General features: G+C 34.7%; 93 protein-coding genes and 2 tRNA genes (1 of these 95 cut by a window edge). 13 read left to right on the top strand and 82 right to left on the bottom strand.

Annotated elements, in window-relative coordinates; all coding sequences use genetic code 11:
• Positions 1-217: 217 nt before the first annotated feature.
• From KQI85_RS05720 to KQI85_RS05645, 17 genes are all read right to left on the bottom strand, one after another.
• A complete protein-coding gene (locus KQI85_RS05720; protein ID WP_216575122.1) occupies positions 218-1,513 on the bottom strand; it encodes a helix-turn-helix domain-containing protein in 1,296 nt (431 codons plus the stop codon).
• A gap of 131 nt (positions 1,514-1,644) precedes the next feature.
• Positions 1,645-2,235, bottom strand: coding sequence for an AAA family ATPase (locus tag KQI85_RS05715; protein ID WP_216575121.1), 591 nt, complete (start codon positions 2,233-2,235; stop codon positions 1,645-1,647).
• A 43-nt stretch (positions 2,236-2,278) separates the two neighbouring features.
• Positions 2,279-2,485 (bottom strand): MBL fold metallo-hydrolase, encoded by a 207-nt coding sequence (locus KQI85_RS16505; protein ID WP_371820554.1) that lies wholly within the window; start codon positions 2,483-2,485, stop codon positions 2,279-2,281.
• Complete coding sequence (locus KQI85_RS16500) at positions 2,475-2,750, bottom strand: MBL fold metallo-hydrolase (protein WP_253293759.1); 276 nt, start codon at positions 2,748-2,750, stop codon at positions 2,475-2,477. Before KQI85_RS16500 ends, KQI85_RS16505 begins: the two co-directional genes overlap by 11 nt.
• A gap of 402 nt (positions 2,751-3,152) precedes the next feature.
• Complete coding sequence (locus KQI85_RS05705; protein ID WP_216575120.1) at positions 3,153-6,320, bottom strand: hypothetical protein; 3,168 nt, start codon at positions 6,318-6,320, stop codon at positions 3,153-3,155.
• 3 nt (positions 6,321-6,323) lie between these two features.
• The gene (locus tag KQI85_RS05700) at positions 6,324-7,301 is read right to left on the bottom strand and encodes an MBL fold metallo-hydrolase (RefSeq protein ID WP_216575119.1); all 978 of its coding nucleotides are present in this window, start codon (positions 7,299-7,301) and stop codon (positions 6,324-6,326) included.
• 945 nt (positions 7,302-8,246) lie between these two features.
• Positions 8,247-9,602, bottom strand: a complete 1,356-nt coding sequence (locus KQI85_RS05695) for an MATE family efflux transporter (RefSeq protein ID WP_216507395.1) — start codon at positions 9,600-9,602, stop codon at positions 8,247-8,249.
• Complete coding sequence (locus KQI85_RS05690) at positions 9,595-10,044, bottom strand: MarR family winged helix-turn-helix transcriptional regulator (RefSeq protein WP_118508147.1); 450 nt, start codon at positions 10,042-10,044, stop codon at positions 9,595-9,597. Before KQI85_RS05690 ends, KQI85_RS05695 begins: the two co-directional genes overlap by 8 nt.
• Before the next feature lie 88 nt (positions 10,045-10,132).
• On the bottom strand, positions 10,133-10,192 hold the full coding sequence (locus KQI85_RS16495) for a TnpV protein (protein ID WP_253292202.1): 60 nt from the start codon (positions 10,190-10,192) through the stop codon (positions 10,133-10,135).
• 178 nt (positions 10,193-10,370) lie between these two features.
• Entirely contained in the window at positions 10,371-10,598 is a 228-nt protein-coding gene (locus KQI85_RS05680; protein ID WP_075680659.1) for a helix-turn-helix transcriptional regulator, read from the bottom strand.
• A 182-nt stretch (positions 10,599-10,780) separates the two neighbouring features.
• Complete coding sequence (locus KQI85_RS05675) at positions 10,781-12,550, bottom strand: relaxase/mobilization nuclease domain-containing protein (RefSeq protein WP_216560028.1); 1,770 nt, start codon at positions 12,548-12,550, stop codon at positions 10,781-10,783.
• A complete protein-coding gene (mobC, locus tag KQI85_RS05670; RefSeq protein ID WP_075680661.1) occupies positions 12,529-12,891 on the bottom strand; it encodes a plasmid mobilization relaxosome protein MobC in 363 nt (120 codons plus the stop codon). The genes KQI85_RS05675 and mobC overlap by 22 nt, the downstream gene beginning before the upstream one ends.
• A gap of 51 nt (positions 12,892-12,942) precedes the next feature.
• Entirely contained in the window at positions 12,943-13,236 is a 294-nt protein-coding gene (locus KQI85_RS05665; RefSeq protein WP_143524750.1) for a hypothetical protein, read from the bottom strand.
• A gap of 123 nt (positions 13,237-13,359) precedes the next feature.
• Positions 13,360-13,734, bottom strand: a complete 375-nt coding sequence (locus KQI85_RS05660) for a TnpV protein (RefSeq protein ID WP_075680663.1) — start codon at positions 13,732-13,734, stop codon at positions 13,360-13,362.
• Complete coding sequence (locus tag KQI85_RS05655) at positions 13,727-14,068, bottom strand: hypothetical protein (protein ID WP_075680664.1); 342 nt, start codon at positions 14,066-14,068, stop codon at positions 13,727-13,729. Before KQI85_RS05655 ends, KQI85_RS05660 begins: the two co-directional genes overlap by 8 nt.
• A gap of 113 nt (positions 14,069-14,181) precedes the next feature.
• A complete protein-coding gene (locus KQI85_RS05650) occupies positions 14,182-15,378 on the bottom strand; it encodes a site-specific integrase (RefSeq protein WP_075680665.1) in 1,197 nt (398 codons plus the stop codon).
• A 93-nt stretch (positions 15,379-15,471) separates the two neighbouring features.
• Positions 15,472-15,657: an AlpA family phage regulatory protein gene (locus KQI85_RS05645; RefSeq protein ID WP_015560978.1), complete on the bottom strand. Its 186-nt coding sequence runs from the start codon at positions 15,655-15,657 to the stop codon at positions 15,472-15,474.
• Positions 15,658-16,054: 397 nt separating this feature from the next.
• Here KQI85_RS05645 and KQI85_RS05640 point away from each other — a divergent pair, with 397 nt between their 5' ends.
• On the top strand, positions 16,055-16,603 hold the full coding sequence (locus tag KQI85_RS05640) for a helix-turn-helix transcriptional regulator (protein ID WP_022292935.1): 549 nt from the start codon (positions 16,055-16,057) through the stop codon (positions 16,601-16,603).
• 224 nt (positions 16,604-16,827) lie between these two features.
• Here KQI85_RS05640 and guaA read toward each other — a convergent pair whose 3' ends face one another.
• The 13 genes from guaA to KQI85_RS05575 form a co-directional block, all read right to left on the bottom strand.
• Positions 16,828-18,357, bottom strand: coding sequence for a glutamine-hydrolyzing GMP synthase (guaA, locus tag KQI85_RS05635; RefSeq protein WP_253293763.1), 1,530 nt, complete (start codon positions 18,355-18,357; stop codon positions 16,828-16,830).
• A gap of 450 nt (positions 18,358-18,807) precedes the next feature.
• On the bottom strand, positions 18,808-21,648 hold the full coding sequence (gene uvrA, locus KQI85_RS05630; protein WP_216575117.1) for an excinuclease ABC subunit UvrA: 2,841 nt from the start codon (positions 21,646-21,648) through the stop codon (positions 18,808-18,810).
• Between the two features lie 29 nt (positions 21,649-21,677).
• Positions 21,678-23,660 (bottom strand): excinuclease ABC subunit UvrB, encoded by a 1,983-nt coding sequence (gene uvrB, locus KQI85_RS05625; RefSeq protein WP_253293758.1) that lies wholly within the window; start codon positions 23,658-23,660, stop codon positions 21,678-21,680.
• Between the two features lie 445 nt (positions 23,661-24,105).
• Positions 24,106-25,368, bottom strand: a complete 1,263-nt coding sequence (locus tag KQI85_RS05620) for a chloride channel protein (RefSeq protein ID WP_216575116.1) — start codon at positions 25,366-25,368, stop codon at positions 24,106-24,108.
• A 25-nt stretch (positions 25,369-25,393) separates the two neighbouring features.
• Positions 25,394-26,620 carry a S41 family peptidase gene (locus tag KQI85_RS05615; protein ID WP_216575115.1) on the bottom strand — a complete coding sequence of 409 codons (1,227 nt, stop codon included), beginning with the start codon at positions 26,618-26,620 and terminating at the stop codon, positions 25,394-25,396.
• A gap of 224 nt (positions 26,621-26,844) precedes the next feature.
• A complete protein-coding gene (locus KQI85_RS05610; protein ID WP_216575114.1) occupies positions 26,845-28,086 on the bottom strand; it encodes a murein hydrolase activator EnvC in 1,242 nt (413 codons plus the stop codon).
• A gap of 13 nt (positions 28,087-28,099) precedes the next feature.
• Positions 28,100-29,008 (bottom strand): permease-like cell division protein FtsX, encoded by a 909-nt coding sequence (gene ftsX, locus KQI85_RS05605; RefSeq protein WP_216575113.1) that lies wholly within the window; start codon positions 29,006-29,008, stop codon positions 28,100-28,102.
• On the bottom strand, positions 28,998-29,699 hold the full coding sequence (ftsE, locus tag KQI85_RS05600; RefSeq protein WP_216575112.1) for a cell division ATP-binding protein FtsE: 702 nt from the start codon (positions 29,697-29,699) through the stop codon (positions 28,998-29,000). The genes ftsX and ftsE overlap by 11 nt, the downstream gene beginning before the upstream one ends.
• 117 nt (positions 29,700-29,816) lie before the next feature.
• On the bottom strand, positions 29,817-30,905 hold the full coding sequence (locus KQI85_RS05595; RefSeq protein WP_216575111.1) for a CdaR family transcriptional regulator: 1,089 nt from the start codon (positions 30,903-30,905) through the stop codon (positions 29,817-29,819).
• Positions 30,906-31,109: 204 nt separating this feature from the next.
• Positions 31,110-32,222, bottom strand: coding sequence for an ABC transporter ATP-binding protein (locus tag KQI85_RS05590; RefSeq protein WP_216575110.1), 1,113 nt, complete (start codon positions 32,220-32,222; stop codon positions 31,110-31,112).
• A gap of 173 nt (positions 32,223-32,395) precedes the next feature.
• Positions 32,396-33,286 (bottom strand): YitT family protein, encoded by an 891-nt coding sequence (locus KQI85_RS05585; protein ID WP_216575109.1) that lies wholly within the window; start codon positions 33,284-33,286, stop codon positions 32,396-32,398.
• Between the two features lie 122 nt (positions 33,287-33,408).
• A complete protein-coding gene (locus KQI85_RS05580; protein WP_216575108.1) occupies positions 33,409-33,864 on the bottom strand; it encodes a hypothetical protein in 456 nt (151 codons plus the stop codon).
• A gap of 143 nt (positions 33,865-34,007) precedes the next feature.
• On the bottom strand, positions 34,008-36,056 hold the full coding sequence (locus tag KQI85_RS05575; protein WP_216575107.1) for a zinc ribbon domain-containing protein: 2,049 nt from the start codon (positions 36,054-36,056) through the stop codon (positions 34,008-34,010).
• Between the two features lie 165 nt (positions 36,057-36,221).
• Between KQI85_RS05575 and KQI85_RS05570 the strand changes: the two genes are divergently transcribed.
• Positions 36,222-36,398, top strand: a complete 177-nt coding sequence (locus KQI85_RS05570; protein WP_216575106.1) for a YjfB family protein — start codon at positions 36,222-36,224, stop codon at positions 36,396-36,398.
• A gap of 289 nt (positions 36,399-36,687) precedes the next feature.
• On the opposite strand, the gene KQI85_RS05565 is transcribed toward KQI85_RS05570, so the two are convergent.
• The 14 genes from KQI85_RS05565 to KQI85_RS05500 all read right to left on the bottom strand — a co-directional run bounded on the left by KQI85_RS05565 (position 36,688) and on the right by KQI85_RS05500 (position 49,290).
• Positions 36,688-37,698: a CPBP family intramembrane glutamic endopeptidase gene (locus KQI85_RS05565; RefSeq protein WP_216575105.1), complete on the bottom strand. Its 1,011-nt coding sequence runs from the start codon at positions 37,696-37,698 to the stop codon at positions 36,688-36,690.
• Positions 37,699-37,861: 163 nt separating this feature from the next.
• The gene (locus KQI85_RS05560) at positions 37,862-38,236 is read right to left on the bottom strand and encodes a RidA family protein (protein ID WP_216575104.1); all 375 of its coding nucleotides are present in this window, start codon (positions 38,234-38,236) and stop codon (positions 37,862-37,864) included.
• The gene (locus tag KQI85_RS05555; RefSeq protein ID WP_216575103.1) at positions 38,236-39,081 is read right to left on the bottom strand and encodes a S1 RNA-binding domain-containing protein; all 846 of its coding nucleotides are present in this window, start codon (positions 39,079-39,081) and stop codon (positions 38,236-38,238) included. The genes KQI85_RS05560 and KQI85_RS05555 overlap by 1 nt, the downstream gene beginning before the upstream one ends.
• A gap of 29 nt (positions 39,082-39,110) precedes the next feature.
• The gene (locus KQI85_RS05550) at positions 39,111-39,812 is read right to left on the bottom strand and encodes an acyl-[acyl-carrier-protein] thioesterase (protein WP_216575102.1); all 702 of its coding nucleotides are present in this window, start codon (positions 39,810-39,812) and stop codon (positions 39,111-39,113) included.
• A 74-nt stretch (positions 39,813-39,886) separates the two neighbouring features.
• Positions 39,887-39,972, bottom strand: a tRNA-Ser gene (locus KQI85_RS05545).
• A 103-nt stretch (positions 39,973-40,075) separates the two neighbouring features.
• Positions 40,076-40,148: transfer RNA gene (locus KQI85_RS05540), tRNA-Gln, on the bottom strand.
• Positions 40,149-40,478: 330 nt separating this feature from the next.
• Positions 40,479-40,676 (bottom strand): hypothetical protein, encoded by a 198-nt coding sequence (locus tag KQI85_RS05535; RefSeq protein WP_216575101.1) that lies wholly within the window; start codon positions 40,674-40,676, stop codon positions 40,479-40,481.
• A 175-nt stretch (positions 40,677-40,851) separates the two neighbouring features.
• Positions 40,852-41,598, bottom strand: coding sequence for an ABC transporter ATP-binding protein (locus KQI85_RS05530; protein WP_253293757.1), 747 nt, complete (start codon positions 41,596-41,598; stop codon positions 40,852-40,854).
• On the bottom strand, positions 41,570-42,397 hold the full coding sequence (locus tag KQI85_RS05525) for an ABC transporter ATP-binding protein (RefSeq protein WP_216575100.1): 828 nt from the start codon (positions 42,395-42,397) through the stop codon (positions 41,570-41,572). Before KQI85_RS05525 ends, KQI85_RS05530 begins: the two co-directional genes overlap by 29 nt.
• A complete protein-coding gene (locus tag KQI85_RS05520) occupies positions 42,391-43,197 on the bottom strand; it encodes an ABC transporter permease (RefSeq protein ID WP_216575099.1) in 807 nt (268 codons plus the stop codon). Before KQI85_RS05520 ends, KQI85_RS05525 begins: the two co-directional genes overlap by 7 nt.
• A gap of 108 nt (positions 43,198-43,305) precedes the next feature.
• Complete coding sequence (locus tag KQI85_RS05515) at positions 43,306-44,259, bottom strand: ABC transporter permease (RefSeq protein WP_216575098.1); 954 nt, start codon at positions 44,257-44,259, stop codon at positions 43,306-43,308.
• 17 nt (positions 44,260-44,276) lie between these two features.
• On the bottom strand, positions 44,277-45,836 hold the full coding sequence (locus tag KQI85_RS05510) for an ABC transporter substrate-binding protein (RefSeq protein ID WP_216575097.1): 1,560 nt from the start codon (positions 45,834-45,836) through the stop codon (positions 44,277-44,279).
• Between the two features lie 93 nt (positions 45,837-45,929).
• Positions 45,930-46,571, bottom strand: coding sequence for a hypothetical protein (locus KQI85_RS05505; RefSeq protein ID WP_216575096.1), 642 nt, complete (start codon positions 46,569-46,571; stop codon positions 45,930-45,932).
• Positions 46,572-46,893: 322 nt separating this feature from the next.
• On the bottom strand, positions 46,894-49,290 hold the full coding sequence (locus KQI85_RS05500; RefSeq protein ID WP_371820553.1) for an RICIN domain-containing protein: 2,397 nt from the start codon (positions 49,288-49,290) through the stop codon (positions 46,894-46,896).
• 227 nt (positions 49,291-49,517) lie between these two features.
• Between KQI85_RS05500 and KQI85_RS05495 the strand changes: the two genes are divergently transcribed.
• Positions 49,518-50,702 carry a M20 family metallopeptidase gene (locus KQI85_RS05495; RefSeq protein ID WP_216575095.1) on the top strand — a complete coding sequence of 395 codons (1,185 nt, stop codon included), beginning with the start codon at positions 49,518-49,520 and terminating at the stop codon, positions 50,700-50,702.
• A gap of 262 nt (positions 50,703-50,964) precedes the next feature.
• On the opposite strand, the gene KQI85_RS05490 is transcribed toward KQI85_RS05495, so the two are convergent.
• Entirely contained in the window at positions 50,965-51,843 is an 879-nt protein-coding gene (locus KQI85_RS05490) for a DUF624 domain-containing protein (protein ID WP_216575094.1), read from the bottom strand.
• Between the two features lie 532 nt (positions 51,844-52,375).
• Between KQI85_RS05490 and KQI85_RS05485 the strand changes: the two genes are divergently transcribed.
• On the top strand, positions 52,376-53,077 hold the full coding sequence (locus tag KQI85_RS05485; protein WP_216575093.1) for a hypothetical protein: 702 nt from the start codon (positions 52,376-52,378) through the stop codon (positions 53,075-53,077).
• Positions 53,078-53,556: 479 nt separating this feature from the next.
• Here the strand turns inward: KQI85_RS05485 and KQI85_RS05480 are convergent, their stop codons facing one another.
• A complete protein-coding gene (locus KQI85_RS05480) occupies positions 53,557-54,738 on the bottom strand; it encodes a GNAT family N-acetyltransferase (RefSeq protein WP_216575092.1) in 1,182 nt (393 codons plus the stop codon).
• 188 nt (positions 54,739-54,926) lie between these two features.
• Between KQI85_RS05480 and KQI85_RS05475 the strand changes: the two genes are divergently transcribed.
• On the top strand, positions 54,927-55,430 hold the full coding sequence (locus tag KQI85_RS05475) for a peptidylprolyl isomerase (RefSeq protein ID WP_216575128.1): 504 nt from the start codon (positions 54,927-54,929) through the stop codon (positions 55,428-55,430).
• A 590-nt stretch (positions 55,431-56,020) separates the two neighbouring features.
• On the opposite strand, the gene KQI85_RS05470 is transcribed toward KQI85_RS05475, so the two are convergent.
• The 18 genes from KQI85_RS05470 to KQI85_RS05385 form a co-directional block, all read right to left on the bottom strand.
• Positions 56,021-57,061, bottom strand: a complete 1,041-nt coding sequence (locus tag KQI85_RS05470; protein WP_216575091.1) for a M42 family metallopeptidase — start codon at positions 57,059-57,061, stop codon at positions 56,021-56,023.
• A gap of 132 nt (positions 57,062-57,193) precedes the next feature.
• A complete protein-coding gene (gene pepT / locus KQI85_RS05465) occupies positions 57,194-58,411 on the bottom strand; it encodes a peptidase T (protein ID WP_216575090.1) in 1,218 nt (405 codons plus the stop codon).
• A 147-nt stretch (positions 58,412-58,558) separates the two neighbouring features.
• Positions 58,559-59,428, bottom strand: coding sequence for a hypothetical protein (locus tag KQI85_RS05460; protein WP_216575089.1), 870 nt, complete (start codon positions 59,426-59,428; stop codon positions 58,559-58,561).
• 289 nt (positions 59,429-59,717) lie between these two features.
• A complete protein-coding gene (locus KQI85_RS05455) occupies positions 59,718-60,023 on the bottom strand; it encodes a hypothetical protein (RefSeq protein ID WP_216575088.1) in 306 nt (101 codons plus the stop codon).
• Positions 59,986-60,408, bottom strand: a complete 423-nt coding sequence (locus KQI85_RS05450; protein WP_216575087.1) for a hypothetical protein — start codon at positions 60,406-60,408, stop codon at positions 59,986-59,988. Before KQI85_RS05450 ends, KQI85_RS05455 begins: the two co-directional genes overlap by 38 nt.
• Complete coding sequence (locus KQI85_RS05445; protein ID WP_216575086.1) at positions 60,408-61,031, bottom strand: DUF4417 domain-containing protein; 624 nt, start codon at positions 61,029-61,031, stop codon at positions 60,408-60,410. Before KQI85_RS05445 ends, KQI85_RS05450 begins: the two co-directional genes overlap by 1 nt.
• Positions 61,032-61,218: 187 nt before the next feature.
• Positions 61,219-61,740 carry an ImmA/IrrE family metallo-endopeptidase gene (locus KQI85_RS05440; protein WP_216575085.1) on the bottom strand — a complete coding sequence of 174 codons (522 nt, stop codon included), beginning with the start codon at positions 61,738-61,740 and terminating at the stop codon, positions 61,219-61,221.
• Positions 61,737-62,099: a helix-turn-helix transcriptional regulator gene (locus tag KQI85_RS05435; protein WP_216575084.1), complete on the bottom strand. Its 363-nt coding sequence runs from the start codon at positions 62,097-62,099 to the stop codon at positions 61,737-61,739. The genes KQI85_RS05440 and KQI85_RS05435 overlap by 4 nt, the downstream gene beginning before the upstream one ends.
• A gap of 207 nt (positions 62,100-62,306) precedes the next feature.
• Positions 62,307-64,424 (bottom strand): glutamine synthetase III, encoded by a 2,118-nt coding sequence (locus tag KQI85_RS05430; protein WP_216575127.1) that lies wholly within the window; start codon positions 64,422-64,424, stop codon positions 62,307-62,309.
• 392 nt (positions 64,425-64,816) lie between these two features.
• Positions 64,817-65,773 carry a class B sortase gene (srtB, locus tag KQI85_RS05425; protein WP_216575083.1) on the bottom strand — a complete coding sequence of 319 codons (957 nt, stop codon included), beginning with the start codon at positions 65,771-65,773 and terminating at the stop codon, positions 64,817-64,819.
• Positions 65,774-65,827: 54 nt separating this feature from the next.
• Positions 65,828-66,919 carry a tryptophan--tRNA ligase gene (gene trpS, locus KQI85_RS05420; RefSeq protein WP_216575082.1) on the bottom strand — a complete coding sequence of 364 codons (1,092 nt, stop codon included), beginning with the start codon at positions 66,917-66,919 and terminating at the stop codon, positions 65,828-65,830.
• A gap of 419 nt (positions 66,920-67,338) precedes the next feature.
• Positions 67,339-68,166 (bottom strand): hypothetical protein, encoded by an 828-nt coding sequence (locus KQI85_RS05415; protein WP_216575081.1) that lies wholly within the window; start codon positions 68,164-68,166, stop codon positions 67,339-67,341.
• Positions 68,167-69,070: 904 nt separating this feature from the next.
• On the bottom strand, positions 69,071-69,688 hold the full coding sequence (locus KQI85_RS05410; protein WP_216575080.1) for a DUF2971 domain-containing protein: 618 nt from the start codon (positions 69,686-69,688) through the stop codon (positions 69,071-69,073).
• 30 nt (positions 69,689-69,718) lie between these two features.
• The gene (locus KQI85_RS05405; RefSeq protein ID WP_216575079.1) at positions 69,719-70,633 is read right to left on the bottom strand and encodes a hypothetical protein; all 915 of its coding nucleotides are present in this window, start codon (positions 70,631-70,633) and stop codon (positions 69,719-69,721) included.
• A 410-nt stretch (positions 70,634-71,043) separates the two neighbouring features.
• A complete protein-coding gene (locus KQI85_RS05400) occupies positions 71,044-71,691 on the bottom strand; it encodes a hypothetical protein (RefSeq protein WP_216575078.1) in 648 nt (215 codons plus the stop codon).
• A 268-nt stretch (positions 71,692-71,959) separates the two neighbouring features.
• Entirely contained in the window at positions 71,960-72,124 is a 165-nt protein-coding gene (locus KQI85_RS05395) for a hypothetical protein (RefSeq protein WP_216575077.1), read from the bottom strand.
• 76 nt (positions 72,125-72,200) lie between these two features.
• Positions 72,201-72,884 carry a hypothetical protein gene (locus tag KQI85_RS05390; protein WP_216575076.1) on the bottom strand — a complete coding sequence of 228 codons (684 nt, stop codon included), beginning with the start codon at positions 72,882-72,884 and terminating at the stop codon, positions 72,201-72,203.
• Between the two features lie 129 nt (positions 72,885-73,013).
• A complete protein-coding gene (locus KQI85_RS05385; protein ID WP_216575075.1) occupies positions 73,014-73,382 on the bottom strand; it encodes a hypothetical protein in 369 nt (122 codons plus the stop codon).
• 1,191 nt (positions 73,383-74,573) lie between these two features.
• Here KQI85_RS05385 and KQI85_RS05380 point away from each other — a divergent pair.
• The 5 genes from KQI85_RS05380 (at position 74,574) to KQI85_RS05360 (ending at position 78,224) form a co-directional block, all read left to right on the top strand.
• Positions 74,574-75,179 carry a hypothetical protein gene (locus KQI85_RS05380; protein ID WP_216575074.1) on the top strand — a complete coding sequence of 202 codons (606 nt, stop codon included), beginning with the start codon at positions 74,574-74,576 and terminating at the stop codon, positions 75,177-75,179.
• Positions 75,180-75,204: 25 nt separating this feature from the next.
• Positions 75,205-76,305 carry a hypothetical protein gene (locus tag KQI85_RS05375; protein WP_216575073.1) on the top strand — a complete coding sequence of 367 codons (1,101 nt, stop codon included), beginning with the start codon at positions 75,205-75,207 and terminating at the stop codon, positions 76,303-76,305.
• 160 nt (positions 76,306-76,465) lie between these two features.
• On the top strand, positions 76,466-77,221 hold the full coding sequence (locus KQI85_RS05370; protein ID WP_216575072.1) for a hypothetical protein: 756 nt from the start codon (positions 76,466-76,468) through the stop codon (positions 77,219-77,221).
• Positions 77,222-77,224: 3 nt separating this feature from the next.
• Positions 77,225-77,893, top strand: coding sequence for a hypothetical protein (locus KQI85_RS05365; RefSeq protein ID WP_216575071.1), 669 nt, complete (start codon positions 77,225-77,227; stop codon positions 77,891-77,893).
• Positions 77,894-77,984: 91 nt separating this feature from the next.
• Entirely contained in the window at positions 77,985-78,224 is a 240-nt protein-coding gene (locus tag KQI85_RS05360) for a hypothetical protein (RefSeq protein ID WP_216575070.1), read from the top strand.
• A 50-nt stretch (positions 78,225-78,274) separates the two neighbouring features.
• Here KQI85_RS05360 and KQI85_RS05355 read toward each other — a convergent pair whose 3' ends face one another.
• From KQI85_RS05355 to KQI85_RS05345, 3 genes are all read right to left on the bottom strand, one after another.
• Positions 78,275-79,234: a hypothetical protein gene (locus KQI85_RS05355; protein ID WP_216575069.1), complete on the bottom strand. Its 960-nt coding sequence runs from the start codon at positions 79,232-79,234 to the stop codon at positions 78,275-78,277.
• A 71-nt stretch (positions 79,235-79,305) separates the two neighbouring features.
• Positions 79,306-80,097, bottom strand: coding sequence for a hypothetical protein (locus KQI85_RS05350; RefSeq protein WP_216575068.1), 792 nt, complete (start codon positions 80,095-80,097; stop codon positions 79,306-79,308).
• Positions 80,098-80,118: 21 nt separating this feature from the next.
• A complete protein-coding gene (locus KQI85_RS05345) occupies positions 80,119-81,561 on the bottom strand; it encodes a nuclease-related domain-containing protein (RefSeq protein ID WP_216575067.1) in 1,443 nt (480 codons plus the stop codon).
• A gap of 240 nt (positions 81,562-81,801) precedes the next feature.
• On the opposite strand from KQI85_RS05345, the gene KQI85_RS05340 reads away from it, so the two are divergent.
• Positions 81,802-82,080, top strand: a complete 279-nt coding sequence (locus tag KQI85_RS05340; protein ID WP_216575066.1) for a helix-turn-helix transcriptional regulator — start codon at positions 81,802-81,804, stop codon at positions 82,078-82,080.
• A gap of 238 nt (positions 82,081-82,318) precedes the next feature.
• Here the strand turns inward: KQI85_RS05340 and KQI85_RS05335 are convergent, their stop codons facing one another.
• The 15 genes from KQI85_RS05335 to metE all read right to left on the bottom strand — a co-directional run bounded on the left by KQI85_RS05335 (position 82,319) and on the right by metE (position 99,349).
• Positions 82,319-82,840: a J domain-containing protein gene (locus KQI85_RS05335; RefSeq protein WP_216575065.1), complete on the bottom strand. Its 522-nt coding sequence runs from the start codon at positions 82,838-82,840 to the stop codon at positions 82,319-82,321.
• Positions 82,841-82,858: 18 nt separating this feature from the next.
• A complete protein-coding gene (locus KQI85_RS05330; RefSeq protein WP_216575064.1) occupies positions 82,859-83,320 on the bottom strand; it encodes a JAB domain-containing protein in 462 nt (153 codons plus the stop codon).
• Between the two features lie 110 nt (positions 83,321-83,430).
• Positions 83,431-84,720 (bottom strand): DUF262 domain-containing protein, encoded by a 1,290-nt coding sequence (locus tag KQI85_RS05325; RefSeq protein WP_216575063.1) that lies wholly within the window; start codon positions 84,718-84,720, stop codon positions 83,431-83,433.
• Between the two features lie 152 nt (positions 84,721-84,872).
• Positions 84,873-85,271 (bottom strand): single-stranded DNA-binding protein, encoded by a 399-nt coding sequence (locus tag KQI85_RS05320; RefSeq protein WP_216575062.1) that lies wholly within the window; start codon positions 85,269-85,271, stop codon positions 84,873-84,875.
• Positions 85,268-85,462 (bottom strand): hypothetical protein, encoded by a 195-nt coding sequence (locus tag KQI85_RS05315; protein ID WP_216575061.1) that lies wholly within the window; start codon positions 85,460-85,462, stop codon positions 85,268-85,270. Before KQI85_RS05315 ends, KQI85_RS05320 begins: the two co-directional genes overlap by 4 nt.
• Positions 85,441-86,391, bottom strand: a complete 951-nt coding sequence (locus KQI85_RS05310) for a DUF5688 family protein (RefSeq protein WP_216575060.1) — start codon at positions 86,389-86,391, stop codon at positions 85,441-85,443. The genes KQI85_RS05315 and KQI85_RS05310 overlap by 22 nt, the downstream gene beginning before the upstream one ends.
• Before the next feature lie 254 nt (positions 86,392-86,645).
• Positions 86,646-87,797, bottom strand: a complete 1,152-nt coding sequence (locus KQI85_RS05305) for a toprim domain-containing protein (protein ID WP_216575059.1) — start codon at positions 87,795-87,797, stop codon at positions 86,646-86,648.
• A gap of 209 nt (positions 87,798-88,006) precedes the next feature.
• On the bottom strand, positions 88,007-90,331 hold the full coding sequence (locus KQI85_RS05300; protein WP_216575058.1) for a DEAD/DEAH box helicase family protein: 2,325 nt from the start codon (positions 90,329-90,331) through the stop codon (positions 88,007-88,009).
• A gap of 315 nt (positions 90,332-90,646) precedes the next feature.
• On the bottom strand, positions 90,647-92,125 hold the full coding sequence (locus tag KQI85_RS05295) for a TniQ family protein (protein WP_216575057.1): 1,479 nt from the start codon (positions 92,123-92,125) through the stop codon (positions 90,647-90,649).
• An 11-nt stretch (positions 92,126-92,136) separates the two neighbouring features.
• Complete coding sequence (locus KQI85_RS05290) at positions 92,137-93,432, bottom strand: ATP-binding protein (protein ID WP_216575056.1); 1,296 nt, start codon at positions 93,430-93,432, stop codon at positions 92,137-92,139.
• The gene (locus tag KQI85_RS05285; RefSeq protein ID WP_253293756.1) at positions 93,425-95,266 is read right to left on the bottom strand and encodes a hypothetical protein; all 1,842 of its coding nucleotides are present in this window, start codon (positions 95,264-95,266) and stop codon (positions 93,425-93,427) included. The genes KQI85_RS05290 and KQI85_RS05285 overlap by 8 nt, the downstream gene beginning before the upstream one ends.
• Positions 95,267-95,270: 4 nt before the next feature.
• Positions 95,271-95,621: a Tn7 transposase TnsA N-terminal domain-containing protein gene (locus KQI85_RS05280; protein ID WP_216575055.1), complete on the bottom strand. Its 351-nt coding sequence runs from the start codon at positions 95,619-95,621 to the stop codon at positions 95,271-95,273.
• Positions 95,569-95,799 (bottom strand): hypothetical protein, encoded by a 231-nt coding sequence (locus KQI85_RS05275; RefSeq protein WP_216575054.1) that lies wholly within the window; start codon positions 95,797-95,799, stop codon positions 95,569-95,571. The genes KQI85_RS05280 and KQI85_RS05275 overlap by 53 nt, the downstream gene beginning before the upstream one ends.
• 310 nt (positions 95,800-96,109) lie before the next feature.
• A complete protein-coding gene (gene fba / locus KQI85_RS05270; protein WP_216575053.1) occupies positions 96,110-96,973 on the bottom strand; it encodes a class II fructose-1,6-bisphosphate aldolase in 864 nt (287 codons plus the stop codon).
• A 111-nt stretch (positions 96,974-97,084) separates the two neighbouring features.
• Positions 97,085-99,349, bottom strand: a complete 2,265-nt coding sequence (gene metE, locus KQI85_RS05265; protein ID WP_216575052.1) for a 5-methyltetrahydropteroyltriglutamate--homocysteine S-methyltransferase — start codon at positions 99,347-99,349, stop codon at positions 97,085-97,087.
• Between the two features lie 274 nt (positions 99,350-99,623).
• Between metE and KQI85_RS05260 the strand changes: the two genes are divergently transcribed.
• Both KQI85_RS05260 and KQI85_RS05255 read left to right on the top strand, forming a co-directional pair.
• The gene (locus tag KQI85_RS05260) at positions 99,624-101,390 is read left to right on the top strand and encodes an ABC transporter ATP-binding protein (protein ID WP_216575051.1); all 1,767 of its coding nucleotides are present in this window, start codon (positions 99,624-99,626) and stop codon (positions 101,388-101,390) included.
• A 1-nt stretch (position 101,391) separates the two neighbouring features.
• On the top strand, positions 101,392-101,868 hold the 5' portion of the coding sequence (locus KQI85_RS05255) for an ABC transporter ATP-binding protein (protein ID WP_216575050.1). It continues 1,365 nt past the right edge of the window; 477 of the gene's 1,842 nt are visible here — the first part of the coding sequence; the start codon lies at positions 101,392-101,394; its stop codon lies beyond the right edge, outside the window.

Raw genomic sequence — 101,868 nt, 5'->3', positions numbered from 1 at the left:
ATGTTTGTTATGATTTGATTCTTTAATATCATCATGAGTTCCTCCTTATAACCCATATATCATAACATTTGTACATTCTTATTTAATATTTATTGTACATATTTAAGTATAACTTTATACTCAAAATCAGGAATGCCGCAGGAGCGAGTCGCATCCCCCCGCGGCATTAATACAATATCCAACTCATTTCAAGAACAATCGATTATAAATCGTATTCTCACTCGACACTTAACTCTCTCCATACAGACACAAGCCATTCCGTCATCTTTTTGTTGATTTCAAATATTTCTTGGTACTTTTCCTTCCCTTCAAACCAGGCAAGTGCAATCAACTGATTGGACAAAACCACATACGGCACTGCTTTTTTCTCTGCAGCTGTAAGTTTTACTACATCATCATATCCGTAGATGATGTTTTTATATATCTGAATCCACTTCGCTAATTTGGATTCATTTCCAAACTCAAAACTTTCTGACAGAATAGCTGTTGCCGCATAACAAGGGTCAAAAATTCTGATATTTCTTTCGCTCAATTCAAAGTCAATGAATCCCCATTTATCTTCAGCTACAATGATATTTCCGAGATTAGGGTCCCTGTGAATCACTTGTACAGGAAGATTCTTCAATATCTTTCCAAAGTTTTCTACATAATCCACAAAAACCTCTTCCGATACATTAATCTTTCCTCTTAGTTGCGGAATCGCCCAGTTTTTAACACTCTCATAGATATTGGCATCTTTCACCAATACCTCCACATTTTCCAATGCTTTACTGAGCTGCCCTATCACTTCGCCTACGAAACGAGCATTCCCTACCAAATCATCTTCATACATGTTGTTAATCTTTATCTGCTGACCTTCCAAGCGTTTTGATAAGCAAAAATATAGCTCTCCATCTGCGATATATTCCTCTCCTTCCAAAGTTTTCACCGGTGTCGCTACAAACAATCCCGCATTTTCCAATGCTTTCGAAATGGTAATGTGATTCTTAAGTTTACCCAAGTTTGCTGAAAATTTTAAAACATAGTCCTTGCCAATATAGAAAGCATTCTCATTCCTGTTACCGCTTCCTTCGTAGTAAATATCAGAAATGGTTTCATTCTCCAATCCCCACTTCTTTAAAATACTTGTCGCTTTTTTATGTGTAACCATTACATGTTCCTCCTTAACAATATTGATTCTATAAGGCTTTTTCACCCTATGCAGTTTCAAGTACTGTGCAGGTGTACATCCAAATTCACGTACAAATGCTTTGTAAAAACCGGCATGGGTTTCAAAACCATATAACAATGCCACATCAATCATTTTATTTCCACATTCTATGTCATAAATGGCATTCAGCAATCTGCGCCTTAATATATACTGCATTACAGGCATTCCAACTGCAGTCTGAAACAATCTATAATAGTGGAACAATGAAAATCCGGCTTTTTCGCTCAATTCCGATGCTGAAATATCACATTTGATGTTTTCTTCAATATAGTCAATACTATCTTGTATTATTTCTTTGTACACGCTTACACTCCTTTCCGTTTTTTTGTAGCTACACTTATATAATAACGCGACTTTTCCGAAAAACTTTTCCGTTTTTGCTTTTTTTACATCCTTCTAACTGCAAGAAATGCCACAGATACACTCTGCGGCACTCACCCTATACCAATTTCCTCTAATACACACATAATACGACCGATACTATCTTCAATGCTTTTCGTACCATCTAATCTCACTTTCTTACAATGCAACCTATTGGCACTTTCTTCAACCCGTTCGTTGCTTCTATTACCAATAATTTCTCTAAATGCCTTTTGCTGCTCATACATATCTCCGCCAGACATAACACGTGAACCAAACCTAACCTCTTCCCGATGTTGTACCCGCTTCACCCGTTCCTCCGCAGGAACCTCAAGAATAAATGCTACATCTATCAAAGACAATATATCCTCATCCCAATTCATTGTTACGCCAGAAATAACAAACTGCGGATGCTTTTCTATGTCATTACGGATCATTTCCTGCACTTCTTTTGCTGAGCGTGGCATAGAATACGGAAGTTCCCCTTTATACTCACATTTAACATCATATTGTTGTTCCAGAACAGCTTGGCGAGAGTTCTTTTGTTCCGGAAAATAATAATCTTCTACATCCATCTCATAAAAATCAAGTCTTTTTGCAATAGTATGTGCAAGTGTAGATTTTCCGCACCCGTTCAATCCCATAATGGCAATGCCACGTATCATATATGTTCACTCCTACATTTAAAACTCTTTATTAAATTCGTTCTTATAACATTACTTCAATCTCAATATCTTGCGACAATTCCATGGTTGCTCTTTTGAATCTATCCCCAACCTCAGACTCTCCAATTACATCCGTGTAATGAGTCGGTATAACCTTTTTAGGTTTAATCTTTTGTGTAAACTCAGCAGCTTCCTTAACGTCAAAAGTATATTTTCCGCCGCAAGGCACAAGCAAAATATCACACTGCACATCTTACCATTTTACCGACTTGTTCATATACAACCTGTTTCATACTATATGGTGCAACTAATATCGTCTGCTCTTTAGAAACTTTTCTAATATCTTCCGGTGAAAAATGGTCATAATGCTCATGCGTCACAAAAATAAAATCTGCGTCATGTCTCTCCTCCGCAATCTTAAACGGATCAAAATATACCACCTTCGTTCCTTTAATTCTGATACTGCTTCGCGCGTTAATCAAAATTATTGACATATCAAGTTTCCTTTCTATCATTTTACTTATAACTTCATTCTAGCACACTAATCTTATTTATTCCATGATATCATCTACCTACAACAAATGCCGCAGATTCCTCTGCGACATTCCCTATCTACATATTAAAATCATTCTGATAACAAATTGATAACACTTTTTTGCAACCAATTTTGCAACCACGTTTCCTGTAAATCCAGTGTTTTCGGGCATTCCGAGCGTTTTTTCCCTACTCAAACTCGGCAAGTCATCGTTTTAACTTAAACTATTTTGTTTAAGTTATGTTTGAAATACGCCGATATTTTACTCTGTCTCCACACTTTATTTTGACTTACTGATTTTCTGTTGCCAAAGTGTTGCCACGACTTATAAAGCCAAATTCGTCGAACAAAACAATATTCTCTGACACAAAATGAATAATCCCTATGATTTCTTTCTCAGTTCAATAACTTCCTTTATCATATTAATTATCCATGGCTCATTTCCCTCACCTACAACATATTTAATTTCGTCAATAACATCATATATTTTTTCTTTAAAGTCAGACCGATACTGTAATAATAATTCCATTCTTTTTTTGTTCTGGTCCTTTATATAATCCTTAATTTCATTTTTAAAAATCTCTACAAAAGGATTAATAATTTCACCCCGTTCAATTCCCTTGGTGAAATCGCACACATCTGCCAAATATGCTCTTTTTTCTGCCTGATTATCTAATTTTAACTCTTTATCATCATCAGAAAAGGGATTATATTTGTGTCCAGATTCTTTATCGTACATTTTTTCAAAGCTCTTCCTAAATTCTGTTTTGTCATCCTCCTTTTCAACACTTTTATATCTCATATCCACAGCAATTATATCGTTCTTTAGCTTTGCAAACATACTTTCCCATATACTTTTTCCAATTTGGTTTTCACATAACAAATTAATTGTTTTACTATTTCCCATCAAAAAGACTTCCTGATAACCTACCTTTAACAAACAATCCCACCGATCCTCTGATACTCCATTATATCCTGCACTATTCTCCGAATTTTTCCCAAGTAGTCTTGTGACATTAGCATTTACTGTCATATGATGCTTACGATTCCAATCAAATAAGGATGCCTTTTCAAACATTCTACTAATATCCTCTTTAAGAGCATTTGAAAATTTAGTATCTTTCATTAATTCATTTATTTGGCCGATATCAAAGTATCCTATATTCCATTCATCTAATAGAATCGCCTCAAACAGTTTTTTCAGATATCTTCTGTTAGAAATAATATATTCTGGTTTATTTCTAATCCGTGTATCTGCAACAAATGGAATCAAATTCTCCGTTATCACATGGTAAATAATCTTTTTCCACTCTTTAGAACAAGGCATTTGTTCAACAATACTTTCATCTTCATAAAAATATGAGACACTTTTAGGAAATATATTATCATCAAGTTTTTTGCACAATTCATAATTATGTCTGCTCCACTCTCTTTCAATTAAAATATCTTCCCTTCCCACATAAAAGATATCTGCTCCTGTAAATATACAAAAAAGCGGCTTACCTGGACAAGCATTATATAAAAGAGGAAGTATCCTCTGTAATTCGGTGGGTCTGCCTGCATCCAACTTCTTTATATAAAAAATGGCATCAAACATCACCTTATTGTCACTGTACTCGGTGAACATCTGATTTAAATGTTTTTTTATACCCAGCCCCCGTTCAATATGATCCAGACCGCAGGTATCTATAAAGCATATCTTCCTTAATCCTTTTTGCTTCAATATATAGGCATAGTTATTCGATATAGAATCCTCAATCTTAATTTTCTCAACAATTCCTGATAAGGATTTTCCTTTCACCACTTTGAGACACAATTCAAGAAAGACTTTCTCACTTTTTCCCATATCTTCCAAATTTATCTTCCAATTATAATGTTGAGCCACAAAATCAATACCATGATATTCGCCTATTGCAGAAACAATGTTTTCATAGAGCTTTTCATAGTAATTCTTTAATGTTTTATTTTCTATTTCATCCTCATCTGAATTTTCTTTATAAAAACTAAAAATTGTTTTAATGCTATCAGAAAATTCGCTAAATAACTGACTTGTATCAGTTTCAAAAGTGCTATTTAAATAATAAAACTCTCTAATATCAAAAAAGCCACTACACACATTTATCACATCAAAGACATTTGTTTTATTAGGTAATTCTCCAACCTCACTCGTAAATTCCCCTTTTATAACTGCTCCAATATAATCATGCAATGATATCTGCCCAACAGCGCAACTTTCCTTAATCTGTTCACGATATTTTTCAAAATCCTCTGTACGAAGAATGGCAGACAACTGCTGTTCTGTTATCTTTTCCTCTTTGGAAATCATTGCCAGTGTTCTAAGCATGTCATCATATAAGAGTTCAATTTCTTTTTGCTCGACTTCATCATCCTTGCAGATAATATCTTTCATGTCTGCCAGAACCTTATTTATTCTTTCAATACTTTTTGTTTCTTTCAATGCTGCCGACAAGAACTCTAACTTGGGCAAAAGCATTTTTACATAACCCAGCATATTCATAGTCAAATCAATATACGGAAGGTCAAATAAATCAATAAAAATATATTGTATTACATTTAGATGTGTCTGTTTCATCATTTTTTTAGAAAATTTATCTTTTGTCAATATCTTCACATCTACCATTGGTTTCTCACAATAGTCCATCAATTCATAATTAATATCCATCCTCGTAGTTTGACCATCTCCTGAGGCATTCACTTCTTTACCATGTAACATTAATTCCTTAATGAAGGATGATTTTCCGGCTCCACTACCTCCTAACATCAGAATATTAATATCCCGTGCCTCTTCTGCTTTATCTCCATGAAATATCCACTCAATCTGAATCTTCCCACTATTATACTCAAACAAAATAATTCCCTGGTTTCTCAGCCATTCAAAAACTTGACGAATTTGGATGAAATATACTATTTTAAAGGGATTATTCCCATCTCCCACATTACATAGAGACTGGTTGATTCCTATTAGGTATCTAACACCTTGTCTCTGCATATAAACAGGACCTCCTGATAATCCGTCCAATAAATCCTTATCTGTGAATTCCTTATACCAATGTATGCTGTCTGTTAATTTATAAATTCCCAACTTGTCCATCTCCGGAAAGGTACTTTCTCTCTTTCCTTCCAAACACAATCTTCGATTTATGTCACAATCATTTAATATTTGTGGATATCCTTCAGTAAATACTTGTGTATCTTCTACGTTTTCAAAACTAACATACTCTTCAAACTCTATATTAATTGCTTCATCCAGAACCACTAACAACGCAGCAATATCATTTTCATTATCGAATACTTCTCCATAAGCAATTTCAATATTCTTTATATATTCCTTCTCAATACTTCTCCCCTGATTGTCATAAATCTCCAAATTGACATAGTCTTTGATATCTGAAACACTCTCCTTCAACTCCCTGACAACATGATAATTGGTAATAACAATATATGAATTTCTATCCTTGCCTTTGCAAGGAAATATAATTCCACTACCATGTCGGCTATATGTTTCAATAAATACAAGATTTTTCATCATATGCTATACACCTATTTCCGATTTCTTTTCTATTCTATGAACCAAATCTGTAGGTTCTGTACATTCATAATCGGTACTGGTATAAATCTTACACCCACGTTCGAATAACCCTTTAATAATATCTCTATCCGGATGCTTGTTTTCTCCAGTTTGCCCTTTCTTAATTGTAACTCCATACTGTTTACAAGAAAATGTATCTACAAATTTCTCAATTCCTTCATTATTATTTTTTGCACCATGGTGAGATAGTTTTATATAGTCAATATGTTCCACGCCCTTGAACTCCTTCAGTATCTCATACACCTCTTTCACAATCCCATCCCCCATCATAAGCACCTTTTTTTTATTGAACTCTAATAAAAAAGAAATTGAACTTTGATTTTTTAAATTACTATCCTCTTTTACTTTGGCAGAGCTTTCTGTTACATTTTTCCAATTTCTCATAAGCTTTTTCAATGTGTCAATATCAGGGGAAAGCATAGTAATATATACATGGTCATTCTCCAACATATCAGCACTCATTAAACCTCGTTGTACTTTTGATAAAATATGTACGGGAAGCTCTTCTTTTTGTCTTCGACGCTCAATCACTTTATTTTCCCTATTATAATTTCTAGCATAGCTTTTTATCAGCTTTTTTTGTGATAACCGACGTCTTATTTCCTCATACAACTTATTTCCTTTGTCATATGTGATAAGCGTCTCATCATATTTATTATATATGATGAATACATTATTCAAAAAATCATAAGTATTATAATTCTCCAGCAAATCTATGACTCCTACAATATGATCATTATCCACATGTGTAACCACAATACCGTTTAATTGCTGTCCATTCAAAGCATTCTTTAAATCCTCTAACACATTCGCTTTTCCGCAGTCAACCACCAAATTGAAATATTTTCCTGTTGCATTGGAAACCTTAATTAAAAAAAAATCCCCCTGACCAATATCAAAACTCTTTACTACTATTCCCATTATGAATCCTCCTTTCCGTCTTTATCTATACGCACTAAATTTAATTTTACCACTAATCTTTATTATTCTCTTGCTTCATCCGGCAACAAAATCTCCATTCATAAACATAATTTTGAAATAATATATGTACTGGCAGATAATCTGCGGACTATCTGCCAGTTAAAATAATCTGTATAAAATTGTAAATTATTCAAACTCGCAAAGTTTGGTTTGATTCTGGTTGTTTTAATATGGTTATCTATACTGTTTTGTATTGATAATATGTGTCTTTTCCACACATTATTTTTCGTTTCACATATTTTTAGTACCATTCCAGTACCATTGCATTTTTTCATTATTGTGTGCAGTTCTGGTGGTTTGCAGGTTGGTTTGCTATTCACAGAATAATATTCTGTCGGTTTGCTTGTCCACCTATGGAAATTATAATCTGCAACCGCTAATTCTGCAATAAGAAATTTTGTGGTACTAATGGATAGCATCATCCTTTTTCATATCATTCATCAATTTATCAAAATCACTTTCATATTATAGTTGGCAAAATAAACAGGATATTTTTGTTATGTAAACTAAAAAGGAAGTAGAGATTAAATCCCTACTTCCCAATCATACAGTTTTTCTTTATGATATTTCTGGATTTCTGTAACCATCTGATGTGATCACGCAGTTCTTCCCAGGAAACATCTTCCGGTGATTTGTGAAGAATATTTGTCAGATAATCCAGATAGGCACGAATGTAGGTACAATAGTTTCTTATTTTTTCTGAGAGAAAAAGTATCAAAAAGGTATCAAGACATAAAAAGACCTGAAATCATGTCTTTTTAACATGATTCCAAGCCTTGTAAAATATTTAGCATACTGTATTTTTCTATTCAGATACCATCTTAATTTGCACTATCTATGCTAACCGAAACAACAAAGTGCTTGACATTCACAAGTGTTTGCTGTTTACATGTCATTTTTTTGTTTTTTAAATTCTATACCCACCAGTACAACAGATAGCACAAACGCTGAAAAATCAGCAACAGGCCCCGCTAGCAATACTCCCATAATTCCGAAACGAAGCGGGAGCAGCAGGGTAAGCGGAATCAAGAAAAAGGTCTGCCTTGTTAATGCCAACAGAGCACCTTTTAACGCTTTTCCTATTGCGGTAAAAAAGTCGGAAGAAAGCAACTGCACACCATTTACCAACACCATGAAAATATAGGTACGCATGAACAAAACAGCAAATTCAAAATACAGCTCGTCCCCGTCTCCGAATAGTGAAATGATAGATCGCGGGAAAAATTGAAATGCGATAAAAGCAATAGTGGAAACAACAAGATTCCACTTTATTGCAAGCATGTAAGCCTCCCGTACCCGATGATATTGCCTTGCTCCATAGTTGAAACCGATAATCGGCTGCATCCCTTGCGAGATTCCTGTAACAATCGCAAGGATTATGGCATTTGTTTTCATAACAATTCCGCAAGCTGCCAAGGGAATATCCGTTCCATATTTTGTTAATGCGCCGTAATAAGTCAACGAATTGTACTGAATGATTTGAATCACGGTAATTGCAATCTGATTTGAGCAGCTGCTTATCCCCATGCTGCAAATTTTCAGGCTTTCTTTAATGTCAAATAAAAACGACTTTTTTTCAAAATGGATTGTTTGGAAACGCCATAGATAACGGAGTGCGAGTGTGAAAGAAAAAATTTGCCCAATAACCGTTGCCCAAGCTCCGCCGGCAATTCCCCAATCGCAAACAAAAATAAAAATGGGGTCAAGAATTGTATTGATAATAGCTCCCACAACCATGCAGGCCATTGAATACTTTGGTTTTCCATCTGCTCGAATCAAATTGCTCATACCATTCGTTACAATGAGAAACGGCATTCCAATCAATGTTATGCTGGCATACTGCTTTGCATATGGAAATACAGCTGTCGTTGCCCCAAATGCCTTTAGGAGCAAAGGCAGAAAAGTTTCTCCAACCAGCAAATAAATAATTCCGAAAATTCCCATCAGAACAATACCATTTCCCGCTGCTTTGGCGGCAGCTTTCGGCTCTTTGCATCCAAGACAGAGGGAAACACGGGAAGAACTGCCAATTCCGACCAGTAGTGCAATGGCAAGGCAGATGGTAGAAAACGGGTAGGCAACATTGGTTGCTGCATTTCCCAAATAACCGACCCCTTGACCAATAAAAATCTGATCCACAATATTGTAGATTGAACCGACAAGAGACGCCACAATACTGGGAACAGCAAAATTTTTCAACAGCTTTGGAATTTTTTCATAGCCCAGAGGATTTTCAGTCATTGAACTCCTCCCCCTTTCTCTCTATATGGAGTTCCGATGTGATATTTCTGCCCGCCTGTATTAAGAAATCCATAAAAAGGTTCTGCTCAGATTCGCTCATACCCTGCAATAAAAGAGCTTCTGTCTTTTCGCATACCGTCTGTACCTCATCAATTACAGACAGCGCACGTTCCGTAGGATACAGCTTACACGTCCGCTTATCCTTATCATTTGGGGAACGCATAATCATTCCCTGCTTTTCTAATGCCGCAACTGTCCGTACAATATTGCTCGGATGAACATAAAACATATCCATTAAAGAATCCTGTAAAATGCCGGGCGAACGACAGATTTTGATTAAGAACATATATTGACTGTTGTTGATTCCATAGGGGGCAAGTTGCTTGTCCAAATAGATTTTGTAAAATCGGTCTGTTACGGAAAGCCATTTTAATAGTTGCATAGATATATACCTCCAATCAGAACGTATTATACATCAATATGCGTGCGCACGCAACTACTTTTAACATTATATCTGCCGCTTTGTCCTCCTAAACACAAATCAATTCTACATCTATAATCTCTACTGCTCTGCTACGAATATTATTCATTTTCCCGACCCATTCAAGCTGATTTTCTGCCTTTCATCTATTGTTTCGACTGCTTCTCTCTGTCTTTCAGAAAGACCTTCAAATATATCCATACAAGCACTCCTTTCCAAAAATAACGGTTTCAAATCAAACTATATAACACATCTTATCAAACTACTTGTCCCATAATCTGTACTTGTTATTTGTCACCCATTGATTCTTCTTTATCCGGGACATACTCCATAATCTCACCATAATCCGTCCCTAATTTTTTACATATTTTATCTAAAATAGGCATAGCAACATATTCATTTTTCCCAAGCTTTGTCATGGTATTAGGTGCTATTTCTGCTTTTTTTCTCAAATCCGCTCTGCTCATTTCTTTTTCGGCTAATTTTATCCACAATCGCTTATATGATACTGCCATTGCTAATCCTCCATATAAAATTTCATCAAACAATTCTATATCACATCATACCATATATCTAATATTTTCTCAATATTTTTTCGCACGTTCTCGCGACTTTCTATACTTCCTTCAATAGCCAATATTTCGATTTGTGAATCAATATTTTTCTATCTAATACATAACTGGAAGAGACAGAGGAATTACCTTCCTCTGCCCCTATTCCACATCTTATCTTCTGCTTTATCTTTACCAGCATCTCTACCAACACTCTCATCATAAATTCTCTGGAATTCCTCATACATTTCGTCTCCATCCAGCTTTATCCCAAGCCTTTTCATTACATCCGAGAACAACCATATGCTCCCACTAACATCAGCAATATCAAATCCGAATATATCAGCCTTAACAGAATCACTAATATTCTCATAACCACCAAGCTCTGATATCCTCCTGACAATCCAGCCAGCTTTGTCCACAGACACTTTTTCTTCAGATTCCATAAATTCACTTTTACCTGTTACATCAGTAATATCTTCATCCCTTCTTGCCGTATTTACATCAGACGCATTACGAATATCTGGCATTACAGACGTATTGTTCTGATTATTGTCTGGATTCACTACCTCAACATTCGTCTCCGGCTCAACAGCCACATCTTTCTCTGACACAGCCTCCTTTTCCATCCCCGGTATATCAACATCCCTGTCTGCAACGATTTCTTCTTTCCCAGACACCACATAATAAGCTGTATACAAATCTTCTTTCACAATGCCATCAGCAAGCTGCAACTGCTTCTTAATCCCTCTTTTCTCCTGCTTCAATTTATCCAGTTCTTTCTGCACTCCCACATGCCATATCTGGTACTCACGATACTGCTCCTCGTTCTTAATATTCCGTTTCCGACTAGAACTTTCTCTGTATATCTCCTTCTGTCTGTCCTCAATCTGCTGGATCTTTTCTTTCTGCTCACTTATGAAATCCACAAGCTCCACAACACTTTTGATGTCATTATTTACAAGCAGCAGATATTCGTCCTGTAACTGATGAAACCTTTTCAAATCCTCTGTATACTTTGCTCCACCAACCTCAAAACGCTTCTGCTCTACAATCCTTAATCTGTATAGCTTTGCATAAAATTTCTTCTGATATGGTGACAGCTTCACTCTGTGCAATCCCATGATATCCGACGAATAAAAGTAAGGCTTTGCCATCCAAGGCATATCCACATAATGCCGTAACATATCTTCTGAAAACATCTCGTCCAGCTTTGCCAGTTTATGATAATATCTAAATCCCGGTGCCTGCACCTCCATCCACGCATCTTTCTTGAATACATATCCCAGCCGTTTCATCAGATATTTAAAATGCTCTACATTCCCTGCTGCATACGCACACATCTTGGCATCTCTGAGAATTATCTCTTTCATTGACATTTCTCTTTCCCACTTGTCCCTGCTGATATTCTTAGGGTTCCTGCTGTACTCCGCCGGCATTATGGAAAGTCCAAGTTCATCACAATATTTATTTGTAATAGGCTGGAGATGATTCTTCCAGTTGCTTTTAGGTGAATTGTATTTCTTGCCAGTTGTCATACTGACACTATTCCAGATCAGATGTCCATGCATATGCTCCTTGTCAGTATGAACCGCATACACAGCCTCATAATCATCTCCCAGTAAATTCTTCGCAAAGTGCTCCAGCACATACATTGCCTGCTCTGCACTTACTTTTTCTTCCGGTGAAAATGATATGATCACATGATAGCCCTGCCTTTTACCCGTCTTATGAAAAATATTCTTTGTCTCTTCCATCTGCTCAAATGCTGTGTCCGCCAGGCAGTTAATACCGCCCACCAGTACACATTCTTCTGTCTTATCCGGGTTCTGGATATATTCCAAGGCATTCTTCAAGTGCGATGCCGGATTTCTGCCCTCTGATTCCTGTATATTTAAGATCTTTGTAATCGCCATACTTCCAGCACCTCCCCAAATGTTTTCTTTACATCATCCAGACTGTTCTGCAGCTTGTCAATGTCGCTGTAATACAACCTCCCATGTGAATTGCCAAGCTTTACCGCCTGATTAATATTATTTGCAATACCGGCAATAACACGGATTGCTCTTGCCCTGTCCTCAGGATAACTTGTATCTATATTGCCTCCTGTCCGGATTAATTCTCTTATATAGGCACTTGCTGTCATTCTCGTCCGTTTAAGTGCCGCTTTCAGAATATCCATATCTTTTTCTGACAGCTTCACCGATATCTTATAATCTTTCCTGTCAGACTTGTATCTTCTCTTTCCATCTGCCATACATTTCTCCCCTTTCGTAATTTTTCAATGCTGTATCAAACCAATCTCTTTTTATCTGTACCATTGCTTTTCATCCTTTCCAAAAGTTCTGCTTATAGGTTTTGCAAGATGCGGAAAAGGTCGGACCTTTTCCCGAAAAAATATAAACGCATCAGCGTTTACATAATTTTTCGTCTTGGCAGGAGCTCCTGCACCCTGTATATGATATGTGGTGGTTAATGTACCACCACGATTACTGATATGGTGGTTGAAGTTCCACCAGAGTTGTAAAGTGGTGGCACTTTTTGCCATCACTTTATTGTTTTGGTGGCATTTTCCGCCACCACTTTTCCATTTTGATGGCACTTTCCGCCACCATGACTTTTTTCACTCTGATTTGAGTGGTGGCGCTTTTTGCCGTCACTTTGCTGTTTTGACGGCGCTTTTTGCCCCCACTTTTGCATTTTGACGGCACTTTTTGCCCCCACACTAATGAAACTGCATCACCACATCCATAATAACGATTTCCTCTGCCATCATCCTGGTCTGTGTTCTTAGCTGTAACTGTTCCGTAAAGGAATTTGGATTCTTAGGCTTATGCTTTTTCAGCCACTTAGCTTCAATATCATCAAGCAGCTCATATGCTGTTTCATTGACTTCATTTGCTCTCTCTTCAAGCTCGCCGAACCTCACCAGGCTTTTATATCTCATTGGATATTCTTCCTTGATATATTTAATCCACATACGCCCATACTTTCCTGCATCTATATCTGCCTTTTCTGTTCCTGCAACAAGCACCGGATAAAAGATTCCATCCTTTTCTTCATACGGAATACCAAGCTTTTCAAATGTTGTTTTACTCATAATGATTACCGCCTTTCTCATCACTCTGCAGGATATCAAGCACATGCTTTAATGGAACCAGCAGTTCTTCAACTTCTATACCTCTGTCAGATTCATCTAACGTCTGTAATTCTTCCAGTATCGTATCAAGATGAACCTGTACTTTCTTTGCCACCTTTATTCCACCAACAACCTTGATTTCATGCTTCAGCAGACATTGGATGATATAATCCTGTTTTGAAAGTCCGCTGAGTGAAACCTTCACATTCAGCTCCTGCGCTTCCTCCGGTGACATCCGAAATGCTACCACAACATTTCTCCATCTGTTCTTGGCATCCAGCCTTTTCTCGCTCATAATAATCTGCTCCTTCCGATATAAAACCTTTTACTTAAGTCCACATAACATCACATCCATACATAATGCAAAACTCTCGCCGGCATGATTCATAATGTTTCGCATCGCCATTATCAGACTGCCTTGTACTTATCAATACTTATAATCTTTTCCGCAGCCGCATCCATATCAATCATAGGTGCTGTTTCCTCTGTCTGCATGATTTCTACATCATCATCCTGTTCTTCACAATCCTCAAAGCTCGCATTGACAGCATCAAGTCTGTCCGCCATTGCCACCTGCTTTGATGGAAACAGATGCGAATAACGATATGTGATATCAATGCTCTCATGACCTACCCTGTCAGCTATTGCAACTGCGGAGAACCCAAGGTCAATCAGATGTGAAATGTGCGAATGCCTTAGATCATGGATTCTGATTTTCTTCACACCGGATAATCTGCAGCCACGCTCCATCTCATGATGAAGGAAGCTCTTTGTTACCAGAAAAATCCTGTCTGTTGGTTTTTGGTCATATAACATTGCAAAATATTCCTGCATTTCTTCCGCAAGGAATTTTGGCAGCTTGATTGTTCTGTTGCTCTTAGGTGTTTTCGGTGTTGTAATAACATCCTGCCCCTGCAGTCGCTGATACGATTTATTTATTCTGACTGTGTTCTTTTCAAAATCAAAATCTTCCATCGTAAGAGCAAGCAGCTCACCTAATCTCATTCCCGTCCAGTACAGCATTTCAAATGCATAAAATGAAACCGGCTTGTCAATCACCGCTTCGGAAAACTTCTTATATTCTTCAGTTGTCCAGAAAAGCATTTCCTTCTTTTCTTCCCTGCCCATATTTCCGGCCTGTCTTGCCGGATTTGATTTCAGATTATAAAACCTGCACGCATGGTTAAATATCGCACTTAAGATGTTGTGCATTGTCTTCTTGTAAGTCTGGGAATAACTCTTCCCATTCTCATTACGAAATGCAACCATCTCATTCTGCCACTTGCGTACATCTCCCGGTGTAATCTCATTCATCTTAAGATTCTTAAAATATGGAAGTATCTTTGTATCCACAATGTGTTCTTTTGTAAGCCAAGTGTTGAGTTTGACATAATTTTTCACATCCTCTGTATACAGCTTCCAGAACTCTCCAAATGTCATATCCAGATTATTCTCCTGCCGTATTTTGTAATTACGCTCATAATCCAACGCTTCTCTTTTTGTTGCAAATCCTCTCTTCTTTATCTGTTTATTTTCCCCGGTCCAGTCCTTACAATAGAATTTGACGAACCAGGTGCCTGTCTTACTGTCTTTATAAGCTGGCATATTCATCATCTCCTTCTTTTCATATGCAAAAGCAGATGCCTAAGCCGATATAACTTTTGCACCTGCCTCTGTCTCAATCTTCTTACCTGTTGCTTATCCTGCATCACTCATACCATAAATGCGTTCTTCAAAATATTTTCTGCTTACTTTTCCACGGATTACAATGTAACCCTTCTTTTCAAGTTCACTGTTGATCTGTCTCATAAGCTTGTATGCTGCGGATCTTGAAATTCCAAGAATCTGCATCACATCTCCTACTTCTAAAAACTTTTCGTTCATGCCCTTTCACCACCTTTCCATTAAAATTTGTTTTGGCGTTTCTCCATACCAGTTCTGCTGATGTCACAACCAGCCTCCTTACCTGAGATGATCTCCTGTAATACCGCCCGCTCCTGCTCGAGGTACTCGGTCCGCTTGGGGGAGTGTCTACATTCGCTCGATTCCTATGAATGTCCTGGCAAATGCCTGTTAGATTTCTGATACCGCTCATTCAGTTGTTTTTTTCAATACCATACCGTATAGATAATTGAATTGGTATTATTCTATACCGTGCGGTATTGAATTGTCAAGTAGTTTTTCTAATGCTTTCGTATAGAAAAACTTCCATTTTCATTTTTTCCGTGTTATACTGTCTTTAACAGTCCATCAGGGACAGATAAACGGAGGTAACTACACTATGACAATTGGTGAAAGAATAAAGAAAATACGGGTATTCCGTAAAATGACAATGGACGAGCTGGGCGGTGCACTTGGATTTGAAGGCAAAAATATGTCGGTCCGTATATCCCAGTATGAAACCGGTGCCCGCATTCCCGGTGAAGATATGATTCTAAAGCTTGCTGATGCTTTGCACTGCAATTACAAGGCAATCTCTGATTACAGCCTTGGTGCTGCTGAAGATATCATCGAAACACTTTTCTGGCTTGAAGAAAGTGCCACATCTCTCCCGGCACGTGGAAAAGGCACAAGATTTCCAGAGTATACAGCTCCCGGCAACCTGATTCATCTGACTGCAATGACACCTGCAAAACCTTCCGAGACTGCCAGACCAACTTACAATGAAGATGATTATGACAGTGCAGGCTCACCTGTCGCATTAACTTTTGAATATGGATTGGTAAATGATTTCCTTTCGGAATGGTGTGAAATGAAAACGAAATTAAATAATGGAGAGATTTCTCCTAACGAGTATTTTGAGTGGAAAATAACATGGCCTCATGCGTGAAACATAATGTCATCCGCTGTGCACCATCTCGATTCCGCTTCGCTGCATCTCGATGGAGGGCGTTCGCCCTATATGAATAGAAACCTGCTGTCTATGGAATGCAAGCATTCCAAGCCATCAATTTTCTATTCCCGCACAACTCACTTTAGTACCAAAATAGTACCACAAGGCAAAAAACAAGCTCGCAAATGCCCATTTTACTAGGCTTTGCGAGCTTTTGAAAATTATTCAAACTCAATAGTAGCCGGTGGTTTACCAGTGCAATCATACATTACTCTATTTACACCTTTTACTTCATTTACAATTCTTGATGTTACTTTACCAAGCACTTCCCATGGAAGTTCTGCGCTCTCTGCTGTCATAAAATCACTTGTTGTTACTGCTCTTAATGCAATAGCATAATCATAAGTTCTCTCATCACCCATACAACCTACAGAACGCATATTAGTAAGTGCTGCAAAGTACTGTCCAAGATTCTTATCAACTCCTGCTTTTGCAATCTCTTCACGATAGATAGCATCAGCATCCTGAACTATTTTTACTTTCTCAGCTGTAACTTCACCAATGATTCTGATACCAAGTCCTGGACCTGGGAATGGCTGACGGAATACAAGATATTCCGGAATTCCAAGCTCAAGACCTGCTTTTCGTACTTCATCTTTAAAGAGGTTGCGAAGTGGTTCAACAATCTCCTTAAAATCAACATAATCAGGAAGTCCTCCAACATTGTGATGTGACTTAATTACTGCAGATTTGCCAAGACCAGATTCAATAACATCTGGATATATTGTTCCCTGAACAAGATAATCAACCGCACCAATCTTCTTAGCTTCTTCTTCAAATACTCGTATGAATTCTTCACCTATAATCTTACGTTTCTGTTCTGGTTCAGTAACTCCGGCAAGTTTCTCATAGAATCTCTCCTGTGCATTAACTCTTATAAAGTTAAGATCATAAGGACCATTAGGACCGAATACAGCCTCTACTTCATCGCCTTCATTTTTACGAAGAAGACCATGGTCAACGAATACACATGTAAGCTGCTTACCAACTGCTTTTGATAAAAGAACTGCTGCTACAGATGAATCTACACCACCTGATAATGCACATAGAACCTTACCATCACCAATCTTCTCTCTAAGTGCCTTAATAGATGTCTCAACAAAAGAATCCATCTTCCAGTCTCCCAAACATTCACATACATTAAACAGGAAGTTATATAACATCTTGCTGCCTTCCTGTGTATGCATAACTTCAGGATGGAACTGCACTGCATACAGTTTCTTCTCGGCACATTCCATTGCTGCCACAGGACATACAGGTGTATGTGCTGTTACTTTAAATTCAGCCGGTGCCTTAGCAATATAATCTGTATGGCTCATCCATGCAATAGTCTTAGCAGATACATTCTCAAATAACTTTGAAGTTGTATCAACTTCAACCTCAGTTTTTCCATACTCACTTACTGGTGCTGTTGCAACTTCACCGCCAAGCTTATGTGCCATAAGCTGTGAACCATAACATATTCCAAGAATAGGTACTCCAATCTCAAATATTGCCTTGTCATAAGTTGGTGAGTCCTCTTTATATACACTTGCAGGACCGCCAGTAAAAATAATTCCTTTCGGATTCATTTCCTTAATCTTATCAAGACTTGTTGTATGTGGTAATACTTCACAGTAAACATTACACTCACGCACACGTCTTGCTATAAGCTGATTATACTGACCACCAAAGTCAAGTACTATTACCATTTCTTTTTCCACGAGTATTCCTGCTATAAAACATACGCTGTATGCATATGCCTGACAAAGAACATAATATAATTAATATTCTATATGTCAGAATAGCTTTTCCTTTCCTAAATTTTTGTATTTCTTATGTGTGTTATTCTTCTATATTAATTATCATATCCAAATAACAACTTCTTATCTTATATCTTACACTAACTAAGAGAAAAAGCCAACTAATAATTTCTAATAATAAAACAAGTTTTTACTTATAAGTATTGTTAATAAATAATCATTTTTACTTATTCTTTGCTTATATTTAAAATATTACTTAAATTAAGTTCTTAACCGTTCGCTTAACTCCTACTTTACAAATATATATCCAAATATACTTACACCACTCTGCACATCTATATGTCTTTTACCCGCATACTAATGTTTCAAAATATACTATAACTATATTTTATCTATATCTTATTTATCAAGATATTTTTTAACATACTTACCAGTATATGACTTAGGACACTTCGCAATCTCTTCTGGTGTTCCGGTTGCAATAACTGTTCCACCACCATCGCCGCCTTCAGGTCCAATATCAATAATATAGTCTGCTGCTTTTATTACATCAAGATTATGTTCAATTACAACAACTGTATTGCCACCATCTGACAACTTTCGCAGAATCTCCACAAGCTTATGCACATCTGCAAAATGTAATCCTGTTGTAGGTTCATCAAGTATATATATCGTCTTTCCTGTACTTCTCTTACTAAGTTCAGTTGCAAGCTTAATTCTCTGTGCTTCACCACCTGACAACTCTGTTGAAGGCTGTCCAAGTCTTATATATGATAATCCGACATCTTTAAGTGTCTCTATTTTTCTCTTAATTGTTGGTACATTCTCGAAGAAATCAACTGCTTCTTCAACTGTCATATTAAGAACATCATATATGCTCTTACCCTTATACTTAACTTCAAGCGTCTCTCTATTATATCTCTTGCCATGACATACTTCACAAGGAACATATACATCAGGTAAAAAATGCATCTCTATCTTAAGAATACCATCACCTGAACATGCTTCACATCGTCCACCTTTTACATTGAAGCTAAATCTGCCTTTTTGATATCCTCTTGCTTTTGCATCAGGTGTCTGTGCAAACAACTCTCTTATCTGATCAAATACTCCTGTATAAGTTGCCGGATTAGAACGTGGTGTTCTTCCTATTGGTGACTGATCAATATCTATAACTTTATCAAGATTCTCAATTCCAACAATCTCATCATGTTCTCCCGGTATAGTTCTTGCTCTATTAAGTACTTTTGCCAGTTTCTTATAGAGAATCTCATTAACAAGTGAACTTTTTCCAGAACCTGATACACCTGTTACACAAGTCATAATTCCAAGTGGAAAATCAACATCTATATTCTTAAGATTATTCTCTCTTGCACCTTTAACAGTTATATATCCTGTTGGCTTTCTTCTCTCTTTTGGTACCGGAATCTTAATTCTTCCACTTAGATAAGCACCTGTAATAGACTTCTTATTCTTCATAATCTGTTCTGCTGTTCCAACTGCAACAACCTCACCACCATGTTCACCGGCACCAGGTCCAATATCAACAATATAATCTGCTGCTCTCATAGTATCTTCATCATGCTCAACTACTATAAGTGTATTACCAAGATCTCTAAGATGAATAAGTGTATTAAGAAGCTTATCATTATCTCTTTGATGAAGACCTATACTTGGTTCATCAAGAATATAAGCAACACCAACAAGTCCGGAGCCAATCTGCGTTGCAAGTCTGATTCTCTGTGCTTCACCACCTGATAATGTTCCTGTAGCTCTTGCAAGTGTCAGATAATCAAGACCTACATCTACAAGGAATCCAAGTCTTGCCTTAATCTCTTTTAATATCTGCTCGCCAATCTGCATCTGAACATCTGTAAGTTCTAACTCATCAATAAAATTCTTAAGTTTTATAATCGACATAGCTGTTGCTTCATATATATTCTTATCACCAATTGTTACTGCAAGTGACTCTTTCTTAAGTCGCTGTCCTCTACACTCTTTACATGGTGTTATTCTCATAAAAGTCTCATACTCTTGCTTAGTTGCATCAGATCCTGTCTCTCTGTATCTTCTCTCAACATTCTTAATAAGACCTTCAAATGCAACATCATATATTCCTTCACCACGCTGACCTTTATAATATACTTTTACACTCTTACCACCTGTTCCATTGATAAGAATATCTTTTATATTATCAGGATAGTTTCTAAAAGGTGTTGACAGACTAAAATTATATTCTTTAGAAAGTGCATTAAGAATAGCTCTTGTATAACTTGATTCTTCTGTTGCTGACTGCCATCCAAGAACTGCAATCGCACCTTTATCGATACTTAATGAATCATCAGGTATCATAAGATCTATATCAAATTCCATCTTATATCCAAGCCCATAACATACAGGACATGCACCGAATGGATTGTTAAAAGAAAAACTTCTTGGTTCTACTTCTTCAATACTGATACCACAGTCTGGACACGAAAAACTTTGGCTAAAAGTATAAGTCTCTCCGTCTACAACCTGCACTATCATAAGCCCTTCCGACAACTTCATAATAGTCTCAATAGAATCTGCAAGTCTCTTTTCTATTCCTTCTCTTACTGATATTCTATCTACAACAATCTCTATATTATGTTTTATATTCTTATCAAGCTTAATGTCTTCAGAAAGTTCATATTGATTACCATCAATTATAACACGCACATAGCCACTGCGTCTGGCATTATCAAGTAACTTCTGATGCTCTCCTTTTCTTCCTCTCACAACAGGTGCAAGCAACATAATCTTTGTTCTCTCCGGAAATGCCATAATAGCATCAACCATCTGATCAACTGTCTGCTTCTTAATCTCACGACCACACTTTGGACAATGTGGTATACCTATTCTGGCATATAAAAGTCGAAAATAATCATATATCTCTGTAACTGTTCCAACAGTTGAACGGGGATTACGATTAGTTGATTTCTGATCTATTGAGATTGCAGGTGACAACCCTTCTATACTCTCAACATTAGGCTTCTCCATCTGTCCAAGGAACTGTCTCGCATATGAAGAAAGTGATTCCATATATCTTCTCTGACCTTCTGCATATATTGTATCAAAAGCAAGTGATGACTTACCAGAACCACTAAGTCCTGTAAGAACAACAAATTCATCTCTTGGAATATCCACATTAATATTCTTTAAATTATGCTCATTAGCACCTCGTATCTTAATAAACTGTCTATAATTTTTCTTTGCCATATCAATTCTCCTGTCCTGTTAATCTAACTCTATCTCTGGTTCTGACATTTCTTAAGTTCAATAAGCTGATCCCTATATAATGCTGCCGCTTCAAAATTAAGTTCTGCTGCCGCTTTGTGCATCTTCTTATTAGTCTCAGATATAAGTTTTGCAAGTTCTTTTTCACTCATTGACTCCGGATCTTTGAATTCTTCCGGTTTTCTATCCTCAACCGCATGAGAAATGCTTATAAGATCCCTTACAGCCTTCTTGATTGTTGTAGGTGTAATACCATGTACCTCATTATATTCTTCCTGTATTGCTCTTCTTCGATTCGTCTCATTAATAGCATTCTTCATAGAATCCGTTATATTATCAGCATACATAATTACATGTCCATCTGCATTACGGGCTGCTCTGCCGATAGTCTGAATAAGTGAAGTCTCAGAACGTAAAAAACCTTCCTTATCAGCATCAAGTATAGCAACTAATGTAATCTCAGGAATATCAAGACCTTCCCTAAGAAGATTAATTCCAACTAAGACATCGAACACATTAAGTCGCATATCTCTTATAATCTCAGAACGTTCAAGTGTATCAATATCTGAATGAAGATATTTCACTCTTATTCCAATCTCACGCATATAATCGGTAAGATCCTCTGCCATTCTCTTAGTAAGCGTTGTGATAAGAACTTTATTACCTTTTGCAGTCTCCTTATTAACTTCACTTACAAGATCATCAATCTGCCCTGCAACAGGTCGCACTGATATCTCAGGATCAAGAAGTCCAGTAGGTCTTATAAGCTGTTCTGTTCTAAGAAGTTCATGTGTCTGTTCATATTCAGAAGGTGTCGCAGATACGAATAGCATCTGATTAATCTTATCTTCAAATTCAGAAAAATTAAGTGGTCTGTTATCTTTGGCTGACGGAAGACGAAAACCATAATCAACAAGCGTTGACTTACGAGACTGATCTCCTGCATACATCCCTCTTATCTGCGGAATTGTAATATGTGATTCATCAACAATTATAAGAAAATCATCAGGAAAATAATCTATAAGAGTACAAGGTGGAGAACCTGGCTCTCTCCCAGACAGATGCATTGTATAATTCTCAATTCCTGAACAAAATCCTGTCTCTTTAAGCATCTCTATATCAAAATTCGTTCTTTCTGCAATTCTCTGTGCTTCAAGAAGTTTGTCTTCACTCTTAAAAAACATAACTCGTTCTTCAAGTTCTGCCTTGATAGACTCAGCAGCTCTATTAATCTTCTCCTTTGGAACAACATAATGCGATGCAGGAAATATCGATATATGATTAAGCTCTGCCTTAATCTCTCCTGTAAGACCATCTATCTCTGTTATTCTGTCTACTTCATCTCCAAAAAATTCAACCCTATATGCTATCTGATCCGAATATGCCGGGAATATCTCAACGACATCACCTCTTACTCTAAAAGAACCTCTTTTAAAATCCATATCATTTCTTGTATACTGTATATCAATCAATTTATTAATAACTTCATCTCTGTCTTTTTCCATACCCGGTCTAAGTGATATAACCATATTATGATAATCAATAGGATCACCAAGACCATATATACATGATACACTTGATATTATTATCACATCATCACGCTCAGAAAGTGCCGCTGTTGCTGAATGTCTCAACTTATCTATCTCATCATTAATTGAAGAATCCTTCTCTATATAAGTATCTGTAGAAGGAACGTATGCTTCCGGTTGATAATAATCATAATATGATACAAAATATTCAACTGCATTCTCCGGAAAAAACTCCTTAAACTCTCCATAAAGCTGTGCCGCAAGAGTCTTATTATGTGCAATAATAAGTGTTGGCTTCTTAAGTCGCTGTATAACATTCGCCATTGTAAATGTCTTACCTGAACCGGTAACACCAAGAAGCGTCTCAAACTGATTGCCTTCTTCAAATCCTTTTACAAGTTCTTCTATTGCCTTAGGCTGATCTCCTGTAGGCTGATATTCTGATACTAATTTAAACTCTGCCATAATTAACCTCACTGCCCAAACTCATACATCCAAACAGCTTTCCTTTCACCTAGATTATACATTTGGTTCATGCAATATACATAATTAGATATACTCTGTATCTACGTATCTGCATACATATCTGCATCTACGTATCTGTATCTACCAATCTGCATCTTATATTGCACATTCCTCAACTATTCTTAGACAAGTATAGCACACAATAGCATGTTTTGCAAACATTTGTTCTTTTTAATCTATAAAAAAACTGATATATACTTTGTAACTTTGTATAGTAACTCATATATATCAGCTTTTCATTATATTACATCTATATTATCATTATATTACGCCTACATCATCATTATATTGCATTTTTATTGTCGTTATATTACACCTGTATTATCATTATATTACGTTTATATTGGTACTAATGTTTTGCGTTTCTGTTATCATTATATTAGCACTAATGTTTTGCATTTCTGTTAATAAAGTTAGGTGCTAACTTTGAATACATAATCTTCTGACTACTGTAAAGTCCATAATATCCAGACATCATATAACTTACTGCACATGCAATTGCAAATAATACAACATCTGAAGATGAGAATAATTCTATTCCAAGAATCATAGATGCAAGTGGACAATTGACTACACTACAGAACATCGCAACAATTCCTATAGCTGCTGCAAAACCTGGATCTAATCCGATTAATGGTCCAACTACGCATCCGAAAGTTGCTCCAATAAAAAATGTCGGAACAATCTCTCCACCTCTAAAACCGGCTCCAAGAGTAACTGCCGTAAATATAATCTTCATAATAAATGCCATATTAGCAGCCTTGCCATTAATAGCTTTCTCAACTATATTCATTCCAGCACCATTATAATCATGTGTTCCAACCATAATAGTAAGAATTACTACAATAACGCCACCAACTGCTGCTCTTAAGTACTGATTTGGTATATACTTCTTATACATCTTACCTGTATAAGCCATAGTTATACAGAATACAATACTGACAAGTGCGCACAAAAGTGCAAGCAGCACAACACTTATTATCGTCTTAGTATTAATAGACGGATAATTTACTATTGTATATGCTACCGGTGTAATTCCAAACTTTTTAGACACAAGTGTACCAACAACTGCCGCAAATGAACATGGAACAAGTGCAGTATAATATATTACACCAACACTTATTACTTCCATTGCAAAAACTGTAGCTGTAAGTGGAGTTCCAAAAAGTGCAGCAAACATCGCACTCATTCCACACATTGTTATAACTCTTATATCATCTTCTTTCATCTTGCATGCACGTCCGATTGTTGCGGCAACGCTTCCACCAATCTGAAGTGCTGCTCCTTCTCGTCCTGCTGATCCTCCAAACAGATGTGTAAGGAATGTTGCTATGAATATAAGAGGTGCCATAATAGCAGGTATTTTCTCTGCTGAACGCACTGATTCAATAACAAGATTCGTTCCCTTATCATTCTCCTGTTTTGTCTTAGTATATAAAAATACTATAAAAAGGCCTGCAAATGGCAATAAAAATATAATCCATGAATTGTCCGTTCTTATCTCAGTTGCTTTTTCCACACATATATGAAAAATTGTACCTATACATCCACAGATTGCACCTATAACAATGGATAAAAAAGTCCATTTTATAAATGTAAATAAATATCTTCTAATTCCTCCAACTGTTTTTTTTGCCGTGTCATTCACTTTTGTCTACCTGCTTTCTAATTAATTACTTACCAAGTTTTTCTGTTATTACTTCAACAGCCTTATCAAGCTGTTCATCTTCTGGTGTATCTGCATTAGCTTCAACAACTATATCCGGTGTAATTCCTATCTTGTGAATATTGTTTCCTTTAGGTGTAAAATAATTAGAAATAGTAAGTTTTATAGCAGAACCATCTCCAAGCTCTATAATTCTTTGAACAATGCCTTTACCAAATGACTGAGTACCAATAAGTGTTCCTGTACCATAATCTTTGATTGCACCTGCATATATCTCTGATGCGCTGGCACTATTACCATTAATAAGAACTGCAAGTGGTTTAGTAAATTGATGTTCTGCATCTGATTTTTCTTCTTCTCTATTGCCATCTTTATCTTCTGTATATACAATAAGACCTTCTGGCAGCATCTCATCAAGCATACTGCATACAGAGCTTAATAATCCACCAGGATTATCTCTAAGGTCTACAATAAGTCCTTCCATTCCCTGATTAGTAAGATCTTCAAGTGCTGTCTTATACTGTTCAACTGTAATATCATCAAATTCTGTTACCTGAATATAACCAATATTATTATCCATCATCTTATATTCAACTGTTGGCACTTCTATCTTTGCTCTCTTAAGAGTAAAATCCATCTTCTCATTATCTCTATATATAGTAACAGTAACTTCTGTTCCTTCTTCACCTTTTATAAGTGCAACAACATTAGAAAGATCCATTCCTGTAACTTCAGTTCCATCAACAGCATATATTATGTCACCACTTATAAAACCTGCTTCTTCACCAGGTGTTCCAGGCATAGCTCTTACAACGCTTATAATGCCTGTTGTCACATTTGCCTGAACTACAACACCGATTCCACAGAATACACCACTTGATGATTCCATAAGACTATTATATTGGTCTTCTGTATAATATACAGAATAAGGATCTCCAAGTCCTGCCATCATTCCGGCATATATTCCATTAGCAACATCTTCTTCTGACTTGTCAAAAAGATAATACTTGTCAACTATACTATTGATATATGTCATCTTTTTAAGCATATCAGCTGTAAGCCCTGTCTTTAATGTACCATTAGTATTATTTCTGTCTCCTGTTACAGTCTGCTGTGTAAGCGAATATCCATTAAATGATAAAACCGATACAGCAACTATACATACTACAAGTGTTCCGGCAATTCCTGCAAGAAAACCCTTTAGGAATTTGCCTCCATTCTTCTTTTCATCCATTATACTTATTCCTCCATACTATAGCTATTACAGCCTTTAGTTTATGTAATCGAAAAGCTTATTTATCGCATAAACTAAAGGCTTTTGCAGCTGTTACTTCTTTGCAAAAGCCTTTTATATTATATACTTATTTTACTAAATATTCTTACTTAAATATTATTTTTATATCAAAACAACTTGTACTTTTTACTTATATAATATCATCTTAGTATATCATCGTCTCTTTATGGCAGACTTACATACTGCCATGGATTAACATATGAACCATTGACACGCACGCCAAAGTGAAGATGTGGTCCTGTTGAATTACCAGTACTTCCAACAAGTGCTATCTGCTGTCCCGTTGTTACTTTATCGCCTTCTTCTACTAATAGTTTTGATGCATGCATATATACACTATATAATCCGTCTCCATGAGCTATCATTACATAATTACCTGCTGTCGCACTATATCGTGATATAACGACAGTTCCACTATATGCAGCAAGAATAGGCGTACCAGTTGGAGCACCTATATCAACACCATTATGTGCAACATTATTTCTAACTGACTCATATACTCCATAATCTGATGTTATCCTTGTTGATGCAGGAATTGGCCATGAGAATATTCCTCCATCATAATGATCTGCACTATAATTGGTTGATGTACTCTGGTTCTGCTTATTAAGTGCAGCAAGTCGTTCCTGTTCTTTTCTCTTACGTTCTTCCTCTTCAAGACGTTTTCTCTCAGCTTCTTCAAGCTCTTTAATAAGATTTTCCTGCTCATCTATTGAACTTTGCAACTGTTCTGAAAGTGCTTTTGCCTGTTCTTCATCTGTCTGTATCTTAGCAAGTTCCTCATTCTTAGCATCAAGTGCAAGTTCAACTGCTGCTTCCTGCTCTTCAAGCTGTGATTTTGTATTCTCAAGCTCTGCTTTTTCATCATTTAATGCAACTTCACAACTTGCAATATAATCCCTTGTATCCTGAAGCTTCTGTAACATCTCTCTGTCATAAGTTGTTATATCAGAGAAATATTCAGCCTGATTAAGCATCTCTTCTATACTTCCTGATGAAAAAATAATCTCTATATAAGATGTATTACCATTCTCATACATATACTGTATTCTCTTCTTCATCGAATCATACTGATTTGCTTCATCTTCTTTTGCGCTTTCAAGATTCTGCTTAGTTACTTCAATCTCGCCTTCTTTTGTTGAAATAGCTTCATTAAGCTCTGTTATATTATCATTAAGATTCTGTATCTGTGTATCAAGTTCTGTTATATAGGCTACAGCATCTGCTGCTTTATCAGCCAGCTCATTAATCAGATTCTGTGTATCATCATAGCTATTATTAAGTTCTGTAAGCTTGTCCTTCTCGCCCTGAATAGTATTATCTGCTTTTACCGGAACAGTTACAAGCCCCACGAGCAACGTTACTGCAACTAACTTTGATACATGTCTATAGGTTCTTTTTTTCATTATATCATCTTCCTTATACCCTAATATGTTTTCTAAGTGACATAAGACTTCCTATAAGACCGACACCAAGTCCCAGCATAATTCCAACTGGAAGAAGTGTCTTAAATACCTGCTCTACCGGAAGAAATGTCACAACACCCTGAAGTAATGAAAATTGTGTCGTTATATATATAACCACCCTATTGTAAAAATATCTTATTACAAGTAGTGGTATAATTGCACCAATTACACCGATTATAATACCTTCAACAATAAAAGGTGCTTTTACAAATGCATCTGTCGCTCCAATAAGTTTCATAATACCAATTTCTTCTTTTCTTACAGTAACACCAGTTGCTACAGTATTATTAATTAAGAATATTGCTACTGCAAATAATATGAGAATTATAACAGCAGAGATAAGTGCAACCATTCTTCCAAACTGTTCAAGTCCTGCTGCAGTTATATCAGAATGATTAACCTGTCGTATTCCATCAAGTCCTTCAAGGAAGTTTACAAGTACATTCTGCATGGATACATCATTAAGATATATCTCATATGATGCCGAATTAGCAAGTGGATTGTCTTGTGCAAATCCGTCTGCAAGTTCTGGATTTTTTTCAAAATATTTTTCCTTATAATTCTCCCATGCTTCTTCTGCCGAAGTATAATGCACAGAAGCAACTTCTGCTCTCTCAGATATGATTCTTCCAATCTCTTCTATCTTTTCTTCTGAGGCATCAGGTTCAAAAAATACAACAACGCATACTGTATTCTCAACTGTAGCTACCATATGGCTGACATTAAGAATTATTGAATAGAATAGACCAAATATAAATATGCATGCTGTCATAGTAGCCACTGAAGCAAGTGAAAATGAACGGTTCCTATATATATTTCTGACACCTTGCTTAGCACAGTATCCGAAAGATCTAATCTTCATCTTCATCACCCCCATGCACGTCTTCACGCATATCTTCATCTGATATAATATTGCCGTCCTGTATGGTTATGACTCTTTTCTTCATATATTTTACTATCTCCAGATTATGTGTTACTACAACTACTGTAGTTCCCTTATTATTAATCTCTTCAAGCAATTTCATAATCTCCCAGGCATTATCCGGATCAAGGTTACCTGTAGGTTCATCTGCAAGAAGTATCTTAGGTTCATTAACAAGTGCCCTTGCAAGAGCAACTCTTTGTTGCTCTCCTCCTGACATCTGTTTTGGAAATGAACGATACTTATCGAGAAGCCCAACCATTGACAACATTGCAAGAACTTTACTTCTAATCTGTCTCTGTGGTGCTTCGACAACTTTCATTGCAAAAGCTATGTTGTCATATACATTTCTGTCATTAAGCAATCTAAAGTCCTGAAATACAACTCCTATGTCTCTTCTTAACATAGGAAGTTTCTTTCTGGATAATTTATTAATATAACGGTTATTAACATAAATCTTACCTGATGTCGGTTCAAGTTCCTTTAACAGAAGTTTTATTAAAGTAGACTTTCCCGAACCACTATTTCCTACTATAAATACAAACTCCCCGCTTTCTATCTTAAGATTAATATTATTAAGTGCAGGAGAGCCTGTAGAATAAGTTTTACTGACGTTCTCTAATGTAATCAAAACAGCCTCCTATTTGTGTTTGTATATAAAGTTACATTACTCCATGTATATGTTTTTTCGTACAATCACAACCGTTATTTAACCTTTGAATTATATTTTATTAATTATATTTTATTATTAGTATTCAAATGTTTCCATATATTTCATATATTTTACAACCATAAGTGCGATCTTAAATGTGATTGCATCTTCAAATACTCTAAGATCAAGGCCTGTACTCTTTTGAAGTTTATCAAGTCTGTATACAAGAGTATTTCGATGAATGTAGAGCTGTCTTGATGTCTCTGATACATTAAGGCTGTTCTCAAAGAACTTATTGATTGTTGATAATGTCTCTTCATCAAGATCATCAGGTGACTTACCATCAAAGATCTCTTTGATAAACATCTTGCAAAGTGGTATTGGTAACTGATATATAAGACGTCCAATTCCAAGATTACTATATGCAACAATATTCTTGTCACTGTAGAATATCTTACCTACATCAAGTGCCATCTTTGCTTCTTTGTATGAACGTGATACTTCTTTTATCTCATTAACAATTGTTCCATAAGCAATATGTGCGCTGCTCATAGCTTCTGTGTTAAGCATATCAAGAATTACTTTTGCTGTCTTGTCAAGTTCTTCATATCCTTCACCTGGCTTTAATTCCTTCACAAGAATAATATTCTTCTCATCAACAGCAGTTATAAAATCCTTTGTCTTGCCTGCAAAGATAGTTCTTACTGTCTCAAGTGCATTATTATCTTTCTCATGCTTTGTCTCTATAATATATACAACTCTCTTTACTTCTGTATCGATATGAAGTTTCTTTGCACGATTATATATATCAACTAATAATAGATTATCAAGAAGAAGATTCTTAATGAAGTTGTCTTTATCAAATCTCTCCTTATATGCTACTAAAAGATTCTGTATCTGGAATGTAGCAAGCTTTCCTATCATATATACGTCTTCGCCACCGCCATTAGCTAATAATACATATTCTAACTGATGTTCGTCAAAGACTTTAAAGAACTGGTATCCCTGAATAACCTGACTGTCTGCTGGTGAGCCTACGAATGTAATTACCGCCTGTTCATACTGTTCAGCATCTGTGAACGTTGATGCAAGAACCTTACCTTCTGTATCCATGATACACAAATCTATTCTGGTAATTGCTTTTAACCCCTCTAATGTATTTTGAAGAATCTGGTTTGATATCATTATTTTCACTCCTTTATTTAAACTTAAGCAGACATATATACACAATCTGCCACTATGTATTAATAATATAGCAAATCTGACAAAAAATAAAGAGGAAATACTAAAAAAAGTCAAAAGATTCTAGAGCCAAAGATTCTAGAATTCAAAAAGGGAATCCCAAAAGGGATTCCCTATGTAAGTATATCAATATTAATATTCTAGATATTAGTTGCAGATAACTTTTTCTGTTTCTTTATCAAAGATATGCATCTTGTTAAGATCTAATGCAAATCTTACTTTATCACCAGGACGAGCTGTTGTACGAGGGTTAACTCTAGCTGTTAATGTATACTGGTCAACATCGAAGTATAATAATACTTCAGCACCTAATAATTCGTATACTTTAACTGTTGTATCGATGATGCTGTCTCTTGAAGCTTCGATGAAGCTCTGTTCGTCATGAACATCTTCTGGACGGATACCGAATACAACTGTCTTATCAACATAACCACCGTCAATAAGTCTTTTAGCTTTTCCTTCTGGAACTTTGATTGTATGTTCACCAAATGTTAATTTAACATCTGAACCATCTTTTGTTACTTTTGCATCAAGTAAGTTCATCTGAGGTGATCCCATGAATCCAGCAACGAATAAGTTAGTTGGTCTGTCATATAAGTTCTGTGGTGTATCAACCTGCTGTACAATACCATCTTTCATAACTACGATTCTTGTACCAAGTGTCATAGCTTCTGTCTGGTCATGTGTAACGTAGATGATAGTTGTCTGTAATCTGTCATGTAATTTTGAAATCTCAACACGCATCTGTACACGTAATTTAGCATCAAGGTTTGATAAAGGCTCATCCATAAGGAATACTTTAGGATTACGAACGATAGCACGTCCCATAGCAACTCGCTGTCTCTGACCACCTGATAAAGCCTTTGGTTTACGATCTAATAAATGTTCAATATCAAGAATCTTAGCTGCTTCATGAACTAATTTGTCAATTTCAGCCTTTGGAGTTTTTCTTAATTTAAGACCGAATGCCATATTGTCATATACTGACATATGTGGATATAATGCGTAGTTCTGGAATACCATTGCGATATCTCTATCTTTTGGTTCTACGTCATTAACTAATTTGTCGCCAATCCATAATTCACCTGAACTGATTTCTTCAAGGCCTGCGATCATACGAAGTGTTGTAGATTTACCACAACCTGATGGTCCAACGAAAATGATGAATTCTTTATCAGCAATTTCAAGACAAAAATCCTTAACAGCTACGAAACCGTTAGGATAAACTTTACAAACATTTTTAAGTGATAAACTTGCCATTTTATTTTCCTCCTAGAATACAATATTCTTCTTTGCTTTTACTTCCTTTATAATACACTATAATCCGCAACTATTCCATATTCCAATTTAACAAATTATTTTTTGCGGTTTTGTTTATTTTGTATATTGAATGTTTTTTTTTGCCGATAATAAGCTAATGTGACCAAAACATTTTAATTTTTCTGTTTATATTCAATAAAACCTTCTCCAAAGACTTCTCTTACATCACTAACAATTACAAATGCACTTGGGTCGATTTTTGCTACAATTTCTTTTACTTGTATCATTTCTTTCTTAGAAACGACACAAAACAACATTTTTTTCGCATTATTTGAATACATTCCTGTCGCATTTATGCCTGTTACGCCTCTCTCAAGATCCGACATGATTTTTTGTGCAATTTCATCATAATGTTCTGATATGATATAGGCTGCTTTAGAAAATTTAAGACCTTCTATTATTCCATCTGACACAAGTGTTACTACATATATTGCAATTACAGCATAGAGTGCTTTGTTAAGTCCAAATACAAATGCTCCGATTATTACTACTACTCCATCTACAACCTGCATAATCTGTGCTATTGTATAATGTTTACAAAATGTCTGTATTATAGCTGCTAACATATCTGTTCCACCTGTTGTCGCTCTTGCCAAGAATACAAGTCCTGTACCGGCTCCAGTTATAACACCACCAAATATACATGCAAGCACATAATCATCTCTAAGTATTGGTATCTCAGGAATTACCATAAGTGCTAAAGATAACATTGTTGTTGCAAAAAAAGTTCTTCCAATAAATTTCTTGCCTTTTATCTTATATGCAACTAAAAACATCGGAATATTAAGACCGTAGTTAGTAACCCACAGTGGAATTCCATGTCCTCCAAACGCTCTTTGTGTAGCATCTTTTACAACTATTGCAAGACCTGTAAACCCACCTGTTACAAGACTTATAGGATCATATATTACTTTTATGGCAAATCCCATCATAAAAGTTCCGATTATAATCATTAAATAGTCAATCCATACTGGTCTGTTTGTGTTAAGTTCTAAACCGTTCATAATAAATTTCCTCCAATTACTTGATAATAACGCAAAGAACTTTCTACATAATATATTAATCAAAATATTATGCAGAAAGTTCTATATCTACGTTAGTTTCTAATAATTATTTAACTTTCTTCTTATTTAATAGTATAACCACCTTTTACAAACACTACACATTCTGAAATTGCACTAATTCCTGATTGTGATGCTGGTATAAGGTATGAACAGTATTTACCAAGACTTATGCCATTAGCAGTAAGTTCTCCTTTTGTTATATTGATAATTCCGTCTCCGTTAGAAACAGCTTTGGCATTGCCTGTATAGAGAACTACTTCTGTTCCCGCATCTGCATATAATGCACTGCCTTTATTCAATGTAACTTTCTTATAATCTGCTGATGTCTTCGTTCCTGATGCACCAGAAGATGTATCTCCAAGAGATGCAAGTCTCTCATCAAGATAACTCTTGGTTATTAACGGATCTCCACTGCTTCCAGCTTCTGATGTCGCTGCGCCGGCTACCATTCCTGCTTTGAATATTCCGACAGTTAATACAGTTAATATAATAACAACAATTGCAATCTTCTTCTCCATATGTCGCCCTCCGTATTTACTGCTATACTATTTCGTCACTAGTATAGCATACTTTATTTGTCTATCGGAATACTTTTATTCATTTTTAACACAAACTATACAAATTACAAAAATCCTTCTTTGTTTTTGTAATTTATTACATTTTATCTTGTCATAGTTGTGATATACCACTTACCATTGACTTTAACAACTACATATTCATCAGTAGTTGTCTCTTTATCATCTGAACCTTTAACAGTTATCTTAACTGTAACATCATAAGCACTCTTTATTGTTCCATCTTCCTCATAATATGTGTCAATATAATCTTTTACTTCATCAAGATCACTATCTTTTAGTTCTTCTGATTTTCTTACTTTATATGTAACGTCTTTTACTTCGCCACAGTCAAGGAATGCATCTTTTAATGCTTCTAAAAGATCTTCTGATGTAACACCATATACATCCCATGTTGATGGAAGATATGCATCTTCAAGCTTTGATGCATCGTCTTCTTCTATTGCTGTACAAATATGCTGAAAAGGCTTCTCATATCCTGATGTACCACCAAATATACCTGTTATTGAATTTATATCAAAACCACCATCTGTAAAAAGTTTTACAAGAAGAATAACTAATGCTGCTACAAGTGCTAATATAACAACAACTGCTGCTATTACACCACCTTTTCCTTTTTTCTTAGGTGCGTCATTCTGCTGTTTTGTTGCTTTTGCCTGTTGCTTTGCTGCTTTTGCTTGCTTCTTTGCTTCTTTTGTCTTTTTCTTCTTACTCTTTTTAGCTGTATCTGTAGTATTACTATTGTCGAATTGTGATTGCTGCTGTGGCTGACCTCCAAATTGTGTATTATTGTCAAGCTGTGGTGCAGGGTTTCCAAACTGTGTATTGTTATCAAACTGTGATGTCTGGTTTCCAAACTGTGTATTGTTATCAAACTGTGATGTCTGGTTTCCAAACTGTGCATTGTTATCAAACTGTGATGTCTGGTTTCCAAACTGTGTATTGTTGTCAAACTGTGGTGCAGAGTTTCCAAACTGTGTATTGTTGTCGAACTGTGGTGCAGGGTTTCCAAACTGTGCATTGTTGTCAAACTGTGGTGCAGGGTTTCCAAACTGTGCATTGTTGTCAAACTGTGTATTATTGTCGAACTGTGGTGCCTGGTTGTCAAACTGTGGTGTACTTCCAAACTGTGGTGATACATTATCGAACTGTGATGTACTTCCAAACTGTGGTGATACATTGTCGAACTGTGATGTACTTCCAAACTGTGGTGATACGTTATCGAACTGTGATGTACTTCCAAACTGTGGTGATACGTTATCAAACTGTGATGTATTTCCAAATACAGATGTCTGGTTATCTGACTGTGATGTATTTCCAAATGCAAAAGCCTGATCCTCTGGCTGTATCTGACTTTCACTCTTTTCAAGACTTACAACATCACTTTGAGCATCTGTAGTATCTTTTGACTCTGTAGTATCTTTTGACTTTGTATCATCTGTTATACTATCGCTGTCTTCTATGTTATATTCCTGATCATTTTGCTGTAAATCTGACTGGCCGAATACTGGCTGGCTCTGATTAAACTGCTGTGATTCTGGCTGACCAAATACTGGCTGGCTCTGATTAAACTGCTGTGATTCTGGCTGACCAAATACTGGCTGGCTCTGATTAAACTGCTGTGGTTCTGGCTGTCCAAATACTGGCTGATTCTGATTAAACTGCTGTGGTTCTGACTGACCGAATACTGGCTGACTCTGATTAAACTGCTGTGGTTCTGACTGACCAAATACTGGCTGATTCTGATTAAACTGCTGTGGTTCTGACTGGCCGAATACCGGCTGACTCTGATTAAACTGCTGTGGTTCTGACTGGCCAAATACTGGCTGACTCTGATTAAACTGCTGTGGTTCATGGATAACTACATTATCCTGTGACTGTTCATTAGTTGCAAATGTGTTAAATGTAAAACCATTATTATTGGTATTATCCATACCAGAATATTGATTTTCCATTACATTAGCTGTGTTTGTATTCGTATTATTAGTATTAACATTGTTGTCATTAACGTTGGTGTCATTAACATTGTTGTCATTAATATTCTGTTCTTTGTACTCAATTTTGCATCCACATGATGAACAAAATCTTGCACCCTCTTCTAAAGCGCTTCCGCACTGTGTACAAAATCTTCTCAATTTTGTTCCCTCTCTTTCTTCCTCATCATACTTTTTATACTACACCAAGGTCAAAAATATGTCAAACTTAAAGTCAAATAATGTCCGAAAAAGTATTAAGTTTTTAAATTGTCAGTACGATTATATACTTAATAGATGTTACAATATTGCAAAGGAGGTTTTTTTATGGATATTGCAGCTCTTTCAATGGCTATAAGTCTTCAGAATGTCAACAACGATGCCGGTGTTCTTATGCTAAGCAAATCACTTGACACTCTTGAGGAAACCGGTGATAACATGGTTAAGATGATGGAACAATCTGTTACACCTAATCTTGGACAAAATATTGATATATATGTATAAACAATCGTATTAACTAAGCATACTAATCATTTAAATTATTCATCCTACAAAAAGCCATCCTACTATATTAGATATAAAAATCCCCCTAAATAGATTCTGGTTAGTTACCTCGTCTACTTAAGGGAAATAATATCAATATTAAGGATGGCTTTTTATATGCTGTGAACTACCTATCACCTAAAGGTAGTGCGTTTTACGCTCTAGCTTATAAAGTAACTCTTATTCTACAATAATCCAAGTCTTTAATCTGATTCTTATGTTATAATCTCACTTTGTAGTAATCCTTGCGTTACAATAGTTCTGTCAAAATCATATATCCAACACTTACAATTATAGCAATTACAAGTGGCATATTAATAAAGTTTTCTTCTTTTTTCTTAAATGGATGATTCTTAACAACTTGTTTTATATGCTCCCATCTTCCATTACGTATACATAACCATCTATATACAATAAATGCAAGTACGCCAAATATTATCGCCATTGCAAAAAAAAGTATAAGATACATAATTACAACACTTGTCGGAAGATCTGACATCTGTACTGAGCTGTCTATTACAGAACTCATATCCTGACCTGCCACACTTTGAAACTGTTCATTTGTTATACCATCTTTAAACAATTCTGCATTCGCTGCCATAAACTTCTGTGCTATCTTAAGAATAGCCATCCACATCACTGAATTCATATTAATAATAAAATGTGCTGTCATAGATGAAAACATGCTTCCTGTTCCTTCAACCAAAAATGCAAATACAATACCAAGCACAAATGCATAAGCAAACTGATTAAAATTAAGATGCATAAGTCCAAACATAACTCCACTTAGTATAGCTGCGCCAAATATGTTATTGCGTCTAAAACTTTGAAAAAAGACTCCTCTAAATGCAAATTCTTCAAATACTGCCGGCAATACTGCCAAAAGAAGTACCTGCAATATAAATGGATAGTTATATATAGAACCAACTGTTTCCTGCAGCTCATTTTTCACAAATAGCATTGAAAGCATATTTATAAAAAGTACTACCGGAAGCATAAGAATTGCGAATAATACACATATAAGAATATTACTTATATTAAGTGGCTTATATGGTATCAGTTCACTTATCTTTTCATTATTAATCTTTAGATAGCATATAATTGGAATAAATATAAGCATCTGGCTTATAATAAGACCTGCCCATGTTGGAAGTGATGTCTTAAAAATTGTTCCAAATAGTAACGATAAAAGTATACTTCCACCTATGTAAAAAAGCAATACACACAAAAATAATGTATTTGTTTTTGATGTTTTATTCATCTTCTCATCTCCTCATATTAATGTATCCAGTGTAAGCAACCACCATAATATACAATTCTTACACTCAGTATTAACCTTGTCTATATATTAATACACCGCTTCCAGCATGAGTCTGTTATCTCTGTCTGGAAACGGTGCTGTTATAATATATGTTATTAATCTATTATTTCATTGCGATTGCTTCAATCTCGATTAAAACATCTTTTGGAAGTCTTGCAACTTCAACACATGAACGTGCAGGGAAATTCTCTGTAAAATACTTTGCATAAATTTCATTAACTTTAGCAAAATCATTCATGTTCTTAATAAATACTGTTGTCTTAATTACTTTTTCTGCTGTTGAACCTGAAGCTTTAACAAGTTCAACAAGATTCTTAATTGCCTGATCTGCCTGTGCTTCAATTCCTTCAGGAATTACTCCTGTCTCTGGTACTACTGGAATTACTCCTGATGTAAATACAAGACCATTAACTTCTATTGCCTGTGAATATGGTCCGATTGCTCCTGGTGCTTTTTCTGTACTGATTATTGTTTTCATTACTGGTCCTCCTGTTTTCTCACTATTGATTTCTCACGAACAATTATTCTGTCCTCTTTAAGTAATCTGCCGATAGCTCTTTTAAAAGCTGCTTTTGACATTCCAAAAACTCGCTTTACTGCCTCAGGTGAAGCTTTCTCTGTAAATGGGAGAATTCCATCATATTCATCAATAACTTTTAGGATCTTCTCGGCATCTGCATCAATCTGAAGATACGCTCTTTGTCTTGTACTAAGTTCAAGCTTACCATCTTCTCTTACTTTCACTACTCTAAGTGTAAGTCTGTCTCCAACATTCAACTCCGGTGTAAGTTCTGTCTTGTATATCATTCCGTTATATTTGTCATCAACGGCAACAAACGCTCCATAGCTATCGTTTATATTATATATTATTCCTTCTACTTTGTCATCCTTCTTATATGGACTATCTGTATTAAGATAATCATATACATTCATTGTCGCACAAAGTCTGTTTGATTTATCTATATATAAAGCAACTATATATTCTTCACCCGGATATGCCTTAACTGTCTGCTGCTTAAATGGTAAAAAAAGATCTTTTTCAAGTCCCCAATCTAAGAATGCTCCAAGTTTACCTGTATCTGTAACTTTTAATACTGCTGTCTCACCAAGTGTTATAAGCGGATGCTTAGTTGTTGCTATAAGTCTGTCCTCTGAATCCCTGTATACAAATACTTCTATCTTATCACCAATCTTACTGCCTTTTTCTACATTTTTCTTAGGAAGCAGTATTCTCTCTTCACGATTAATTCCATCTCCAAGGTATACACCAAATTCAGTTTCTTTTACAATCTCAAGTGTCTGAATTTTTCCTAATTCTATCATATTTCCTCCGATTCTACCTATTGTTGTTCTTATAAAAACTGTACAATAGCATAAAGTTTATTCTCCAAATTTCTAAGTTCTACTGTCCATACATCATTCTCATGAACGACATATGGAACTATAATATCATCAAGTTTTGCTGATATCTTATATTCTGCTCTTATAGTCTTAACCTGCGTATCATAAGGTATCTGGCTGTATGCCACACTTATATACTGTTCATTATTCATATGTCCGTTAGTATCTATCTGTTCATATGTAACTCTAATCTCATCTCGCTTATCAAGCACTTCCGGTCTCTTTATCTTCCTTGATTCGTAATTCATATCAAGCTTATCTTCTATACCAAATCTCTGTGCTGTCTCATTATCTATCCTATATGGTCTCATTGTATTAAGATCCATATATACCCATATAGAATTAGCTTTTACAATAATATTATCTTTCTCATCTTTTATAAAAAAATTACGATATCCAAAGAATGCGTCAAACCCATAAGCAAGTGTACCTATAGTTATATGTTCAAATAATTCCGGTCTTCTTATTATCTCTATCTGCCACGATGTAAGATACCATGCCTTTTTTTCCTTCTTCATGCTATCAACAGTTATTCCTATGTCCTGTGAATGAAAATTACTACAATCTTGCATATAATTGACTATTGATGATAATTTCATCAAACAGTTACTGTCTACTTCACTATATCTTACACGGCTCTTAAACGTATACATTACATTTCCTCTTTTCCTGAAATATATCCTTATATAAGCATACATCTCTCTTCTATTAATTGCTCTTGGATAAACGGAGTGGGTGGGATTCGAACCCACGGAACCTTGCGGTTCAACTGATTTCGAATCAGTCTCGTTACGGCCACTTCGATACCACTCCAAATAAGAAAAACTCGATTGTCTATGAATAAATATCTTTAAAGAAAAAAATCTTTAATCATTAGCGACACTAACAATTAAAGTTTTTCAAATAACAATATAAACTGGGCTAGCAGGATTCGAACCTGCACAATGCTGGAGTCAGAGTCCAGTGCCTTACCGTTTGGCTATAGCCCATCGCAACAATGACTATTATATACTAATGTGTGTAATAATGCAAGCACTTTTTTCATTTTTTCAAAAATTCTTTTAACACCCTTTTAATACCTTTTAATAAAGTACTCTTTAAAGCAATTTTAATACTCTTTAATGAAGTACTCTTTAAAGCAATTTTAATACTCTTTAATGAAGTACTCTTTAAAGCAATTTTAATGCTCTTTAATGAAGTACTCTTTAAAGCAATTTTAATGCTCTTTAATAAAATACTCTTTAAAACACTTTTAATGCTCTTTAATAAAGTACCCTTTAAAGTACTTTCTACCCTTGCATATATAGAATCTTAGCACATTATAATAGTCCACATGCTAATTCACAATAATAATCCGGATGTTCATCTCGCATATTAACAAACTCCTGATATCTCTCAAGTATATCATCTTTTCTGTTTCCTGTTATAATCTCTGCATCTCTTATATTCGCAATATATGCATAGTCTGACATATAATACATATTAAAACCATCAGGTATTTTTACATTCTGTTCCATATTACCAAACCCCTTGTCTTATTTACTATATTATCTTGTTTACTATATTATCTCGTTTACTATATTATCTCATTTGTGTCTATATCGTTAAACATCACTTCAAACTTAATACTATCAATACAGTTCTACATAATACAGTAATTTATTACAAGAGGTTTTGTAATATGTATGATTTTTATAATGAGACTAACATCTTAGTATAACTGTCTTTTGGGTTATCAAGCACCTGTGTAACTTCACCCATCTCTACAATCTCACCATTATTAAGTACCATTACTCTGTCGCACATCTGATATATAACATCTATATCATGTGATATAAACAGATATGATAACTTCATCTCTTCTTTTAATTCAAGCAAAAGATCCATAATCTGTGCCTGTACAGTAACATCAAGTGCTGATACTGGTTCATCTGCAATAATAAATCCGGGATTCTGCATAAGTGCCTGTCCGATACTTATTCTCTGCCTCTGTCCACCACTTAATTCTTTTGGAAGTCTGTTATAATAATCTCCACTAAGTCCAACTTTTTCAAGCATCCAGATTGCTTTATCTTTTCTCTCTGCCTTTGTATAACCGCCAATTACTTTTAGTGGTTCTTCAAGAATCCAGCCTATTTTTTTTACTGGATTAAGTGAGCTATATGGATCTTGAAATATCATCTGTGGTCGTGTTGTCATATGCTTTATATCACCACTTTTATATGGAATCACGCCAAGTATTGCCTTAGAAAGAGTAGTCTTACCACATCCGCTTTGTCCTACAAGCCCCATAATCTCATTCTCTCTTATATCAAATGTTATATCTTTTAACACTTCTTTGTACTGGGCCGGTTCAAAAAGTTTCTTCTTATTATAATATCCAACATACAGATCTCTTACTTCAAGTACATTACTCATTAACAGCCACCACTTTCTCATTCTCTAGTTTCTCCTGCTTTTGCACTTTTCTTCGTGTACGTACAGGAATTGCATTAATCAGCTCTCTTGTATATTGCTCTTTTGGTTCGTTAAATATTCTCTCTGGTGTGCCTTGTTCAACAATCATGCCGTCCTTCATTACAAGTACTTTATCACAGAATTGTCTTACAAGCTTAAGATTGTGTGTAATGAATATAACTGAAGTGTTATTATCTTCATTAATCTTCTTAATAAGATCTATTATCTGTTTTTGTACAACAACATCAAGTGCTGTTGTTGGTTCATCTGCTATTAACAGGCTTGGTTCGTTAATCATTGCCATTGCAATCATAACTCTCTGTCTCATTCCACCACTTAATTCATGTGGATATTTATTGCATATCTCTTCTGCATCTTCAAGTCCGACTGCTTCAAGCATAGATACTGCCATATACTTCATAAGTTTCTTATCTGTCTTCTTGTGTATAACAAGTGGTTCTATTACCTGTCTTCCTATTCTCATTGTAGGATTAAGCGATGTCATAGGCTCTTGAAATATCATTCCTATCTTATCACCCTTTATGCTGCGAAGTTCAGTCTCTGACATTTCTAACATATTCTTATCATTGTCAAGTTCTATACTTCCTTGTGCACTTACACCTTCCGGTAAGAGATCAGCAACTGATAATGCTGTAAGAGTCTTTCCTGATCCTGATTCTCCAACAATCCCAACAATCTCTCCATCTTTAACAGTAAAAGAGATACCTTTTACAATTTCTTTGTTTTTAGTTTTTATTCTCAAATCTGAAACTCTTAACATGAACTTCTCCTTATACCTTCACTTAAAAGACTAAATCCAAGTATCATTAATATAATTGTAAGCCCCGGTCCAAGAGCATACCATGGTGCACTTTGAAGATATGCCTGTGCATCTGAGAGCATGCTTCCAAGACTTGCTGCCGGTGGATTAACACCTATTCCAAGATAACTCATTCCTGCTTCTGCAAGTATAGCATTGTTAATACCTACCGTAACTGATGCCAGGAATGTTGAAAATATATTTGGGAAGATATGCACAAACATTATACGTATACTTCCAACACCCATAAGTCGTGCTGATTTTACAAAATCATAATTACGATATTTTATCGTCTCACTTCTCACTATTCTTGTAAAGCTGGGAATATATATAATTCCAAGTGCTAATATTACATTGGTGATTCCAGAACCTAATACACTTATAAATACAAGTGCAAGCAGAATACTCGGAAAACCATTAATCATATCACATATTCTCATTATTATCTCATCAGCAATACCGCCAAAATATCCTGTTAAAAGTCCAAGAATAGCTCCTGCCGTACCGCTTATCACAACAATTGACAATCCTACTGTAGCTGTTGTTCCAAGCCCTTTCATAACTCTTGAGAATATATCTCTTCCAAAATGATCTGTTCCCATAAAGTGTTTTAATGATGGTGCTAAGAACTTAGATGCTGCATCCATCTTATTAGGTTCATACGGTGTATAAAAAAATCCTATTAAACTAAGAAGCATCAGTATAACAATTATCAGACCTCCTGCTAATATGAAACTGTCTATTTTTTTATTCTTACGCATATTCTATATTCTCCCATATCTGTCTATTATACATATATGTTATTTTAAGTTATCATTACTTTCTCTGGTATCTTAACCACTACATCTGTATATTGTACATATAAGTTATCATCTATGTCCCTGCGATATTCTTGGATCTAATAACTGATACAACATATCAACCACAAAGTTCACAATTATTATTATAAATACTATATATAGTATTATGGCCTGTACAACCGGAAAATCTCTTGTTGATATGGATGTAATAAGCAGGCGTCCAATTCCCGGAACTGAATATACCTGTTCAACAACTATACTTCCAGCCATTACATCTGCAACAATTGTTCCAAGAAATGTTACTACCGGAATCATTCCATTACGAAGAACATGTCCATACATAACTTTCTTTGGTGTTGCACCTTTACTATATGCTGTCCTTACATAATCAGCTTTTTTCTCTTTGATAAGCGAATTACGAAGGAATCTTACAACCTGTGCGCTCTTTGATATAGCTATTGTAACAGCCGGGAAAAACATATATTTTATAAACCCTGTCATGTCTTTTGAATAGCTTATATATCCTCCTGGTGCAAACACTTTAAGTATAATTCCAAGTACCCATATAATAATTATTCCCAGGAAAAATGACGGAATTGACATTATAATCTGTGACAGTATTCCAACTATTGTATCTTTTCTCCCTCCCGGTTTCTTAACTGATGCCCATAATATGCCAAGTGGAAAAGAGATAAATATAATAAGTATGAGAGACATCGCTGCCAGTGTAAGTGTTACTGGCAGCTTGTCTTTTAAAAGTGATGATACTTCTACTGAATAATTATAAGATGTTCCAAAATCTCCCTTTACAGCATCCTTAAGCCAATCGGCATATCTTACTGTTACCGGTCTGTTAAGTCCAAGTTCTTCTCGCATCGCTTCTACCATCTCAGGTGTCGCATCTGTTCCTAACACATTAAGGACTCTGTCTCCGGGTATTATCTCAAATACAAAAAATGTGATTCCCGAAATAATGAACAATGTAATAATGAGTGTAAATATTTTTTTTAGATAAAATTTCACGGAAATCACTCCTTTCTTTACTCAGTAAAATATAATGATGCCATATCTGTTACATATATAGGATATGCTTTATATCCTGCAAGCTTCTTATTAATGGCAACTAAAAGTGGTGGATCCTGAATAAATACTGATGCAGCTTTTTCTGATAGAATCTCCTGCATACGTTTGTAATTCTCAATCTTCACTTTCTGATCTGTTGTTGTAGATACTTTTGCACATACTTCATCAAACTCTGCATCTGAGAAATTAATAAAGTTATTATGTGCATTTGTCTCGAATCTTGCTATAAGATATCCTGGTGCAAGCTGTCCTGCAAGACCAATTACTGTTGACTGGAACTTTCTATCTGTATATACATCAGATAACCATGCACTCCATTCAATAGGTTCAATTGTTGCATTAATTCCAACAGCTTTTAACTGTTCTACAATTATCTGTGCTGTATCCATGTGGAACTGATAACTTGCCGGCACAGTAATTGTCATATCAAATCCATCCGGATAACCTGCTTTTGCAAGAAGTTCTTTAGCTTTACCTATATCCTGTTTATATGCATCACTAAGATCTTCATAATAATCTGATAATCCAGGTGTCATACATGAGCCTAGAGCATATCCTTCATCACCTGATACAAAGCTTATAATCTCTTCATTAGATATTGCATAATTCACAGCTTTTCTCACATCTTCATTATCAAATGGAGCTTCTGCATTATTAAGAAAAAGTCCCTGCACAAGGTTCTGTCCATTAGATTCAATATTAAAATCTGTTGAAAGTTCGTTAGCCTGTTCTGATGTTAAATGTGAAAAAACATCAATTGTTCCGCCTTTTAATTCAAGCATAGCTGCATCTGAATCCGAACATATCTTAAATGTTACTTCATCAAGGTATGGAATTCCTTCCACATAGTAGTCTTCGTTCTTCTCTACAACAAGACCTTCCTGTGGTGTATATGACACAAATTTAAAAGGACCAGTTCCTACAGGTGCTGTTGCCTGTTCATCATAACCTGCTGGAATAATCGCTGCTGTTAAATAGCTGATTAATTCAGTATCAGGTTGTTTAAGAACAACATCAACTGTTGACTGGTCCACAATATTAACCTCTTTAATTACACTTAGTGCTTTTATTAATGGCGTTCCATCTAATATACCAGCACATCTTTCAAGTGAATATTTTACATCTTCTGCAGTAACAGCATTGCCATTATGAAACTTTACACCGTCTCTTAATGTAAATGTGTAAGTTAAGAAATCATCTGATATCTCATATTTACTTGCTACCGCCGGAACTACATTTCCGTCTGCATCTGCCTTAACAAGGCCTTCAAAAATGTTGAACAACACTTCTTTAGTTCCTGCCGCTGTTGCTAAATGTGGGTCAAGACTGTCAAATTCCTGTTGTACACCTACTACTACAGAACCTCCATATACAGGTTCTGCCTGAGAAGTTACGTCAGAAGATGTTCCTTCATTGTCATTGTTCTTGTCACCTGCACATGCGCACAGTGCAACAGTTAGTGTTAATGTGATTAACATTAAAAGGCTCTTTTTCAAATTAAAATTAGCTTTTTTCATGTATTCTCCTCTTTCTTCTACTTCTCATTATTCTATTGTCTTGTATATTGTATACTATATTCAGATATACATCAACACTTTTTTCTTATTTTTTTATTTTTTCAAATTTTCGATCTCTTCTTTTTTACTTGTATAAGATGGTCTGTCTTCTAATATATATGCTGTCTTGCTACAGTTATATAATGTAAGAAGAAAATATACTGTTCCTGCAAGCATTACAGGATATAAGATAGAAGCAAATTTATCACCGATAAGATAATCAATAAAATTAGCAAGAACAACTATTGCGAATATAACAGCTGAACCTCTCATATTCTGCATATTCTTTAAAGCTCTGTTAATCTTAGCTTCAAGCATCATGCCTTCCATCATATAGAATCCAAGATACATAAATGCCATAGTTCCAACTGCTGATAGTATTCCATATATTGCATAATGAAACATACCTATATTGACATTGATAAGTATCTCCTGACCAATATATGTAATCAGACCAATTATTGTAAACTTGGTAAGTTTCTTGAATAAATTGTTTCTCGTAGGGAATTTTTTAATTGTTGAAAAGACTAATCCATAGCCGATAAGATCTGTTAACAAGTCAAAATTAAAAGATCCTATTTTTACAAAATAATCGAATGCAATAAAAAGCATTCCTATACAGAATATCATGGTCTGTTTTTGATATTCACTGGCTTTTTCAGCCGCTTCTTCTGGTGTCAAATTCTCTGGTAACATGTAAAAACCTCCTGTGTTGTAATCTGAAAAATCTCCTGTCATTACAGGTTCTTTTTTTAATAATATGGCATAATTAATTAAAGCCATACAGTAATATTATATCAGACAAAATATAACTAGACTATAAAATAAGTATAAAATATAGTAATCAAGAAAAAAATCCTCAAGCAAAAAGTGTGGGAAGGTGCCACTAATTTATAACACAAAGAGCAGATATACCATATAGCATATCTGCTCTTAATTATACATATTTTAAATCAATACTCATTAAATCAATTCAATTTTAATTATCTGTCTTGTCTTCTACAAGTTTTATTAACTATTAGTTGTAGATGTTAAAGTAAACTTCTCCAGGAATAATATTCTTATCACAATTTGATGTAATAGTATTTACTGTGCTATTTACAGTACTTCTGATTGAAGACTGTGTTGATGAACCTGGTGTTGAAACTTTGATTCCACTTGGTAATTTATCAGATGATTTTCCTAAGAAACCATTGATATTGTTGAATTTTGTAATTGTAAATGGCTGGATATAGTAGTTATATCCATTATCAAATGCTACACATCCATCAAATGAAGCTGTTACTGAACTGTTATTGTTATCAAAACCTTTGTTCTTATGTCCAAATGCTAAACAATGAGTTACTGTTCTTACACAGTCTTTTGTTGTATTAACTGAACCATATTTGAAACCATTAGGGTTACCTTCGTATGAAGAACCTGTCCATGCTGATAATGAGAGTGTTCCATTACTTGTTGCTATAAAGTTACCTGATGGTAATGAGAATTTACCATTCTTGTAATTATTAGCAAAGTTAGAATCTTTCTTCATAATAAGTTCTACAAGTAATAAATCTGTGTCAAGTGCGTTACCGTTGTCATAATCATATTTACCTGTGAATACGTCTGGATTACCATTATTCCAACATGCACATTCTGTATATGTTAAGTTATATGTAAGACCATCTTTCTTATCATATGAATCCCAACCATCATCTGAGTTATCCCATGCATAACATCCATAGAATGTATTATTCTTACCTGCAGCAAGCTTAGGTGCAAAACCATCAGCATTACCACCGATTGTATATACGTCACAGTTTCTATAACTATATACGAAGTTGATTGCATTGTTATATGCTCCGCCAGTAATCTGAACACCGGCATCGTTGTTATATCTTACGATACAGTTTGTAATTGCATTATCTCCAGCTGATTTACCTTTAATCTGAATACCATTATCTGGAGCTTTCTGGATAATTAAATTCTTAATTGTATATTTGCTACCTGTAATTCTTACACCAACCTGACCATCTGATGTACTCTTACCAATATAATTATCTCTAAATGACTTAAAGTCAAGTACAGGATATGAACCATCACTGTTAGGTACACCAATAATCTGTACATTTGCATTTGATTTTTCTAATGCAATCTGTGCTGTACAATCAAGTGTTGTACCCTGAACATAGATCTTACCGCCGCCAGCTTTTTCAGCTTTTGAAATTGCGCTTACAAGTGCGCTATATGATGTTACTACTGTACCATCTGATGTATTAGTTGATGAACTTGAACCTGAAGAACTGCTTCCGCTGTTACTTCCTGATGAACCTGATGAACTGCTTCCGCTGTTGCTTCCTGATGAACTTGAACCTGGTTCTGTTGTTGCTTCAAAGCCCCATACCTGACAAGTATTCTCATAATATGTCCACTGACATACATTACCACCATCTTCTGTTGAGAAGTTATATACATCAAGTGACTTTTTATCTCCACTAACTTTTGTTAAAATACCATAACCATTTTTAGCACTTACCGCTTTGAATAACTGTGGATCTAAGTTATTATTACTCCATACCTGGATATTAGTACCATCGTTGTTCTCACCATTTGGTACATCAAGCATATATCCTGTTCCATTCTTTAATGTGAAGTAACCATTACCTTTGTTAGTAACATACCATTTCTGACCTGCTACACCTGTTCCTGTTCCCTGCTCTACATTAGCACCATCTTTACCACTGTTACCAGCTACCTGAAGGTACTTCTGACTGTTGATATTCTTAATATAATACCAACCATCTGAGATATTGGCATATTTAGTAACTGTTGTTGATGAGTTTGATGAACTGCCTGAATTTGAACTACTTGAACCTGAGTTACTTGATGAACTGCTTGAACCTGATGCAGTATCTACCTGTATCTTAAATATATCAATTCCGCTTCCTGCTGAATATAAATATAGAGAACCGGCACTTCCCTTGTATGAATAGCTCTGTAAAGCTGCACTCTTAGTTGCAGAGAGAGTAGTTAACTTTTTACCATTTGAATCTGCTACTACAAGATTACGAGTACTTGAACCTGAACTTGCTAATACAACTTTAAGAGTTGAAGCTCCTGATACTGGTACTTTTACTGCTCTGTAAGATGTTGAACCTGTTCCACCTAATGCAAGTGCATAAGTATATTTAGTTCCACTTACTGTAGCATTTTCTGTTTTTACACTCATCTTCTTAGAGCTTGTTGCTATAAGACCTAGACCATCAACTGTCTTTGTAGATGAGATTGTTCCCAGATTTTTAAAATTATTGCTCTTAAAATTCCAGGATGATGATGATGCTTGTACATCTTTGTTATTATTATATACGAATACTGATGTTACTGCTGTAACCGCACATAATGCTACACAAAGAAGTTTCTTAATAGATTTCTTCACAAAACTTACCTCCGCTATTTAATATAGATACATTATATGTAAAAACCGTTTCTTAGTATATAGTTTTTTAGTACCCAATTTCTGCACAAGGACTAATACTTTGGTACTACACTTTTTGTGCACTTTTAAGTTTTCTTGTAATTCCGACAAAAATATTGCTTTTTACACGCATATTTTTTATAATTATATGCAAAGCAAATTTTTTTTACCTATGGAGGTCAATTTTCATGAATATAAATTTTGATGATGATATAAAAACTGTCAAAGATTATGTAGTTTCTCTTAGAAGATACTTTCATATGTATCCCGAAACTGCATTAAATGAATATAACACATCTGCAAAAATCAAAGAAGAACTTTCATCTCTTAATATTCCTTTTAAGGAATTTGGTAACACAGGTGTTGTCGGTTATATAGGCAAATCAGATTATGAGATTGCATTAAGAGCTGACTTAGACGCACTTAATGTAACCGAGATGAATGAATGTGAATACAAGTCAAAAAAAGAAGGTTATATGCATGGCTGTGGACATGACGGTCATACAGCTGCACTTCTTGGTGCTGCTAAGATTCTAAAAAAACATGAACAGGAACTTAATATAACTATTCTTCTTCTCTTTCAGCCTGCTGAAGAAAACTGCATGGGTGCAAAACTTGCTATTGAAAGCGGACTATTAGAAAATGTAAAAGCAATCTTTGGCATCCATATATTCAGTGATATTCCTTATGGAACTGTATCTGTTACTAAAGGTCCAAGAATGGCAATAACTGATCGCTTTGAAATCAATATAAAAGGCAAAGGCGGGCATGCAGCCAAACCTCATCAATGCGTTGATACTGCCATTGTAGCAGCTAATATGCTTCTTGCTCTGCAAACTATTGTAAGCCGTAATGTAGATCCTGTTCACAATGCTGTTGTAACAGTAGGTAAGATGACTGCCGGAACACAATACAATGTCATCGCTGAGAATGCTTCTCTTAGTGGAACTGTAAGAACATTCTATGAAGAAGATGCACAACTTATAAAACAGAGAATTGAAAATATTGCTTCATCAATAAGTCAGACATATAATGCAAAAGCTACTGTTAACTATGGTCTTGCTCTTCATCCGGCTGTAATCAATCCTGATAATCTTACTGAACACTTTGTCAACTATCTTAACAATCAGAAACTTGATTTTACACTAAAAGACACACCACCATTAATGCTTGGTGAAGACTTTTCAAGTTATCAGGCTATTCTTCCAGGTATATTCGCATTTGCCGGCGGTGGTTTTAATGATAAAGAGAATTATCCTAATCATCATTGTAAGTTCGACTTTGACGAAAGAGTTCTTATAGATGCAGTAACTTTACATCTTAACTTTGTTAATATGTTTAATGATGCAAGCAGGAGAAACATTGTTATATAATGATAAATCGTAACTTTTATATCGTTTATCCAAAGAGGTAGCGAACAGTTACATATAGAGCGTAAATATGCAAATCTACAAATCTACAATAATATTAATAATTATTACATTATAAAACAATGTAATAATTATTAATATCAAGTAAAAAAAAGGATTATGACAGACATCTTATACCTGTCATAATCCTTTTATTATATACTATTATATTCCTCGCCAGAATCACACTCGGAATATCTTTAATACTTTGAATTTTTATTATATACTACTGTGTTACTTCACCTGTAACTTCAATTCCATCTTCTTTATCAGAATCTTTTTCACTATCTGCATCAGTTAACTCTTCGCCATGAGTTTCTTCATTAACATCTGTGTTATCATCTGATTTACCTCGTTTTTCGTCATCATTTCTATCAGTATTCATATCATCTGAATCATCTTCTATACTAGGAGTTTCCTTTTTCTCTTCTAGTTCTTCACTATCAGTTTCATCACTCTTAGTTATCTCAAAATCATCCGGATCTTTATCATCATTCTTAATATAATTATCAAAAATCTTTACAAATATATATGAGTTAGCAAATGCCCATATAGCTATCATAAATAGCATAAGTGGTGGAATCATATATACTGCAAACCCTGCAATAAGTGTTATTGCAATTACTCCGATTGTAGCAGGAAGATGTCTTACTGCCATAAACATTGAATTGCGTAAAATTCCTTTTATAGTATTCTCAAACTTTGCAAGAACAGGAAATACATATAACAAAGTTATAACAGCAATAAATGCTACACCGAGCATAACTGCAAAGAGAATTCTATATATATCATTTCCCTGTACAATTCCTGTATTATAAAAATATTTTATATCTACTGTAAGTACCAGTGCAATAACCGCAAATATAAGTTCAATTATTACTCCCTGCTTAAAATTCATCTTAAATGATTTCCAAAAGCTTCTCCATAGATAGCCTTCTTCATCTCTTACTGTTTTTAATGTTATGTAATACACTGCTGTAATTGTTGGCACAATCGTAATAACCGGTATACAGAATACTAAAGCTATCATTCCCAGCATAATAACATCTGCCACTTTAGACATAAATCTGAAAAAAGGGCCATCCAAATTAAAAATACTACTCATGCTAAACTCTCGCTCTCCTTTTTTATAATTCAATGATACCCAGGGCAAAAGTTCTGAAAACTCTCGTGCCTGCACGATAAGACTCTTTAGCTTATGACCCTAACTTCTTTCAATTATATAGGATATATAATAAAAATGCAAATAATCATACAAATTTTATTAAATTTTCATAAATACATTTTTTATAAGCTAGAGCGTAAAACCCATTACCTTTAGGTGGTGGAATGTAAGCGGCAAAAGCATATATTTTAGTAAAAACATTGCTTTTGGTAAGATATATAGTATAATAGGTACATAGTTGAGTCTCTAAATTTAACGATAGGAGAAATAATATTTCTTAAATAGGAGTGTAGCTTCTTAGAAACCCATTATCTTTAGGTGATGGGGAGTTGACGCTATGATATATATCATATTTGCTGTTAATATGATATCTTTTTGATGTTCTACTAGTATATTATCACATATTAAGATTACTACGACAGATTCACTCTAAGATATCATAATTATATCTTGGTTTATGGAGGATTTTATAATGAAGGATGAAAAAAAAGAGGTGGACAATTCATCTCACAAATTTAAAAATTACTGGAAAAATGAAGGTGCCAAACTTAAAGAGATGACATTTGGTGAAAAGATCTCATATATCGTTGAGTACTATAAGTATTATTTCATAGCAATTCTCATTGTTGTTCTACTCGTTGTAGGCATAACATCTTCAATTAAACATAATGATTATAATACTTATGTCAATGTCTATCTTGTTGATAATTCAATATCTTACGAGAGTACAGGATATCTTGTTGATGATTTTGCCAAATATGCAGGCATTGATGGTATTAATGATCGTGTTGTCGTTGACTCAACGCTTACATTCACACTCGAAAGATATAATGAATATGATACACAGGCTGTATATAAGTTCATGGCACTTATCGCTGATGCTTCAATCGATACAATAATATCTAATAAATCTATCGTCGATTTTTGTGCACCATCAGAGACTTACTTGGATCTTAGCACATTATTGCCAGAAGATTTCTTAAATGAGCACAAAGACAGATTATATACTGTAACATTAGAAGATGGTTCAACTATTGTTGCCGGAATAGATATAAGTGGACTTGATATTATAGATAAATGCCATATAACACTTGATGAACCGGTTATCAGTGTAGCTGCTAATACTCCTCATGCTGATAATGCTGTTAAACTTATCGAATTTCTTTTTGAATAATTAGAACATATTGAGCAATTAGAATATGTTAAATAATTAAAACACATTGAACAATCTTGAGTAATTAAGATATGTTAAATAATTAAAACACATTGAACAATCTTGAGTAATTAAGATATGTTAAATAATTAAAACACATTGAACAATCTTGAGTAATTAAGATATGTTAAATAATTAAAACACATTGAACAATCTTGAGTAATTAAGATATGTTAAATAATTAAAACACATTGAACAATCTTGAGTAATTAAGATATGTTAAATAATTAAAACACGTTCAATCTAAGTAACAATAATGTGCTTAGATTGAACGTGTTTTATTGATGCTATTTATATTTTACAGCCTTACATACTTACATATGCGTTTCGCCTAAATATTCCTAACTACCTTTTTATATATGTTTCATAATATTCTAAGTGGTAGTTCTTATTCTTAAATATATCAGCTTATGTCCTGTTAATTCTACAAAAATAGTATCTTATATAATATTCTTTGAGAACCACATATAATGTTCTCCATTAGAATCGTTTGTCTCGCCTTTACATTCAAAACCAAGTTTGTTAGCAATTCTCATAGAAGCTTCATTGCGTGGATCTGTAAATATATTAAGATTCTCTATATAAAGTCTTTTAGCTGCATAATTAATAATCTCTGTAATTACTTCCGTTGCTATATTGTTATTCTGATATGCTTCTGCTATAACATAACCAAGTTCTACCTGATTCTCACCACATACATCTCTGTTCTCAAGCCCTGCACGTCCTATAACTTTACCTGTTTCTTTAAGAACAACAACCCACATTCCATATCCAAAGAATTTGTATTGATTCTCAATATATGATTTAGTGAACTCTATCTCATCTTTTATATTGCTATAAAGTGGCTCAATATACTTGGTAACATTACCTTTATATATTCTATAAAGTGCCGGAACATCATCGACTGTTATCTCTCTTACTATAGTTCTCTCAGTCTCGCATATCTGAACAGGATATCCAAAATGCCTGCAGTATACTTCATATACAAATTGATAATCAAGTTCATCATATCCTTCAAAAAGCATATCACAAAGACTAAGATCCTGCTTTCCAGAACCTGGATTAATATATCCTATTACCGGTATCCCTGCATTATATGCTGCTCTTTGTCCATTATAAGAATCTTCAAAAATAATACATTCATCATTACATACATTAGCTCTCTTTGCCGCTTCAAGAAATATATCCGGTGCCGGCTTTGGATTAGGTACTTCTTCTCCAGATACTATATAGTCAAAAAACTGAGCTATTCCAACACCATCTATCACTTGCTCTATATAATCTCTTGGTGATGATGATGCGACAACAAGTATCAGACCATGTTCTTTTAGATCTTTTACAAGTTCATATACTCCATCTATCTTACGATATCCATTTTCTCTAATAAGTTCTGACTTCATATCCGCAACAAGACTGTTAAGATATGGGACTTCTTCCACAATTCCATATTTTTCCCGGATACATTTCCACATATATGGATTAGTTGTGCCAATAAACTGTTCATAATATTCATCATCGAATTCATATCCAAGTCCCATAAGAACTCTTTTAACAGCTTCTTTATGCATCGGCTCACTGTCTACAAGCACTCCATCCATATCAAACAATACTGCTTTCAACATCTCTCTCATTCCTCCAATAATTACACATTCTAGCACACATATTGTTATTATTAAAGACATATTTTTACTATTTTAGTCTCTAAAACACCGGATTGTTAAAATGTCTTTTTTATGCTATACTCATAGAATATATTTTATTTTGAAAGGTGGTAATAACATTGGCACAGAATCCAGTTGTTACAATTACAATGAACAATGGCGATATTATGAAAGCTGAATTATATCCTGATATCGCTCCTAATACTGTTAATAACTTTATCAGTCTTGTAAAAAAAGGTTTTTATGATGGACTTATATTCCACAGAGTCATTAAAGGATTTATGATTCAGGGTGGAGATCCACAAGGTATCGGTATCGGTGGTCCAGGTTATGCAATCAAAGGTGAATTCGCTATGAACGGTTTTGATAATGATCTTCGCCATACAAAGGGCGTATTATCTATGGCTCGTTCAAGTCATCCAGATTCAGCAGGCTCACAGTTCTTCATTATGCACAAGGATTCACCTCATCTTGATGGACAGTATGCTGCTTTTGGTAAAGTCACAGAAGGTCTTGATATCATAGACAAGATTGCATCTGTTAATACAGATTACAGTGACAAACCTCTTACACCACAGGTTATCAAGTCAATGACAGTAGATACTTTTGGTATTGACTATAATGAACCTGAAAAAGTAGAAGATCTATTCTAATTCATCTATTTACAATAATTATCTGGTACACAGCAATCTATAATCTATGTACCAGATAATCATTAATGTTGTTTTTATATTCATTTTATACAATTCTATTCATACTATTTTAGTCTTTCTACACTCTATATGCTTAAAATTCACGTCATTTTAATAACGTATTAATGTACATCTTCATATTTTGTTCACATATCATTAAATAAACCTTTACATTCTAAACATTATTTCTTCACTTCTAACTTATATAATAAAGCCATAACTTAGATGAAACGTAGTAAGCAATTACTACTTCAAATATTTGAAAAAGATTTTTTTTCATAAATGGATCGAAAGATTCATTCCTCCCTTTTTTTATACCACAATTCTTCCCCTTTATTAATTGTGGTAAATAACTTCCTTTCAAAGAAGCTTCCTAATTTGGAAGTTTTTTTGTGTTTATAGGCTTTTTATGATTTAAATATTTATTTGTAAAAAAATAGTGCTGTCACCCCAACGATTTTTAATCATTAAAATGTCAGCACTATAACTGTGCTATATTAGTTAATCGTAATTAATATCAGTTAATCGTAATTAATCTTAGTTAACTTCAATTAATCAAATACATATCCCTTTATAAGTTCAAATGTATCTCTTACACCATCTTTATGTGAACGTTCATAACCATGAGATGCATATACACCTGCACCGATTAATCCATGTCTTACATCATATCCTGCATCAAGTGCTGCATCTGCATCCGATCCATATCTTGGATAGATATCAACAGCATAATTAAGTTCATGTTTTTTAGCAATGTCAATAAGTCTGTTAACAACATCAAAGTTATATGGTCCATGACTGTCTTTTGCACATATTGATACCATATTCTCTTTACATGCAAGTCCATCGCCAACACAACCCATATCAACGGATATAATCTCTGTAACACCTTCAGGCATTGATGCTGAACATCCATGTCCAACTTCTTCATATACTGTAAAATGCAGGAAAATATTTCTCTCTGGTGTGAGATTTTCATCTTTTAAATATTTTGCAAATCCAAGTAAAATTCCTGCACTTAGTTTGTCATCAAGGAATCTGCTCTTAATAAATCCACTCTTAGTAACTGTTGTTCTTGGATTAAATGCGACAAAATCACCTGTTCCAATTCCTAACTTTTTAACATCATCAGCACATGATACCAGCTCATCAATTACAACTTCCATTGTATCAAATGTTCTCTCTGTTGACTGATATGATGGATTAACATGTATTGAAGCATTGCTAAGCTGCATTGTACCATCATATACTTTGCCATCTCTTGTTAATATCTTAACTGTCTCTGCTTCTGTATTATTAGGATTTAGTCCACCAAGATTAGTAATCTTAAGTGCACCATTACCTTTAACTTCATGCACCATTCCACCGAGTGTATCAATATGTGCGCCAAACACAAGACCGTTCTCTTTATCTTTACCCGGGAGATTAACAATTACGCCACCTTTAACTGTCATCTTAGGTTCATATCCCATTGTGCTTAACTCATTCATGAGATATTCTGCTGCATGTCTTGTATATCCCGTAGGACTATCAATAGCAAGAAGCTCACATGTCTTCTCAACTATATAATCTGTATATTCATTCACTGTCATTATAAGCTTTGGCAGCAAGTATTTATGCCGCCACTCCTTTCTGCATTTTTACGTCTTAAATTGTACTAATAATATTCGTAACAATAGCCTTATATTCTTACTGTATTTTAAGCTATATTCTTCTCCAGAATCTTAATTAGCAGACACGATATTCTTGATAATCTCAACCATCTTATCCATTGATTCAACTGGTATATATTCATACTTACCATGGAAATTATGACCGCCTGTTGAAATATTAGGACATGGAAGTCCTTCGTATGAGAGTCTTGCACCATCTGTACCACCTCTTATAGGAACTACAACCGGTGTAACAGATGCTTTTAACATAGCTTCTTTTGCTCTGTCTATAATCTCCATATGTGGCTCAATCATCTTCTTCATATTGTAATAGCTGTCCTTTAATGTAAGTTCAAATGTACCTTTACCATATTTATCATTAAGATAATCTGCTACTTTTGTCATATATTTCTTTCTATTTTCAAAGTTGTCCATATTATGATCTCTTATGATATAGACTGCTTTTGCTGTCTCTTCATCTCCATGCATCTCACATAAGTGATAAAAACCTTCATATCCTTCTGTATGTGCCGGAATCTCATTAGCAGGAAGCATTGAATTATACTCTATCGCCATAAGAATAGCACTCTTCATCTTATTCTTCGCTTCACCAGGATGTATATTAGCTCCCTGAACATTAACAACTGCTGCTGCTGCATTAAAGTTCTCATATTCAAGTTCTCCAAGTGCTCCACCATCAACAGTATATGCAAAATCTGCTCCAAAGCCTTTTACATCAAAATGATCCGCACCACTACCAATCTCTTCATCAGGTGTAAATCCTATTACAATCTTACCATGACCAACACTTTTATCATTAATAAGTTCTTCTGCTGCTGTAAGAATCTCAGATATTCCTGCTTTATCATCTGCACCAAGTAATGTTGTTCCATCTGTTACAATAAGAGTCTTACCTATATATGATAAAAGATGAGGGAATTTCTCAGTCTCCATAACAATATTCTTCTGAGCATTAAGTACTATATCGTTACCATCATAATTTTCTATAATATGTGGCTTTATATTAGCACCACTCATAGCAGGTGCAGTATCCATATGTGCAATAAGTCCTATTACAGGAAGTTCTTCCATTCCTTTAGTCGCTTCAATATAGCCATATACATAACCATTTTCATCAACTTTAACACCCTGTATTCCTATCTCATTCATCTCTTTTGCAAGTACATCCGCAAGTACTCTCTGCTTATCAGTACTTGGACAAGTTGTACTATTCTCATCTGACTGTGTATCAAATGATACATATTTTAATAATCTTTCATATGCTCTCATATCCACTTTTCTCCTTAATATTCTATATTTAGTAAGCATTTACCACACTAATAGTTGTAAAACAACCTTATATTCTTATAATATTACAAGCTGCTATCTTATACAAAATCAGTTTTATAATTGCTTATCTATGTCTAAATACTAAACTTATATCTCATTAACGTCAAGATTAATCATCGAACCTACACGTTTTGTTCTTATTCCGTTACTATAAGTATCTGTAAGATTGATTCTGTAACGCATATATTGTCCAAAAACATTACGAAGTCTTACTACAATACTTCCTTTTTCATTGCCTGAATTCATATCACTGCAAAATCTTCTAAAAGCAGCCGCATCATCTTTGTGAACAATATCACCAAACAGTAGTGTCTTTATCACACTTCTGCCTTCAAACATACCTGCAAAAATATATCTGTCCGGTTCAGTTCTAAAATTAAATCCAACACCCTGTCGCCATTCAAAGATAAATGCATCAGAATGTTCTACTACAATCTTATACTTATGCTCATCATCTGATAGATTATCCTCATATCTGCGTTTTTCTTCTTCAATTCTCTTTCGTTCTTCTAACAGATCTATCTCTTTTGACTTAGTAACATTCCTGTGAATTGTATACAGCTGTCTTCTTCCATCTTCATCATAGAAATATGTACTGGCTAAAAGCCAATATATATTACCAAATCCATCTCTTACTCTGAATTGTGTAACCTGTTCTTCTTCTCCATCTTTATACCTAGAAACAACATTTTCAAGAGCAAGCATCTTTTTTACTGCCAATCTATCTTCTTCCACAATATATTTTTGTATAAATTCATTAAACAGTCTGTCATAATCTCCTGCTGCTTCTTCAATAAATATAAGATCCATACTAAATCTATGAATCGTACAGATTTCACTTTCAAAATCATATTTTATTACAATATCACATGCTTTTCTAAAAGCAAATTCATATTGCATAAATTCAGGATTAACTTCTCCATAACTTCCAAGTGTGCGGGTAATCTTCTTATTCATGTCTCTCCATCCATCTCTTGTATATCAGACATTTGATATTAATATAATTCTGTCTAATATCAATATTGTATATTAATGCTACTTGTATATTTTACACTTTACTACATCATTCTTCAACCGTATTTTTGGGGTCAATTTTTTATTCTTCTTTTATTCTTCTTTTCAAAATAATATATATTTATTCTTGACACTTTAACACTAATCATATATAATATTAAGTACTTGTTTGGAGGGTATTCGTATCCTCAGATATCCCACATAGTGTTGGTAGCTCTATGTGGGAGTGTTTTTATTTTTCAAATAATAACTTTGGCAATAGTTCTTTAAACGATTTTCCATGTATAAAAATCATTTCTAATAGGCTAATAAAATTTTTATTTGAAATAATTATTTCAAATTCCGGTTGTGAAACAATCACATAATCATCGCCTAATTTAGTTACCATATACTCCTGGTTTTCATACCAAAATGAAGTTTCTACTGTTAACGGAGGATTTTCAGCTTTTTCTGGCCATTCATCCCAACGTTGCCATTTTCCATATTCATCCCAAGTCATATTACTTGTTGCTTGATTTCCACTTTTTCCATGCATCATTTTTCTTTTCCTTCCATATATTATACGCTATATATACAAGTTCTCTTTCTTTTAAATTTAATTTTGTAGCCCCCTTAACATTATCATTTTCATTATGATTGTATCCATGATGTACATGTGGTAACATGCCTCTATGTGGCTTTTCCAAATCAATCTGTTTTTTCCTTTTATTATCTTTGTCATAATATGAAATGCATTTTGGATTTCCTTCCTTATTCAATGTAACATAAACTCTATTCTTAGTCATTGTTTCCATAGGAGCTGTTGTATTTTTCTCAATTGGAACTACAAATTTTATATTACCATATGTTACTAATGACTTATATTCAAAGCCATATGTTTTTCCACTAATACTTACACCTGAACTACTTCCTCTTCCGCCCATTATCTCACCGCCCTTCTTGATTTTATGTAATCAACAGCAACGATATTTCCTTCCATTTCTTCAAATGGTGAGCCAAAGCAAAGAATAGTTGATGGATTTATTTTTGTGAGCATTTTATCATAACCATACAGAAATTCTTTTTTTGAATGTTTGCACCCTATCATCCCAACAGCAACGATAGATCCTTCTTCTATTCCATCAAAGCAAAAATCAAATGATGTTGATGTACTCCAGGACACAGTCGGAATAACACTCATACCTTGATCTTGCCAAAACGCTCCACACCATCTGCTATGCGCAACGCTTTCTAATTGTCTCCAATAATTCATATTAGAATATGTAGAAAAATCTGGTGTAAGAACAAATGAATATTGAGATAATCTCACAATTGCCCTCTCAGGATTTTTATATACATTTTCAAATTTATAATCATCAACAAAAAAATGTACACCTCTTCTACGATTCTCTTCTCTATCATTATACTTCGTATCAGATATTGCTATCAAATTCACATTACTTAATTCAACGTCTCGCTTTTTAATCAGCGGAATTTCCCATTTACCATCAGTTTCAAACTCATTCCTTAAAAACAAAGGATCATTCCTATACATAAAAGATTTCATATTATGCTAGCCTCCTATATCATAGTTTATTTTTTTGTTTATGAGGATAAGAAGCCTAACTTGTTTGGAGGGCATTCGTATCCCCAATTGGTTAAAATATGATACATTTTTGGTAGAAATGTTTCATATTAATTACATTACTTAACTTATAATACACTCAATACTACATCACCTGCCTTAATACTTTTTATTTATGTAGAGCATTCAACTGAACACGTGCAGCTGATATCGTTACCCCGCATTTATCTCTCACATCACAAGGAGACATTCCTTCTATAAGATACGATGAAGCTAATAATTCACCTCCAAATGCATCTGCCTGCCATTCTGGATCTTCATAAGCTGGTAATCTCTGTTTTGAATTCATACGACACAGTGAAATATTTTCTTCCTCATGCATAAATAAATGTCCTATCTCATGAGCTATTGTCATTCTATCTCTTTCTCCACCTTCGACTGCTCGATCATATACATCTTCCCTAATTCTTATTATATTTCTATTAGGAAAGGTTTCTCCATGTTTATCTCCCATAACCAACCGTGGTAAAATTTCCAATTGAAAATCCGGAATGATTTCTGGCAATATATTTTCTAAAAATTCTACTATTGGAAAATATAATTCATTTTCTAGTCCCACTAACTTCTTGATTTTTTTAACAAACCGTCGTATATCTTTTCTAGATACCCCTTGTGCTTTATAACATGTCATCGTCGCTTTGCTCCTTCCATAATTTTTCTAATTTGTTCAATTTCTATTTCATCAAAATCCTGAAATTTTCTCGCAAAAGAAACCGCTATTTCTTTATTTGGCACTGGTAAATTTGATATATTCATTTCAACATTTTCTTCAGTTTTAGCAATCGCTTTTTCAAAATCAATTATTTTTTGTTCATCTAATTCATATAAATCAATTATGGTTTCCATCCATGCACTAGGCATCCTCTTCTTTCCATTTTCTACAGCAGATAAAAATGATGATGTAACTTTTAATTTTTCTGCCATGTGCTTAAGCACTTCACCTCGATCTATACGAAGTTTTTTTAAAAATTTTCCTAATTCTGTTGCCATACTTGTACCCTCCTTATATATTGCTCCTTTCTTTCTTACATTATCATTATATCAATCAAAAAGCTTTTTGTCAACCACAAGGTTGATTTTTTTCATCTTTTTGTTAATTTTTTTATTGTAAACGCAAAAGACAGAACCATATAATCCGGTTCTGTCTTCACATTAATCATATTTACAGGGTATATAAGATACTATTAATCTTCTATATTATACTTCAAACATTAAATCGCCATATGATGGAAGTGGCCAAATCTCTTTGTCTACAATCATCTCAAGTTTATCAACAGGTGCTCTTAATTCATCCATTGCTGTCTTAACAACATCTCTGTAATATTCAGCCTGTTCTTTACCATCTGGCATTGCTGCACCTTTAGCCTGAACATCTGTAAGTTTTGCAAGTGCAACTTTTGTATCACTAAGAAGTGCCTGTGTCTCTGTAAGTAATTCTGTCTGAACGCTTACATCTGCATCTGGTAAAGCTGCTGTTACTTCATTAATTGAAGTTGCAAGCTCTGTTGCGTATGTAATAACAGCAGGTATTATCTGTTTTGAAGCCATATCAACCATTGTTAATGCTTCAATATTGATTGTCTTAGCATATGTCTCATATAATACTTCTGCTCTTGATTCGAGTTCTGCTTTTGTAAAGATTCCGAATCTCTCAAATAATTTAACTGACTTATCTGTTGTAAGTGTCTCAACAGCAGCAACCATTGATTTGATATTTGGAAGTCCTCTTCTCTCAGCTTCTGCTACCCATTCATCTGAATATCCATTACCATTGAAGATAATTCTCTGGTGCTCTGAAAGATATTTCTTAATTAAATCATGTACAGCCATATCGAAGTCATCTGCTTTTTCAAGGATATCAGCTGCTTCACAGAATGCTTCTGCTACGATTGCATTAAGTGTTGTATTAGGGCTTGCGATTGAGTCTGCTGAACCAACCATACGGAATTCGAATTTGTTACCTGTGAATGCGAATGGTGATGTTCTGTTTCTGTCTGTTGCATCTTTTAACAGATCAGGAAGTGTACTAACACCTGTCTCTAATCTTCCGCCTTCTTTACATGATGCAGCTTCACCTGTCTCAACAAGCTGTCTTACAACATCATCTAACTGTTCGCCAAGGAACATTGAGATAATAGCTGGTGGTGCTTCATTAGCTCCAAGTCTGTGATCATTACCAACATCTGATGCTGACTGACGAAGTAAATCTGCATGAATATCAACTGCTTTTACGATACATGCAAGAACTAATAAGAACTGAATATTCTCATTAGGTGTCTCACCTGGCTCTAATAAGTTAACGCCATTGTCTGTTGTAAGTGACCAGTTATCATGCTTACCTGAACCATTAACACCTGCGAATGGTTTCTCATGAAGAAGACAAGCAAGACCATGTCTATGAGCTACTTTCTTCATAGTCTCCATAATTAACTGATTGTGGTCAACTGCAATATTAGCTGTCTCATATACTGGTGCAAGTTCATGCTGTGCAGGAGCAACTTCGTTATGCTGTGTCTTAGCTGTAACACCAAGTTTCCATAACTCATTATTTAAGTCTTTCATGTATGCACCAACACGTTCTCTAATTACACCAAAGTAATGATCATCCATCTCCTGTCCTTTTGGAGCTGGAGCACCGAATAATGTACGGCCTGCATATATTAAATCTTTTCTCTGTAGATATTTTTCTCTGTCAACAAGGAAATATTCCTGTTCTGGTCCAACTGAAGCTGTTACTTTTGTAGCTCCTGTGTTACCAAATAATCTTACGATACGTAAAGCCTGCTCACTGATAGCTTCCATTGATCTTAGTAATGGAGTCTTCTTATCAAGTGCTTCACCTTTATATGAACAGAAAGCTGTAGGAATACAAAGAATTACACCTGTTGCATCTTCTTTTAAGAAAGCAGGTGATGTGATATCCCATGCTGTATATCCTCTTGCTTCGAATGTAGCACGAAGACCACCTGATGGGAATGATGATGCATCTGGTTCACCTTTTATTAATTCTTTTCCTGAGAATTCTGTAATCATTGTTCCGTCTGCATCTGGATGTGTAACGAAAGCATCATGCTTCTCAGCTGTGATACCTGTTAATGGCTGGAACCAGTGTGTATAATGTGTTGCTCCATTCTCTACTGCCCAGTCTTTCATTGCCTTTGCAACTACATCTGCTGTCTGAAGTGATAATTCTCCACCAAATTCCATAACTCTCTTTACTTCAGCAAATGTTTTTTTAGGAAGACGTTCTTTCATCTTCTTAAGAGTAAATACGTTCTGTCCAAAAATTTCTTCAACGTTAAATGCTTCGCTCATATTCTTCATTCCTTTCAACTTTATCAATTTTTTCATAAAAATAAATATCCAAAATATTTTTATTCTCTCAAATGAAAACATATTACACATACTTTTGCATAAAAATAGGCACTCCTAGCTTAGTAGGAACGCCTTCGTTCTAATTGTAAATACACTGATGTGCAAATCTTATTTTGCTTTCTTAATGTTTCCACTGTTAATAAAATAAACCATTTTCAAACAAAATGCAAGCTATTTTTGAAAAATAATTTATTTAATTAATTAATCGTTTTTTATAAGTTTCATTAATAATAGTTTTTTTTAATTATATTTAGCTTTTAGAACATTTAACTTAACAAAATTAAGTCTATGGCATTTAATTTTGTTAAGTTAAAATGTTAAAGTCCATTAAATCAATTTTTAACCCTTTTAGCAATAACTACGAAACGCTGTGTTGAATCTCCTGTACAAGTGGATAGTGTTATAAGCCTGTCATCTGAATATATGCTTACCCCGGTATCATACAGTTTTATGCTATTTATATAATCTCTATAAGCTGTAAAATGTGATTCATCTGTAAAATCATATGTATATATCATCTGATCTGCAGGATCTACTACCGCTGTTGCTACAATGTTATAACAGTACATTCCTTCCTGTGTAAATATATCTATTATACTATGCTCATTATAGTAGTCCTGTGACTTATATCTCTTAAGTTCTCCAAACATAGTCCCATTCTTCATATTGTGACCATATATAATTGCATTATCAGCTTCAAATCCATTCTCTACTCTTGCATCAAGGAATATTGTTCCTGCACCATTATATGTTCCATTAATTGTATGAGTGAGATAATAATCATTATCACTTCCCTGTACAAGTGGATAACTTATCTGCGTTCCATTAATAAGAATCCAGCCACAGGCATCATTATTAATATTATATAGACTGTCAAAGTCAAATATAAATTCTTCTTCCGGCTGTGTAACTTCAACTGTATCAGCAACTGTCTCACCATCTGATAGTGTTACTGTCTCTTTTACAGTCTCTTTTGTCTCGAATACCTTATCTGTAAGGTCACTATATTCTTGTTCGCCTTCCCTATATTCACTATATATGGATATAAGTTCATATGCTGAATAGCAGAAGACACATAATGCAACTGCCATTACAACATATCTGATTATATTGCCAACCTTACTGTTTTTTTTGCTATCTTCTGATTTAATACTATCTTCCGATTTATTGCTATCTTTTGATTCAATACTATCTTCTGATTTATTGCTATCTTCTGATTTAACTTCTGTTTTTATTGCATTACTAATATCTTCTTTTTTCTCAACTGTATTCTCATTATCTTTATCCATAAAAACCCCTAATCCTTAATTTTTTATCGTCTTTATGACTATCTGATATTCTTATTAGTCCTGTGCATTGTAACGAAGTGCCTGAGCTTTGATAAGTTCTTCATCATCAAAGTAGTTAATCTTCATTGAATCTTTTACTTCTTTTAATGTCTGTGCAGCAACTTTTTCAGCTTCTATACTTCCTTCTCTTAATATTCTATATACATTAGGAATATCTTTTTCATATTCTTTTCTTCTTGCACGAATTGGCTCTAATTCTTCTTCAAGAACTGCATTAAGGAATCTCTTGACTTTAACATCACCAAGACCACCTCTTGTATAATGTGCTTTTAATTCGTCAAGATCTTTATATTCAGGAAGATATTTTTCAAAGTGTTCTGGTTTACTGAATGCATCAAGATATGTAAATACAGCATTACCTTCAACCTGACCTGGATCTGATACTTTAAGATGATTAGGATCTGTATACATTGACATAATCTTCTGTTTTACTTCTTCTTTTGAATCAGACAGATATATACAGTTATTAAGTGACTTACTCATCTTAGCTTTACCATCTGTACCAGGAAGTCTTAAACATGCTTTATTATCTGGTAAAAGGATATCTGGCTCGATAAGTGTATCGCCATATACCTGATTGAACTTTCTTACTATCTCTTTAGTCTGTTCAAGCATTGGAAGCTGATCTTCTCCTACTGGAACTGTTGTTGCTTTGAAAGCTGTTATATCTGCAGCCTGGCTTATTGGATATGTGAAGAAGCCTACTGGAATACTTGCTTCAAAGTTTCTCATCTGAATCTCTGATTTTACTGTAGGATTACGTTGTAATCTTGATACTGTTACAAGATTCATGTAATAGAATGATAATTCTGTAAGTTCTGGAACTTGTGACTGAATGAAGATTGTAGCTTTTTCAGGATCAATTCCGCATGACAGATAATCAAGTGCAACTTCAATTATATTCTGTCTTACTTTTTCAGGATTGTCTGCATTATCTGTAAGTGCCTGTGCATCAGCAATCATAATAAATATCTTATCAAACTGTCCTGAGTTTTGTAATTCTACTCTTCTCTTTAATGAACCTACATAATGACCTACATGTAATTTACCTGTTGGTCTGTCTCCTGTTAAAATTATCTTTTCCATATCTTTTTTCCTCCAAAATTTAATATTACTTAACTAAATACAACTATACGTTTATACTAAAACTTAGTATTAAAATCATCTGTTAATTTTTGTTCAAAAATGGTATTAAAAAAACTCTTACCCGCATTGGATAAGAGTTCTGATTGCCACCAAAAATCATTAAATTAACATACTGACATATGCTTTCAGAATAACGGTCTGAATATCCGTCGACGCCTACTTCTTACGGTTCGGGCCGCCCTCATAAGTCCATTCAGTATCTTCTAATTACTGCTTCTCACCAACTACAGCTCTCTGTGAATTATAAAATGATACCTACTACTCTTAGTCAACAGTTTTTATTTATAAAAGCAAATTTATCACTTGTTATAATATCAGCCGCTACATCTATTGTCAAGATGTGCGGCTGATATTTTGCATTAGAACATTAACGCTATAAGATAATATCCAATTGATGTTCCGATTGCTGCAAAAGCATATGTGAATGCTGATTCTTTTTCTTTGCCAAGTATACTTCTTATTGCATAATACATTAATATTGCTGAGAAAGCTCCGGCTACTGCTGTTACACATGAAGCTAATTCTGTGAAAAAGCTAATCTTGAAAAGACGTAATACCCAGCTTATTATTGCTGCTGGAATTCCTGCTATCTCTCTTAATGCAAATACTGTAATTGCTTTATCATATCCAACTGTTGTTTTGTATATCTGTGATACTACAAGCCAGATTACTAATGCAAATAAAGCTGCTGCTGCTGCTTCACCAAGTACATCATTAAAAAATGATGCTAAGAAATCTTTTGCTTTATAATATTTTGAATAATCACTTGATGCTAGTTTAATAAGTCCTAAGATACCATCTATAAGACCTGCTAATACAATTAGTATAGCTGATAATACAAATGTCTTTGCCTGCATAAATGCATTCACAGTCTCTACTGGTGCTTTTACAACACCAAGTGCGAGTGTCTTAACATCATTAATAATTGCCTGACTCTGTGGATTCATCTTAGGTCCGTTATAATTCATATTCTGTCCCTGTGCTCCACCATTGTTCATATTCTGGTTAGCCTGCTGTCCGTTATAATTCATATTCTGGTTAGCCTGCTGTCCCTGATAATTAATTGTCTGTCCGTTATTTACCTGTCCCTGATTGTCTCCTGTTGCAAATGTCTGTCCCTGTCCACTTTGACATGTACAAACTTCACCTTCTTTTAAAGGTCTTCCACAATTATTACAAAATGCCATTTTATTTTACTCCTCCTATGTATTTGTTTAAACATTTTTAATACATTTTAACATAACTTTTATACTCATACAACTATTAGTTTTTTATATCAGATACTTTAACGTGCATATATGCACACTATACACTATTAGATTAACTAAAAATAGTCGCTCAACTTGCTAGGTCGGGGCGGCTATTTTTGTGTCTTATTATTATCCTTACCAAAGGAAACCCTAATCCAAAGCAGGTTAATCCGAGGCTTACCACTGCGATAAAATCAACAATACTCATATGGCTTAGCCCTTCTTTCCAAGAAATCAATGACTTCTTTCGATTTTCTCATAACTCCATGGCATTTTCAATGTAATATCACTCTAAATCAACAAGAATATATATCAAGATTAAGGTGCTGTCGCACTAAGAAAAAAGAAAAAAAGAAAAAAGACCTTATAGAACATTTTCTGCTCCATAAGGTCTTTGATTTTTCGTTATTTTATTCATTCCCCAGGGCGAGAATTATGCCCATTGGAGATAAATGCTTTGTCCTAATTCAATTATATTCAGGCAACCCTCTTTATCCTCAAAAGGCAAAATCCTTTATCCTCACCTATTTTCTCTTTCAAGGCATTTTAGGACTTCCTTCAAGGTCTTGGCTTACTCTCTCTTTCTTCTCTCTTATCTCTCGATATTCCTCTATTTTCAAGGCTTTCTCCATGGTTTTAAGTAAAAGAAAAAGACCTCATAGAACGGTTTTTCCGCTCTACAAGGTCTTTATTTTCTCGTTATTTTATTCATTCCCTAGGCTAAAGATTTTTGCCCCTTGAGGATAAAGGGCATTGCCTTGGGATATGGAGAATTTGACCTTGTATGGGTATTATACCGAGCTACTAGCCTTTTGTCGAGGGCATATTTTAACATTTAATTCTAGTAAAATATGGTATTAAGAACTACTATTCCATTTATCTCTTGCAACATATCTAATTTTTCATTTTTAATACAATATTCTATAAATTTTTTATAATATTTATTTGACGGTACTAACACCTCAATATCCTTATAATTAAATTCTATATTTCCCGGAACCCTCCATTCTCTTTCATGTGTCCAATCAATCATATACTCTCTATTATTCAAATCATAATTGACAATTCTCCAATACTCATCCTTTGGTAATATAGACTTCATCAATTCCTTTTCTTCATAGATTACAGGTCTTCCACCCATTTTATATATCCAAACCTTATTAAAGCGTATACCAAATGCGTTGTATCTAACCTTCCCCTTTTCATCCTCTCTTAATTTCTTTTCATACAACAAATTTTCTGCAATAGCATTTAAAGGTGCTTCTTGTAGGCATACCGCTGGTGTATCACCTATAATAAATCCTTTTTCAGTTGTACTTCCAATAACAACTTTATCTTCAAGTATTTTTAGCAATGTCTGAAATGCCCCATCAACTGTATCTGCTTTTGTTAAATGCGTTAATCTGGATGAAATATCATTTCTATTTTTATACCGATTTCTCCATTCGTTAAATTCCATCTATTTATACTGCCTTTGCATATACTTATCTTATATAAATTTCATCATAAAATCTTTCAATTTATATAAATTACCAGCCAATGTTGGAATGCCGTTAGCTATCGTAAAAGTTTGTGCAATCAATGCCAAACAATTTTTTATCCTACTCTGCTTTGGTTCTGGCTTACTTAATTCTTCTTTTGCCAATTCTACTATATCCAAAATCTTATCAGCATTTTCTTTGTCTAAATCATGTATATTTTCCATTATCCCTTTTATTATGTTATCTAGTTCATCAGCATTTGTTCCATTATTTTGTATTGCATTAATATTTGCATTATCCTTTGCAAAATTAACTTGTCCTCCACTTATATTAAATATTGTATTATTTTTTTCATCCATATTAGTTTCTCTCCTCTCTTTCATTTTTTGACATTCTTCAACTATATCATTTGGCATCAGTTCAAGATAATTTTCTACATCTATATGAAAAAATTTTTCCAATAACTGAGGTTTGTCTTTATATATTGAATAAATAATTTCTAAATCTAAAAAATCCCAATCTTGAAATAAAAAATCAATATAATTTTTTATATTATTGATATCATCATACCTATCTACACCACATTCATCCACACAATATCTTCTTGGAACCTCATCTAACTCCAATTCGTTTTCATCTGTCACATCAATCCACCATAAAATGGTATGATACAGTGTCCATTCATAAAATGGTGCCAACGATTCCCTTTCGTAATTATCCTGTGTCATATTATATAGCTCTCTTATTGTTTGTACACACTTCTCAAGTTTTATATCTAAAATATAAGAAGGATAAATACTATCTAACACCTCAACATAACTTAACCCCTCACATGTACATTTTAAGAGTTCAAACATATATCCAATGTTTTTATTAATTATTTTTTTTGCCTCTTTAGGAACATCTAAATAAACTGGTAGCATTCACTTCTCCTCACTATCATATAAAACCTCAACAATACATGCACATTATAACACAAAAGCTTTTGCAGTAAAATCTCTTATATCCTTATTACCTCATTTCATCTGAGAACATTATTCCATTCCAATGATTTCTCCATTATATTAGCATTGGAAATCGGGAAACCCTTTCCCGATTTCCAATCCTCCTCAAAGCTAGTATTTATGTATTGTTGAGGGCTTTTTGCCGCATAAAAAAAGTGGTCTAAAATCATATATATAAGATGCCTTTAAATAAATTACGCTTCTAAGAAAGAAAAGGATATTGCTTCATATATATGTAACAAATTGCCATCAAAAAATTTCTTAGTAAACTATTGCTACTATGCATATATCCTCTTCCACACTTTTCTTCTTAGGAGCAATTTTTATTTTTAAAACTTAGGCTCAATCTCTACGGCATTGCCTTCTTTATCAACATAATGCATGATAATGTCTACTAGCTTGCCAAACTGACACATTTCATCTCTAATATCATTATCATGTCTAAGCTCATCAATGGCTTCGGTCAATGTTTTCCCAACTATATTCTTTCCTATTATAGTATTTACAGCTTTCACTTGACTTGGAAATGGCTCATAGCTTTTAAATTTCCACACCTTTTCCTTGACCTCATATATTGCGGTGTTTGGTTTGGCATCTATAATTACAATCACCCACATGATTGCATTATATAGTTGTTTTGCAACTGGATTCCACTTCACTTCCTTGGATTCATTACCTCCAGAGGTCTTGTTGCCTTTCTTCCCTATTTCTCCCTCTCCATGTAAAGGATTAAACAATGGTAATCCCTCATGATTTATTTTCTTAAGGAAATCTCTAGCTGCGGTCATCCCACATTGGATTATCTCTTTCTTGCCATTTACCTTGCTTGTAGCTTCAAAGATGTAATAATCATTTTCTATGGTCTGACCTGCATCACTATGCTTTGTCTGACCATTTAACAACTGGATATGTGCCACTGGCACCACATTATAATTATCAACAATATATTGTCTTGTTTTTTCACTTCTACACTCCATAAAAATCTTCTCCTTCCTGGTTCCTTGTTGTATATGCCTTTCTATAATAAAATGGCTGCCCCATGTGAAATTAAATACCTGCTTCTAAGAAAGAAATGTTTAGTGTTCTTATTTGGGTATAAGCTGCTACCATAAACAAATTTTTTTACTGGTGTTATGCCATCTCCATATGTACAGCCTTCATTTTCTCTCTTAGAAGCAAATTTCTATTTTTAATTGTTATATTTTTATATGATACTCTTTTAAATGGAGAACACCAAGAACCATGTTATATGTCGCGGTCCATGAAATAACTATGCATTGCATCGAAGGTATCTGTTAAGCCATCATTTAACTGCATATGTGTATCCTCATCAAAAGGATTTTCTAAGTAAAATTCAAGTAAGTCATGTAGCGAACGCATACAAACCAAAAGCCATTGTTTCTTTCTCATATAGATTTACCTCCCATTATTTTTATTAGCCACTCTTTTTTGTGTGGGAAAGAGTGTTAAAACCCATATTCATTTCTTAAATTTCATCCGACCATATATTCTCGAATTTTATTATATGAAGAAGATATAATACATCCAATCTACTTCTTCTATCAATTCTTCGATAGATTGTGTGCTGTCTGTTTGCTTCTTGAAGCCATACTTTTGCATCTTTTACATATTTTGAAACATCAATATACAATGCTTCTCCAATATCTGGATGCTCACCTGTTTTGATTTCATACCCATAAGAACGCATCAATTCGACAAACTTATCATCGCAGTATCTATCCTCATTTAAGTATGTAATCAATTCCTCAATTGACATTTTCTCTAAGATATTTTCATCTGGGGTGTAGAGAATACCTATACCTTCATCATTGAAAGTACAATAGCTTTTTTCATAGCACTTTCCATGATATTCATCACTAACAGCCGCAAGAATTTCTCCAATAACAGTACTAATGTTTTTGCCTTTTGTAATTTCAATTTGAGTTAGACCAACGTTCAATGTGCAAGTACAAAAATCACACAAAACTTGTGCCTGCCAACAAAACTCTTTTCTTTCTACCTCTACTCCTAATACAGATGCCAAAATATCAGCAACATATAAAGTACCATATTTATCAATAGAAGCATCATAATCCACTTTTTTAATTTTCTTGTTTATTGCATCCTTGAGTGCTCCTTCAAGAGCGGCTAAATTTATATTACTATACATAATGTTTGTCTCCTTTTCTCCCCGTATCGCCGATAGGACAGCAATTTATCAATTATATTGTTTCAACTTTTTCCTATGATGCCATATCCATGTCATCATGTTTCCATTACCCTTTAGTGCTTCTATTATCTATCCACATAAAATTCGCACTATTTTTTCTATAGCATCACTATGTTTACCACCAAATAATGTATGTAAACTAACTGTTTGGATTTGCCCGCACATATAATTCTTTCCATAATAGCTAGGATTCCATATATATTGTCTTTCCATAGCAAATAGGTCTGGATTCTTTAGTAGAAACTTATCATACTCTTGTAAATCTTCCTCTATGCATTCTTTCAAAATTTTTATCAGTTCCCTATATTCATTTGGTGATTGATAAAACTCATCATTACTCAATGAAAGGCTTATAACTCGCCCCACACCCGTTATCTCTGCGCAGCACTCTGTTGCTTTGCCATTTTTTAAGTTTCTAATTGTAGTTGTTACATTCATAATGAATACCTCCTTAATTTTTTCTTTTACATGTTTGCAGGAGTGAAACTCCTGACATAACAGTCTTTGTTATGTATAAATAAGGATTCCATTGCTCCTTGGAGAATGAGAAGCAGGCTCCCATGAAATCTTTATGAAGTTGTCAAAGTCCATATTTCCCATGTATTCCAATGGAAAATCTCAAAATTAAACAGACATTACATGATTTAAAATAAAAAAAAGACATTACACTAAGAAAATGAAATTAGAATCCACAACTACAATAGAAAATATCAACTAAATATTTTCCATATGGTATGCGTATTCTTTTTTCAACAATGTCATAATAGCTTCTCTAGTAAACTATAGAATCTATATGACCTTCCTAATGTAATGTCTGTTAATTTTATTTTATGTAAAGGTCTTATCTCCTTTACATGTTTATCATATCATATTGGAATGCACTTGTCAATGAAGTTTTGTATATTTTTTACAATTTCTTTCAACAAAATCTTTTTATATTTATAAAATATTCACAAAAATAATTTTTATATTCATAAAAAACTTTTCTCATAGCTTGTAGACAAAACTTTTTCTACGGCAAAAACGCTTCTAACCCTAGTAAAATCAATGGTTTGATGGATTTTTATGCTAATTTTACCCCCCCAATTTTTGTATTTAATAATAAGGATTATTTTGGTTAAACAAAATATGCTTCTAAGAAAGAAAAAGCTATTGCATCTTGGTACATATGCAGTATCTGTCTATGAAAAAATTTCTTAGCAGACTGCCACCTCTCACATACAGTTGCAAACCTCTTTTTCTTCTTAGCAGCATTTTTCTTTGATAGTGCATTTTTTCAGAATAATCATTACCACAAACATCTACAATACATTAAGTAGTTAAAAAATGAGGGACTTTTCATAATACGCAGCTACTTGCTATAAAAAATAATGATAAACAAGAGTAATGGAGTAGAGAGACCTCGCCTCCACAATGAAAACTAAAAGTTTTCAAAGTTCCGCCTTCAGCACCAGAACAAAAAGGGAGCCGCTGGCTCACCCTACGGGCAACCTTTTTTGGTGCCTTGGTTCGCTCGGTCTCTCTTCATAAAATCAATCAGTACATGAAAAGCATTTTGTTTTAGAAGTGCTGTTCTAACGAACAGGGGGCATCATCTGCCCCAAAAATATACAAAGGAGATGATACAACATGAAATATATACCATTAAAACATGTCTATCCAAAAGACCGAAGGACCATGAGCATCCTTGCTAAATCTGGAGCAATGGATAGAGATACCTTCCATAAAATGGAGATTACAGACAATCGCATCAAGTCCTATCTCCATGCAGGACTTATCAAAGAAACATCTGTTGTAGATAAAAATGGTAATGGCATAAGAACCTACTTTGAACTAGGAAACAAAGGCAAGGACTTCTGCAGACAGGAATGCCACACTAAGCATTTTATTTCAAATGCCAATGCCTCTTCCCATAATGCAAAGGTATCTGAGTACCTTGTAAACAATCTAAGCAAAAAGGAATTGGATTCCTGCTTATCAGAAAGAGAATTGCTCCCCTTTATAGAGGACCGCTTACAAGAGTACCTTGATAAGCAAGAACATGACCATTATCAAGAGCTTGTGGAGGCCTTGCAGAACAATCAATTGAGTATGCCAGACATCATCTATAAAACAGAACAAGGTACTTGGGAAGCAATTGAAATTACAACAGATAGCTATGGAAATGAAGAGATAGAATCTAAAACCATGACATGTGAGCTTCTCTCTGTAGAAGTCACATTTGTACACACATAAACTTATAAAGGAGATGAAAATACAAATGAAACACACAACACATAAATTAACCAATGAACAAAAAGAAGCTCTATTTGATAAGCACAAATATTTAATCTCACTTGTGCATACATTAGGAGATATGTTATTGAGAAAGCAGCTAAAGGTTCTCTACTGCATGTTACACCCAGATGCAGATATTACAGATGTTGAATTTTCCATTGCTGAACTAATAGTGAATGGCTTCCTTCTTCAGGTGCAAATTCAAAAGCCATGCAAGACACAAATGCTCTATCTTAGTAAATACCCCAGAAGTTACTTTTATAGTAAAGAAACAACTGGTGATGTGCCTGCATTAAATTTCACAAATGCCAAGGTCTATAATCAGATTTTTAAGGTGGAATATATTATCCAGCATTTGATTCCTGATATGAAGCAAAGAAACCTTTTAATATCAGAGGATAATCTTCTATCCTATTTGTATTGGTCTTCCTCTAATATTCTATTACCAGGCAACCAATGCAACACCTTTGATTTTTATGAGAGATTCAAAGATGTATGTACAAAACAAGGGATTGCCCTTGATTATGATTTTACTAGAGATTATGAGATTGCCGCTTATGAAAAAGATGCTTACATCTGCAACCAATTAAAACAGGACTTACAATTACAAAAATGTAAAGCCAAAATACAGCGAGATACCGAGAGAAACTCTTATACATCAGATGTTGAAAAGAGCAAATATTTTTATAACCTTAATAATTTCCACAAACAGGGATTTGTAATTGAAGATGTGACACCTGATACTATCAAGGTTGCATTCTTTGATACCAATAATAACATTAATGTGAAAAAACTCTATCAAAATCTTTCTTTCATATATCTAATGTTAAACAGATATTGCAAGTTTAAGGATTTGTTCTTAGAAGCTACTATTTATGTATGGGACAAGGATAGAGTAGACCATCTATCCAAAGATGAATCCATTGAGGCCTATGATTTCTATAATCAGGAGATGTCCGGATATAGCAAAAAATTTTATGCCATGAAAAATGTGGGCTTACTTCCCCAATATTGGGAGAATATCAGTGCAACATACAAGAGCATGGATATTTTTGATAAATACAATTTAAGACCGCAAAGCTAAAACATAACATAAAATCCATTGCTCACAAAATAACATAATCTAGTAATAAGATTTTATTTCATGCACACCATATTTTATTTTGCACACACCAAATTTTATAATATGCCATTTTATAAAATGACATTTTACATAGATGAGAAAAGAAAGGAATTGAAAACCTATGAAAAATACTAAAACATTAGAATTAACAGATTTAGGAGCCATGCTCCTCACTATCTGCACCACTATCAATAGACCTATTAGAAAAAGCCAGCTTATCAAAATGGTAACAGACCTATTTGAATGTAATAACCAAAAGCAAGTGGACTTTGCAATCTTAGACCTTATAGAGCAGGAGCAGCTTATAGAATACAAGCATTTTATTGTTACACCAGATTTCTATGCAACATGGGATAAAAAGGTTACTGCACAGGATGAAGGCATTATCAAATATCTACTTTCCTTAAAAGAGGAAGCAAAGCATGATATTTTCTTTAATGTATATGCCCCAGAACCACTTACACCATCTACCTTCTTTAAATATATAAATATGGTCTACCCTGCATTGTTGCATAGAGGAGATACTGCCCTTGCCTATATGAATTACTTTGACAATGCCCTTGGCTATGGTTTAAATAATAGCTTCTATGCAGAAAAAAATGATTACCCTGCTAACCATTGGTTTAGTGCTTTCTTTGATAATCCTGATTGTAGATTGATTATCAAGAGCATTGACCTACATAAAAATCATGTTGACTTATCTGTTATCCTCTTGCCTGGCAAGACAAGAAATTATTCTATGGCAAAGGAGCAATTGCAGGAATTGGAAGAACATATCAAAAATTATTTTGAACCACATATGATTATCCATACCAAGAGCAAACCTCTCTCCATACTCACAGGAGACACTAGAAGAAAGCATTCAGGAGGAAAATAACTTATGTCTTATACACAAAAGAAAAATATTGAAAGAACACAAGCTATTCCAGATGCTTTTCCTTTACAATGCTATCTGCCTTACAATGCAATAGATGAGCCATCTATTATGATTGGCATGGATTCAGGAGTTACAAACAATGCCTTTGCCAGCTTGGAATTAATACAGAAAAATGGCGCGGTCGTAGATTTTAAATATAATGATGCCTATTATTATGAAAATGACCTTGCAAAATTATGGTCTCAGATTGATAAGCAGATATTCCTTTGTAATCAGTATTTTAACCTCTTCTCCCACAAGAATGTTGAATGTCTGACATTTGAGGTAATTCCTGTCACATCAAGTAAAAGACTGCAATCAGTGCTTGCTGCACAGGCAACAACAAATATCATTTCACTCATGGCTTATCAGTTGCACCATACCTATAAGCCTATTCCACCCAAGGCAATTAAATATTGCCTTACAGGGGATGGAAATGCAGAAAAAGATACTATTTGCCAGGCAGCTTTTTCATGGACTAAGGATGAAAAGCTCCTCTACAACAACCACATGGCAGATGCCTTTGCTTGTGCTTTCTACAGCTTCTTTCAAAAGATGAAAGATGATTGCAAGGCACACAATATCCCTGTTCCAAATAAATATACAAGAATGGATTGGAATTTCAAAAATTAAAGTTTCTTATAGTAAAGATTTCTCTACAACAACAATTACTTACACAATGAGTAAGAGTGTAGAAAATGGAGTATCAAGTAGTTTCCAAAATATGAAATTCTATACAAACCAACTTGCACCTGATGTAAAAACACCTGGTATAGTAGAAGGTTCATATGATGTAAAAGCCAAAGGAGAACACAGTGTTATTATTTGGACTCCTATTGTAGCAGCAACACCATTTGATTATCCAAACACAATACAAAATAGATATATAGGTGATGCAATTGAACTTGGTTACACAATCAAGTCTACAGGAGCAGATGATAGTATTGTTCATATTGTTCAATAATTTAAAAAAGAGTTCTCAATTGAGAATTCTTTTTTATAAATTATGTTTATTTAAGCAACCCATTCTGTAATGTAAACATAATTTTCATCACTTCCAGTAACTTCTATATAATATAATCTTTTGGGATTTCCTGTTCCATCTCCATAATTATACCCTGCCATTGCATTTGAAATGTAATCAGCATTCAATTCATCTTTACTTAATGGAATCCATCCAGTTCCCCATGATGCTTCAGCTTTAATACTAGGGTCCCATTGCATACCTTGAGCTTCTACTTGTGAGCGATAATAAGCAATGGCTTCTTCTGGTGTATATTTATTGCTTGTAGTTGGTTGTTCTTGTGGTTGAGTTTCTTCTACTTTAGGTTCACTATTTGTAGGTTGCTCTTGTTTTGCTGTATTAGAGGTATTATTGTTGCTTGTGTTATTGTTAGTATTAGTACTCTCATTTTTTGTACTTGTAGTATCTTTTTTATTTGAAGTTTCTTTCTTGGTAGTCTCACTAGTTGAAGAAGATTCTTGTGTTTTAGACTCTTCATTTGAATCACTAGATTCATTGGACTGCTCTATAGATTTATCCACTTCATCCATTTTAGCAAAACGCCTTTTGTCTCCAACTTGTAAAGAATACCATCCATCTGTTTTTCCTAAAATATAAATATCAATATCAGGTTTGGTATATCCAACTTTTAAATTTTCATCAATATATAAATCAACACTATCTTTTAAATGAATTTCTTGTATATCTTCTTGGAAAGTTGAAGAGTCTAAAATAGGAGTTCCAATTATTGAAATACTTCTATCTTCAAAAGAATAATCATATTCTTTTAATTTTAATTCTTGTTCTTCACTAGATTCAGTGTCCTGCACCTCTGTGTCTACGACACTTAAATCATTTTTGCTTGTTTCAATTGTTTCTGTTTCTTCAATGTTATTAGTAGTATTGGTTCCACAACCTGCTAATAACATACTAATGCTCATAAATAAAATTAGTAATTTTCTATTTTTCATAAATAATTTCTCCTTTCAATTTTATTATAGAAAATAAATAACCTTCCAAAAAATAGGAAGGTTATTCAGTTTTATTCAGCTTGGTATAAATCTTTGTAATAGATTACAAAGTTATAATTTTCATTGTCTTCTCCATTTTCTTCAATGTAGAATTTTGTATAATCGCTCAAATTTAATTTAGCATATAAATAAGAGTCTACAATTGAAGTTGGAATTGTCTCTGTTTTGCTTACACTAAATTCAGCTTTTTGCATATCTGATTCAGGAGCATTAAGAAGTTCATATCCCATATCTTTATTAGAAAATCTTTCTTGAATTGCTTTTAACACTTCATCTTGTGTAAATGCTGCTTCTGCGTTTGTTGTAACATCACTTGATGTTGATTTTGACAAATCTCCTGCTTTTACTAAAAGGAAATCAATTGTAAATGTATCTGTTTTTTCAGGATTATAAATTCTAATCCAATCAGTTGAAACATCATATACAGAAATTGTTGCACCCTTTTTCAAATAGCCAGCTTGCCATCCATCAGTGTAGTAAATGTCTACATTGTCAGATAATGTATATTCTTCATCAGATGGTTGAAATGTTTCTAAATCTACTTCATAATCAGTCTTAATTGCATCATTATAAACAACCAAATCTCCATAAGTTGTACTTGGAATATCATTTTCAACTGATTCTGTTTCTTCTGTAGAATCTTTTGTACTATCATTTGCTACAATGACCTCTTCTTCCATTGTAGATGCTTCTTCATTTTCATCATAAGTTGCTTTTGCTTGAGTTCCACATCCAGTAAGTGAAGTCACGGACATTGCCATAGTTAGTGTAAGTGTTAAAAATAAAGTTCTTTTTTTCATCATTTATTTTCCTCCATAATTCTATTATTGATTGTTTTCCTGATTTCTCTTATCTGCTCTATCAATGAGTAAAAAGCTGATAAATATACATGCAATTCCAAGTGCTCCGAGTGCTGGTTTAAATGTAATTATCCAGACTGGGAGCAGAATAATTGCTGCTATTGCAAAAACTGTTGAAAGTTTTGTATTGGCTACAAAACCTGCACCCCATGCTAATATTCCAAAAAATATGACAAGTCCTTCTCCCTCTAATACAAGTGGTATCATAGTCATAATTGCAAGCACAATTGTGATAGCCCATGTGATTTTGTTCTGTGTACTGACCCTCTTCTCATAAGCATTTGCCATCTTCACATTTTCTTTCAGGTATGGGATATATTCTTTTACCCACTTCTGTAAATATCTTGCCCTGTCTGCATTTATCTTTACTGGGAAATCATTTGGGTCAAGCTTATTTTCTTCAAATGCATCAACTATCTGCTGTTGTGTCTCTTCATCAATGGCATCCTCAAAGCATTTCACCAACTCTCCAATCTGCTGTGCCCTGATAACTATATGCTTCTGAGGATTTTCATTTTCTATCCGCACATTATCATTTGCAATAATGACAACTGAATAAATCGGAACATCTATTCCCAGATGTTCTTTGATGAAGCTCCTTGTTGCATTGCAATGCCTCTCATTCTGTACAAATGCAGATGGCTTGTTTGCAATCAGCCTTCCATGCTCATTAAACAGTTTCCATTCTCCATTATCTGGCATGTAAAGTACCTGACCAGAATCACCATAGTTCTTTACCTCACATACAAAAACGCCCTTGCTGTTCACTATATACACATCTGTTTCTGATGTATCACCAGTCTCTTCATATGCTGGAATGACTACATTTTCCAGAAAATGGAATTTGTTTCCATACTGCCTTAACACCTGCCCTACATAATCTTCCCCATTTTTTCCCTTCTGGGCAATCCTTACATGTTTGTCTGTATCATCAATGAGATTTTCAAAATTGTTAAAGATTATCTGGGTATCTAACTGAATATCTCTGTTTGATTCTGCTCCATACAAAAAGTTCCTGATATCATACAGCAGCCTGTCCATTGGAATTTTTTTAGGCTTTTTAGTCTGGAATATTACCTCTATTGGCTGACATGTAAACAGCTGGATGGTCTTGAAAAAATCAATCCAGAAAATTTCTGGAACCTCTTCATTCAATAGCTGCTTGGTTTCACCCTGTATGGCCCACACATCCTCCTTATCCTTATCATATAATTTGACATGGTCTTCATTTTTGGCTTCAAGAACAGTCTGCACTTCTACAGGATAACCGCTGACAGTTTCCCATCTTGCATTCCAATCCTGCTCATTTAGTCCACTTTCCTTTTTTATTTTGTTAAAATCTTCAATAGCTTTCCTTTCGGTGTATAGCTTTCTTACTCCAGTGCCTATGGCATCTACAATTCCCATTATGCTCTTCCCCTTCGTTAGTTATTTTCCATAAGAGCTCACTCATTTCCTATTTTGTATGTTCAATATATTACCCTTATGTCTATGGTACCATTATAGCGCACCTTATGGATAATGTGCAAGGCTTATATATTCAATATCTTACCCTTGCAATATTTGACTGATTTTCAACTAATTACCCACACACTAAAATAATATAAGTAACTTATTACACACATTTTCTAAAGGAGGCGATTTGGCATGATAAACTATGAGCCATTTTGGACTACTATGGAAAAAAGGGGATTGACCGCTTATCAGCTCATCTATTATTGGGGTATCTCAAGCAACACTCTCAGGAGAATGCGGCATAATGAAGCAATCAGCACTCCAACCCTTAATGAGTTGTGTCTGATACTTGACTGCTCGGTGGAAGATATTTTAAAATTTGAGGCTTCTAAAGAAGAACAGGAAGAGCTTGCTCTAAGAAAGCAGGAAATTGAGGACCGGAAAAGCAGACACAAAAAAAATAAGCCCTAAACTTCTCTTCTTGAGATTGTTTAAGGCTTATTTTACATTTTCAGCTAACCTGCGCCGTCTAAGGCAGCATGAAGTGAATCCTTTTGAATTGTGACTGTTTAGGTACTGTCACCACCAACTATCTACTTTTTTGCATTACAGGTTGCAGCCCTTACCGGGCTCCCCCTCTTTGTGGGGTTACTATATTATAGATAGCACTGAAAAAATTATTCCAAATAATGAAAAATCAACTGATTTATTAGCATTTTTCTAGTCTTCTTTCCTCTCTTGCATCTGTCTGGATTATCACAGAACCATATTTATCCCTGATATGTGACATTGATGCTGACTTTTTATGGTATTTATAATAATCATCATAGTGTATTATCCAGCATCCCTTATGAGGATTAAATCTAAGACCTAAATCCTTCAGTTCTTTCCTATATGGATAGGTCTCACCTCTTACATATACCCATGTGCCACAAAGCTCAATCTCAAGACCTGCAAATTTTGATAATGCTGCTATGATTGCTCTAAGCTGTTTATCCTTTTCCCAATCATATGCCTGTTTTTGGCGGTCTGTTTGATTTGTATAGGATTCTGAACTCTCATATGCATATTTAATCTGCTCAAAGAGTTTATCATATTCTGCATTTATCTCCTGCATCATGTCGGTCGTATCATTCTTATTATTGTCTGGATGATATTTGATAAGCAGTCTTTTATATGCAGCTCTTAGTGTATTAACATCTTTTAAATCTTGCTGATTGAACCATTTCATAATCTATGCACCTCTCTTTCACAACATATCATGTTCCATGAAACTAAAATAAGATGGTCCACCAATTACTATATGGTCCAATAACTCAACACCCATAATATCTCCAGCATCTTTCACTTTTTTTGTGTTCACTATATCCTTTTCACTAGGAGTACAATCTTTGGATGGATGATTATGGCACAGTATAATTCTGGATGCACCTGCTAATAATGCCCTTATGTATATCTCCCTTATTCCCAGAAGGCTCATATCTATTGTTCCTTTTGATAACAAGAAGATACCAAGCACCATGCCTTTTGTATTGAGAGCAAGCAAATAGCAATGCTCTTCTCCTAATTTATCCATCTCTAATAACTGCATCATTTCTGCAACATCTGCTGAATTGGTTATGCTCTTTTTATCACATTCCAATGCTTTTTCTTCCACCAGCACCATGTGGTAATCATCTGTAATCCTTGTATCATAAAATGTTATTTTCATTATCTATGTACCTCACTTTCATTTAATAAGGGACAAGCACAATTGCCTGTCCCTTCCCTGTCCGGCTTATAAAAGCCGTTGTCTATATTAAATTTTTATGCAGGCATATATCAAACCGCATCATGGAAAGAATAATTTTCCGATCCATCAGAGTTGCACTCTGATGGGGCGGGAGTTTCTTCCTGTTCCACATCCAAATCTTCCTTGCTTGGAAGTTCCTCTATCGGAAGTTCTTCCTCTGTATTTCCTTGCATTTCTTTTGATGTATTTTCACTCACACCATCTGACAGCATTTCCTCACTTTCTTCTTTAGCAGCAAGTTTTTCTTTCACCTCATCTACAAGGTCTTTGAGTTCTTCTGGTATCTCTAGCTCCAGATAGTTACAGAAAGATTCAGTCATGACTGCCATCCTGCCTTTTATCTTTTCAAGCTTTGTAGAGCCTGAAGAGCAGAAGGTCTTATACACTTCCATAAGCTCATCTTCCTGGGTGAAATACTCATACCACTGTCTGAAATACATTGGTTTTATTTCCTTATCCATGGCTGCATCTGCAAGATATACAAGCATTGGGATTGAAATTTTTCTAAGCTGCTTGTTCTTCTCTGGGAATGCATCTGTCAGATACTCAATTGCAGATTTCAAGATATTGCACTGCTTATCACTGTACTTTTCCCTGATACTTTCAGAATACTCCAGAATGGAGTTCTCTGAGAAGTCTTTAAGTTCAAAATCTGACACATTGTTTGTATCCAGTAACATCATGCCCTGGATAAGCACCTTCTGGTCATCACTTGCCTTAAGCTGTGCTTTAGAGAAGTTACAGCTTGTGGTAAAAAATTTAGTAGTAAGAAGCTCATTGATAAGTTCTGCAATCTCCACACCCACTTTTGCTTTTGCCACCTGACTTTTTGTAAGAGGTGTGCTGTTGTTTAGCCTGAAAAAGATTTCCTCTATCTCCCTGTTGCTGCACTCTTCAAATGCTACAATCTCAAATTTGTATCTTTTGATTTCATACTGAACAGGCTCCTCCAAATCACAGAAGTATTTTCCTGCTATCTCATACTCCACATCTTCAATAATGATTGCCGGGATATTTTCATCAAGTGGAAACTCACCCCAGATATAACTTAATACACTTGTAAGTCTTTGTTTTCCATCCATGACAAAATAATTAAAGATTGGCTTATTCTTCTCATCCAGTTCCTGGCTGTCTTCCCTTAAAACATAAATGTTTGGGACCGGATAATTGGCAAGCATACTATGAATTAATAAGCTTTTTTGCCTGTCACTCCACTGCTCTGACTTCCTCTGAATAGGATGCTCAAAGGAAAGCACCTTTTTCTCCTCACTCATTTTGTCTATGTTGGCAACTGTCCATGATAACTTTGTCTTGTTCATAAAAATTCTCCTTCCACAAAAATATGCTTCTAAGAAAGAGAGATAAGAACTGCATTCATCATCCCTTACCTCTCCCCTGCAATAAAAAAGGAACTGATAAACACAAACCCTTGTGTCACCACTTCCATACCTGTTTTAATATGTAATTTTTCCTACCTGAATGGCAGCTCATCATCTGGATAATCTGGCATATTCATAAACTCTTCTTCATATGGCATCCTTGATTCAGATTTCTTTCCACAGAACTCTATCTCTTCCACCCTCATCTGAAGGGTATAAATCTTTTTGCCATCCCTGTTTATGTAGCTTCCACTCTGCATCTTCCCATACAACAAGACTTCCTTGCCCTTGCAAAGATTTGCATCCGCTATCTCTGCTGTCTTTCCAGCTGCAAAGCATGGGATATAGTCTGTATGGTAAGAGCCTTCCTCTTTCCATGACCTGTCATCTACTGCCATATTCCACATGGCAAGTGCTGTATGATTGTCATTTTCGGCATACTTCACATTCACATTGTTGGTAAGCCTTCCTTTTAAAATGATTTTGTTCATGCTTTCCTCTCCCTGTCTCTTAAGCAAATCTCAAGTTCAACTCTCTTTATGCTTCCATCTTCTGATATTGTTTTTCCATGGACCACAATGGTATCTGGAATGATGTTTTTCAGGTACTGCATCCTGATGTTCATCCACAACAGGATAAGAATTGAACCTGTTACCACAATCAATACAAATCTGATAAGCATAATGTCTCTCCTCTCATGGAAATAGTGTTATCAGCTCTCCTATAAACATAAGCATGGTCTGATAATACATCCTCTGGTTTAAGCTGTGTTGCATTTACTTCCTTCACCATCTTTGAGAGTGATTCCATATCATCTGTGAACAATGGAATCAGTATCATCTCATGGACACTTGATGGCAGGATATAGAAATCACTTTCCATCCTGTCTGCAAAATCTTTAAGCAAATCCTTATAAAGGACTGCACCAGCTCCATTCAGATTGTTTTCCACTGTGAGGACATACATGCTGCATATACCATCTAAGATGTCATTCCCCAGCTTTTGTCCGGTCAGATACTCAATCACTGAATCCATTCCTGTTAACTTCTCTTTCTGGAAGTAAGGTGTGTTTTCCATTGCTGTATGGAACAGCTCTTCCTCTCCAGTTCCCCATAATTTTAAATGCTGATTATGGATAAGGATGGTTGCACTTCCTGTGATGCCATTTTCTACAAGGCAACTATATACCATTGCCAAATCAAGGATTCTTCTGTGAGGCACATCCTTTAAAAGCTCCCTGTTTGCTTCATAGTTCACTATCTTGTAGATTATCCTCTGTCTGGCATTTTCCCATTCTGTAAAAAATGAAATATCTACATTGTGGTCTGTTTTGTTTCTCCTGTATGTTTCCATGATTTCAACCTCACATTGTTCAAGGCTCTTAGCACCTCTTACATAGTTTTCATAGAAGCCATTCAGGTAGATGGTTGGGGAAAGGTTGCTTTCCTCTCTCATGACTGTAAGGCCAGGCAGTGTGACACCATTATTCTTGACATAGTTCTGTGTTGCCACATGGTATGCTTGTCCCATTCTCTGCTGTATGCCAAGTCTGATATAGGCACAAAAGCCTTCCAGTGACATGCTATCCTCTCTCTTTAAATTTTCCTGCATAAAAATTCTCCTTCCTGTGCCTTTGGCACATGTAAATTATGTGGCATATGCCACTCCCTTAGTAACCTGTCAATGCATAACCTGTAAATCAGAAACAACCTGTATCTTTTCAACCTGATTTTTGGCTTTACATTTTGTATAAGCCTTTTGCATTGATGTTATATTATAGATGGAAGGGAAATTTTTATAACAAGCATGACTATGATTATAAAATAAAAAAGATAGCAGTTTTTACGCCACTATCCTTGGTTATTTTATCTGTTAAATACTTTATTTCTCCAATAATCATTAATGTCATGGCATGTATCAGGGTATTTGCACACACTATATTGATATGGGTATTTAGGATGCTGTTGGTTATAGGTCTGAAAAAAATCCAATAGTTTTTGCTTTGCTTTCTCTCCACCCTCATCATGGTCAAAGGAAATAACCCACTCCCATTTTTTCATTCTTTTATAATGCTTATCAAGATAATCCATGAATGAATTGATATTTGAAATGCTGTTCAGGCTCACTGCTCTCTCATTATTCTGCACATAAGAAAGTGCATCTTCCATACCCTCACAAATGTATATCTTATGATTTTTATTTTCTACCCCCTCTGCAAGCCATGTAAAATCAGATGTTCCAAGAGCCTTTTTCATATGTGCCCTATCAAGTGTTTTCTGGATTGCCATATGTCTTTCATCATCAAGAAAGACTGCATATTGCTGTAATTCATAGTCATTGTCATAATCATAGTCAATCAGATATATGATACTGTTTACTCCCTGCCAGTAGTTATGCTTTATCTGTATTTTGTTCTTTTTTAAGATTGTGGCAATCCCTTCAAAAAATTTTCCATTACTCTGAATTGCATTTAACTCCTGTATCTTCTGTGCATCAGTTTCACTTTGAAGAGCCTTGTCAATGCTTTGCTTGGTGTAGACCTTTCCATTGTACACATAGGAATCATACAGCATAATCCCTCTCTCATGGAGGTAATTAAGCTCATATCCTGTCAGCGGTCTGCTGTTACTTAAAATGGTCTGATAGGCATTGCCCTTTGCAGAATTATTACAATGACTATATTGGGTTGTGCTTGATTGTGGGGTTGCATTTCCCTGTAAAGGTGCCTGATTATCCAATGCCAGCACCTCTTCCACTGCTTTAGGAAATGATACAACTCTCCCATCCACCTTTTCACTCAATGCCTGGTAAAGACCTATGGTATCAAAGGTCTTGCCACACCCAAAACATCTGACTGTATTATTTTTTGCATTATAAGAGCAGCTTGGTGTGGAATCCCCATGTTGTGGAGAAGGGCAATGCATCATATTGCCATGACCTCTCTCCCAATTGAAGTTATCTAATATTTTGTTTATGTCAACATCCTTTGCACATTGGATGGTTGCTTCATCTATCATATAATTTTCCTCCCTGTCATTAAAATTTCTGTAGACAAACATTTGTCTACAGCAAAAACTCTCTAAAGCCTTGATTTTACTAGCTTTGAAGCATTTTTATCTTGATTTTTACCCCATAAATTTGTATATAATAAACATATGTTTTTTGAAATAAAATCTGCTTCTAAAAGAAAAAGGAAGATGCTCTTTTTCTTCTTTAGAAGCCACTTTTATTTAAAATCAGATTTTATCATTTTAAAGATTTCATCCTCTTTTAAATACAATTCATTTCTGATGCTGTCTTTTCCCTTAGGCTTGTACATCTGTTTCAGCTTCATCTTTACCTGTCTTTCAGTTGGTATCTTTTTGCTTGATGGAAATGCTTTTTTATATGCTGCTATCACTTCTTCTGCAAGTGTATCAGTAAGCTTGTAGCAGGTCTGCTTTCTTGAAGTGAGCAGACAATAGATTACCACCTGTAATTTATCCTTTAACTGCTTGCTATATAATGGGATGCTTCCAATATCTGTATATTTCATTCTGTCTAACATCTGGTTATTGATAATGACCTTACATGCATTCTTGTACTTTGTAACCTTTGCCTTTTTGCTGCTGTTTTTCAATATTTTAAGGCATATCCCTTTAGAAACTCCAGCCTTATAAAGGTCATCTGCAAGACTGGTGATAGTTCCCTGCTCCCTTATCTTTCCCACCATTTCATTTCCATCTGGTGTGCGCACATAGATACTGTAATGTTCATACATGAGGGAATCAAAATAGTCATCATCACAGGCAACACTTTTCCTTATCTCATCTGTAAGTCCAAACCAAATCTCATCTATTGACATCTTTCCAGGTCTCACATTTTTAGTATTATTTTCTATAATGTCAACTAGAAGTCCCATTCTCTGCTCCAGTTCTTTTTTAAGTTCCCTTGTACTGAAAAAATATTGTCTCTGAAACATCTGATAGCTTAAAAGGAATAATATTCTTTTGTCTGCCACCAGTTTTCCATCCTCATAGCTTAAGCATTCCTTCAATTCTCCCATGGAATCTATTGCAGCCCTTGTGACCTGTGCCATCAGCTTCTGGTCCATCAATTCTATCTGCCACATGGCATAATCTCCATTCACTTTTTCCTCTTCTGCCCTGATGGAATTTAAAATATCCAGTTTCTTCTGCATAATATCATGGAAACACATTATCTTTTTATAATTCTCTGATACAATATCTGTGATGCTTTTAAAAGGGCTGTTTGGAAACATCATTGGTTTCCCATCCCTGCAATAAGCATTATCCCTTGTAGTTCCACCAGTCTCCATATACATATGGTCTTCCAGTATCTTTCTTCCTACCTGAATGCTTACCTTATAGATACCATCATTTAAGGAATCCAGCTTGTCTGTATCTGAAACAAGAATGACATCATCTACCACTTCCACCTGATTTAAACTGCACACAATTCCATTTGCATCTGATATGTCCACCTTTGCTTCCTTCATCTTAGGAAGTATGATTGTTGCACACTTGATGGATTTTGATGCTGTTCTTCTTGCCCTGTTTAAAAACTGTTCTATCAGGTCAACACTTATGTTTCTGTCTGTCACTGCAACAAACATCTGTGCATTATCTGGATAATCAACAATATTGACTCCCTCCCCAATAACAGAGGTGCTTAATATCCCTTTCAGACCTTTGCTGTCTATCTTGGAATTTTCTGCAATATCCTGATAGACCGCCGTCTCCTTGTCTTCATTTGTAAGTCTTACAATGCCATCATCAAGGCTTTGCATTAGGTAGCCTATCTTTTTCTTGCTGTTTAAAAGGATGATTGGGAATACCTCTGAAAGATTGATGGTCTTGATATATTCCAGTACGTCATCCACAAATAAGATTTCCAGCTTGTCCATTGCAGGCTTCTTCTGTCTGCTCATGAACTCTATTATTCTGTTATAGTGGAAAAGAGCCATGGCATATGGTGTTGCTGTGATAAGTATGGTGTTTTGGAATACTTTCTTTTCAATTCCATGAATCATGGTTCTTATGCCATCTTTTCTGAACAATTGCTGATTTGCAAGATTATGGCACTCATCAATGATGAGGATGCATTTTTTGTCTACTCCCAAATCATTTTTGAGATGGACTATCCAGCTTTTGACATCATCCACCTTCTCATAGGTGCAGCATATAATACTTGCATTCTTATCCAGGTCATCACCACCGATAAATCTACTTACATCCTTTTCATTTCCAACCTGTATGGCTACTGTTCTGGTTGGCACTGCAAATACCACCATAATATCATGTCTTCCTGCAACCAGCTCTCTTGCCCTCATAAGAAATGATGCTGTCTTTCCAGACCCAGTAGGACTGATGCACAATTGGATTCCTTCATCATTTAACATTCCATCCAGTACCTGCTCATTTGCCTTGTTATCAAGGATATAGGTGTCATACTGGTATTCCTCTACCTTTTTGCAGGCATATCCATCTTTATAAAAAATATCTCTGATTACAGAGGCATCCTTTTTTACTCTCTCACCTTTCATTCCCATTGCTTTTTCTCCATTCTGATAAAAATAAAAAGAGACATTATAATAGGTACACTAACCGAAAATAGCACTGCATAATATATGAGTGCATTTTCTTTTCATACTGTCATAATGATAGCATCCATGACAATTCATGGAGTATGCATTATGACTTGCCTATTGTAATGTCTCTTATTCTTTAAGACCGATTGTGAAAGCTTATCTGCTTTATATGTTTACAATACCGCATTCAGAACACCATGTCAATGTTTTTTGTGCATTATCTATAATTATTTTCCTATTATACTTATTACTTTTTGTATAATAAGTACATACTTTCTATTTATCTTCCATATAGAGCAATTCCTTTATTATTTCCACCTTATTAGGCTCTATTTGCTTTATATATGGGAAGGCTTCTACAAGCTCTTTCCTCTCCAGTTTAACTAGGTCATGCAGTCTCCATAACATAATTGGCTTATTTTCCTCCTCAAGCCTATCTAATGCCCATATCACTTTCCTTGCATTATATTTTTCTGCTGGCTCTATATTATCCTCTATCACCCTATTGCATTTTTTCATCCTTTCCAGCTGATACCCTGATATGCCTGTTCTTTTTCCTACTGCATAATATGAAACTTTCACCGGTCTTGTTCCTCTGCATCCATGTAGGTCTTCAATTGTGCTTTTTACATCTTCCAATTTCAGTTCATCAAGCTTATCCCAGTCTTTTATATGATTATTGTTGTCAATGTTTCCACCTCTCCAGCCTTTTGCTTTTTTCTTTTGTGTGATGGTGACTGACATACGCACCAGGGATGGGTCCGCATTCATTTTTCTTGCCACCTCTGCCATGCTCATGCCTTTATCCATCAATTTCTTAACTTTTTGGTCAAACTGTTTTTCTGGTGATTGTCTGGGTACATGCATTGTCACTAATTCTTCCATATCTATTCCAAGCATCATTGCAGTCATGCAGACTACCTCAAATCCTCTATAATCCCCGCTCATAAGTCTTTGCATTCTGGCTTGTGTAATATTTTCCAATTCTTCCATTCCATTATAAAAGCCCTGCATTTCCCTGTACAGCTTGGAATAATAGCAGTATTCACCTCTCACTGACAAATATTTTGTTCCGCTCATCTTATACCTTAAGAATTTATCTATAGTAACTTTTTGTTTTCTATCAACTGGACTTTCAAATATGGCAGCAACATATTTTGCTAATTTTATCTGTACTGGCTTCTTGCTGTAAGATACATCATAAGTTTCTGGAATACACCCTTCTGCCATTTTTATTTTGGCATCAGCTTCTGAGTTCATTGGAATTTCACTGTTTTCAAAATAGCATCCATGGATATGACAGACATGGATATTTTTTATCTGTGGAATCCTATGCCAATATGTCTCTCCATATTCTTCTCTGTCACTTTTTGCACACAATGGACAATAGCGCATATATCTTGTTTCTGTTTTCTTTGTGTTGTTACCACCAAATAATTTTAAATAATCTCCATCATTATTCCTTAATGCTTCATATGCAGCATCTCTTCTATCCTTATCTAAGAATCTTCCATAATAAGGGTACATGGTATGCTTTTCCAGTAATTCCTCAAATGTCATATTTCTTGTCAACTGTTCTATCACTTCTGGTCTTATATTCTTAACAAACTCCTTATCTATCTTTCTGTGACCGCTCACAAATATATCTTTGTCTGCATTTTTATAAGTGATATACCCACTCTGCGCATAGTATCTGGCTAATACACTTGAAACAAGCTCATCTGGATATATTTTAGGAAAATATACAATACTCATAATCTCACCTCTTATACTGCAATTTCTGTAACAGATATTTTATCCTGCAGCAAATCTAATATATCCACATGGTTTTTCTTTGCGGTCTTAGCAAAATCACAAAAAGACCATTCCTCACCACTGACCTCTTCTCTTGCTGCTTCATTTGTTTTTTCTAAAACCTGTTGTTCTTCCAAGGATGGAATGTTCTCCTTTTTTCTTTTAGAAGCTGTTTTCTTTATTTTCACCTCTGGTTGTATATGCAAATGAAGCATCCGCATTCTCTGGTAGGCATCTTCCAAAACATTCAAATCCACACACTCTCTTCCATCCAAAATGCTTATTTCCTGTGCTGTCTGAAATAAAAATATCACATGGGAAAGTGTACCTGCTGAATGCTGATAGAACCAGTTTATAATTTCATCTGTAAGCCTGCTTTTCTTGCTCACATATTGAAAATTCCACAGTTCTTTACAAAATGTCTTAAAATAACTATTGTATGCACATCTTCCATAGGTAAGCCCTAGTGTTCTTCTGGCAAGATAATCCACACTTTCAAAGAATGGTTCAATCTCTGGTGTTCCTACAAATACAATGCTTATACCGCTCTCATTTAATAATTCTGTCAGCATAGACACTAGCTGCATTCCTGCCCTATGCTTAATCAAATTTTGAATCTCATCAATACATAAAACTGCAACATGATTAAGCAGCACTTGTGAAGTGGATATTAATAATGTATTGATATTGCTTCTGCTCCTTACAGTCCCCTCATAATAGGAGCTTCCTATGGCAGCATCTATCTTTTGCAGGATGGCAAACAACATACTCTTTGCAGAGCAATCAAAAGGGCACTGCACATTAATAACAGGGATTATCTTACTATATGGATTTTCCATTTCAATCACCCTGTCTCCACCCATTAGCTGAACTGCTTTTGACAATGCTGTTGTCTTACCAATTCCACTACATCCTATGATGCTGAAACTGTCACTGCCACCTAATACACCATCAAAGGATATTCCTGTTTCATTCACCTCTGCCCTCAAATTTTTTGCATTGATATTTCTCTGCATGACTGCAAGCCTGCTCTCTTTCTTCTGCATTGACTTCATCATGGCAAGATACAACTTTGTATATATCTCCACACTCATATCTGAAGGTAGGTAAAAAGAACTTATATCACTTAAATGCATAAGCCTTACTGCCTGGTTCTCACTTCTGATTTCTTTTTCATAAATAGGATGCACTGTCATTCTATCCCTCAATGTCTCTCCTGTTATCATAGGTTCTAATTTTTCCATGATATTCCATTCACTCTTATACATTTGATGCCACCTCTCTCACATGATTTTTATGTGTCCTCATCTGTTCTCTCTGCCTGTTGTTCCTGATACCCTTTATGGATGGTTTTGCACATTCTGTAGAAGTTTCTGCTATCACCTGGATTGCCTTTGCCAAATCCACCTCTGCTTGTGTTTTCTGCTTCTCTTCTGTTTTCACCAGTTTTCTTTGCTTTGTTTTCATTTGTGATACTTCATCCAGACATTTATCCCTGTATCTGCTCTCAATTAAATCAAATTGTATGTATGCTCCATTTTCTATCAGCCATACATGATTGGAACTATCCATGTCATATGCAACCTCACATTCTTTCCCCTGTAAATATTCTTCCTTGTACAATGGATTGTGATAATGCATTCCATTCACTGCTAGTCCATATCTGCTGAATTTTCCTATTGTCCTTGGAAGAAGCACCTGTATAAGTTTTTCTCCCGTCACATCCATGAAATTTCCTCCAAGATTATCACATGCCCATTTCCACACATGACATGGAATAGGTTTTACTTCTGCTTCAAGCATATCCTCTGTAAAAGGAAATCTTTTCAATACCCTGTTGGAATTATAAAAAATGATGCAATGCAGGATGACCTTTTCAAAATCATTCATGGTAAGACAGGCATCCTTCCGGTAGTCATGCACACCTCTTTCCTGAAAATCTGTTTCTATCACACCTTTTCCCTTTAAGATTGGTTTGAAATAATTTTGCAGGGCATTAAAACATTGCTCTACTGGGCCCTTCTCATCAGCACGAAAAGACTTCAGATTTATAAGCTCCACTCCAAGGTCTGTTATCTGTGCAAAATTTTCTCCCTTATACTCACTTCCCTGGTCTGTCACCAGCTTCAAGGGTAATTGCCTGGATGGCCATTGTTCTTGCTTAATCTCAATGCCATATTTTCTACAATGCTTCACCTTATCAGCAATTACATTGAGCATAAGGTTTCTTAAGGAATAGATACCGCCTTCCCATGAAAGTGAATAACCACAAATCACTCCTGAATATGCATCCACACACAATGTTAAAATAGGTCTTCCAACAATTGCCCCGCTCTCATTGACAAGATAAATGTCACACACTGTTGCATCCAGCATTCCCATTCCAATTGTAGGTGCAAATGTCTGCACTCCATCCCCTGTCAAAGGTCTCTGGTTTCTCTGATAATAAGACAGACCATTCCTGCTGATGTATTCTGTTTCCTTTTTATTGTATTTCCGATAAAAATATCTGAACTGATAGTATGATGGATATTGCTCTTTCAATGAACCATCTGCATTGCAATAAAAATGTTGCAACATAAGAGTGTAGCAATTTTTCAATGTCCTTTTCTTGGTTGTGTAATACCATTTGTTCAGTGACTTTCTCATATTCTTTTCATCTGCACTCAGCTTCTTCTCTGCTTTTTTATTCCCTGGTGCAAGACTTCTGACATCCATTGTTGCAAGATACTCACACAAATAATTTCTGACTGTCTGTTTGGAAATACCATATCTTTCTGATGCCCTTTTGATTGCTTCTGTTCTCACGCTCTCCTCTGAAAGGAAAGGAAGAATACCTGAAATCATGTTATATCTCTGATATGCTGTTTTTCTGCTCTCCCCCTCCATGGCATCTATTATGTCTATTGCTTCTGTCTTTGCTTCTTCCTCTTTTTCCACACAATCAGATAATTCCTCATATGTTTTCCATACCGGCATAGTCTTTTTTACACAATCAAGCACAAGCACCTTTTCTTTTAAGTCTAACACCCGATATATTCTTTCTTCTGCTCCAACTTTTCCTTTTAGAAGCATTCCTTTTCTCATATCTGCTTTGTTCATGAGCCTACACCTCTTCTTCTATCACAATGCCCCAATCACTCACACCATGAGACTTCCAATAGTTTCTGCTTGCATCCAAAAGCTTTGTTGTCATTGGCTTTGTAAGATGCTTTCTGCTCACACATTCCCTTACCATAAGGTTTCCATCAGCTTTGGTGATAACAAAATCAGATGTATATGCCCCTTCTTCCAACCCCTGCAACAATACATTAACTTGGAACGACTTCACCTCTTCTGTTTCCGACAATAGATTTGCATAGGCATATTGAATTGCATCATAAGTTTTACAAACATCATCACACTTATTCACATACCTCTTTGTACATTTTGCTCCTTTGTAATTCTTTTTCCTCATAAAATGCCACCTTTCTTTCCAAGGAATACAAGAGTAGGAAAATGCCAAAAATGAGCTTTAGTTTTTGGCAAAATGCCAAATTTGCGATTTTTGGCAAAACGCCAAAAACGTGAATCCTTGGAAGCCTTGATTTTAGGGCATCCCCAAAAACGGATTTTGCCAAAAATGAAATCTCCATATATTCAGGCAACCCTCTTTATCCTCAAAAGGCAAAATCCTTTATCCTCACCTATTTTCTCTTTCAAGGCATTTTAGGACTTCCTTCAAGGTCTTGGCTTACTCTCTCTTTCTTCTCTCTTATCTCTCGATATTCCTCTATTTTCAAGGCTTTCTCCATGGTTTTAAGTAAAAGAAAAAGACCTCATAGAACGGTTTTTCCGCTCTACAAGGTCTTTATTTTCTCGTTATTTTATTCATTCCCTAGGCTAAAGATTTTTGCCCCTTGAGGATAAAGGGCATTGCCTTGGGATATCAATTAACTGACGTAATTATGCTCTGCCAACTGATCCGAATAATTCCATTTTTTCTTTTACAGTTGCTTTGATAGCTTCTGCACCTGGAGCTAATAACTTACGAGGGTCAAATCCTTTACCCTGAAGGTCTTTACCTTCTTCAATGTATTTTCTTGTAGCTGCTGCAAATGATAACTGACATTCTGTATTAACATTAATCTTTGCTACTCCAAGTGAGATAGCTTTCTTAATCATATCAGCTGGGATACCTGTACCACCGTGAAGTACAAGTGGCATATCACCTACTTTATCTTTAACAGCTTCAAGTGTCTCAAAGCTTAATCCTTTCCAGTTTTCTGGATATTTACCATGAATATTACCAATACCTGCTGCAAGCATTGTTACACCAAGATCTGCAATCTTCTTACATTCATCTGGATCTGCACATTCACCAGCACCGATAACACCGTCTTCTTCTCCACCGATTGAACCAACTTCTGCTTCAAGTGACATATTGTTCTTTTTGCAGATTTCAACTAATTCTTTTGTCTTTGCAACGTTCTCTTCGATTGGATAATGTGAACCATCAAACATAATTGATGAGAATCCTGCTTCTACACATTTTAAACATCCTTCATATGAACCATGATCTAAGTGAAGTGCTACTGGAACTGTAATATTTAATTCTTCAATCATTCCTTTTACCATTCCAACAACTGTCTTATAACCTGTCATATATTTACCGGCACCTTCTGATACACCAAGAATTACTGGTGAGTTTAATTCCTGAGCAGTTGTTAAAATTGCTTTTGTCCATTCAAGGTTATTAATATTGAACTGACCTACTGCATATTTTCCTGCTCTAGCTTTCTTTAACATTTCTTCAGCTGTAACTAACATCTTATTACCTCCATATACTAAGAATTTTCATGTTTCTTTGTATATTATACCCTAGTTTTGATAAAAATGGAATACCTAATAATTAATTTTTTAACAAAGTATGTTAATTTTTTATCGTTTTATTATTTTGGCTGCTTCGACCATGTTAATAAGACTTGCTTTTGTCTCTTCTTCGCCTCTTGTCTTAAGTCCACAGTCAGGATTAACCCACAATTTGTCTTCATCAATCCATACAAGCATCTTCTTAAGTGCATCTACTATCTCTTCAACTGATGGAACTCGTGGTGAATGAATATCATATACTCCAGGGCCTACTTCTGTCTCAAAATTATTAGCTTTTAATGATTCAAGTATCTGTAAGTCTGATCTTGATGCTTCAAATGTAATAACATCAGCATCCATATCATCTATTGCTGGAATAATATCTGTAAATTCACTGTAGCACATATGTGTATGTATCTGTGTATCAGGTTTTACACCGCTATGAACAAGTCTGAATGCCGGAATTGCAAAATCAAGATATTCTGTATACCAGTCAGATTTTCTAAGTGGTAATTTTTCTCTTAAAGCAGCTTCGTCAATCTGAATTACTTTTATTCCATTCTTTTCAAGGTCAAGTACTTCATCTCTTATTGCAAGTGCGATCTGTGCTATTGACTGTTCAATTGATATATCTTCTCTTGGGAATGACCAGTTAAGAATAGTTACAGGACCTGTTAACATACCTTTTACAGGCTTGTCTGTAAGTGACTGTGCATATACTGACCAATCTACTGTTATTGGTTTTTCTCTGTATACATCTCCCCAGATAACCGGTGGTTTTACACATCTTGTACCATAAGACTGTACCCATGCTTTTTCTGTGAAAAGAAATCCTCCAAGTGATTCACCAAAATATTCAACCATATCATTTCGTTCATATTCGCCATGTACTAATACATCAAGTCCTATCTCATCCTGCCATGCTATACACTGTGCAATCTTCTTCTTATTAAATTCTATGTACTCTTCTTTTGAAATATTACCTTTTTTATATGCTGCTCTATTAGCTTTAACATCTTTAGTCTGTGGGAATGAACCAATTGTTGTTGTAGGGAATTTAGGAAGGTTAAGTACTTTCTTCTGTAATGCCTGACGTTCACTTCTTAATGGAAGTCTTACATAATCAGCATCTGTTATAGCTTCATAACGAGCTTTAACTTCTTCATTCTCTTTAACTCTTGTTCCATTGAATAACTTCTGGTTATTAATATATGTCTCTTCATTATTAATATCTTCACTGTCAGCTAGTGCTTTTAATTCCTTAAGTTCTTCTAATTTTTCAATTGCAAATGCAAAATGTTCAAGATATTCTTTTGCAAGTTTTGTCTCATTCTTAAGTGTAAATGGCACATGTAAAAGTGAGCATGATGTTGATAATACTGTATTAATTCCGGCTTTCTCTAATTCAGCAAGTTTTTCAAGTGTTATTTTATAATTGTTTCTCCAGATATTTTTACCATTTATAAGTCCTGCAAATAATACTTTATCTTTAGGAAAACCATATTTTTTAACAAGTGCATCTGTCTGTTTGCCTTCAACAAAATCAAGACCTACTGCATATACTGGAAGATTTACAACTGTTTCATAGGCATCTCTTATATCACCAAAGTATGTCTGTATAAGAATCTTTACATTTTTTGTATCTTTGCATACTTCTTCATATACTTCTTTAAGAAGTTCTATGTCTTGTGATGTCATATCATATACAAGTGCAGGTTCATCAAACTGTAATAATGTAATGCCTTCTTTTTCTGCCTTTGCAATTAATTCTTTGTATGCGGCTGCTACTGCGTTTTTAAAATCTGCGGCTGTTTTATTACCTGTATAACGGCAGAGTTTTAAAAGTGTATATGGTCCTGTTAATACAGATTTTGTATTATATCCTTCTTCTTTTGCTTCTCCAAAAAGTCTGAATAACTTATCTCCTGCAAGTTTTACTTCTGTATCATCTTCTACTTCTGCAACAATGTAATGATAATTAGTATTAAACCATTTCATCATTGCAAGTGCCTTAACATCACCTTTTTCTCCCTGATATCCTCTTGCCATTGCAAAGTAAGTGTCAAGTTCTGAAAGTCCTAAATCTGTGTATCTCTTTGGAATAATATTAAAGAGTACTGCTGTATCAAGGAATATATCATAGTAAGAAAAATCATTAGATGTTATATAATCTATTCCTGCATTCTTCTGTGCTTCATAATGCTCTTTTCTTAATTCCTTTGCTACACTTTCAAGTTCTTTTGCATCTATCTCTCCTTTAAAATATTTTTCTGATGCAAACTTTAATTCTCTTAATTTTCCAACTCGTGGAAATCCTACTATCGATGTCTTCATAATATTGTTCTCCTCCTGTTTCTATATCGCTTATACAAACCTACGCATCCGTTTATGCAACGTCAATCTCGCATAACCTCTGTTTTTTCATATTTTATACAAAGTATTGTCATTTGTATAATACCTGTATTCTCTACCTTGTCATAGTTTTATCCTATACCAAACCCGTTTCTGGCTGTTTTTTCCTACTTTTCTTCTTGCTATTATTTTTCAAATGTATTACGATAGTAATTTAGAACTTTAAAAAATTAAGAAAGGATACACATGAAAAGATATGGAAAAGAAATACAAACTATCTCACTATCTCTACAAATATCGTGTTAAATATATTCTCGGTATACTAACACTCTTTGCTGTTGATATAATCAACACATATATTCCACAGTTTACAGGTGAAGTAACGGATGGACTTACTGCCAGAACACTTGATATGTCAGGTGTATACCACCTCATTATTAAGATTCTGCTGTGTGGTCTTGCCATTGCACTATGTCGTTTCCTGTGGAGATATTTTATATTTGGTTCTGCAAGAGCTATTGAATATGATATGCGTAATGACCTCTTTGCACATCTTGAGACTCTCTCAATGAATTATTATAATAAAAATAAAACAGGTGATCTTATGGCTCATTTTACAAGTGATCTTAATGCTATAAGAATGTCTGTCGGTATGGCAGTTATATCTTCTTTTGACTCTATATTTATGACTATAATGATCCTTATTAAGATGTTCTTTAACATAAGTATATCACTTACACTACTTGCATCTGTTCCACTTATAATTATCGCATTCGCAAGTATATGGTATGGCAAGAATATTAAAATCCGTTTTGAAAAAAAACAGGAAGCATTCTCAAATCTTACTGATGTTGCCAATGAAGATATCTCGGGTGTAAGAGTTATAAAAGCATTCGTAAGAGAACGTTCAAGGCTAAAAGAGTTTGCAAAATATAATCAGGATAATATGGATAAAACTATGGATGTTGTTAAGTTACAGGCTGTAGCAATACCACTTCTTGACATCATCACTGGTCTGTCAAGTCTTATAACTCTTGTATATGGTGGTTCACTTGCAATTATGGGTAAGATAAGTCTTGGTCAGTTTATCGCATTTAATCAATACATCGGTATGCTTGTATGGCCAATGCTTGCAATCGGTGAGAGTATTACTACGTTCTCACAGGGTAAAGCTTCTCTTAACAGAGTATATTCTATCTTCAGTGCCAAATCTGAGATTATTGACAATGGAACTTATGACAAACCTGTTATGGGTGATATTGAACTTAATCATCTCTCATTTAAATATGAAGATAAAACTGTTACAGCACTTAATGATATCACACTTAAAGTTAATAATGGAGAAAGTCTTGCAATCGTTGGTAAAACCGGCTGTGGTAAGACAACTCTTGTCAATCTGCTTCTTAGAATGTATAACGTTGACAACGGAATGATTAAGATAGATGGTATTGATATTAATGATTACAAACTTAAGCATCTAAGAGAAAGTTTTGCTTATGTATTGCAGGATAATTTTCTATTCTCAGATACTATAACTAACAATATCGGTTTTGGTTCTTCACATCCTACAATGGATATGATTACTAGTGCAGCCAAAAATGCTCTTATCCATGATAATATAATGGATTTTAAAGATGGTTATGAGACTCTTGTCGGTGAACGTGGTGTTACAATATCAGGTGGTCAAAAACAAAGAAGTGCCATTGCACGAGCTCTTCTAAAAGATGCACCTATACTTATTCTTGATGATTCACTGTCTGCTGTTGATACTGATACAGAAGAAAAGATCCTTAATAATCTATCACAGATTAGAAAAGGAAAGACAAGTATCATAATCGCACATAGAATAAGTACTATTATGAACGCTGATAAGATTCTTGTACTTGATGATGGCAATATGGCTGAATATGGAACTTTTGATGAACTTGTTAAAAAAGGCGGCATATTCGCTACAATGTATGAAAAACAACAGCTTGAAAAACAGATTGATAGCGATGAATCTAACGAAGGAGAGGTGAAATAATATGGATACTCTTGATCTTAACAAAGATAATATTGATAATATTAATAAAACACATGTCTTTAGACGTCTTATACGATATATAAAACCTTGCCTGCATCTTTTTATCGTATCCCTTGTACTCGTCCTTATGATTACAGGGTTCGATCTTGCAAGGCCGGTTCTTCTTGGTGATGCTATTGATGAATATATTCTGCATGATACAGATACATCATCTGACAATATTAATAATCAGTCTATAAGCACTAATTCTTTGGCAGATAATAGCAGACAAAAAGATCTTGCCGGTATAAGAAAAACATCAGTAATATACCTTATACTACTTATACTTACGTTCATCTGCAACTGCTTACAGACTCTTTTGTTACAGTATACAGGTCAAAAAGTTATATATAATATAAGGCAGGAGGTATTCGAACATACGCAGGCTCTTTCACTTCGCTTTTATGATATTAATCCTGTAGGTAAGATTACTACAAGA

This window comes from Falcatimonas sp. MSJ-15, assembly GCF_018918265.1.
Lineage (GTDB): Bacteria > Bacillota > Clostridia > Lachnospirales > Lachnospiraceae > Falcatimonas.
The sequence above is the reverse complement of the archived record's forward strand: the minus strand, read 5'-3'. Positions and strand labels throughout refer to the sequence as shown.

Excerpts from the sequence above, each read along its gene's own strand:
- KQI85_RS05715 (WP_216575121.1), bottom strand. The coding sequence starts at position 2,235 with ATGATACGTGGCATTGCCATTATGGGATTGAACGGGTGCGGAAAATCT.
- KQI85_RS16500 (WP_253293759.1), bottom strand. The coding sequence starts at position 2,750 with ATGATAGAAAGGAAACTTGATATGTCAATAATTTTGATTAACGCGCGA.
- KQI85_RS05705 (WP_216575120.1), bottom strand. The coding sequence starts at position 6,320 with ATGATGAAAAATCTTGTATTTATTGAAACATATAGCCGACATGGTAGT.
- KQI85_RS05700 (WP_216575119.1), bottom strand. The coding sequence starts at position 7,301 with ATGGGAATAGTAGTAAAGAGTTTTGATATTGGTCAGGGGGATTTTTTT.
- KQI85_RS05695 (WP_216507395.1), bottom strand. The coding sequence starts at position 9,602 with ATGACTGAAAATCCTCTGGGCTATGAAAAAATTCCAAAGCTGTTGAAA.
- KQI85_RS05690 (WP_118508147.1), bottom strand. The coding sequence starts at position 10,044 with ATGCAACTATTAAAATGGCTTTCCGTAACAGACCGATTTTACAAAATC.
- KQI85_RS05680 (WP_075680659.1), bottom strand. The coding sequence starts at position 10,598 with ATGGCAGTATCATATAAGCGATTGTGGATAAAATTAGCCGAAAAAGAA.
- KQI85_RS05675 (WP_216560028.1), bottom strand. The coding sequence starts at position 12,550 with ATGGCGATTACAAAGATCTTAAATATACAGGAATCAGAGGGCAGAAAT.
- mobC (WP_075680661.1), bottom strand. The coding sequence starts at position 12,891 with ATGGCAGATGGAAAGAGAAGATACAAGTCTGACAGGAAAGATTATAAG.
- KQI85_RS05660 (WP_075680663.1), bottom strand. The coding sequence starts at position 13,734 with ATGAGTAAAACAACATTTGAAAAGCTTGGTATTCCGTATGAAGAAAAG.
- KQI85_RS05655 (WP_075680664.1), bottom strand. The coding sequence starts at position 14,068 with ATGAGCGAGAAAAGGCTGGATGCCAAGAACAGATGGAGAAATGTTGTG.
- KQI85_RS05650 (WP_075680665.1), bottom strand. The coding sequence starts at position 15,378 with ATGCCAGCTTATAAAGACAGTAAGACAGGCACCTGGTTCGTCAAATTC.
- KQI85_RS05645 (WP_015560978.1), bottom strand. The coding sequence starts at position 15,657 with ATGAACGAAAAGTTTTTAGAAGTAGGAGATGTGATGCAGATTCTTGGA.
- KQI85_RS05640 (WP_022292935.1), top strand. The coding sequence starts at position 16,055 with ATGACAATTGGTGAAAGAATAAAGAAAATACGGGTATTCCGTAAAATG.
- guaA (WP_253293763.1), bottom strand. The coding sequence starts at position 18,357 with ATGGTAATAGTACTTGACTTTGGTGGTCAGTATAATCAGCTTATAGCA.
- uvrA (WP_216575117.1), bottom strand. The coding sequence starts at position 21,648 with ATGGCAAAGAAAAATTATAGACAGTTTATTAAGATACGAGGTGCTAAT.
- uvrB (WP_253293758.1), bottom strand. The coding sequence starts at position 23,660 with ATGGCAGAGTTTAAATTAGTATCAGAATATCAGCCTACAGGAGATCAG.
- KQI85_RS05615 (WP_216575115.1), bottom strand. The coding sequence starts at position 26,620 with ATGGATGAAAAGAAGAATGGAGGCAAATTCCTAAAGGGTTTTCTTGCA.
- KQI85_RS05610 (WP_216575114.1), bottom strand. The coding sequence starts at position 28,086 with ATGAAAAAAAGAACCTATAGACATGTATCAAAGTTAGTTGCAGTAACG.
- ftsX (WP_216575113.1), bottom strand. The coding sequence starts at position 29,008 with ATGAAGATTAGATCTTTCGGATACTGTGCTAAGCAAGGTGTCAGAAAT.
- KQI85_RS05595 (WP_216575111.1), bottom strand. The coding sequence starts at position 30,905 with ATGATATCAAACCAGATTCTTCAAAATACATTAGAGGGGTTAAAAGCA.
- KQI85_RS05590 (WP_216575110.1), bottom strand. The coding sequence starts at position 32,222 with ATGGCAAGTTTATCACTTAAAAATGTTTGTAAAGTTTATCCTAACGGT.
- KQI85_RS05585 (WP_216575109.1), bottom strand. The coding sequence starts at position 33,286 with ATGAACGGTTTAGAACTTAACACAAACAGACCAGTATGGATTGACTAT.
- KQI85_RS05580 (WP_216575108.1), bottom strand. The coding sequence starts at position 33,864 with ATGGAGAAGAAGATTGCAATTGTTGTTATTATATTAACTGTATTAACT.
- KQI85_RS05570 (WP_216575106.1), top strand. The coding sequence starts at position 36,222 with ATGGATATTGCAGCTCTTTCAATGGCTATAAGTCTTCAGAATGTCAAC.
- KQI85_RS05565 (WP_216575105.1), bottom strand. The coding sequence starts at position 37,698 with ATGAATAAAACATCAAAAACAAATACATTATTTTTGTGTGTATTGCTT.
- KQI85_RS05560 (WP_216575104.1), bottom strand. The coding sequence starts at position 38,236 with ATGAAAACAATAATCAGTACAGAAAAAGCACCAGGAGCAATCGGACCA.
- KQI85_RS05555 (WP_216575103.1), bottom strand. The coding sequence starts at position 39,081 with ATGATAGAATTAGGAAAAATTCAGACACTTGAGATTGTAAAAGAAACT.
- KQI85_RS05550 (WP_216575102.1), bottom strand. The coding sequence starts at position 39,812 with ATGTATACGTTTAAGAGCCGTGTAAGATATAGTGAAGTAGACAGTAAC.
- KQI85_RS05535 (WP_216575101.1), bottom strand. The coding sequence starts at position 40,676 with ATGGAACAGAATGTAAAAATACCTGATGGTTTTAATATGTATTATATG.
- KQI85_RS05530 (WP_253293757.1), bottom strand. The coding sequence starts at position 41,598 with ATGAGAAAGTGGTGGCTGTTAATGAGTAATGTACTTGAAGTAAGAGAT.
- KQI85_RS05525 (WP_216575100.1), bottom strand. The coding sequence starts at position 42,397 with ATGTTAAGAGTTTCAGATTTGAGAATAAAAACTAAAAACAAAGAAATT.
- KQI85_RS05520 (WP_216575099.1), bottom strand. The coding sequence starts at position 43,197 with ATGCGTAAGAATAAAAAAATAGACAGTTTCATATTAGCAGGAGGTCTG.
- KQI85_RS05510 (WP_216575097.1), bottom strand. The coding sequence starts at position 45,836 with ATGAAAAAAGCTAATTTTAATTTGAAAAAGAGCCTTTTAATGTTAATC.
- KQI85_RS05505 (WP_216575096.1), bottom strand. The coding sequence starts at position 46,571 with ATGTTACCAGAGAATTTGACACCAGAAGAAGCGGCTGAAAAAGCCAGT.
- KQI85_RS05495 (WP_216575095.1), top strand. The coding sequence starts at position 49,518 with ATGAATATAAATTTTGATGATGATATAAAAACTGTCAAAGATTATGTA.
- KQI85_RS05490 (WP_216575094.1), bottom strand. The coding sequence starts at position 51,843 with ATGAGTAGTATTTTTAATTTGGATGGCCCTTTTTTCAGATTTATGTCT.
- KQI85_RS05485 (WP_216575093.1), top strand. The coding sequence starts at position 52,376 with ATGAAGGATGAAAAAAAAGAGGTGGACAATTCATCTCACAAATTTAAA.
- KQI85_RS05480 (WP_216575092.1), bottom strand. The coding sequence starts at position 54,738 with ATGTTGAAAGCAGTATTGTTTGATATGGATGGAGTGCTTGTAGACAGT.
- KQI85_RS05475 (WP_216575128.1), top strand. The coding sequence starts at position 54,927 with ATGAACAATGGCGATATTATGAAAGCTGAATTATATCCTGATATCGCT.
- KQI85_RS05470 (WP_216575091.1), bottom strand. The coding sequence starts at position 57,061 with ATGACAGTGAATGAATATACAGATTATATAGTTGAGAAGACATGTGAG.
- pepT (WP_216575090.1), bottom strand. The coding sequence starts at position 58,411 with ATGAGAGCATATGAAAGATTATTAAAATATGTATCATTTGATACACAG.
- KQI85_RS05460 (WP_216575089.1), bottom strand. The coding sequence starts at position 59,428 with ATGAATAAGAAGATTACCCGCACACTTGGAAGTTATGGAGAAGTTAAT.
- KQI85_RS05455 (WP_216575088.1), bottom strand. The coding sequence starts at position 60,023 with ATGATGCATGGAAAAAGTGGAAATCAAGCAACAAGTAATATGACTTGG.
- KQI85_RS05450 (WP_216575087.1), bottom strand. The coding sequence starts at position 60,408 with ATGGGCGGAAGAGGAAGTAGTTCAGGTGTAAGTATTAGTGGAAAAACA.
- KQI85_RS05445 (WP_216575086.1), bottom strand. The coding sequence starts at position 61,031 with ATGAAATCTTTTATGTATAGGAATGATCCTTTGTTTTTAAGGAATGAG.
- KQI85_RS05440 (WP_216575085.1), bottom strand. The coding sequence starts at position 61,740 with ATGACATGTTATAAAGCACAAGGGGTATCTAGAAAAGATATACGACGG.
- KQI85_RS05435 (WP_216575084.1), bottom strand. The coding sequence starts at position 62,099 with ATGGCAACAGAATTAGGAAAATTTTTAAAAAAACTTCGTATAGATCGA.
- KQI85_RS05430 (WP_216575127.1), bottom strand. The coding sequence starts at position 64,424 with ATGAGCGAAGCATTTAACGTTGAAGAAATTTTTGGACAGAACGTATTT.
- srtB (WP_216575083.1), bottom strand. The coding sequence starts at position 65,773 with ATGGATAAAGATAATGAGAATACAGTTGAGAAAAAAGAAGATATTAGT.
- trpS (WP_216575082.1), bottom strand. The coding sequence starts at position 66,919 with ATGGAAAAGATAATTTTAACAGGAGACAGACCAACAGGTAAATTACAT.
- KQI85_RS05415 (WP_216575081.1), bottom strand. The coding sequence starts at position 68,166 with ATGGCATTTTGTAATAATTGTGGAAGACCTTTAAAAGAAGGTGAAGTT.
- KQI85_RS05410 (WP_216575080.1), bottom strand. The coding sequence starts at position 69,688 with ATGGAATTTAACGAATGGAGAAATCGGTATAAAAATAGAAATGATATT.
- KQI85_RS05405 (WP_216575079.1), bottom strand. The coding sequence starts at position 70,633 with ATGCTACCAGTTTATTTAGATGTTCCTAAAGAGGCAAAAAAAATAATT.
- KQI85_RS05400 (WP_216575078.1), bottom strand. The coding sequence starts at position 71,691 with ATGGAGTGTAGAAGTGAAAAAACAAGACAATATATTGTTGATAATTAT.
- KQI85_RS05395 (WP_216575077.1), bottom strand. The coding sequence starts at position 72,124 with ATGAGAAAGAAACAATGGCTTTTGGTTTGTATGCGTTCGCTACATGAC.
- KQI85_RS05390 (WP_216575076.1), bottom strand. The coding sequence starts at position 72,884 with ATGTATAGTAATATAAATTTAGCCGCTCTTGAAGGAGCACTCAAGGAT.
- KQI85_RS05385 (WP_216575075.1), bottom strand. The coding sequence starts at position 73,382 with ATGAATGTAACAACTACAATTAGAAACTTAAAAAATGGCAAAGCAACA.
- KQI85_RS05380 (WP_216575074.1), top strand. The coding sequence starts at position 74,574 with ATGAAATATATACCATTAAAACATGTCTATCCAAAAGACCGAAGGACC.
- KQI85_RS05375 (WP_216575073.1), top strand. The coding sequence starts at position 75,205 with ATGAAACACACAACACATAAATTAACCAATGAACAAAAAGAAGCTCTA.
- KQI85_RS05370 (WP_216575072.1), top strand. The coding sequence starts at position 76,466 with ATGAAAAATACTAAAACATTAGAATTAACAGATTTAGGAGCCATGCTC.
- KQI85_RS05365 (WP_216575071.1), top strand. The coding sequence starts at position 77,225 with ATGTCTTATACACAAAAGAAAAATATTGAAAGAACACAAGCTATTCCA.
- KQI85_RS05360 (WP_216575070.1), top strand. The coding sequence starts at position 77,985 with ATGAAATTCTATACAAACCAACTTGCACCTGATGTAAAAACACCTGGT.
- KQI85_RS05355 (WP_216575069.1), bottom strand. The coding sequence starts at position 79,234 with ATGAAAAATAGAAAATTACTAATTTTATTTATGAGCATTAGTATGTTA.
- KQI85_RS05350 (WP_216575068.1), bottom strand. The coding sequence starts at position 80,097 with ATGATGAAAAAAAGAACTTTATTTTTAACACTTACACTAACTATGGCA.
- KQI85_RS05345 (WP_216575067.1), bottom strand. The coding sequence starts at position 81,561 with ATGGGAATTGTAGATGCCATAGGCACTGGAGTAAGAAAGCTATACACC.
- KQI85_RS05340 (WP_216575066.1), top strand. The coding sequence starts at position 81,802 with ATGATAAACTATGAGCCATTTTGGACTACTATGGAAAAAAGGGGATTG.
- KQI85_RS05335 (WP_216575065.1), bottom strand. The coding sequence starts at position 82,840 with ATGAAATGGTTCAATCAGCAAGATTTAAAAGATGTTAATACACTAAGA.
- KQI85_RS05330 (WP_216575064.1), bottom strand. The coding sequence starts at position 83,320 with ATGAAAATAACATTTTATGATACAAGGATTACAGATGATTACCACATG.
- KQI85_RS05325 (WP_216575063.1), bottom strand. The coding sequence starts at position 84,720 with ATGAACAAGACAAAGTTATCATGGACAGTTGCCAACATAGACAAAATG.
- KQI85_RS05320 (WP_216575062.1), bottom strand. The coding sequence starts at position 85,271 with ATGAACAAAATCATTTTAAAAGGAAGGCTTACCAACAATGTGAATGTG.
- KQI85_RS05315 (WP_216575061.1), bottom strand. The coding sequence starts at position 85,462 with ATGCTTATCAGATTTGTATTGATTGTGGTAACAGGTTCAATTCTTATC.
- KQI85_RS05310 (WP_216575060.1), bottom strand. The coding sequence starts at position 86,391 with ATGCAGGAAAATTTAAAGAGAGAGGATAGCATGTCACTGGAAGGCTTT.
- KQI85_RS05305 (WP_216575059.1), bottom strand. The coding sequence starts at position 87,797 with ATGATAGATGAAGCAACCATCCAATGTGCAAAGGATGTTGACATAAAC.
- KQI85_RS05300 (WP_216575058.1), bottom strand. The coding sequence starts at position 90,331 with ATGGGAATGAAAGGTGAGAGAGTAAAAAAGGATGCCTCTGTAATCAGA.
- KQI85_RS05295 (WP_216575057.1), bottom strand. The coding sequence starts at position 92,125 with ATGAGTATTGTATATTTTCCTAAAATATATCCAGATGAGCTTGTTTCA.
- KQI85_RS05290 (WP_216575056.1), bottom strand. The coding sequence starts at position 93,432 with ATGTATAAGAGTGAATGGAATATCATGGAAAAATTAGAACCTATGATA.
- KQI85_RS05285 (WP_253293756.1), bottom strand. The coding sequence starts at position 95,266 with ATGAACAAAGCAGATATGAGAAAAGGAATGCTTCTAAAAGGAAAAGTT.
- KQI85_RS05280 (WP_216575055.1), bottom strand. The coding sequence starts at position 95,621 with ATGAGGAAAAAGAATTACAAAGGAGCAAAATGTACAAAGAGGTATGTG.
- KQI85_RS05275 (WP_216575054.1), bottom strand. The coding sequence starts at position 95,799 with ATGGAGATTTCATTTTTGGCAAAATCCGTTTTTGGGGATGCCCTAAAA.
- fba (WP_216575053.1), bottom strand. The coding sequence starts at position 96,973 with ATGTTAGTTACAGCTGAAGAAATGTTAAAGAAAGCTAGAGCAGGAAAA.
- metE (WP_216575052.1), bottom strand. The coding sequence starts at position 99,349 with ATGAAGACATCGATAGTAGGATTTCCACGAGTTGGAAAATTAAGAGAA.
- KQI85_RS05260 (WP_216575051.1), top strand. The coding sequence starts at position 99,624 with ATGGAAAAGAAATACAAACTATCTCACTATCTCTACAAATATCGTGTT.